This is a genomic window from Streptomyces sp. NPDC005408 (assembly GCF_040606445.1).
Lineage (GTDB): Bacteria > Actinomycetota > Actinomycetes > Streptomycetales > Streptomycetaceae > Streptomyces.
Genome location: NZ_JBEXEX010000024.1, coordinates 1 through 114833 on the forward strand (window position 1 = coordinate 1; position 114833 = coordinate 114833).

At 69.6% G+C, this 114833-nt stretch carries 103 protein-coding genes and 2 pseudogenes; 74 read left to right on the forward strand and 31 right to left on the reverse strand.

Annotated elements, in window-relative coordinates; genetic code table 11:
- Nucleotides 1–89: 89 nt before the first annotated feature.
- A pseudogene (locus ABZS64_RS22290) lies at nt 90–584 on the forward strand (IS5 family transposase); the annotation flags it as partial.
- Between the two features lie 209 nt (nt 585–793).
- Here the strand turns inward: ABZS64_RS22290 and ABZS64_RS22295 are convergent.
- The gene (locus ABZS64_RS22295; RefSeq protein ID WP_355832250.1) at nt 794–1417 is read right to left on the reverse strand and encodes a TetR family transcriptional regulator; all 624 of its coding nucleotides are present in this window, start codon (nt 1415–1417) and stop codon (nt 794–796) included.
- 124 nt (nt 1418–1541) lie between these two features.
- Here ABZS64_RS22295 and ABZS64_RS22300 point away from each other — a divergent pair, with 124 nt between their 5' ends.
- Both ABZS64_RS22300 and ABZS64_RS22305 read left to right on the forward strand, forming a co-directional pair.
- A complete protein-coding gene (locus ABZS64_RS22300; RefSeq protein ID WP_355832253.1) occupies nt 1542–2534 on the forward strand; it encodes an aldo/keto reductase in 993 nt (330 codons plus the stop codon).
- Nucleotides 2535–2899: 365 nt separating this feature from the next.
- Nucleotides 2900–3259 carry a cyclophilin-like fold protein gene (locus tag ABZS64_RS22305; protein ID WP_355832256.1) on the forward strand — a complete coding sequence of 120 codons (360 nt, stop codon included), beginning with the start codon at nt 2900–2902 and terminating at the stop codon, nt 3257–3259.
- 26 nt (nt 3260–3285) lie between these two features.
- Here ABZS64_RS22305 and ABZS64_RS22310 read toward each other — a convergent pair whose 3' ends face one another.
- On the reverse strand, nt 3286–4236 hold the full coding sequence (locus ABZS64_RS22310) for an AraC family transcriptional regulator (protein ID WP_355832257.1): 951 nt from the start codon (nt 4234–4236) through the stop codon (nt 3286–3288).
- A gap of 88 nt (nt 4237–4324) precedes the next feature.
- Here ABZS64_RS22310 and ABZS64_RS22315 point away from each other — a divergent pair, with 88 nt between their 5' ends.
- The 3 genes from ABZS64_RS22315 to ABZS64_RS22325 all read left to right on the forward strand — a co-directional run bounded on the left by ABZS64_RS22315 (nt 4325) and on the right by ABZS64_RS22325 (nt 6499).
- Nucleotides 4325–4720: an MmcQ/YjbR family DNA-binding protein gene (locus ABZS64_RS22315; RefSeq protein WP_355832260.1), complete on the forward strand. Its 396-nt coding sequence runs from the start codon at nt 4325–4327 to the stop codon at nt 4718–4720.
- Complete coding sequence (locus tag ABZS64_RS22320) at nt 4717–5085, forward strand: MmcQ/YjbR family DNA-binding protein (protein ID WP_355832263.1); 369 nt, start codon at nt 4717–4719, stop codon at nt 5083–5085. Before ABZS64_RS22315 ends, ABZS64_RS22320 begins: the two co-directional genes overlap by 4 nt.
- Nucleotides 5086–5185: 100 nt before the next feature.
- Nucleotides 5186–6499 carry a replication-associated recombination protein A gene (locus ABZS64_RS22325; protein ID WP_355832265.1) on the forward strand — a complete coding sequence of 438 codons (1314 nt, stop codon included), beginning with the start codon at nt 5186–5188 and terminating at the stop codon, nt 6497–6499.
- A 202-nt stretch (nt 6500–6701) separates the two neighbouring features.
- Here ABZS64_RS22325 and ABZS64_RS22330 read toward each other — a convergent pair whose 3' ends face one another.
- Together ABZS64_RS22330 and ABZS64_RS22335 are read right to left on the reverse strand one after the other, a co-directional pair.
- Nucleotides 6702–7109, reverse strand: a complete 408-nt coding sequence (locus tag ABZS64_RS22330; protein ID WP_355832268.1) for a PIN domain-containing protein — start codon at nt 7107–7109, stop codon at nt 6702–6704.
- Nucleotides 7106–7381: a hypothetical protein gene (locus tag ABZS64_RS22335; RefSeq protein WP_355832271.1), complete on the reverse strand. Its 276-nt coding sequence runs from the start codon at nt 7379–7381 to the stop codon at nt 7106–7108. Before ABZS64_RS22335 ends, ABZS64_RS22330 begins: the two co-directional genes overlap by 4 nt.
- A gap of 313 nt (nt 7382–7694) precedes the next feature.
- Between ABZS64_RS22335 and ABZS64_RS22340 the strand changes: the two genes are divergently transcribed.
- A complete protein-coding gene (locus tag ABZS64_RS22340; RefSeq protein WP_355832273.1) occupies nt 7695–8438 on the forward strand; it encodes an SDR family oxidoreductase in 744 nt (247 codons plus the stop codon).
- A gap of 135 nt (nt 8439–8573) precedes the next feature.
- Here ABZS64_RS22340 and ABZS64_RS22345 read toward each other — a convergent pair whose 3' ends face one another.
- The gene (locus tag ABZS64_RS22345) at nt 8574–9572 is read right to left on the reverse strand and encodes an alpha/beta hydrolase (RefSeq protein ID WP_355832276.1); all 999 of its coding nucleotides are present in this window, start codon (nt 9570–9572) and stop codon (nt 8574–8576) included.
- A 265-nt stretch (nt 9573–9837) separates the two neighbouring features.
- Between ABZS64_RS22345 and ABZS64_RS22350 the strand changes: the two genes are divergently transcribed.
- From ABZS64_RS22350 to ABZS64_RS22395, 10 genes are all read left to right on the forward strand, one after another.
- Complete coding sequence (locus tag ABZS64_RS22350) at nt 9838–10092, forward strand: acyl carrier protein (protein ID WP_355832278.1); 255 nt, start codon at nt 9838–9840, stop codon at nt 10090–10092.
- Between the two features lie 38 nt (nt 10093–10130).
- Nucleotides 10131–10946, forward strand: coding sequence for a hypothetical protein (locus ABZS64_RS22355; RefSeq protein ID WP_355832281.1), 816 nt, complete (start codon nt 10131–10133; stop codon nt 10944–10946).
- Nucleotides 10939–12129 (forward strand): beta-ketoacyl synthase N-terminal-like domain-containing protein, encoded by a 1191-nt coding sequence (locus tag ABZS64_RS22360; protein WP_355832284.1) that lies wholly within the window; start codon nt 10939–10941, stop codon nt 12127–12129. Before ABZS64_RS22355 ends, ABZS64_RS22360 begins: the two co-directional genes overlap by 8 nt.
- A complete protein-coding gene (locus ABZS64_RS22365; protein WP_355832287.1) occupies nt 12126–12905 on the forward strand; it encodes an enoyl-CoA hydratase/isomerase family protein in 780 nt (259 codons plus the stop codon). The genes ABZS64_RS22360 and ABZS64_RS22365 overlap by 4 nt, the downstream gene beginning before the upstream one ends.
- A gap of 45 nt (nt 12906–12950) precedes the next feature.
- Nucleotides 12951–13700: a 4'-phosphopantetheinyl transferase superfamily protein gene (locus ABZS64_RS22370; protein ID WP_355832290.1), complete on the forward strand. Its 750-nt coding sequence runs from the start codon at nt 12951–12953 to the stop codon at nt 13698–13700.
- 49 nt (nt 13701–13749) lie between these two features.
- A complete protein-coding gene (locus tag ABZS64_RS22375; protein ID WP_355832293.1) occupies nt 13750–15084 on the forward strand; it encodes an MFS transporter in 1335 nt (444 codons plus the stop codon).
- 120 nt (nt 15085–15204) lie between these two features.
- A complete protein-coding gene (locus ABZS64_RS22380; protein ID WP_355832296.1) occupies nt 15205–16221 on the forward strand; it encodes a phosphoribosylglycinamide synthetase in 1017 nt (338 codons plus the stop codon).
- Nucleotides 16222–16456: 235 nt separating this feature from the next.
- Nucleotides 16457–17044: a DUF1062 domain-containing protein gene (locus ABZS64_RS22385; protein WP_355832299.1), complete on the forward strand. Its 588-nt coding sequence runs from the start codon at nt 16457–16459 to the stop codon at nt 17042–17044.
- 207 nt (nt 17045–17251) lie between these two features.
- A complete protein-coding gene (locus ABZS64_RS22390) occupies nt 17252–17419 on the forward strand; it encodes a hypothetical protein (protein ID WP_355832302.1) in 168 nt (55 codons plus the stop codon).
- Nucleotides 17420–17454: 35 nt separating this feature from the next.
- Nucleotides 17455–18168: a response regulator transcription factor gene (locus ABZS64_RS22395; protein WP_355832304.1), complete on the forward strand. Its 714-nt coding sequence runs from the start codon at nt 17455–17457 to the stop codon at nt 18166–18168.
- 43 nt (nt 18169–18211) lie between these two features.
- Here ABZS64_RS22395 and ABZS64_RS22400 read toward each other — a convergent pair whose 3' ends face one another.
- The 5 genes from ABZS64_RS22400 to ABZS64_RS22420 are packed head-to-tail and all read right to left on the reverse strand — an operon-like array spanning nt 18212 to nt 26392.
- The gene (locus ABZS64_RS22400) at nt 18212–19267 is read right to left on the reverse strand and encodes an acyl-CoA dehydrogenase family protein (RefSeq protein WP_355832307.1); all 1056 of its coding nucleotides are present in this window, start codon (nt 19265–19267) and stop codon (nt 18212–18214) included.
- A gap of 1 nt (nt 19268) precedes the next feature.
- A complete protein-coding gene (locus tag ABZS64_RS22405; protein WP_355832310.1) occupies nt 19269–20423 on the reverse strand; it encodes an acyl-CoA dehydrogenase family protein in 1155 nt (384 codons plus the stop codon).
- A 10-nt stretch (nt 20424–20433) separates the two neighbouring features.
- Complete coding sequence (locus ABZS64_RS22410; protein ID WP_355832519.1) at nt 20434–24390, reverse strand: amino acid adenylation domain-containing protein; 3957 nt, start codon at nt 24388–24390, stop codon at nt 20434–20436.
- A 5-nt stretch (nt 24391–24395) separates the two neighbouring features.
- Complete coding sequence (locus ABZS64_RS22415; RefSeq protein WP_355832313.1) at nt 24396–25517, reverse strand: M20/M25/M40 family metallo-hydrolase; 1122 nt, start codon at nt 25515–25517, stop codon at nt 24396–24398.
- Nucleotides 25514–26392 carry a RimK family alpha-L-glutamate ligase gene (locus ABZS64_RS22420; RefSeq protein ID WP_355832316.1) on the reverse strand — a complete coding sequence of 293 codons (879 nt, stop codon included), beginning with the start codon at nt 26390–26392 and terminating at the stop codon, nt 25514–25516. The genes ABZS64_RS22415 and ABZS64_RS22420 overlap by 4 nt, the downstream gene beginning before the upstream one ends.
- Nucleotides 26393–26644: 252 nt before the next feature.
- On the opposite strand from ABZS64_RS22420, the gene ABZS64_RS22425 reads away from it, so the two are divergent.
- The 13 genes from ABZS64_RS22425 (at nt 26645) to ABZS64_RS22485 (ending at nt 39371) form a co-directional block, all read left to right on the forward strand.
- Entirely contained in the window at nt 26645–27376 is a 732-nt protein-coding gene (locus tag ABZS64_RS22425; RefSeq protein WP_355832319.1) for a sulfotransferase family protein, read from the forward strand.
- A gap of 321 nt (nt 27377–27697) precedes the next feature.
- On the forward strand, nt 27698–28108 hold the full coding sequence (locus ABZS64_RS22430) for a hypothetical protein (protein WP_355832321.1): 411 nt from the start codon (nt 27698–27700) through the stop codon (nt 28106–28108).
- 1 nt (nt 28109) lies between these two features.
- A complete protein-coding gene (locus ABZS64_RS22435) occupies nt 28110–29162 on the forward strand; it encodes a BtrH N-terminal domain-containing protein (RefSeq protein ID WP_355832324.1) in 1053 nt (350 codons plus the stop codon).
- Nucleotides 29163–29202: 40 nt separating this feature from the next.
- Nucleotides 29203–30501, forward strand: coding sequence for a DegT/DnrJ/EryC1/StrS family aminotransferase (locus ABZS64_RS22440; RefSeq protein ID WP_355832326.1), 1299 nt, complete (start codon nt 29203–29205; stop codon nt 30499–30501).
- Nucleotides 30498–31349: a transketolase gene (locus ABZS64_RS22445; RefSeq protein WP_355832328.1), complete on the forward strand. Its 852-nt coding sequence runs from the start codon at nt 30498–30500 to the stop codon at nt 31347–31349. Before ABZS64_RS22440 ends, ABZS64_RS22445 begins: the two co-directional genes overlap by 4 nt.
- On the forward strand, nt 31346–32314 hold the full coding sequence (locus ABZS64_RS22450; RefSeq protein WP_355832330.1) for a transketolase C-terminal domain-containing protein: 969 nt from the start codon (nt 31346–31348) through the stop codon (nt 32312–32314). The genes ABZS64_RS22445 and ABZS64_RS22450 overlap by 4 nt, the downstream gene beginning before the upstream one ends.
- On the forward strand, nt 32311–32490 hold the full coding sequence (locus ABZS64_RS22455; RefSeq protein ID WP_355832333.1) for a lysine biosynthesis protein LysW: 180 nt from the start codon (nt 32311–32313) through the stop codon (nt 32488–32490). The genes ABZS64_RS22450 and ABZS64_RS22455 overlap by 4 nt, the downstream gene beginning before the upstream one ends.
- A 111-nt stretch (nt 32491–32601) precedes the next feature.
- Complete coding sequence (locus ABZS64_RS22460) at nt 32602–34506, forward strand: hypothetical protein (RefSeq protein WP_355832335.1); 1905 nt, start codon at nt 32602–32604, stop codon at nt 34504–34506.
- A 114-nt stretch (nt 34507–34620) separates the two neighbouring features.
- Complete coding sequence (argC, locus tag ABZS64_RS22465; protein ID WP_355832522.1) at nt 34621–35652, forward strand: N-acetyl-gamma-glutamyl-phosphate reductase; 1032 nt, start codon at nt 34621–34623, stop codon at nt 35650–35652.
- A gap of 22 nt (nt 35653–35674) precedes the next feature.
- Complete coding sequence (locus ABZS64_RS22470; RefSeq protein WP_355832337.1) at nt 35675–36553, forward strand: [LysW]-aminoadipate kinase; 879 nt, start codon at nt 35675–35677, stop codon at nt 36551–36553.
- The gene (gene cysC / locus ABZS64_RS22475) at nt 36550–37110 is read left to right on the forward strand and encodes an adenylyl-sulfate kinase (protein ID WP_355832340.1); all 561 of its coding nucleotides are present in this window, start codon (nt 36550–36552) and stop codon (nt 37108–37110) included. The genes ABZS64_RS22470 and cysC overlap by 4 nt, the downstream gene beginning before the upstream one ends.
- 14 nt (nt 37111–37124) lie before the next feature.
- Entirely contained in the window at nt 37125–38063 is a 939-nt protein-coding gene (cysD, locus tag ABZS64_RS22480) for a sulfate adenylyltransferase subunit CysD (protein WP_355832343.1), read from the forward strand.
- Nucleotides 38064–39371 carry a GTP-binding protein gene (locus ABZS64_RS22485; RefSeq protein ID WP_355832346.1) on the forward strand — a complete coding sequence of 436 codons (1308 nt, stop codon included), beginning with the start codon at nt 38064–38066 and terminating at the stop codon, nt 39369–39371.
- Nucleotides 39372–39446: 75 nt separating this feature from the next.
- Here ABZS64_RS22485 and ABZS64_RS22490 read toward each other — a convergent pair whose 3' ends face one another.
- The gene (locus ABZS64_RS22490; protein WP_355832349.1) at nt 39447–40637 is read right to left on the reverse strand and encodes an ATP-grasp domain-containing protein; all 1191 of its coding nucleotides are present in this window, start codon (nt 40635–40637) and stop codon (nt 39447–39449) included.
- 260 nt (nt 40638–40897) lie between these two features.
- On the opposite strand from ABZS64_RS22490, the gene ABZS64_RS22495 reads away from it, so the two are divergent.
- The 7 genes from ABZS64_RS22495 to ABZS64_RS22525 all read left to right on the forward strand — a co-directional run bounded on the left by ABZS64_RS22495 (nt 40898) and on the right by ABZS64_RS22525 (nt 50158).
- Nucleotides 40898–42031, forward strand: coding sequence for a fatty acid desaturase family protein (locus tag ABZS64_RS22495; RefSeq protein WP_355832352.1), 1134 nt, complete (start codon nt 40898–40900; stop codon nt 42029–42031).
- A gap of 399 nt (nt 42032–42430) precedes the next feature.
- Nucleotides 42431–44383, forward strand: coding sequence for an FAD/NAD(P)-binding protein (locus ABZS64_RS22500; RefSeq protein ID WP_355832354.1), 1953 nt, complete (start codon nt 42431–42433; stop codon nt 44381–44383).
- A 458-nt stretch (nt 44384–44841) separates the two neighbouring features.
- A complete protein-coding gene (locus ABZS64_RS22505) occupies nt 44842–45600 on the forward strand; it encodes an SDR family oxidoreductase (RefSeq protein WP_355832357.1) in 759 nt (252 codons plus the stop codon).
- Nucleotides 45601–45753: 153 nt separating this feature from the next.
- A complete protein-coding gene (locus ABZS64_RS22510) occupies nt 45754–48726 on the forward strand; it encodes a BTAD domain-containing putative transcriptional regulator (protein WP_355832363.1) in 2973 nt (990 codons plus the stop codon).
- Entirely contained in the window at nt 48723–48932 is a 210-nt protein-coding gene (locus tag ABZS64_RS22515) for a hypothetical protein (RefSeq protein WP_355832366.1), read from the forward strand. The genes ABZS64_RS22510 and ABZS64_RS22515 overlap by 4 nt, the downstream gene beginning before the upstream one ends.
- 312 nt (nt 48933–49244) lie before the next feature.
- Complete coding sequence (locus ABZS64_RS22520) at nt 49245–49424, forward strand: lysine biosynthesis protein LysW (protein ID WP_355832369.1); 180 nt, start codon at nt 49245–49247, stop codon at nt 49422–49424.
- 2 nt (nt 49425–49426) lie between these two features.
- Complete coding sequence (locus tag ABZS64_RS22525) at nt 49427–50158, forward strand: 2OG-Fe dioxygenase family protein (protein WP_355832371.1); 732 nt, start codon at nt 49427–49429, stop codon at nt 50156–50158.
- A gap of 66 nt (nt 50159–50224) precedes the next feature.
- Here the strand turns inward: ABZS64_RS22525 and ABZS64_RS22530 are convergent, their stop codons facing one another.
- From ABZS64_RS22530 to ABZS64_RS22555, 6 genes are all read right to left on the reverse strand, one after another.
- Nucleotides 50225–50656 (reverse strand): DUF6000 family protein, encoded by a 432-nt coding sequence (locus tag ABZS64_RS22530; RefSeq protein WP_355832525.1) that lies wholly within the window; start codon nt 50654–50656, stop codon nt 50225–50227.
- Nucleotides 50657–50797: 141 nt separating this feature from the next.
- Nucleotides 50798–51310: a HEAT repeat domain-containing protein gene (locus tag ABZS64_RS22535; protein WP_355832374.1), complete on the reverse strand. Its 513-nt coding sequence runs from the start codon at nt 51308–51310 to the stop codon at nt 50798–50800.
- Nucleotides 51307–51687: a CPCC family cysteine-rich protein gene (locus tag ABZS64_RS22540; protein WP_355832375.1), complete on the reverse strand. Its 381-nt coding sequence runs from the start codon at nt 51685–51687 to the stop codon at nt 51307–51309. The genes ABZS64_RS22535 and ABZS64_RS22540 overlap by 4 nt, the downstream gene beginning before the upstream one ends.
- Nucleotides 51688–51960: 273 nt before the next feature.
- Complete coding sequence (locus ABZS64_RS22545; protein WP_355832378.1) at nt 51961–52410, reverse strand: SRPBCC family protein; 450 nt, start codon at nt 52408–52410, stop codon at nt 51961–51963.
- Between the two features lie 84 nt (nt 52411–52494).
- Complete coding sequence (locus ABZS64_RS22550; protein WP_355832381.1) at nt 52495–52821, reverse strand: DUF4326 domain-containing protein; 327 nt, start codon at nt 52819–52821, stop codon at nt 52495–52497.
- Nucleotides 52822–52937: 116 nt separating this feature from the next.
- Nucleotides 52938–53234 (reverse strand): antibiotic biosynthesis monooxygenase, encoded by a 297-nt coding sequence (locus ABZS64_RS22555; RefSeq protein WP_355832384.1) that lies wholly within the window; start codon nt 53232–53234, stop codon nt 52938–52940.
- Nucleotides 53235–53352: 118 nt separating this feature from the next.
- On the opposite strand from ABZS64_RS22555, the gene ABZS64_RS22560 reads away from it, so the two are divergent.
- Nucleotides 53353–54312: a helix-turn-helix domain-containing protein gene (locus ABZS64_RS22560; protein WP_355832387.1), complete on the forward strand. Its 960-nt coding sequence runs from the start codon at nt 53353–53355 to the stop codon at nt 54310–54312.
- A gap of 108 nt (nt 54313–54420) precedes the next feature.
- Nucleotides 54421–55584 (forward strand): thiolase family protein, encoded by a 1164-nt coding sequence (locus ABZS64_RS22565; RefSeq protein WP_355832390.1) that lies wholly within the window; start codon nt 54421–54423, stop codon nt 55582–55584.
- A 17-nt stretch (nt 55585–55601) separates the two neighbouring features.
- Here ABZS64_RS22565 and ABZS64_RS22570 read toward each other — a convergent pair whose 3' ends face one another.
- Nucleotides 55602–56276: a hypothetical protein gene (locus ABZS64_RS22570; protein ID WP_355832392.1), complete on the reverse strand. Its 675-nt coding sequence runs from the start codon at nt 56274–56276 to the stop codon at nt 55602–55604.
- 109 nt (nt 56277–56385) lie between these two features.
- Between ABZS64_RS22570 and ABZS64_RS22575 the strand changes: the two genes are divergently transcribed.
- Complete coding sequence (locus ABZS64_RS22575) at nt 56386–56871, forward strand: cupin domain-containing protein (RefSeq protein WP_355832395.1); 486 nt, start codon at nt 56386–56388, stop codon at nt 56869–56871.
- Here the strand turns inward: ABZS64_RS22575 and ABZS64_RS22580 are convergent.
- Nucleotides 56856–57959 (reverse strand): pyridoxal-phosphate dependent enzyme, encoded by a 1104-nt coding sequence (locus tag ABZS64_RS22580; RefSeq protein WP_355832397.1) that lies wholly within the window; start codon nt 57957–57959, stop codon nt 56856–56858. The two genes, ABZS64_RS22575 and ABZS64_RS22580, sit on opposite strands and share 16 nt — an antisense overlap.
- Nucleotides 57960–58151: 192 nt before the next feature.
- Between ABZS64_RS22580 and ABZS64_RS22585 the strand changes: the two genes are divergently transcribed.
- Nucleotides 58152–59726 carry a S8 family peptidase gene (locus tag ABZS64_RS22585; protein WP_355832400.1) on the forward strand — a complete coding sequence of 525 codons (1575 nt, stop codon included), beginning with the start codon at nt 58152–58154 and terminating at the stop codon, nt 59724–59726.
- Nucleotides 59727–59821: 95 nt separating this feature from the next.
- Here the strand turns inward: ABZS64_RS22585 and ABZS64_RS22590 are convergent, their stop codons facing one another.
- The gene (locus ABZS64_RS22590; protein WP_355832528.1) at nt 59822–61153 is read right to left on the reverse strand and encodes a glycoside hydrolase family 18 protein; all 1332 of its coding nucleotides are present in this window, start codon (nt 61151–61153) and stop codon (nt 59822–59824) included.
- Between the two features lie 185 nt (nt 61154–61338).
- Here ABZS64_RS22590 and ABZS64_RS22595 point away from each other — a divergent pair, with 185 nt between their 5' ends.
- From ABZS64_RS22595 to ABZS64_RS22620, 6 genes are all read left to right on the forward strand, one after another.
- Complete coding sequence (locus ABZS64_RS22595) at nt 61339–62091, forward strand: GntR family transcriptional regulator (protein ID WP_355832403.1); 753 nt, start codon at nt 61339–61341, stop codon at nt 62089–62091.
- Nucleotides 62092–62250: 159 nt separating this feature from the next.
- Nucleotides 62251–63972, forward strand: a complete 1722-nt coding sequence (locus ABZS64_RS22600; RefSeq protein ID WP_355832406.1) for a hypothetical protein — start codon at nt 62251–62253, stop codon at nt 63970–63972.
- 174 nt (nt 63973–64146) lie between these two features.
- On the forward strand, nt 64147–64329 hold the full coding sequence (locus ABZS64_RS22605) for an SPOR domain-containing protein (RefSeq protein WP_355832409.1): 183 nt from the start codon (nt 64147–64149) through the stop codon (nt 64327–64329).
- A gap of 18 nt (nt 64330–64347) precedes the next feature.
- Nucleotides 64348–64758, forward strand: a complete 411-nt coding sequence (locus ABZS64_RS22610) for a (deoxy)nucleoside triphosphate pyrophosphohydrolase (RefSeq protein WP_355832412.1) — start codon at nt 64348–64350, stop codon at nt 64756–64758.
- Between the two features lie 187 nt (nt 64759–64945).
- Nucleotides 64946–65362, forward strand: coding sequence for an ATP-binding protein (locus tag ABZS64_RS22615; protein WP_355832414.1), 417 nt, complete (start codon nt 64946–64948; stop codon nt 65360–65362).
- 169 nt (nt 65363–65531) lie between these two features.
- Nucleotides 65532–68099, forward strand: a complete 2568-nt coding sequence (locus ABZS64_RS22620) for a SpoIIE family protein phosphatase (protein WP_355832416.1) — start codon at nt 65532–65534, stop codon at nt 68097–68099.
- Between the two features lie 5 nt (nt 68100–68104).
- On the opposite strand, the gene ABZS64_RS22625 is transcribed toward ABZS64_RS22620, so the two are convergent.
- The 6 genes from ABZS64_RS22625 to ABZS64_RS22650 all read right to left on the reverse strand — a co-directional run bounded on the left by ABZS64_RS22625 (nt 68105) and on the right by ABZS64_RS22650 (nt 74915).
- Nucleotides 68105–68815, reverse strand: coding sequence for a PspA/IM30 family protein (locus ABZS64_RS22625; protein ID WP_355832419.1), 711 nt, complete (start codon nt 68813–68815; stop codon nt 68105–68107).
- A gap of 41 nt (nt 68816–68856) precedes the next feature.
- Nucleotides 68857–71037 (reverse strand): TPM domain-containing protein, encoded by a 2181-nt coding sequence (locus tag ABZS64_RS22630; protein ID WP_355832422.1) that lies wholly within the window; start codon nt 71035–71037, stop codon nt 68857–68859.
- Nucleotides 71038–71127: 90 nt separating this feature from the next.
- Entirely contained in the window at nt 71128–71901 is a 774-nt protein-coding gene (locus ABZS64_RS22635) for a succinate dehydrogenase/fumarate reductase iron-sulfur subunit (RefSeq protein WP_355832424.1), read from the reverse strand.
- A complete protein-coding gene (locus ABZS64_RS22640) occupies nt 71898–73826 on the reverse strand; it encodes a fumarate reductase/succinate dehydrogenase flavoprotein subunit (RefSeq protein WP_355832427.1) in 1929 nt (642 codons plus the stop codon). The genes ABZS64_RS22635 and ABZS64_RS22640 overlap by 4 nt, the downstream gene beginning before the upstream one ends.
- Nucleotides 73827–73844: 18 nt before the next feature.
- A complete protein-coding gene (locus ABZS64_RS22645) occupies nt 73845–74666 on the reverse strand; it encodes a hypothetical protein (RefSeq protein ID WP_355832430.1) in 822 nt (273 codons plus the stop codon).
- 9 nt (nt 74667–74675) lie between these two features.
- Nucleotides 74676–74915: a hypothetical protein gene (locus tag ABZS64_RS22650; RefSeq protein ID WP_355832433.1), complete on the reverse strand. Its 240-nt coding sequence runs from the start codon at nt 74913–74915 to the stop codon at nt 74676–74678.
- 320 nt (nt 74916–75235) lie between these two features.
- On the opposite strand from ABZS64_RS22650, the gene ABZS64_RS22655 reads away from it, so the two are divergent.
- The 7 genes from ABZS64_RS22655 (at nt 75236) to ABZS64_RS22685 (ending at nt 86816) form a co-directional block, all read left to right on the forward strand.
- Nucleotides 75236–77608 (forward strand): ABC transporter family substrate-binding protein, encoded by a 2373-nt coding sequence (locus tag ABZS64_RS22655; RefSeq protein WP_355832435.1) that lies wholly within the window; start codon nt 75236–75238, stop codon nt 77606–77608.
- 263 nt (nt 77609–77871) lie between these two features.
- Nucleotides 77872–79746 (forward strand): translational GTPase TypA, encoded by a 1875-nt coding sequence (typA, locus tag ABZS64_RS22660; protein ID WP_355832438.1) that lies wholly within the window; start codon nt 77872–77874, stop codon nt 79744–79746.
- Between the two features lie 839 nt (nt 79747–80585).
- Nucleotides 80586–81626 (forward strand): ABC transporter permease, encoded by a 1041-nt coding sequence (locus ABZS64_RS22665; RefSeq protein WP_355832441.1) that lies wholly within the window; start codon nt 80586–80588, stop codon nt 81624–81626.
- A 98-nt stretch (nt 81627–81724) separates the two neighbouring features.
- On the forward strand, nt 81725–83521 hold the full coding sequence (locus ABZS64_RS22670; protein WP_355832444.1) for an ABC transporter substrate-binding protein: 1797 nt from the start codon (nt 81725–81727) through the stop codon (nt 83519–83521).
- 106 nt (nt 83522–83627) lie between these two features.
- Nucleotides 83628–84605 carry an ABC transporter permease gene (locus ABZS64_RS22675; protein WP_355832447.1) on the forward strand — a complete coding sequence of 326 codons (978 nt, stop codon included), beginning with the start codon at nt 83628–83630 and terminating at the stop codon, nt 84603–84605.
- 10 nt (nt 84606–84615) lie between these two features.
- Nucleotides 84616–85677 (forward strand): ABC transporter ATP-binding protein, encoded by a 1062-nt coding sequence (locus tag ABZS64_RS22680; RefSeq protein ID WP_355832450.1) that lies wholly within the window; start codon nt 84616–84618, stop codon nt 85675–85677.
- A gap of 14 nt (nt 85678–85691) precedes the next feature.
- Nucleotides 85692–86816 carry a dipeptide ABC transporter ATP-binding protein gene (locus ABZS64_RS22685; protein ID WP_355832453.1) on the forward strand — a complete coding sequence of 375 codons (1125 nt, stop codon included), beginning with the start codon at nt 85692–85694 and terminating at the stop codon, nt 86814–86816.
- Between the two features lie 152 nt (nt 86817–86968).
- Here the strand turns inward: ABZS64_RS22685 and ABZS64_RS22690 are convergent, their stop codons facing one another.
- A complete protein-coding gene (locus tag ABZS64_RS22690) occupies nt 86969–87505 on the reverse strand; it encodes a hypothetical protein (protein ID WP_355832456.1) in 537 nt (178 codons plus the stop codon).
- Between the two features lie 207 nt (nt 87506–87712).
- On the opposite strand from ABZS64_RS22690, the gene ABZS64_RS22695 reads away from it, so the two are divergent.
- From ABZS64_RS22695 to ABZS64_RS22725, 7 genes are all read left to right on the forward strand, one after another.
- Nucleotides 87713–88639 (forward strand): GNAT family N-acetyltransferase, encoded by a 927-nt coding sequence (locus ABZS64_RS22695; RefSeq protein ID WP_355832459.1) that lies wholly within the window; start codon nt 87713–87715, stop codon nt 88637–88639.
- 107 nt (nt 88640–88746) lie between these two features.
- Nucleotides 88747–90378, forward strand: coding sequence for an ABC transporter substrate-binding protein (locus ABZS64_RS22700; protein ID WP_355832462.1), 1632 nt, complete (start codon nt 88747–88749; stop codon nt 90376–90378).
- Between the two features lie 72 nt (nt 90379–90450).
- Nucleotides 90451–91374 (forward strand): ABC transporter permease, encoded by a 924-nt coding sequence (locus ABZS64_RS22705; RefSeq protein WP_355832465.1) that lies wholly within the window; start codon nt 90451–90453, stop codon nt 91372–91374.
- Nucleotides 91367–92353 (forward strand): ABC transporter permease, encoded by a 987-nt coding sequence (locus ABZS64_RS22710; protein ID WP_355832468.1) that lies wholly within the window; start codon nt 91367–91369, stop codon nt 92351–92353. The genes ABZS64_RS22705 and ABZS64_RS22710 overlap by 8 nt, the downstream gene beginning before the upstream one ends.
- Nucleotides 92354–92363: 10 nt before the next feature.
- Complete coding sequence (locus tag ABZS64_RS22715; protein WP_355832471.1) at nt 92364–93338, forward strand: ABC transporter ATP-binding protein; 975 nt, start codon at nt 92364–92366, stop codon at nt 93336–93338.
- Complete coding sequence (locus tag ABZS64_RS22720) at nt 93331–94380, forward strand: dipeptide ABC transporter ATP-binding protein (RefSeq protein WP_355832474.1); 1050 nt, start codon at nt 93331–93333, stop codon at nt 94378–94380. Before ABZS64_RS22715 ends, ABZS64_RS22720 begins: the two co-directional genes overlap by 8 nt.
- 193 nt (nt 94381–94573) lie before the next feature.
- Nucleotides 94574–95647, forward strand: a complete 1074-nt coding sequence (locus ABZS64_RS22725; RefSeq protein WP_355832477.1) for a hypothetical protein — start codon at nt 94574–94576, stop codon at nt 95645–95647.
- Between the two features lie 14 nt (nt 95648–95661).
- On the opposite strand, the gene ABZS64_RS22730 is transcribed toward ABZS64_RS22725, so the two are convergent.
- Complete coding sequence (locus ABZS64_RS22730) at nt 95662–97797, reverse strand: prolyl oligopeptidase family serine peptidase (RefSeq protein ID WP_355832480.1); 2136 nt, start codon at nt 97795–97797, stop codon at nt 95662–95664.
- A gap of 156 nt (nt 97798–97953) precedes the next feature.
- Between ABZS64_RS22730 and ABZS64_RS22735 the strand changes: the two genes are divergently transcribed.
- The 9 genes from ABZS64_RS22735 to ABZS64_RS22775 all read left to right on the forward strand — a co-directional run bounded on the left by ABZS64_RS22735 (nt 97954) and on the right by ABZS64_RS22775 (nt 107310).
- Nucleotides 97954–98148 (forward strand): hypothetical protein, encoded by a 195-nt coding sequence (locus ABZS64_RS22735; protein WP_142213873.1) that lies wholly within the window; start codon nt 97954–97956, stop codon nt 98146–98148.
- A 49-nt stretch (nt 98149–98197) separates the two neighbouring features.
- Nucleotides 98198–99085 (forward strand): N-acetyl-1-D-myo-inositol-2-amino-2-deoxy-alpha-D-glucopyranoside deacetylase, encoded by an 888-nt coding sequence (gene mshB, locus ABZS64_RS22740; protein WP_355832484.1) that lies wholly within the window; start codon nt 98198–98200, stop codon nt 99083–99085.
- A complete protein-coding gene (locus ABZS64_RS22745; RefSeq protein ID WP_355832487.1) occupies nt 99082–99456 on the forward strand; it encodes a DUF6113 family protein in 375 nt (124 codons plus the stop codon). Before mshB ends, ABZS64_RS22745 begins: the two co-directional genes overlap by 4 nt.
- A gap of 304 nt (nt 99457–99760) precedes the next feature.
- The gene (locus ABZS64_RS22750; protein WP_355832489.1) at nt 99761–101953 is read left to right on the forward strand and encodes a hypothetical protein; all 2193 of its coding nucleotides are present in this window, start codon (nt 99761–99763) and stop codon (nt 101951–101953) included.
- 215 nt (nt 101954–102168) lie between these two features.
- Nucleotides 102169–103101 (forward strand): ABC transporter ATP-binding protein, encoded by a 933-nt coding sequence (locus tag ABZS64_RS22755; protein ID WP_355832492.1) that lies wholly within the window; start codon nt 102169–102171, stop codon nt 103099–103101.
- Entirely contained in the window at nt 103095–103850 is a 756-nt protein-coding gene (locus ABZS64_RS22760; RefSeq protein WP_355832495.1) for an ABC transporter permease, read from the forward strand. The genes ABZS64_RS22755 and ABZS64_RS22760 overlap by 7 nt, the downstream gene beginning before the upstream one ends.
- The gene (locus tag ABZS64_RS22765) at nt 103847–105001 is read left to right on the forward strand and encodes a sensor histidine kinase (RefSeq protein WP_355832498.1); all 1155 of its coding nucleotides are present in this window, start codon (nt 103847–103849) and stop codon (nt 104999–105001) included. The genes ABZS64_RS22760 and ABZS64_RS22765 overlap by 4 nt, the downstream gene beginning before the upstream one ends.
- A complete protein-coding gene (locus ABZS64_RS22770; protein WP_355832531.1) occupies nt 104989–105603 on the forward strand; it encodes a response regulator transcription factor in 615 nt (204 codons plus the stop codon). The genes ABZS64_RS22765 and ABZS64_RS22770 overlap by 13 nt, the downstream gene beginning before the upstream one ends.
- A gap of 369 nt (nt 105604–105972) precedes the next feature.
- Complete coding sequence (locus ABZS64_RS22775) at nt 105973–107310, forward strand: sugar transferase (protein ID WP_355832501.1); 1338 nt, start codon at nt 105973–105975, stop codon at nt 107308–107310.
- 3 nt (nt 107311–107313) lie between these two features.
- Here the strand turns inward: ABZS64_RS22775 and ABZS64_RS22780 are convergent, their stop codons facing one another.
- Complete coding sequence (locus ABZS64_RS22780; protein ID WP_355832504.1) at nt 107314–108267, reverse strand: GDP-L-fucose synthase; 954 nt, start codon at nt 108265–108267, stop codon at nt 107314–107316.
- A gap of 65 nt (nt 108268–108332) precedes the next feature.
- Here ABZS64_RS22780 and ABZS64_RS22785 point away from each other — a divergent pair, with 65 nt between their 5' ends.
- The 4 genes from ABZS64_RS22785 (at nt 108333) to ABZS64_RS22800 (ending at nt 113579) form a co-directional block, all read left to right on the forward strand.
- Nucleotides 108333–108896 carry a putative colanic acid biosynthesis acetyltransferase gene (locus ABZS64_RS22785; RefSeq protein ID WP_355832507.1) on the forward strand — a complete coding sequence of 188 codons (564 nt, stop codon included), beginning with the start codon at nt 108333–108335 and terminating at the stop codon, nt 108894–108896.
- Entirely contained in the window at nt 108893–110029 is a 1137-nt protein-coding gene (locus ABZS64_RS22790) for a glycosyltransferase (protein ID WP_355832510.1), read from the forward strand. Before ABZS64_RS22785 ends, ABZS64_RS22790 begins: the two co-directional genes overlap by 4 nt.
- A gap of 224 nt (nt 110030–110253) precedes the next feature.
- Nucleotides 110254–111270 carry a GDP-mannose 4,6-dehydratase gene (gene gmd, locus ABZS64_RS22795; RefSeq protein ID WP_355832513.1) on the forward strand — a complete coding sequence of 339 codons (1017 nt, stop codon included), beginning with the start codon at nt 110254–110256 and terminating at the stop codon, nt 111268–111270.
- 821 nt (nt 111271–112091) lie between these two features.
- A complete protein-coding gene (locus ABZS64_RS22800; protein ID WP_355832534.1) occupies nt 112092–113579 on the forward strand; it encodes a glycosyltransferase family 2 protein in 1488 nt (495 codons plus the stop codon).
- A 51-nt stretch (nt 113580–113630) separates the two neighbouring features.
- On the opposite strand, the gene ABZS64_RS22805 is transcribed toward ABZS64_RS22800, so the two are convergent.
- Both ABZS64_RS22805 and ABZS64_RS22810 read right to left on the reverse strand, forming a co-directional pair.
- Nucleotides 113631–114668, reverse strand: coding sequence for a glycoside hydrolase family 5 protein (locus ABZS64_RS22805; RefSeq protein ID WP_355832516.1), 1038 nt, complete (start codon nt 114666–114668; stop codon nt 113631–113633).
- A 69-nt stretch (nt 114669–114737) separates the two neighbouring features.
- Nucleotides 114738–114833 (reverse strand): annotated as a pseudogene (locus ABZS64_RS22810) (methyltransferase); the annotation flags it as partial.

The following is a 114833-nucleotide window of genomic DNA, read 5'->3' on the forward strand; positions in this document are numbered from 1 at the left end:
GCCTCGGTCCCTCAAAAAGGGGCCGACCGGGGGACGAACCAGGTCGATCCGCTGCTTCGGAAACTGGCCGTCCGGCTGGAGGAGGTGGTCAGATCGGCGAGTGCCTGGGACGTTCCCGCGGCGGCTTCACCACCAAGATCCATCTCGCCGCCGAAGGGCGATGTCGGCCTCTCGCCTTCGTCCTGACACCCGGTCACTACGGCGACGGTCCTCAGCTCGAGCGGGTGCTCAAGCAGGTTTCCGTGCCTCGCACCGGAGTCGGACGACCTCGCACCCGGCCCGACCGTGTCCTGGCGGACAAGGCCTACACATCCCGGAGAAATCGCCGCTACCTGCGACGACGCGGAATCCCACACACCATCCCTGAACGCCTCGACCAGCAAAGACACCGGCAGAACCGAGGATCCCGCGGCGGCCGGCCCACCGGATTCGACAGCGAGCGCTACAAGAAACGCAACACAGTCGAACGAGCCATCAACCGGCTGAAGGGCTTCCGGTCCGTCGCCACCCGTTACGAGAAGCGCGCCTACATCTACGGTGGCACTGTCACCCTCGCAGCCCTCATGATCTGGCTCCGAACATGATCCGAGAAACAGCGCCTAGTACGTTCCAGTACGGCAGCCGCCGTTTGAGATCTTGGTTCAGGCCCGGGGGTAGCAGGGCGGCCACCGCGTGATGTTTGCCTGGCCCAGGAGCGCTGATTGGTCAGCAGGATGTGCCCATTGGTGAGCGGCAAGGGCGGCCGGCGCCGTTCGGGGGATGTTCGGGCAGGGCTGCCGCAGGCCGGGGGGCCTCAGCGCGCTCGAGGGAAAAGCCGCTCGACAGCGGTCACCACTGCGGCGCGGCGGGCGGCGGTGGTGGGGTCCACGGCGTGTGCGGCGGCGGCCTCGCTGAGTTCGGGCTGCGCCGCCCAGGTCATGGCGATCTGGTTCACCAGGGCGAGGACGTCGGCCGGGTCCCAGGCGGGGTCGAGTTGTCCAGCCTGTTGCACCTGGCGGAGCTGGTCGATTTTGCGGGCGATCACTGCCTGGGCGGGATCGTCGGCAACGGCTGTGGTGCCCGGCAGTTCGAGCCGGCCCCAGGTGATCAGGCGGTGGTGGTCTGGACGGGCGACGAAGTAGTCGAACAGACGGCCCGCGTAGCCAGGGAGGTCGGACGGGTCTATCTGGGTGGCCTCGGCGATGACGACGTACTCCCGTGCAGCGACGTCGGCATAGAGCGCGTCTTTGCCGCGGAAGTAGGCGTAGACGCGTTCTTTGCTGGTCTTGGCGAGTTTGGCGATGCGGTCCACACGGGCGCCGGCGATGCCGTGGCGGGCGAACTCCTCCATGGCAGCGGTAAGAATGCGCTCGCGCGTGGTGTCGCCGGCGGCGGCTGCGGGCGCTGCGGTCTGGCCGGAGTCGCGGGACTGGGGCATGGCCCCAGGATAGAGCACCGAACCGTTTGGTTTGGCAGCTGGGCGATCGTCGCATAGAGTCAAACGGAACAGTTCGGTTTGACCTCTGCGGGTGAAGCCGGCGAACCACTCAGGGAGTGAACTCATGCAGCACCGCAATCTGGGCTCTCAGGGTCTGCGCGTCTCGGCGCTCGGCCTGGGGACCATGGGCATGTCCATGGCTTACGGCGCCTCGAACGACGACGAGGGCATCGCGACCATCCGCCGCGCCCACGAACTCGGGATCGACTTCTTCGACACCGCCGAGCTGTACGGCGCCGGTACCGGCAGCAACGAGATCCTCCTGGGCAAGGCGGTCAAAGACTTCCGCGACGAGGTGGTCCTTGCCACCAAGTTCGGCTTCGACATGACCGCCCCGGCGATCAGCCCCGCCTTCGACAGCCGCCCGGAAAACATCCGCAAGGTCGCCGAGAACAGCCTGCGCTACCTGCAGAGCGACCACATCGACCTCTTCTACCAGCACATCTCCGACCCCGACATTCCGGTCGAGGAGGTCGCCGGCGTGGTCGGCGAACTGATCACCGAAGGCAAGGTGAAGTACTTCGGCCTGAGCAACGTCGGCCCCCAGTACATCCGCCGCGCCCACGCCGTCACCCCGGTCTCCGTGCTCCAGTACGAGTACTCGCTCTTCGAGCGGGAGGTCGAGGAGGAGATCCTTCCCGTTCTGCGGGAACTCGGCATCGGCCTGGTGCCCTACTCCCCGCTCGGCCGCGGCTTCCTCACCGGCCAGGTCAAGCCCGCCAGCGAGTACGCCGCGGACGACATGCGCAGCTGGGACGAACGTTGGCAGGGCGAGAACTACACCTACAACCTGCACGCCACCGAACAGCTCAAGAATCTGGCCGACACCAAAGGCATCACCACCGCCCAACTCGCGCTGGCCTGGCTGCTCGCCCAGGGCGAGGACGTCGCACCCATTCCCGGCACCCGCAGCACCAAGCGCATCGAGGAGAACGCCGGCGCCACCGACGTCCAGCTCTCCGCCGCCGATCTGGCCCGCATCACGGAGATCCTTCCCCACGGCTCGGCAGGCAGCCGCCTCCCGGCCGCGGTCCTGTCCAGCTTCACCACAGACTGACCGTGCCGGCACCCGCGCGTGCGAGGCTGGGCCCGTCGGCCAAAGGCGGCACGCGGGGGCTATGGCGATCATCGCCGTGTTCTGTGCGGCGAGAGTCGGTAGGCCGAGTTCAAGGAGCTGCGTTGTCAGCCGTTGCGGGCGTCGCGGCTGATGCCCCAAGGGTCCGGGGAAGAGGAACACGGGTCCGCTGCCGGGAGCTGGTTGCAGCATGGAGCGCGTCACGGGGCGGGCGATCTTCTCTTCGATGAGTCTGGCCAGTGTCGGAGGAAGGGGGACGGGGACCCTTTCGAACGTGATGTAAGGGCCGTCCTGATCGCGCTGAAAGCAGTCCGTCGGCACGTGAACGATTCGGGTGACCGACCCATATGAGAATCCGACTGACCGCCGGAGAAACCGTCCTCGACGCGGCCCTCGACGACAACGCGACGGCACGCGACTTCGCCTCGCTGCTTCCGCTGACGCTGCAGAAGAACGACCTGTTCAAGCGCGAGAAGTACGGTCCCCTTCCCCGGTCTCTCGCCGCAGGAGGCGAGCCGCGGTCCAGTTACAGGATCGGCCACATCGTCTACTGGTCACCCGGTCCCGACACCGCCGTCTTCTATGACCACGAAGGCCAGTTCATCCCCGACCCGGGCATCGTCGTCCTCGGCGAAATCGACTCGGGGGCCGATGCCTTCAAGAAGTACGACGGCACGGTCGACGTCACCATCGAGGCCATCGGCTGAGACCCGGCCGGAAACCACCGGGATCGTCAACCCGGGGGAGGAGGGGGGACGGTTGTGGCCTCGTCGGCGGCGAAGGCGGCCGGGGTAAGACCGGTGCGGTCGCGGAAGAAGCGGCCGAAGTTCGCGGGGTCGGTGAAGCCGAGGTGGACGGCCACGGTCCGGGCATCCCACCGGGCGGCTCCCAGTAGGCGCCGGGCTTCCAGGAGGCGCCGTTCGTCGATGAGTTCGCGTACTGGCTTGCCGGTGGCGTCCCGGGTGGCGCGGCTGAGGGTGCGGACCGAGCAGTCGAGCAACTCGGCGTAGTCGGCGGCTTGGTGCAGTTCGCGAAAGTGCAGCTCCAGGGCGTCCAGGAAGCGTCCGTATCTGTCGGCGCGGCCGGTGTCGGCCGTGGCCGTGCCGGTGGGGGCGATGCCGGGGGCGTTGGTGAGGCGCAGCAGCAGCGATTCGAGCAGGCTGCGCCGCAGGGCGTGGTGGATGTCGAGGGGGCGGCGCCCCAGTGCGCGGTGTTCGTCCAGGAGCTGGAACGCCGTCTGCTGGAGCCAGGCGGTGTCGTCGGGGTGCGGGCTGAGCACGGCGGGGGCCTCGTGTGCGGTGAGCGGGGCCAGGAGACGGGCGAGGTCGGGCCGCAGTACGTCCGGTTCGAACAGGATGAACGGGCCGCGGGCCGCGCCGGGCGGATGCCAGCACTGCGCGTGCCCGGGACGCACCCACAGCCACTGGCCGGGGGCGACGGTTCGCGTGACGTGGTCGACGTCGTGCCGCAGCTCACCCTCGGTGATCGCGATGAGGTAGTGGAAGGTGGCACGGCCCGGACGGGGCGGGTTCCACGGCCAGTCGTCGTGCTGGGCGAAGAAGTCCTCGACGGTACTCACCTCGAGGCCGTACGGAGTACCGACCGGGGGCTGGAAACCGTACAACGGGACCGCGGCCGGTCCGGCCTGTCCGCTCGGGCTGGGGTGTCGCTTGTCGACCATCACGTGTCCGCAGCCTACTGCCCTATTTGTCGGCTTCGAAGGGAGGATGGGGTGTGCCGCCGCGACCACTCCGTGAGGAAGGCAATGCCCCATGAACGGAACGACCCTGCACAAGACCGCCGCCGACTGCGCCGAGGAGCTTCCCGGAGCCCGGCTGGAGCATCCCTTCGGTGACGGCTGGGAGGTCTTCAAGGCGCGCGGCAAGGTGTTCATGCTGATGACAGAAGTCCCGGGGCGGCCCGTCGTGATCCTCAAGGCGGACCCCGGCGAGGCCCACGCCCTGCGGGAGCAGTACAGCCACATCACCCCCGGCTACCACATGAACAAGAAGCACTGGATCACGCTGGAGGGCGGGGACGGCGTCGACAAGGAGTTCGTCAGGGAGCTCGTCACCGACTCCTACCGGCTCGTCGTCGCTCGCCTGCCCAGGGCCGAGCGGCCCGTCGACCCGCACACCTACGGCACCGGCGCACGGGCGGCCCGGTGAGCGCGGCCGGTGACCGGCTCCAGGACACCGCCCGCCACGCGGCCCTCGCGCTGCCCGGGACGGACCACGGTTACCCGTTCACCAAGCACCTGGACGTGTACAAGGTCGCGGGCAAGGTGTTCCTGATCATCACCGACGACCCGGACGAGCAGATCATCACGGTCAAGTGCGAACCCGAACACGCCCAAGCGCACGTGCACGGCTATGCCTCGATCACACCGGGCCGCTACCTCGACAAACGGCACTGGATCTCGCTCGGACCGGGCCCCGGCATCACCAAGCGGCTGGTCACCAACGCAGTCGAGGATTCCTACGACCTGGCCGTCGAGCGGCTACCGCAACGCGACCGCCCCCGTACCCGATGAACACCGCAAGCGCGCCCACGAGCCGCTGAGCCCGCGCCTGTCAGTGCCCCGTGCAAGGCTCGCCACGCCCGCACACCTCCGCCCGCGATCCGAGAGACCGATGGAACCGACCGAAGCGACCCTGCCGCTCTTCGACGAGGAGCCCGCCCGGCCACTCGCCGACCGCCTGCGTCCCACCCGACTGGAAGACGTCGTAGGGCAGGACCACCTCCTGGCCCCGGACGCCCCGCTGGGTCGCATGGTCGCGTCGCAGCGCCTCGGCTCCGCCATCCTGTGGGGCCCGCCCGGCGTGGGGAAAACGACCATCGCCCGCCTCCTCGCGGACGGCAGCAACCTGGCCTTCGAACCGGTGTCGGCCACCTTCTCCGGCGTGGCCGACCTGCGCAAGGTCTTCGCGGCCGCCCGCAGCCGGCGCACCATCGGCCAGGGCACCCTGCTGTTCGTCGACGAGATTCACCGCTTCAACCGCGCCCAGCAGGACAGCTTCCTGCCCTACGTCGAGGACGGCACGGTCACCCTGGTCGGCGCCACTACGGAGAACCCGAGTTTCGAACTCAACGGCGCCCTCCTCTCCCGCACCCAGGTCCTCGTCCTCAAACGCCTCGACGAAGCCGCCTTGTCCACACTCCTCGACCGTGCCGAGGACCTCACCGGCCACCGGCTGCCCCTGGACGACGACGCCCGCCGCGCCCTGATCGCCATGGCCGACGGCGACGGCCGCTACCTCCTCAACACGGCCGAACAGTTCCAGGCACTCCCGGACCCCGGCACCCCCCTGGACACCGCCGCGCTCGCCCACCACATCCAGCAGCGCGCCCCGCTGTACGACAAGGCGCAGGAGGGCCACTTCAACCTGATCTCCGCGCTCCACAAGTCGATGCGTGGCTCCGACCCGGACGCGGCCCTGTACTGGCTCGCCCGCATGCTCGACGGCGGCGAGGACCCCCTGTTCGTGGCCCGCCGGCTGGTCCGCTTCGCGAACGAAGACATCGGCATCGCCGACCCGCACGCCATCCAGCAGGCCCTCGCCGCTTGGGATGTGTACGAGCGACTCGGCTCCCCCGAGGGCGAGTTGGCGATCGCCCAGGCCGTTGTGTACCTCGCCACGGCCCCCAAGTCCATCGCCGTCTACCGCGGCTTCAACGCGGCCCACCGATCCGCCCGCCGCACCGGCTCACTCATGCCGCCCGCCCACATCCTCAACGCCCCGACCCGGCTGATGAAGGACCTCGGCTACGGCAAGGACTACCAGTACGACCCCGACACCACCGACGGCTTTTCCGGCGCCGACTACTTCCCCGACGGCATGGACCACGAGACGTACTACCAGCCCACCCGCAACGGCTATGAGTCCCAGATATCCGAGCGCCTGCGCCACTGGGCCGGCTTGCGCGCTCGTAGGCGCAGCGGCTGACGTTGGAAGCACCCGAACTGACTCACGGAACCCACGCCGCTGGGCCAAGGTGGCGCACACGTCGTCGAACCGGGCCGACCCCCGCAGGCCGCCGCACCGCCACCGCCGAAGGCAAGGTGATGGACGAACAGGGCAGACTGATCGCCCACGCCACCACTACCTGCATGATTCCTTTAGGCTGCCCGGCCGGAGTACGCCAAGGTCAGACGTCCTTGATCTGTACACGGTCGCCGCACAGTTTTGACCAGTCGTCGCGGTCCGAGGTCAGCACAAGGACGGGCGCTGGGGAGCGGAGCGCCATCGCGGCGACGAGGGCGTCGATGGCGCATTTGTGGCCGTGCAGGCCACCGGCGTCGCTCAGCAGCTGCACTGCGGTGAGGCTGTCCGCCTGGGTGACGTCCTGGACCTGGAGGCGGGAGAGCATCCAGTGCAGCCGGGCGGTGTCCGTCTTCCCGTAGACAGCCTCCACCACCGTCAGGGCCGACACGAGGACGGGCACGCCTATGCGCCGAGCGGCCTCGATCCGGGTGACCATCTGGCGGTCGTTGCGTAGAAGGAGCGACAGCGCCTGGGAGTCCAGAACCATGGACCTGGCCGCGGGCTCCTTCATGCGGCGTTGTCGTTCGACGCATACGGCGCCGGTGCGTCACCGAACAACTCGTGCTGCGCGGCCTGGATCTCGGCCTCGCTCAGCGGTTCGTGCTCGGCTTCGTAGGCGGTCACGATCTCGGCGAGGCCGTCCATCGCGAGCTGGTGCCGGACCGCCGCGGCGACGTACGCGGACACGCCGCGCTTGCCGGTGCGCGTACGCAGGGCACCGAGGAGTTCCGAGGGTATCGAGACGGAGATGTTCTCCGTGCCTCCGGGGCGGGGTGACTTCATGACGCCAGTCTAGTACATGAACTATTACAGCGCTGGGGTGCTGTGCAGCCTGCATCGGTGGCGCATAGTCTTGGCGCCCCGGATCTTCTTGTGCCTTGTCGCGGCGCCCGTGCTGGATATGTGCTGGGGTGTGCCAGCATTTCCGCAGGTCAGAGTCTTGTGGGGTAGTTCCGCTTCAACGTGTAGCGGCCGGCGGATCGCCGGGTCGGTCGATCCGGTGGGCACGCAGGTCGTGGAGGGCCCGGCTCGGGGAGTCGGGCCCTCTGCCGTGCCCGCGCAGGGCCGGGAAGATCGCCGAAGGTACGATCATCGTATGACACGGAACGTGGTGATCAGCGGTGGCGGAACGGGGCTCGGACTCGCGGCTGCGCGGACCTTCGCGGCGGGCGGGGACCGGGTGTTGCTGCTCGGGCGGCGGCGCGAGGTGCTGGAGGAGGCCGGCGTGCCGGGCGCGAGCGTGTACGCGGCCGATCTGACCGAGCCCGAAGCGGTGCGGGGCGTAAGGAAGTTCGTGGACGCGGAGCTCGGCGGCCGGGTCGACGTGCTGATCCACAGCGCGGGCGGCAACGGCGGACTCGAGCCCCCGGTCGCCTCGGACGATCCGCTGGACGCCGTCGCCCACGACTGGACCGTCAACTTCCGGATCAACACGCTTACGGCCGCCCTGCTGACGGAGGCGCTGCGCGAGCAACTCGCCTCGCCCGGCGGCCGGGTGCTCTTCCTCAGCTCCATCGCCGCCTACCGCGGGTCGAACGCGAGCCCGTATGCCGCCTCCAAGGCCGCGCTCCACCCGTACGCCCATGAGCTGGCCCGCGTACTGGGCCCGCGGGGGATCACGGTGAATCTGGTGGCGCCCGGGTACATCGAGGACACCGGGTTCTTCGGCGGGCCCCCGCCCGAGGAGCGGCGGGCGATGTGGATCGCCGAGACCTCCACCGGACGCGCGGGCACGCTCGGGGACATCGCCGAAACCCTGCACTGGCTGGCCTCTCCCGCCGCCGGGCACATCACCTCGCAGGTGATCCAGGTCAACGGCGGGGCCGAGCACGGGCATTGAGACCCGGAAGCGGGTCCGCCCCACGGAAACGACAGGGCTCCCGCGTCGCCGGGCCGGCGATCTCGATCGCCGGCCGCGTCGACGCGGGAGCCCTGTCTCACGTCACGGGCCCCGCCGCGGGGCCGTCGGCGTATCTCAGACGCCGGAGGGCACCCTCTCCTTCGTCGCCGGAACGGCGTCCTCCGTGGAATTCACGGGGTCGGCCCCCAACCGCCGACGCAGATATCCGGCCATCAGCGCCAGAGCGTCCCTGGACGTCTGGAGTTTCGCCGCAACGGCCAGAAAACCGTGCGGCAGACCCGGGTAGTCGTGGTGTTCCACCGGTACGCCCGCCGCCGAGAGCGCGTTCGCGTACGCTTCGCCCTCGTCCCGTACGGGGCACAGCTCGGCCGTCAGGATCAATGCCGCGGGAAGTCCGCCGTGCTCGGCCGCCTTGAGCGGTGAGGCATACGGGGAGTCGCCGTCGGCGGGATTCGCGAGATAGTGATTCCAGAACCACGCGCTCGAATGCACGTTGAAGAACATCGGGTCCTTGTTCTCGCGCATGGACTTCGAATCCATGTCGTTGTGCAGCGGCGGGTAGACAAGCACCTGGGCGGAAATCTCAGGACCCTTCTCGTCCCGCGCCATCAGGGCCATGGTCGCGGCCAGATTGCCACCCGCGCTGTCTCCCGCGACGGCGATGCGCCGGCTGTCCGCGCCGAATTCGGCAGCGTGGTCCGCCGCCCATTTCACGGCGGTGAAGCAGTCGTCGACGGCTGCCGGGAACGGGTTCTCGGGGGCCAGCCGGTAGCCCACGGACACCACGACGCAGCGCGCCATGGTGGACAGCGCCCGGCAGATCGAGTCCGAGGTGCTCAGGGACCCGACGACGAAACCGCCGCCGTTGAAGTACAGCACCATCGGCAGCGGTTCGTCGCTCCGCGGGCGGTACACCCTGACCGTCTGCCGGCCGGCCGGCCCGGTGAAGTCCACGTCGAAGACTTCTTCCGGATGCTCGTGCCAGTCCCAGGCCGCGGCTTCGGTCTCCGCATCCGCGTGGCGGGCCTCTGCCACCGACATCTTGTAGAGCGGGGTGAATCCGGTCACCTCGCGATAACGCCTGATCATCGCATAGGTTGGATCAAGCGGCATGGAAACTCCTCAAACTATCCGCCATCGTTTCCGTACTGAGGACGCGGTGAGTGGTGACCGGACGACATGCGCCCGATACGCCGCGCCAGAACGGACGGTAGGAGCACCCTCCGATTAGGCGCGTCCGCACCGCGCTGGTCCGAGCGGAAGCATTTCGCTGATCATTCTTCTGTGCGGGTAAGTCTCGTGATTACTGCGGGCCAACCTCCCCCCTGCCAGACTCGATTCACGTTCGAAGCGTGTTCGGCAATCGCTAGGAGGGGAAATGTCTGACATTCTCGATGAGCAGCTCGTGAAAGCGCTCAAGGGAGTCGCTGAACTGCCGGAGGATTTCGAGGTCACCGGCGAGCAGAACCTCAGGTCGGAGCTGGGAATCGACTCCCTGGGGATGATCGACCTGGTGATGCACGTGGAGGAGTCGCTCGGCATCAAGATCGGCGAGGACTCCATCGGCAATTTCGCCACCGTCGCCGACCTCCAGAACCACGTCCGCGAGCTGTCCGCGACGGCGGCCGCGTAAGTCCCCCTGCCCCTGTTCCTGATGCAACGGAGTGCCGTGTGTTCGAGTTCAGTCTCCGTCAGGTCGCGCTCTGCGGACAGCAACCCGGGGAAGAGCCAGGAGAACTGGCCGAACCCCCGTCGGGTCTGACCGCGGTCATCGGAACCGTCGGTGACCAGTTCCGCGACTCCTTCACCCGTCTGTGCCTGTACCTGGCCCGTACCCACGACGAGGCGCCGCAGACGCGCACCGACGACACCGTGGTGATCGGTACCGAGTACGGCAACACCGCGGCGCTGGCCAGGCTGCAGCGTCGCGCGGAAACCGACGGCAGGATGCTGTCCGCCAAGCACTTCCCGAACGCCACGTCGAGCTCCGCCTCGGCGTTCGTGAACATCGGGATCGGCGCCACCGGCAGGAATCTGACGCTCAACGCGGGTCTGCTCACGCCCGTGTTGGCGATCTGGCAGGCCCTGCTCGCGCTCGCCGTCGACAGGTCGTCGATCAGCAAGGTGCTGATCGGCGACGTCTACTCGCCGGAGGCGCTCCTGGACGCCGGCCGCGAATCCCGCGGCCTGCGGTGCCGGTCGGGGCTGACCCACGCCACGTTCGTCAAGGGCAGCGAGTTCCGCGCGGAGTTCGACTTCACGTCCGACGACGACGAGACCGCGGCGCTCGGCGGACAGATCGGGTTGAGCCGGTCGGACGACCGCAACGGCGCTTTCGTCACCGCCGAGTTCCTCGCATTGATCCAGACGCTGGAGGTGGGCGAGCGGGCCGTGCTCACCTGCCGGGGTCCGCTCGCACGCCGCGGCGCGCTGACCGTCACCAGGCAGAGCGTCGACACGGCACGTAACGGAGGTCGCGGTGAATAGGTCAGCACGAATCTTCGTCACCGGCCTGGGGGTCATCTCCCCGGCCGGCGCCGGCACCGCCCCGTTCTGGGACGACCTGTGTGCGGCACGCAACCGGTTCACCGACCTCATCCCGCTGTACCCGGGGATGAAGGAGGGCATGCTCGGCGGCCGGGTGCCCAAGGACGCCTGGGACATCGCGCTCGAACAGGTCAGTGAGCAGACGCGCGCGCGGCCGCGGGCGGCGTCGGTGTTCGCCGAGTACGCGGCGCTCGAAGCGCTCCGCGACGCGGGCCTGGAACGCGGCGACGACCTGGTGCGCGACGCCGTGGTGTGCATCGGCACCAGCGACGGTCAGGCCGACGCGCTGGAGGACCTCGTCGCCGGACGCAGGGACATCGTCGAGACGGGCGGCTTCTCCAGCTACTCGATCACGGCGGACGTCGCGGCGGCCGTCGGCGCCCGGGGGCCGGCGTTCACCACGCAGAGTACCTGCGCCTCGGCGAACGTGGCGGTGTCCAGCGCGATGGAGATGCTGCGCAGCGGGGTCGCCGACACCGCGGTCGTCGGCGGCTGTGATCCGTACTCCGAGAAGAACATCATCGGCTTCAGCTCGCTGCAGACCATCGGCGCCCAGCGGTGCAGGCCGTTCTCCGCCGACCGGCGCTACGTGACCCCGTCCGAGGGCGCCGGCATCCTGGTGCTGCAGACGGAGGACGCGCTGCGCCCCGGGCAGCGCCCGTACGCCGAACTCCTCGCGACGGCGATCACCAACGACGCGAGCCACCCGACGGCGCCCGACCGCAGCGGCGTCGAGGCGTGCCATCGCCGGGCGCTCGACGAGGCCGGGATCACCGCCGCCGACGTCGACGTGATCTTCGCCCACGGCACCGGCAGCCGGGCCAACGACACGGTCGAGGGCGGCATCTTCACCGAGATCTACCCGCGAGCGGCGGTGACCGCGATCAAGGGAACGGTCGGGCACCTGATGGGCGCGGCCGGCGCGGCGGGCGCGGTGGCGTCCTGTCTGACCATGCGGCACCGGCTGGTGCCACCGACGGCCGTGGACCACACGGAGGTCGAGGGCGGTCTGAACCTGGTCACCGGTGCACCGCTGGCGCTGCCGCAGCTGCGGTACGTGCAGAGCAACGCGTTCGGCTTCGGGGGCAACAACGCGATCAGCATCTTCCGGAACGTCGCGTGAACGCGCCGCTCCGGCTGACCCACGACGGGCCGCTCGCGATCCTCACCATGGACAGCCCCCCGCTGAACCTGTTCGACCTCGCGATGTGGGACGCGTGGGAGGCGGCGGTCGCGCGGCTCACGGACGCTCCGCCCCGGGCGCTGCTGATCAGGGCGGAAGGACGTGTGGTCAGCGCGGGCGTCGACGTCCAGGTGTTCGCCGACACCGATCCGGCCGAAGCGGAGTCGTTCTGGGCGAGGCAGCTGCGGATCACCCAGGCGGTGGAGGCGCTGCCGTGCCCGACGGTGTTCGCCGCGCACTCGCTGACGCTGACCGCCGCGTTCGAGCTCGCGCTCGCCTGCGACCTGATCGTCTCGACGGGGTCCGCGAGGTTCGGGCTCGTCGAGCGCAAGGTCGCCTTCACCCCGTCGATGGGCGGTACCCAGCGACTGGCCGAGCGCGCCGGCCCGGCGCGCGCACGCGAGCTCGTGATGACCGGCGACCTGTACCGCGCGTCGGAGCTCGCCGAATGGGGCGTCGTCAACGCGCTGTTCGAGCCGGCCGGTTTCCACGAGGCCGCGCACGCCTACGCGATGCGGCTGGCCACCGGGCCGACCGTGGCGCACGCGGCGACCAAGCGGATCGTACGCGCGTGCCTCGACGGCGGGGTCCCGGCCGCCGACGCGGTGCTCGCCCCGACCGCGGCCGGCGTCGTGCGCACCGAGGATCACCGCGCCGCCGTCGCGGCCTTCCTGGCGGAGGGGCCGGAGCACCGCACGACCTACGTCGGCCGGTAGGCCGTCTCTTTCGGAACGGACCGGATCACGAGCGGAGGGAGAACCGTGGAGGAGCGGAGCGACCGGGCCGACGCCTGGTACGTCGGTGTCGATCAGGTGCCCGAGTCGCTCGCCGTCCTCCTGGACGAGCGCGACCGGGCCCGCCGGCGACGGATCGCGCGCCCGGCGGACCGGAGCCGCTTCCTCGCCGCCTGGGTGCTGGCGCGTCTCGTCCTCGGCCAGAGACTGGGCCGGGATCCGGCGGCCCTGAGCTTCGACCGGACCTGCGCCCACTGCGACGACCCGGCGCACGGGAAGCCGGTCGTGGCGACGGCCGGACCGCGGCCGGACTTCTCGCTCGCGCACAGCGGCGGACTCGCCGTGGTCGTCGTCTCGGACCGGGCCGTCGGCGTCGACGTCGAGGACGCCACGGCCAGGGAGCAGCCGCTGGCCCCGGCGCTGACGGCGCGGGAACGCGCGGACTGCCGGGGCTACCCGGACTTCGCACGCCTGTGGACCCGCAAGGAGGCCCTGCTCAAAGCCGTGGGGAAGGGGCTGGCGGTGCATCCGAGGCACATCGAGGTGCACGGCACGACGCTGCTCGCGCTCCCTGCGGCACTCGGCCGCCCGGAGGACTACAGCCTTCGGGACCTTCCACTGCCCGCCCCGTACGTGGGGTCCGTCGCCGCGCTCGGATCCCGGTTGTCCTTGTCCGTCCGCAGCGGCGAGGACCTGGTCGGCCGTACCGCGCGGGGACGCGCGGAGCGTGCGGACCCGGCGCGGACCGCCGGTCCGGAGCAATCAACCGTCACCTGACCGCGAGCGGCCTCAGCACAGGGGACGCCCGCGAGAATTGTGAGCCATCATGTCGCCCACCCCGTCCGTAGACTCCCCGAGCACCAGCGACAGCGCGGAACCGCCGGAGACCTGGGAGGACCGTGCCCCGGAGCCCCGGACCGCGAAGAACCCCTTCCTGGCGATCGTGCACGACAAGGTCATGCGCGCCCCGCTGTTCTGGAGCGCCGTCGGCCGGCTCCCGCTCTACCTGATCTCCGTCTCCATGGTGGTCTTCACCGCGTCACGGGGGCTCAGCTACTTCTCGGCCGGTCTGCTCCTGTCCGGGTACAGCCTGGGCGGGGCGGCCCTCGCGCCGTTCGTCGCCCGGGTCGTCGACAGGTACGGGCAGCCGCCCGTGCTGCTGATCACCGGCGCGGTCTATCCGGTCGCCCTGATCGGCTTCGTGCTCGCCGACCCGAAGGCGGTGGCCCTGCAGCTGGTGTGCGTGGTCGTCGCCGGTGCCGCGATGCCGCCGATCAGCGGCTGCATCCGCTCCCTGTGGAGCGCGCCGGGCAACACCGAGCGGGTGGGCCTCTCGCTGGAGGCGGTGCTGGGCGAGGTCTTCGTGATCGGCGGGCCGCTGCTGTTCAGCCTGGCGCTGATCTGGGGCGGCGCGGGGTCGGCCCTCGTCGTCGGCGCCGTGCTCACCAGCGTGGGCGCCATCGGGTTCGCGATGACCCGGACCTCGCGGGACCGGAAGGTCGCACCCGTCACCGGCAAGCGCGATCCGCTGGGCGCGCTCCGTTCCCCGGCCCTGGTCCGGCTGCTGGTCCTGCTGCTCGTCGCCGGGTGCGCCACCGGCGCGTACAACGTGGCGGTGCCGGCCTTCGTCGAGAACCACGGCTCCGCCGGTGACATCGGTCTGGTCTTCGGAGTGTGGGGCGTCGGCGGCATCCTCGGCGGGCTCTGGTACGGCAGCCGCACCTTCCGCCAGCCGTCCGAGACCGTCTTCGCCTGGGGCCTGCTCGCCCTCGGCGGGGCCTCCGCGCTGGTGCTGGCCGCCTGGGACAACTGGTCGATGGGCGTTGCCCTCGTCGTCCTCGGCCTGCTCCAGGCGCCGGTGACCGCGCTCTCGTACGAGCTCATCTCCCGCACCGCGCGGGCGGGTTACGTCACCGAGGCGTACACCTGGGCCATCACGGTCAGCGTGGGCGGCTCGGCGGTCGGCTCTCAGCTGGGCGGCCTCGGGCTCGGCGCGTACGGCACCTCGGCGCCCTTCCTCGGAGCGGTCGTCGGCATGCTCGTGGTCGCCGCGCTGGCCTTCGGCGCCCGTCGGCTGTTCGCGGCACCGGCCGAACCGGACGGGTCCGCCGAGCCGACCGGAGCCGCCGAGCCGGCCGAAGCCGTGACGTCACCCGCCTAGCCCCCGTTGCCCTGGACGGTGAACGCCTTTCGGTCAAAGGGACGTTCGCCGTGACGCAAGGGCAATCGGGGGGAACTGAAAGGGAATTGCGGGGGAAGTAGTCCCTGCATACTAGGAATTATGCGTGCACACTCCGAGAGAAGCTCGCAATTCAGGCTGCTGCTGGTGATGCCGAGTCATCAACTGGTACGCAAGGGAACGGAGTTGGGGTTCCGCATCTGGTCGCTATGGGATCCTGCACAGCTCGACGTGGATCTGCGGCCGCGCCTTGAAGAAGTATCCGAAGAACTGCTGCTCACCGACTTCACCGACGAGAGCGGTCTGCGCGAGCTCATCGCGCGGACCGCGCGGACCCACGACCTCGACGTCGTGCTCCACTGCGGGCACGACGGCTCGGTCCTGCCGGTGGCCCGGGAGGCGTGGCGGCTCGGCCTGACCCCGAACGCGCCGGAGGTCCACGAACGGCTCCGGGAGGGCGAGGCGGACGACTGGATCCCCGCCGAGGCGCCCCGGGTGAGCGTCGAGACGCTGACCGTGGACGGCATCCACCACGTCATCGGCATGACGTCCCAACGCACCACGGGGACACCGGACTTCCACGTGACCGGCCACCTCCACCCGGCGCCCCTGGACGAAGCGGTGCAGAAGGTCATCGCGGGGAAGGTCACGGACCTGCTGTCGGCGAGCGGATACCGCTCCGGGCCCGCCCACACCCAGGTGGCGCTGCTGCCGCTCGGGCCGCGGATCGTGTCCTGCCGGGCGCACCTCGGCGACGACCGCATCCCGCTGCTGATCGACATCGCGCGGGGCTTCGACCCGGAGGCGGCGGTCTTCGCCGGCCTGCTCGGCACCCGGCCGGTGGTGGGGCCCGCCTCGCGGTACGCGGAGATCGGCTTCTTCCTGCTGCCCGAAGGGCGCCTGGAGACGTACACCGGCACGGAGGAGATCGCGGTCACGCCCTGGGTCCGCGGCGCGCGCTTCCCCTACCGGCCCGGTGACCGGGTCGCCCCGATCGGCGATCGGGGCAGCCGCCGCGCCTACGTGGTGGTCGAGGGGGACACGCCGGAGCTCACCCGTACGCGGGTGGCCGGCGCGCGCCGGGATCTGGTCACGGACATCCGGCAGTCCGAGAGCTGACCGGCACGGGGCCGCCCGCCGACGGTTGCGGCGGCGGCCCCGGTAAGCGAGATGTGCAGGCGGGCCGGCCGGACGTCATCGCCGCGTGTCGTACCGGTTGCACCGCTCGCGGACGCGCCGGGCCCCACAACGTCCGTAACGTCCCAGGTACTTGCCGGCGCACGGTCGCCGACACGAATCGTCCCGAGTCCCCGGTTGACGAAGTGCCGATCGCTCACCAGTACCTGGCGGTGAAATGTCCGAGAACCAGTCGAGCAGTACTGCTGTCCTCGAGAACTGGGTAGTCAAACCTGTCCGTCTCCCGCTGATTCGCCGCCGTTGCCACGGGTGTGCGTCCGACACGTTCCGGACGACCGGCAAATTCCGCGCCAACGCGAACCACAAACTCATCGACATCTGGCTCCTCGCCCTCTGCACGGGGTGCGGGGACACCACGAAGATCGTGGTCATGGAACGCGTCCACGTGAGATCCGTGCGTCCCGAGCTGCTGGACCGGGTGCACGACAACGACCCCAGCCTCGCGGCCGAACTGCTCCACGACGCGGCCCTGCTGCGGCGCAACCACATCGACCTCGACTGGTCGGACGCCTGGCGCCTCGACACCGGCGGATCGGACCACCTGGATTACCTGGACCGCGAGGTCGTCGACGTCTCGGTCCGCTTCGCGGCGCGCATACCCGTCCGGCCGGCGCGGCTGATCGCCGAGGGCTGCGGCCTCCCGCGGGCCGGGGTCGAGAAACTGATCAACGACGGCAAGCTCGTCTCGTCCGTCCGGCTGAGCGGCAAGCTCTCCGGCGACTTCACCTTCACCCTCAAGCGCTGAGCCCCCTGCACCGGCCGCGCGCCGATCCCCCCTCCGTACGCCCGTGACCTCGCTCCCCGCGAGGTCACGGGCGTCTTTCGTGCGGGTGCAGGCGCCCCGGTGAACCGCGGGGATCGGGTGGGTGCTCAGAAGGGAACGGACGGGGAAGAGAGATCGGGACCATCGGCGGTGTCGAAACAACCGGCTTCCACGAAGGAGTCACCTCTCATGCGCCGTATCGCCCTGTCCGCCGCCTCGGTCCTCATCGGTGCGCTGGCGGTCTGCTTCACCGCCTCCTACGCCACCCAGGCGCCGGCGGCACAGCAGCACGTCCTGGCCTCCGAGCCGCCGGCCGTGGTCGTCGCCTCGCCGCTCGACAACCACGGCAACGACTGAGCCTCGCACGTTCCCAGGCCTCGGAGGGCAACGCAATGACCATCAGGGTGCTCATCTGTGACCAACTGCCCGTCATCGCGGATGGTCTCAAGACCCTTCTCGACGCGATGCCGGAGATCGAAGTGATCGGCACCACCCACAACGGCATGGAAGCCATGGTGCTGGTGCGCACCAATCGTCCCGATGTCGTCGTCACGGATCTGGAACTCCAGACCATCTCCGGCCTCGAGCTGATCCGCCGACTCGGCAAGGAGGAGGACTCGCCCAACGTCGTCGTCTTCACCGCGACCCCGTCCGACAGGACGGTGAGCGACGTGCTGCACGCCGGGGCGAGCTGTCTGCTCGGCAAGGCCGCCAGCCCCCAGGAGCTGATCGCCGCGATCCACGCGGCGGCCGCGGGGCAGACCCTGCTCGCCCCCAGCATCGCGGAGCGGCTCGTCAGCTGGTTCCGCGCCCAGCCGGAGCCGCAGGAGCCGGTGGCCAGCCCGGAGGTGACCGAACTGACCCCGCGGGAGCGGGAGGTGACCCGGATGGTCGCGCTCGGCATGTCCACCGAGGAAGTGGCCAGCGAGCTGATCATCGGCGAGGCCACCGTCCGTACGCACCTCTACCGGGTGCGGACCAAGCTCGGCGTCCGCGACCGCGCCGAGCTCGTGTCCCTGGCGTACCGGACCGGACTGATCCGCTCGGGGGAGCGGTCGTTCGGCGGCGAGCCGGCGCTGTCGCCCGGCGGCCTCAGAGCCAGCTGATCCGCCGGGGCGCGCGGCGGCTGCGGCCCGCCCGCCGCCCGGCTCACCCGGGGAACACCGCCGCGGCCCGGCTCCGGCGCGCCGCGCGGACGCGGTCCGCGCCGACCGCCCGCCACTGGGCGGCGGGATCGCCGTACCGGGCGAACTCGGCCGCGGCCAGCCGGTAGTACCGGTGCAGGCCCAGTTCCGACGTCATCGCGCGTACGCCGCAGGTCTGCATGCTCAGCCGCACCACGTCGCGCGCGGTCTCGGCGGCCATCGCCAGCGCCACGGCCGGCGCGGTGCCGACCGCGTCGGGCTCGGAGTCGACCAGCCAGGCGCCCTGGTACACCGCCGCCCGGCTGGCGCGCACCGCCACCAGGGCCCGCGCCAGCGGGAAGGAGACGGCCGGCAGGTCGCGCAGCCGGGTGCCGAACTGGCGCCGGAATCCGGCGTACTCGACGGCGGTCCGGTGCGCGCCGGCGGCGATGCCCAGCAGGTAGCCGGCCTGCCGCAGCCGTGCCCGGGAGAGCGGGCCTGCCGGCGCGTCGTCCAGCGGCCCGGCCACCTCCCCGACGGACACCGGCGTGCGGTCGAAGCGGACGGCCGGCGGCCAGCAGGCGTCCTCGACGGAGAGACCGGGCGCCCCGCGCCCCACCGCGAGGAGCACCGACCCGTCGCCGGTCCGGGTGGCCACCAGGATGTGGCCGGCCGTGACGTCGTCGACCGTGGCCGTGCCGGTGAGTTCCCAGCCGCCCGCCACCGGGACCGCGGTGACCCGGCCGCCGGCCGGCAGGGTCTCGAACCCGGCCAGGGCCGCGCCCGCCGGGTGACCCAGGTCGGCCGCCAGCGCGTCGGCGCGGTAGGAGTTGCCGCGGGCCGCGCGGCCGAGTTCCTCGCTGACCAGCACTCCGGCGGTGAGGCCGAGACCGAGGCCGCCGGCGGAGACCGGACGCTCGAAGGCGGCCGCGTCCAGCGCGTCGAGGACCGGCCGGGTCGGGCCGGAGGATCCGTCGGTGACCGGCGTACCGTGCAGGTCCTTCCGGGCCTCGACGCCGGCCAGGCCCTTGCGCAGTGCCTTGCGCAGTTCGGTGAGGAGCGGATCGGGGTTCAGGTTCATGTCAGTGCTCTTCCTGTCCGAGGGAGTCGAACGCGGCGGTCACGATCTGGAGCATCACCTCGGAGGTCCCCGCCGACAGCGTGAGCCCCGGGGCCTCCCGGTAGGCGGAGTCCAGGACCAGCGCCTCCCCGGTGCGGTCGGCCCGCTGCCGGGGGGCCGGGATGCCGACGGCCCAGGCCGCCACGGACTGCGCGAGTTCGCTGCTGTGGTACTTGGCGACGGCCGCCGCGAGCTGGTCGACCCGGCCGGCGGCGAGGCCGGTGAGAACCTCCCAGGAGAGCACGTGGTCGGCCGTCAGCGCCCCGTGCCACCGGCCGATCTGCTCCAGACGGTCCTCGTGCCCCGTGTCGGGGTCGTCGTCGAGCAGCGCGTCGAGCGCCGCGCCGAACCAGCGCTCGGCCTTGAGGTAGTAGTCGAGGCCGGTGCGCTCGACGGCCAGGGCCTCGTTGAGCAGCGGCCAGCCGCCGTCGCGCGGCCCGATCAGGTCGCCGCCCGGTACCGGCACCGCGTCGAGGTCCACCCGGTGGAAGTGCTCGTCGCCGATGCCGGGTATCACCGACACCGTGACGCCGGGGTCCGTCATGTCGACCAGGAACAGACTGATCCCCTGGTACTTCCCGGCGCCCGGCGTGGTCCGGGCCGCGCACAGCCCGAGGTCGACGAAGCGGGTCTTGAGGCTGAACACCTTCGTTCCGGTGATCCGGTAGTCGTCGCCCTCGGGCCGGGCCACGGCGCGCAGTGCCCCGAGATCCGACGCCGCGTCCGGCTCGGTGTAGAGCACCGAGGCGAAGCTCTCACCGCGGGCCATCGCCGGCAGGTACCGCTGCTTCTGCTCCTCGCTGCCCGCCATCAGCAGGAACTGGCCCACGATCTGGATGGTGTTGACGTGGAAGGTGTCCGGCACACCGGCCCGCACCAGTTCCTCGGCCACGATCGCCGCGTCCGTCGGCGGGCGGCCCGATCCGCCGTACTCGGCCGGCCAGTGCACGGCGAGCAGGCCCAGCCGCCCGAGCAGCCGGTACAGCGGGCGCGCGTCCGGCTCGACGCCGTCCGCGCCGGTGGCCTCCGCCGCGGCGGCGCGCACCTCGGGTGAGCGCAGCGCCTCGCGCACGTGCGCCCGGAACTGTTGCTGGTCCTCGGTGAATCCGAACCGCATGGTGGTCTCCTCAACTGGGGAGCGTCGCTTCGAGCGCCGCGACGACCCGGCTCAACGCCGGCTCCGTGAACAGGGTGTAGTGGTCGCCGGGCACGTTCTCGGCCCGGAACGGGCCGCTGCACACCGCCCGCCACTGCTCTTCCATGGCGATCCGCGGCGAGGCGGTGAGCAGGGTCACCGGTCCGCCGTACGGGCTCGGCGGGCGGTACTCATGCATCGCCAGGGCGCAGAACCGGAAGGTCCGGTAGCTGTCGGCCACCTCCCCGTCGTCGAGCTCCGGCTCGATGTCCTTCGGGTCGCGTCCGGTCAGCCTGGCGAGGTCGTGCACGAAGCGTTCCCGCACCGTCGCCTCGTCGAGCGGGACGGGATCCTCGTCGTAGGCGGAGTCCAGCAGGACGACCGGAGCCCGCTGCCCGGTCTTCTCCTCGATCTGCCGGGCGACCTCGAAGGCGAGCACCCCGCCGTACGACCAGCCGGCCAGGCAGTACGCGTCCGGCAGCCCGGTCTCCAGCAGCCGGTGCGCGATCCTGGCGGCGGACGCCGTCAGGCCCTCCTGCGGAGGCAGTGCGCAGTCCTGCGGATCGGCGGCGAACCCGGTCACCGAGACGGACTCCGGCAGCGCCCTGAGCAGCGGTACGTAGCAGAACAGCGCACCTCCCGAGGGGTGCATGAGGATCACCTGCGCCGGGCCCGACGCGCGCATCGCCACCGGTGCCCGGCCGGCGTCCGGCCGGACGGCGCGGCGGGAGTCGACGGTGGCGGCCAGGTGGGCGACGGTGGGCGAGGCGAAGAAGTCGCCGAGCGCGATCTCCACCCCGAACCGGCGCTTGATCGCCGACATCAGCTGGACCGCCTGGAGGCTGTTGCCGCCGGCCAGGAAGAAGTCGTCGTGCACGCCGACCCGGTCCTCGCCCAGCAGCGGGGCGAGCACCTCGCGCAACAGCCGGCGTTCGGTCGCGGTCAGCGCACGGCGCTCGCCCCGCTCCTCGCCCGCGCGGCTCGGGTCCGGCGCGGGCAGCCTGCGCCGGTCGACCTTGCCGCTGGAGGTGACCGGCAGCTCGTCGAGGACCACGAAGTAGGACGGGATCATGTACGCGGGCAGGATCGCGCCCAGGTGCTCGCGCACCGCCGGCACCTGCTGCTCGGTCACTCCGGTCAGGTAGCCCACCAGGTGCCTCGCCCCGTGGTCGTCGGTCCAGGCCACCACGCAGACCGGACCGATGCCGTCGAAGCCGGTCAGCGCCGACTCCACCTCGCCCAGTTCGATCCGCAGGCCGCGGATCTTGACCTGCTGGTCGATCCGGCCGAGGAAGACGAGGCGGCCGTCCGGCAGCCGCTTCACCAGGTCGCCGGTCCGGTACAGCCGGCCGCCGGGCGCGGTGCCGAACGGGTCGGCGATGAACTTCTGCGCGGTCAGCTCGTCCCGGTTGAGGTAGCCGCGGGCCAGCCCGGCGCCGCCGATCACCAGTTCGCCCGGCACGCCGACCGGCACCGGGCGCAGCTCGCGGTCGAGCACGTGCGCCACGTGGTTGGTCATCGGCAGGCCGATCGGCGGCGAGGTCTCCCAGCTGCCCGGGCACTCCTCGACGATCATCGTCACCGTGCACTCGGTCGGCCCGTAGCCGTTGAACAGCCGGCGCCCGGGGTTCCACCGGTTCACCAGCTCGCCGCTGAAGCTCTCGCCGCCCACGAAGGCGATCCGCAGCGCGGCGAACCGCTCCGGGGCCAGCAGCGGCATGACGGTCGGGGGAAGGTCGATGACGGTGATGCCGTGCCGCTCCATCAGCGACTGGAGCCGGTCGACGGAGAGCCGTTCCTCGTCGGTCGCCACGTACAGCCGTGCCCCGGTCAGCAGGGCGGAGAAGGTCTCGAACACGGAGACGTCGAAGGTCGCCGAGGCGAAGCCGAGCACCCGGTCGGCCGGCGTCAGCTCGAACAGCTCCCGAGTGGAGTCGATGAAGTTCACCACGCCGCGGTGCTCCAGCAGCACGCCCTTCGGCTTGCCGGTGCTGCCGGAGGTGTAGATGACGTACGCGACGTCGTCGGGCTGCGCCGCGAGCGGCGGGTTGTGGCCGGGCAGCGCCGCCAGTTCGGCGCGGACCTCGTCCAGCACCACGACGGGCGCGCCGACCTCGCGTACGGCCTGGCCGGCCTCGGCGTGGGCGACCACCACCCGCACCTCCGCGTCGGCGGCGATCTCCGCGACCCGCCCGGCGGGGCTCGCCGGGTCGAGCGGCACGTAGGCCGCGCCGGTCTTGAGCACCGCGAGGATCGCGGTCGGCAGGTCCACGTTCCTGCGCAGGCACAGACCGACCCGCATGCCCGGGCCGACACCGCGTCCGCGCAGCAGGGCGGCGAGCCGGTTCGCCCGGAGGTTGAGCTCGGCGTAGCCGGTCTCGGCGCCGGCGACGACGACCGCCACGCTGTCCGGGGCCTCCTCGACGCGCGCCTCGAACTCCCGCACGATGGTGGACTCGCGGATCGGCCGCGCCGGTCCGCTGCCGACCTCGGCCAGGAATGCCAGGTCGGCCGGGCCGAGCAGCTCGGCGGCCGACAGCGGGGCGTCCGGGTCGGCGGTCAGGGTGTGCAGCAGGCCGTCGTAGTGCCGGGCGAACGTGGCGACGCTCTCGGCGTCGAACAGACCGCTGTCGAAACCGATGTCCAGGGAGCCGTCGGTGCCGGCCTCGGGCGGGCAGGTCAGGGTCCAGCTCATGTCGGTCCGCGGGACGCCTGCCCGGACCGTCTCCACCGAGGTGGTGAGACCGGGCAGGGTGGCGGCGGCCTCCTCGTACCGCACACCGAACTCGATCGGGAAGACCGGCGGGCGCGACGGGTCGACGACCGGTTCGACCGCCTCGACGAGCCGGTCGAACGGCAGGCCGCCGTGGGCCGACGCCTCGGCCGACTCGCGGGCGACCCGCCGGACCAGGGTGCGGAAGTCCGGGTCGCCGGAGAGGTCCGCGCGCAGCACCCGCGGTGCGGTGAAGAGCCCGACGGTCGAGGACAGGGCGGTGTGGGGCCGGTCGGTGTACGGCGAGCCGATCACCAGGTCGTCCACGCCGCAGTACCGGTGCAGCAGCATGAGGAACGCGGCGGTGAGCACATCGGCCGTGGCCGCGCCCTCCTGCCGGGCCAGTTCCGCCGCCCGCTCCAGGGCCTGCCGTCCGATCGCGAAGCGGCGGGCGTCGCCCTCGACGCCCCGGGTCTCACCGCGGGGCCGGTCGGCCGGGAACTCCAGCACCTCGGCGCCGGCCAGCCGCTCGCGCCAGTACGCGGTGAGCCGGTCCAGCTCGTCGGCGCCGCGCCGCTCGTGCTGCCACAGCGCGAAGTCCGGGTACTGCACCGCGAGTTCGGGCAGCCGGACGGCGTCGCACTCGCGCGCCGACCGGTAGTGCTCGGCGAGGTCGCGGAGCAGGAGGCCGTGCGACTCCGGGCCGCAGTGGATCGGGGGGACGTCGAGCAGGAACAGGTGATCGTCGGCCGCCACCCGGACCAGCAGCGCGCGCCAGGCCGGCGTGCCGGCCGGGTCGAACGGCTCGCGGGTGCGGCGCGCGATCAGTTCCCGCGCGGCGCGGAGCCGCTGCTCGTGGTCCTCGCCGTCGGCCTCGATCAGCGGAAGCCTCACCGGGACCCCGGGCGCGACCACCTGGACCGGGCCGTCCTCGTGCTCCACGATCGTGGTCCGCAGCGCCTCGTGCCGGGCCACCAGCGAGGCCAGCGCCGAGTGCAGCGCGTCCTGGTCGAGCTCGCCCCGCAGGCGCAGCAGCAGGGGAGTGCCGCCGGCGGGGCCGCCGCCCGGCGCGGCGGCGCGGTCGAGGAAGCGGAGCGGCTCCTGCGCGGGCGAGAGCGGGGCCGGGCCCGTGTGCCCGCGCGGGACCAGGCCGGGTTCCGCCGCCGCCTGCCGCCGTACCCGGGCCAGGAAACGCGCGCGGCGTTCCTCGGGCAGCGCGGCGAGGCGCTGGGTCATGTCGGTCACTTGATGCTCCTCAGCGGCGGCGGCGCGGCGCTCACCCGGTCGCCCGGGCGGCCGGGCAGGTGGGCCAGCTCCGCGATGGCGATGGTCAGCACGTCGATGCCGCGCAGGTAGTCCGCGAGGACGATGTGCTCGTCGTCGGCGTGGTCGAGGCTGCTGTCGCCCGGACCGTAGGTGGCCATGGGGATGTCCCACTCCTCGGCGAGGGTGTTCATGTCCGAGGTGGCCGTCTTCAGCACGAGCCGCGGCTGGGCGTGCAGTTGACGGATGCCGGTGACCAGGGCGCGTACCGCGGGGTCGGCCCGGCCCACGCGGCAGGCCGACACCGCGTTCAGCACCTTGAGCTCACCGTCGGCCAGCCGCTCGCGCAGCTCGCGCACCAGCTTCTCGTCGTCGAATCCCGGCGGGGTGCGGATGCTGAGGTCCATCGACGCCGAGGTCAGGTCGGCGTTGAGCCGGCACAGCGTCGGGCCCGGCCGGTCGAAGACGGCGTGGCTCGCGTCCGGCCCGAGCAGGTCGAGCAGCGCGTTCCAGCAGGCGACGGCCAGTTCGGACGCCTTCGGCACCGGGTTGCTCGGGTGCGTGGCGGGGCACTTGACGGTGTAGCGGAGGTCGAGCTTCCCCTTGTAGCCGAGCACCACGCTCGACCAGCCGCTCGGCTCGCCGATGATCAGCGCGTCCGGCCGCTCGTGGCGGGCCCGGATCGCCATCGCGCCCCGCGAGGCCGGGGTCTCCTCCTCGACGACGCCGATCACCACGATCCTGCCGGGGAAGTCCACCGCGCCGGCCGCGGCGCAGATCATCGCCGCCAGCGGCCCCTTTGCGTCCACCGCGCCCCGGCCGTACAGCCGGCCGTCCTCGGACCGGACCGGGACGTGGCCCGAGACGGTGTCCATGTGTCCGAGCAGCATCAGGGTCGGGCCGTCACCGCGCTCGATCACGCCGATCACGTTGCCCACGTCGTCGATGTGCGTGGCGAAGCCCAGGCCCGTCATCGCCTCGACGAGGAAGTCGGCCAGCTCGCGCTCGTGGTACGAGGGGGAGGAGGTCTCCAGCATCTTGCGCAGCAGCCCGGCGGCGTACGTCTCGGTGACTCTGCCCGGGGTGAAGGGCCAGTTCATCGCTGACTCCGTTCCAGCAGGTGGTCGAGGATGCGGTCCGCGACACTGACCCGGTCGCCGAGGACGGACTGGAAACCGGAGAACTCCACCCGGTGGTTGACCTCGAGGACCATCAGCCGGCCGTCGCGGTCCTCGATCAGGTCGACGCCGGCGATGTCCGCGCCGACGGCGACGGCCGCTTCGAGGGAGAGCTTCTCGATCTCCGGCGTCACCTCGCACGGCAGCGTCCGGCCGCCGAGCGCCACATTGGTGCGCAGGGCCTCACCGGTCCGGTAGATCGCGCCGACCACCTGTCCGCCGATCACGATCACGCGGATGTCCCGGTCCGGCTTGTCGACCAGCTCCTGCACGTACGCGAGGTGCGACTGCGGTCCGGGCAGCGCGCCGGCGTACTCCAGCACGCCCTCCGCCGCGACGCGGTCGGGGAGCTGGACCACCAGCCGCCCCCACGAGCCGACCAGCGGCTTGAGCACCGCCGGGTAGCCGAGGGAGTCCAGGGCGTCCAGGGCGGCCTGCGGGGTGAGGGCGAGCGCGGTGCGCGGCGTCGGTACGCGGGCCGCCGCCAGGGCCTGGGTGGTGAGCCACTTGTCGCCGCACACCTCGGTCGCGGACACGCTGTTGACCACGTCGTTCCCCGCCGCGGCGAGGCAGCGGGCCGCGTACACCGCGCGCGTCTGGCCGATCTCCCGGTTCAGCGCGAGGCCCCAGGGCAGCTCGCGCCGCCCGGCGGGGAACCACTGCCGCCGCGGGTCGAGGTGCTCGTAGGGGACACCGCGCCGCTCGAAGGCGTCGAACAGCCGCTTCTCGTCAGCGCCGATCCTGCTGGCGAGCACGGCGATCCTGCGGGCGTCTGGGCGCTCGGGCGTTGCTGACACGTGACCTCCGTATGAAGCACCACTGCTGGGCCGGACGGCAGGGCGAGCCCGCCTCGTGGAGGAAAAGATAAGAGGGCGGGGCCGGCCTGCGCGTCCGCGCCGAATGGAATCGCGAGGACGTATCGCAGGGAGTCGGGCCGCCGCGATTGCGAATTCTGATTACCCGGCCCAGGCCGGTGCCGTGTCATTGTTGACCGCATTCGGGAACCCGGCGGAAAGCGTTGACCGCCGCGAGGCAAAGAGGGGGAAGTCGTGGAAAGAACGTCGGAACGGATTCCGGTGCTCGCCCTGTGGAGCGCGCCGCGCTGCCGTTCGACCGCGTTCGCGCGGATGATGACGGAGCGGGGCGACCACGCCGTCGTGCACGAGCCCTTCTCCCGGGTGCTCGACTTCGGCGAGGTGGAGGTCGGCGACCGCGTCGCGCACGACGAGCGGGACGTGCTCGCCCAGCTGCGCGCCATGGGGACCCGTCAGCCGGTGTTCTTCAAGGACACCACGGACTTCCACTACCCGGCGCTCCTCGCCGACGAGGCCTTCCTCGCCGCCGCGACCCACACCTTCATCATCCGCGACCCGGCCGAGGCGATCGCCTCGCACCACGCGCTCAACCCGGAGCTGGGCCAGGACGAGATCGGCTTCGCCCGGCTGTACGAGATCTTCGGCGCCGTGCAGGCCGTCACCGGCGCCACGCCGGTCGTGATCGACTCCGACGACCTGCTCGACCGCCCCGCCGAGACCGTGCGGGCCTACTGCGAGGCGGTGGGCATCCCCTTCCGCCCCGAGGCGCTGAGCTGGCAGCCGGGCATGCGCTCGGAGTGGCGGTCGACCAACAAATGGCACCGGGCGACCAGCGAGACCTCCGGCTTCGCCCGCGGCAGGACCGACGGAGCGGAGAAGGTGGAGGCGGACCCGGTGCTGCGCGCCTTCCGCGACCACCACCAGCCGTACTACGAGAAGCTGCGCGCCGTCGCACTCCGCCCGTGACGTCCGGCGGAACCGCCCGCATGATTACCCGGCGCGTACGCTGCATCCGCATTCGGATGTGCAGGGTAATCGCCACGCGGACGATGAGCGCGAATCAGCAGACTACGTTCGAGTCGTAAATTCCGTTCCAGCGAGGTGGGGCACTTGACGGGGATCTCGACGTCCTCAGCCACAAGGTTTCTGTTCGATCGGATCGACATTTCCGAGCACCGCAACAATGCGGCAATCTCTTCGGCGGCGGAGACCGGAGCAGGGGCATTCAATGTGTGGCGGAACTCGTTCGCGGCGGAGTACCTGCCGGCGGGCGGGAGCCTCGTCCACGTGGACGGGGTTCCCTTCGAGTTCCCTCCGGTCCGCGAGGGGTCCGACAACATCCGCTGCGCCGGCCAGTTCATCAAGGTCCCCCGGGACCGGTACGACTGGATCCACGTCCTGGCCGCGTCCGAACGGCGCTCCGAGGACACCGTCGAGCTGACCTTCGCGGACGGCTCGGTCGACGCGGAACCGCTGCGGGTCTCCGACTTCTGGGCGGCCCCGGCGTGGTTCGGCGAGGTCAAGGCCTTCGAGAGCCTGGCCATGCACTACCCGCACCACGTGCAGCGGGGCGTCCCCGCGGTGATGTGGGCGCAGCGGGTGGCCGTGACCCGGCGGGCCGACCTCACCGGCATCCTGCTGCCGCGCAACGTCGCGGTGCACATCTTCGCCGTCACCCTCCAGCGGACGGAGCTCTGACATGACCGTCGAAACGACCGCGCGCACGTACACGATCAACGGTCCGGAACCCGAGCTGTGGTACCGCGACCTCATCAGCTGCCTGCAGGCCACCATCGGTTCGGTGCTGGCGCGCCAGGGCGTCGACCCCCTGGCCGTGCTGGGCGCGGGGTGGCGGTTCCTGCACCTGCCGGGCGACGTCCGGCACGAGGAGTTCTACTACCCGTGCCTGCCCGACGAGTCCGGGACGATCGACCTCGGCACCGCGCTGGCACCGCACCACGCACTGAGCGTGCGCTGGTGGCAGCCGGCCGACGAGCAGGACGTCTGGAGCGAGGTGCGCGCCTCGCTCGCCGAGGACCGGCCGGTCATCGCCGCCGTCGACAACTTCCACCTGCCGTTCCGGCCCGCGTACGGAGACGTGCACGCCGCGCACCAGGTGGTGATCTACGGTCTGGACGAGACCCGTGGCGTCGTCTACGTCTCGGACGCGATGCCGCCGTCCTTCCGCGGCGCGGTCCCGATCGAGCAGTTCCTGCGCAGCTGGAACTCGGAGAACCCGACCGACGTCCAGGACGCCTTCTTCAGCGACTCCCGGATCGGCCGGCGCTGCCTCGACGTCCGGCTGGACGCCGCGCCCGCCCCGCTGACGCCCGAACTGCTCGGCGGCTTCCTCCGCTCCAACACCGAGGACTTCACCACCGCGGGCCCGGTCCGCACCGGTCTCGCGGGCTTCGACCAGTTCGCCGCGGAACTCCTCGAACGGTGCCGGGCGGGCGACGCCGGAGCGCTGCGCGAGCTCTACCCGTTCGGCTGGGCCATGCAGGCGCAGGCCTCGCTCCACGGTGAACTGCTGCGCCGCTGCGGCGGTGAGTGGCGCGACCCGGCGCTGGCCGGAGCGGGCCGCGCGGTCGAGACCGTGGCGCACGCCTGGACCGGGCTGCGCTTCACCGGCGCGCACGGGCTCGAGGACCCGCGCGCGGCCGCCCTCGACATAGCGCACCACACCACGCTGCTGCGCAGCGCCTACGCCCGCGCGGTCGACGCCGTCGGCGCGGTGGCGGCCCGGCTCTGATCGTGTACGCATCGACCCTCGTGACCTCCCGGAGTGAAGAGTGAGCAGCAAGCTGGCAGCGCTCGGCGGTACGCCGGCCGTGCCGAAAGACCGACGTCATGTGCAGTGGCCCCTGGTCGAGGACGAGGACCGCAAGGCCGTTCTCGACGCCCTCGACGGCGCACGGCTGGTGTCCGACACCGACGGCGTGAACCCGGTCTCCGAGCTGGAGCACGACTGGGCCCGCCGCTTCGGCTTCGCGCAGTGCGTCGCGGTGTCCAACGGCACCGCCGCGCTGTCCCTGGCGCTGTCCGCGCTCGGCGTCGGACCGGGGGACGAGGTGATCGTGCCCGCGCTCAGCTTCATCGCCACCGGGCTCGCGCCGGTGCACCAGATGGCCGTCCCGGTCTTCGCCGACATCGACCCGGTCACCTTCAACATCGACCCGGACGACATCGAGCGGCGGATCACGCCCAGGACCCGGGCGATCATCCCCGTACACCTGCACGGCGCGCCCGCCGACATGGACCGCATCATGGCGATCGCCCGCAAGCACGACCTCGCGGTGGTCGAGGACGCCGCACAGGCCCCCGGGGCGACCCACCGCGGCCGGCCGGTCGGCGGGATCGGCGACGCGGGCTCCTTCAGCCTCCAGGTCAGCAAGAACATCCCGACCTGCGGCGAGGGCGGACTGCTCGTGACCGGCAGCGACGAGCTGGCCGGGGCGATGCGCCGGGGCCGGCAGTTCGGCGAGGTGATCGAGGCCGGCCGCGACCGCGACTACGTCTCGTACGGCCTCGGCTGGAACCACAAGATGAACGCCCTCCAGGCCGCGTTCACCTCCGCGCAGCTCGCCCGCTTCGACGGGTACGAGGAGCGCCGGCAGCGGAACATCACCGAGTTCCTCGCCCGGCTCGCGGGGCTGCCCGGCCTCCAGGCGCCCACCGCGCTCCCGGACACCACCCACGTCTGGCACATCCTGCGCTTCCGCTTCGACCCGGCCGCGTTCGGCCTGGACGGCGTGAGCCCGCAGGCGCTGCGCTCGGCCCTGCGCCGGCTGCTGCGCGCCGAGGGCGTCCCGATGTCGCAGTACCAGCTGATGCCGCTGCCCGACCAGAAGGTGTTCGTCGACCGCCTCGGCTTCGGCTCGGGCCAGCCGTGGGCCGTGACCGGCGCGCCCGGCACGGTCCAGGGCGAGGGCTACCCGGTGACCCGCGAGGTCATCGCGGACTCGCTGACCATCCAGAAGCGCCACCTCAACCCCGGGGCGGGCGAGCTGCTCTCGCTGTACGCCGACGCCTTCGAGAAGGTGTGGGCCAACAAGGACATGGTGGCCACGCTCGCGAAGGTGGCGTCATGACTGGAACCCAACTGCTGGAGCGGGACGCACTCGGGACGCTCGACGCGATCGCCGCCCGCATCCGCCGGCACGTGGTCGACATGTGCGCCGGGCCCGAGGGCGGCCACCTCGGTGGCGGGCTCTCCTGCACCGACGTGCTCACCGCACTGTACTTCTCCGTCCTCGACGTGGACCCGAGCCGGCCGGACGATCCGCACCGCGACCGCTTCCTGCTCAGCAAGGGCCACGCCGCCGTCGCGCTGTACGCGACCCTTGCCGAGCGCGGCTACTTCCCGGTCGAGGAGCTCGCCGAGTTCGGCCGCCCCGGCAGCCGGCTGATGGGCCACCCGGTCCGGGCGGTGCCCGGCGTGGAGCTGCCGACCGGCTCGCTCGGCCACGGGCTCGCCCTGGGCTGCGGCTTCGCGCTGGCCGCCCGCTACGCGCAGAGCCCGGCGCGCAGCTTCGTCCTGCTCGGCGACGGCGAGCTGCAGGAGGGTTCGGTGTGGGAGGCCGCGATCGCGGCCGCCAGCCTGCGCCTCGACCGGCTGGTCGCCGTCGTGGACTGCAACGGCCTGCAGCTGACCGGACCGACCCAGGGCATCGCACCGATGGAGCCGCTGGCCGAACGCTGGCGCAGCTTCGGATGGTCGGTGCGCGAGGTGGACGGCCACGACCCGGCGCTGCTCGCCGAGCACCTCGACGGCGCGCCGTGGGAGCCGGGCAAGCCGAGCGTGCTGATCGCCCGCACGGTCAAGGGCCACGGCCTGCCCTTCCTGGCCGGCCGCCCGGCGAGCCACTACGTCACCCTCTCGCCCCGCAACCACTCGCGGGCGCTGAACGCACTACGAGCCACGGAGGCCCTGGGATGAGCCGTGCGACCCGCGAGGCGTACCGGGACACCCTGCTTCCGCTGCTGGCGCGCCATCCCGAGCTGATGTGCCTGGACTCCGACACCGGACTGTTCGGCGCGGACCACGCGGCGGCCGCCGGCGAGCAGTACCTCAACGTCGGTATCGCCGAGCAGAACCTGATGGGCGTGGCCGCCGGCATGGCGGCCTGCGGACGGGTTCCGTTCGTCAACACGATGGCCGCCTTCGCCACCTCCCGCGCGCTGGAGGCCATCAAGATCGACATCGCCTACAACCGGCTGCCGGTCCGCATCATGGCCACCCACGGCGGCCTGGCCGCGGGCCACCTCGGCCCCACCCACCAGGCCCTGGAAGACCTCGCCGTGATGCGGGTGCTGCCCGGCATGACCGTGGTGGTGCCGGCCGACGCCGCCGCCACGGAGGCGTTCGTCGAACAGAGCCTGAACCTGCCCGGACCGCTCTACGTCCGCCTCGGCCGCAAGGCGACCCCGCCGCTGCCCGTCGGCCCGCCCCCCGTCATCGGGCAGGCGCAGACGCTGCGGGAGGGCGGCGACGTCGTCCTCGCGAGCTGCGGCCCGTACCCGGTGCTCGCCTGCCTCGCCGCGGCGGACGCGCTCGCCGGGCACGGCATCGAGGCCACCGTGCTCAACATGCACACGCTGCGACCGCTCGACACCGAGACGCTGATCGCCGCGGCCCGCCCGGCCGACCTCGTCGTGACGCTGGAGGAGCACTGGCGGGGCGGCGGACTCGGCGGAGCGGTGGCCGAGACGCTGGCCGAGCGCGAGCCGGTACGGGTGGTGCGGCTGGGTGTGCCCGACACCTTCGTCACCCAGGTCGGCCACCAGGAACACCTCGTCGCGCACTACGACCTCACCGCGGAACGGGTCGTGAGGACGGTCCGTACCGCCCTCGACACCGCGGCCCGCACGGGAAGAACCGGCCGAAAGGAACACGTCTCTTGACCACCACGACTGCCCTGTCCTGCCCGGAGTGCGAGGAGCCGGTGACCATCGGCGACTCGGTCCGGCTCAACGAGATTCTGGAATGCGGGGGTTGCCGGAGCGAGCTGGAGGTCGTCGCGCTCGACCCCATGGTGCTCGCCCTCGCCCCCGAGGTCGAAGAGGACTGGGGCGAGTAGCCGTCCCAGGCAGTGGCCCGCCCCGGCGCGCTGTGTACGCCGGGGCGCGCCGCGTTCCGGACCTTCCGCAAAGCCCAGAAGCGCACGACTTCCCCGAAGGAGCCCCACCTCATGCAGTCCGAGCCCCACGGTCCCGGCGTCGGGACGGCAACCTTGACGCGCTCGCCGTTCTCGGTCCTCGACGACGCGGGTCCGTACGCCGCCGCCGTCGACGAGTTCCTCGCCGCGGACACGCCCGCGTCCGTCCCGGTGTGGACCGGCGGACGGGCCGACCTGGCCGCCTCCGCCGAGCGCGCGGCCACCCTCTACGGGGAGGTGACCCGCCCGGCCGCCCGCACGTACGGCGTCGTGCTCAGGCCCGAGTCCCTGCCGGCCGGACTGCACGCGCTGATCGCGCCCTGTGCCCTCACCTGGCTCGACCAGGAAGAGCTCGCCCCCGCCCTGCTCGACCGGCTCGCCCCGGAGGAGAACGGCCGCCCCGAGACGTACTCCCTCCTGATCGCCGGTCTCTACGAGCACTTCACGGTGGACCTCATCTGGCCGCTGGTCCGCGCCGCCTCGCGCCGGCCGGACGTGCGGCTGTCGTTCCTCACCGGCCGCGACGCCGCCTCCCTCGCCTGGTTCACCGCCAAGCAGTACGTCGCGCCGGCCCCGGACGTGCACGAGCTCGGTCTCTTCACCGCCGTCGACCGCGGCCTCACCCGCGACGGCATCCACCTGCGCAACGAGGGCGAGGTGGGGAACACGGACGTCAAGTCCGAGATCCTCGGAACCCGTTGGCGGCGGCTGATGCTCCAGGGGCACGGCAAGGACGACTCGATCAACCTCGCCGACTTCACCATCTGCGGTCTGAACGAGACCGTCGGACGGAACCCGTCCCTGGTCGCCCCGATCTGCGCCACCTCCACCTGCTACAAGCCCGTGGACAAGCTGATCCAGCTCAGGGACATCCGCGCCGCCGAGGTGGTGCTGAGCTCCTGCAACAACGCTCCCTTCGCCGACGCCGCCGTGTTCGACCCGAAGTACCAGCTGATGCTCAACGCGATCGACGGGACCGCCAAGAACGTCGTCGGCGCGATCACCGTCCACGCCTCCGGCCGCCCGGAGAACCTCGTCTGGACGGACGCCGCCCTGGCGGGGGCCTCCTCGGCCGAGGCGCTCAACGCGAGCATCGGCACCTCGGAGCCGTACCCCGCCTACGTCCAGTTCGGCACGGGCGAGGACGCGGGCCGTACGCCCGAGTTGCCCGCCGTCGAGCCGGAGCCGCTGCTCCTCACCGCCTCCGCCCGCCTCACCGCGTACCTGGCCGGCGGGGTGCTGGCCCCCAACCACCCGCTCCGCCCCCGCCTGGGCAAGCTCGCCATCAAGGTCGAGAGCCAGGTCTCCCGGCGCGACCTGGCGGTCCACCAGGACCGCACCCCGGTGCTCCGCGGTCTGATGGACGACCTGCAGTCGCTGGACATGGCGATCGCCACCCAGTTCACCAAGGACCCGGAGAACGAACTCAGCAACTGCTTCGCCTACTTCGGCGAGCGCAGCCGGATCGACATGTCCGACGTCAGCCACGTGCGCTGCCAGTGCGGCCGGCCCGCCGAGCGCTACAGCCGGCGTGCCCTCGTCCCCACCTCGCTCGACTTCGAGGGCGTCGTCTGCACCCGCTGCGGTGACGTCGCCTTCCGGCTCTTCGACTCCCCGTCGCTGCTGATCCACGCCGAGGACGGCGCCGAGAAGGGGACCACCAACGAGGTGCGGGTGGCCGTGCGCGACGCCCGGCCCGGCATCCTGCGCCTCGGCCTCTTCTTCGCCAGCTACGGGCGCGCCGGCTGCACGATCGAACCGGACCTGCGCAAGGTCAGGATCGCCCCGGACGGGACCGGCGAGACGACGTTCACCCTGACGCTGGACCCCGGCATCCCGCCGCACGGCTACTACATGACGGCCTTCGCCGTACAGGACCTCGCCGTGTCGATCGCCCGCCGCAACTTCGGCGTCCTGGCCGCCGAGAGCGACGGCTGACGGGCCCGCGGGCCGGACCGGCCGCGTACGTGAATTCCCTTTGAGGTCAAGACCGTTCGAATTGGAGGACGTGGTGGAGGCGCTTCGGAGCGTGCAGGTGAGGAGGGCGTGGCCGTGCTGCGAGTGACGGTGGTCGGTGCGGCCGGCTACATCGGCGGGGAACTGCTGCGGCTGTTGCTGGGGCACCCCGAGGTCGAGGTGGTGGGCGCCGTGTCGTCCCGCTTCCCCGGCAAGCGGATCGACGGTGTGCATCCCAATCTGCGCTCCGTCACCGATCTGACGTTCTGCTCGGCCGAGGACGCACCGGAGAGCGACGCGGTGTTCCTGGCGCTGCCGCACCGGGTGGCGATGACCCAGATCGAGCACTGGCGCTCGCGCGCCGGCGTCGTCCTCGACCTGACCGGCGACTTCCGGCTCTACGACACCGAGGTCTTCCGGCGCTACTACGGCGAGGAGCACCTGGCGCCGAAGCTGCTGGACGACTTCGTCCCCGGTCTGCCGGAGCTCTACCGCGAGCGCCTGCGCACCGCCGACCTGATCAGCGTGCCCGGCTGCATGGCCACGGCCGCCGTGCTCGCCCTCCACCCCCTGGTGGCGCACGACCTGATCGACCTCGAACGAGGCGCCCAGGTCGACGCGAAGACCGGCTCCAGCGGCTCGGGCGCCACCGCGGGACCGGCCAACCTGCACGCCGAACGCAGCGGCGCGATGCGCGTCTTCGCGCCCACCCGGCACCGGCACGAGGCCGAGATCGCCCAGCACCTCGGCCTGCCGACCGCCATGACCGCCACCGGCGTCGAGGCGGTCCGCGGAGCCCAGACCCTCTGCCACGCCACCCTGCGCCCCGGCGTCGACACCAAGGCCGTCCGCCGGGCCTTCCGCGAGTGCTACGCGGCCGAGCCCTTCGTCCGCGTCGTCGCCCACCAGCGCGGCATCTACCGCTACCCCGACCCGAAGATCCTGCTCGGATCGAACTTCTGCGACGTCGGCTTCGCCCTCGACGAGGACACCCGCCGGCTGAGCGCCATCGGAGCCCTGGACAACCTGGTCAAGGGCGGTGCCGGCAACGCCGTGCAGTCCCTCAACGTCCGCATGGGTCTCCCCGAGACCCTCGGCCTCACCTTCCCCGGCCTGCACCCGCTGTAGCCCCGGCCGAACCGGAGAGAGCGTGTTCACCCAACCCTTGACCGTCGTCAAGTGCGGCGGCAATCCCGCCGTCGACGCCGCAGGCATCTGCGCCGACATCGCCCGCCTGGTCCACGAGGGCCACTCCATCCTGCTCGTCCACGGCGGCTCCGGCGAGATCGCCCGGCTGTCCGGCCGGCTCGACGTCCCGCAACGCACCCTGGTCGCACCGGACGGCGTGTCCACCCGCTACACCGACCCGGACACCCTTGACGTGGTCGTCCTCGCCCTGGCCGGTTCGGTCAAGCCCCGGCTGGTGGCGGAACTCTCCCGCCACCGCGTGCCCGCCGTCGGCCTCACCGGCATGGACGGCGGCATGCTGCGGGCCCGCCGGAAGGCCGCCGTCCGCGCCGTCGTCGACGGCCGCACCGTCCTGGTCCGCGACAACCACAGCGGCCGGATCGCCACCGTGCGCCCCGAACTCCCCCGGAACCTGCTGCGGGCCGGCTACGTACCGGTGGTCTCGCCTCCGGCCATCGACGAGCACGACCAGCCCGTCAACGTCGACGCCGACCGGGCCGCCGCCGCACTGGCCGCCGCCCTCGGCGCCGACCAGCTGCTGCTGCTCACCGGCGCACCCGGGGTGCTCGCCGATCCCGGCGACCCCACCAGCGTGCGCGACAGCATCGGGATCACCCCCAGCGGGGCGCCCGACCCGTCGGCCACCGGCGGCATGGCGCTCAAGCTCATCGCCGCCCGCGAGGCGCTGGCGGGCGGGGTCACCACCGTACGCATCGCGGACGGACGCACCCCGGATCCCGTCAGCCGGGCGCTCGCCGGGGCCGGCACCACCGTGCACCTCGCCGAGGCCGACGCCGGCGCGGCGCGGGGCGGTCCACGCAAGGAGGAGGTCCGGGCATGAGCGAAGCCGACGACAGGCCGGCCGGATGGCGGGGCGGCACGGTCTGGCTGACCGGGCTGCCGAGCGCGGGCAAGTCGACCATCGCGGTCGGTCTCGCCGAACGGCTGTCGGCCGAAGGACACCGGGTGCAGGTCCTCGACGGTGACGAGGTCCGCGCCGCCCTCTCCCCTGACCTCGGATTCTCGAAGGCCGACCGGGACACCAGTGTGCGGCGCATCGGGTTCCTGGCCCGGCTCCTCGCCGAGCACGGCGTCACCGTGCTGGCACCGGTCATCGCCCCCTACGCGGAGTCCCGGGCCGCGGTGCGGGACCAGCACGCGGCGCGCGGCGTCGGCTACCTGGAGGTGCACGTGGCGACCCCGGTGGAGAACTGCGCCGCCCGGGACGTCAAGGGCCTCTACGCCAGACAGGCAGCGGGCGAGATCAGCGGTCTCACCGGTGCGGACGACCCCTACGAAGCGCCGGTCGACCCCGATCTGCGCATCCACACGCAACACAACACGATCGACGAGTCGGTCCGGCAGGTGCGTGCGCTGCTCGCTGCACGGGGACTGTGACGAAGGAGACTGACATGACTGTTGTCGACACCGCCGGCACGCTGCGCCCGCCGCGCCCGGCGCCGCCGGACCACCTCGACGCCCTCGAAGCCGAGGCGGTGCACATCTTCCGCGAGGCCGCGGCCCAGTTCGAGCTACCGGTACTGCTCTTCTCCGGGGGCAAGGACTCGATCGTCATGCTGCACATCGCGGCCAAGGCCTTCTGGCCCGCGAAGGTGCCCTTCGGCCTGCTGCACGTGGACACCGGGCACAACTTCCCCGAGGTGCTGGAGTTCCGCGACCGCGCCGCCGCCCGGGCCGGCGTCCGGCTGGACGTGGCACGGGTCCAGGACTACATCGACGACGGGCGGCTGCGCGAACGCCCGGACGGCACCCGCAATCCGCTGCAGACCGTGCCGCTGCTCGACGCCGTGACCACGCACCGCTTCGACGCCCTCTTCGGCGGCGGACGGCGCGACGAGGAGAAGGCCCGGGCCAAGGAACGCGTCTTCTCGCTGCGCGACGAGTTCGGGCAGTGGGACCCGCGGCGCCAGCGCCCGGAGCTGTGGTCGCTGTACAACGGGCGGCACAGCCCCGGCGAGCACGTGCGGGTCTTCCCGCTGAGCAACTTCACCGAACTGGACGTGTGGCAGTACATCGAGCGCGAGCGGATCGAACTGCCCTCGATCTACTTCGCCCACGAGCGCGAGGTCTTCCGGCGCGGCGGCATGTGGCTCACCGCCGGCGCCTGGGGCGGCCCGGCGCAGGGCGAGACGGTCCGGACCCGCCGGGTGCGCTACCGCACCGTCGGCGACATGTCCTGCACCGGCGCCGTCGAATCCGACGCCGTGACGGTGCAGGAGATCATCGCGGAGATCGCCGCCTCGACGCTGACCGAGCGCGGCGCGACCCGAGCCGACGACAGACTGTCCGAGGCGGCCATGGAAGATCGCAAGCGCGAGGGGTATTTCTAGATGAGCATGCCTACGGTGCCGCTCGCGGCCGGGAACACGGATGCCACACGGCCGGGCTCACTGCTCCGGCTCGCCACGGCAGGCTCGGTCGACGACGGCAAGTCGACGCTCGTCGGCCGACTGCTGCACGACACCAAACAGGTCTTCGCCGACCAGCTCGACGCCGTCGAGCGGGTCTCCCGCGAGCGCGGACTGGAGACCGTGGACCTCGCACTGCTGACCGACGGACTGCGCGCCGAACGGGAGCAGGGCATCACGATCGACGTCGCCTACCGCTACTTCGCGACGCCCAGGCGCCGCTTCATCCTGGCCGACACGCCGGGACACGTGCAGTACACCCGGAACATGGTCACCGGCGCGTCGACCGCGCAGGTCGCCGTCGTGCTGGTGGACGCGCGCCACGGCGTGGTCGAGCAGACCCGCCGGCACGCCGCCGTCGCCGCACTGCTGAAGGTGCCGCACGTCGTCCTGGCCGTCAACAAGATGGATCTCGTCGGCTACGCCGAGGACCGCTTCGCCCGGATCGCGGACGAGTTCACGGGGTACGCCCGGGCGCTCGGCATCGCCGCCATGACGACGATCCCGATCAGTGCACTGCGCGGGGACAACGTCGTGCAGCCGTCCGGGCGGATGGACTGGCACACCGGCCCGACCCTGCTCGAACACCTGGAGACGGTCGACGCCGACCGCGACGCCTCGGCCTCCCCGGCGCGACTGCCGGTGCAGTACGTGCTGCGCCCGCAGAGCGCCGAGTTCCGCGACTACCGCGGCTACGCGGGCCAGATCACCTCGGGGGTCTTCCGCGCGGGCGACGACGTGGTCGTGCTGCCCTCGGGCAGGCGGACGTCGATCGCCGGGATCGACCGGCTCGGCGAGCGCGACGTCGACGTCGCCCGCGCCGAGGAGTCGGTGACGATCCGCCTGGCCGACGACGTGGACGTCGCGCGCGGCGACCTCATCGCCGCCGTCGACCAGGCTCCCCGGGTGACCCAGGAGGTGACCGCGACCGTCTGCCACATCGCCGACCGGCCGCTGCGCGCCGGCGACCGCGTCCTGCTGCGCCACGGCACCGCCGTCGTCAAGGCCGTGGTCCGCTCGCTCGACTCGGTCCTCGATCTGGAGACGCTGCGCCGGCTGCCGGGCCCGGGGGCCCTGCGGGCCAACGACATCGGCCGCGTCACGCTGCGCACGGCCTCGCCGCTGCCGCTCGACGACTACGCCGACCACCGGCGCACCGGCTCGTTCCTGCTGGTCGACGAGGCTGACGGAGCCACGCTGACGGCGGGCATGGTCGCGGCGGAGAGCTGAGCGGGAAGCACGAAGCCCGGTCCACCACACCCCGCGGGTGATGGACCGGGCTTCAGGCGTTCCCGGGGGAGCCGGTCACGGCCTGACGCGGTACTCGACGGTGTCGAGGACCCGCGCCGCGTGCTCGCGCAGCTGGTCCACGGAGTCGCCGGTCATCGAGAAGGTGAGGAAGAAGTTCTCCATGTCCAGGCGGGTGACCCGGAATCCGTCGGCCAGCCGCACGTGGAGGACGCCGGGCAGGGCGAGCAGCTCGGCTTCGGTCGTGACGACCTCCACCGTGCCGATCTCCTCGGCCTCCACGTCCATCCAGCCGATGAACGGCCGCTCGCGCAGCGCCGGCAGCTCCTGCGGCGCGTACTCGCCCAGCGCCATGGAGACGATCACCGCGAACACGTCGATGCCGTACAGCTCCTGGATCGACCGGGGGATCTCGCCGCCGCCGGCCCGGACGTTGATCTCGATGAGCTCGGTCCTGCCGTCCTCCGAGCTCCGGCCCTCGAAGTGCAGCCAGAGCTGGTCGAGGCCGCGGTCGGCGCACAGCTTGTCGATCGCCTCGCACAGGACCCGCACCCCTTCGCGCACGTGGTCCTGCTGCGGCGGGTGGAACTCGAGGCCCGCGTCATGGTGCCTGACGTCGTCGTGGTCGGGCTTCTCGACCGCGAGGAGCGGGTGGAAGCGGCCGTTCAGCACGGGCCCGTCGACGGAGAACTCGGTGCCCGGCAGGAACTCCTCGGCGATCAGCTCCACGCCGCCCGCCCCGGACTCCTCCAGGTGCTTCAGGTGGGCGAGCAGCTCCGCCCGGTCGTCCACCCGCTTGACCAGGTACGAGGCCGAGGACTCCCGCGCGGGCTTGACGATGGCGGGGAAGAAGTCCACGGTCGCCGGGTCGTCGGTGAACTTGATCCCGGACAGGCCCAGGGCCCGCATGTGCTCCCGGACCAGGTTCTTGCTCGCCAGCACGGCGCGGCCGGTGCCGCCGCCCGGAAGGCCGTAGTGCGTGGTGAGCGCGATGTTCCACTCGATCAGCTTCTCGATCATGCTGACGACGGCGATCGGCACGATGCCGCGCTCGTCGATCCGGGCCGTGAGGGCCGAGAGCTCCTCGCCGTTCCAGTCGAACACGAGGTGGTCGTCGCAGAGGCCGGCATTGGGGTCGTCCGGCAGGTTCGAGACCAGCACCGGTCGCAGACCGCGGGACCGGAGCTCCTCGACCGCAGCGGGCACGTTGCCGATGGCTATCCAGGAAAGGACGAGCACGGATTTCATGTCGCGGACCTCCGGAGGCTTTCAAGAAGGGGTGTCTGATGACACGCGGGCGCCAATGCTGGCACAGCCGGAGGTCGTACCGAATAAGCGAGATGACTAGTCGTCGGCGGTCTGGTAAATGCCTTGATCCCCCGTGGATAAACCTGCGGCAGACGTGCCCGGAGACATTGCGCGTATAGCGTCCGTCCGACGGCGCCGTCCGGCGCCTCCCTCCATCCGAAAGAACGCATTGCACAGTGCGTACAGACCGAAGGACGGGCATGTCCGCAATAGAGCAACTGACCTTCGACCGACTGGCTCCCGGAGTCAGAAAGGAACTCCGGGAGCTCTGCCGGCTCGACAACCACCACGGCCCGCTGGCAATTCTCTTCGAGTACGCACTGATCGCCGGATCCGTAGCTCTCTGCGTCGCGGGCTCGTACTGGCTCTATCCGGTGGCCCTGGTCGTCATCGGCTCGACCCAGCGCTTCCTCGCCCACTTCCTGCACGAGTCGTCCCACAAGGTGCTCGCCCGGAACCGGACGCTGAACCTCATCGGCGGCACGGTGCTCTCCGGATACCTGGTGTGGCACCTGCTCGGCCCCTACCGCAGCTCGCACGTCGGCAACCACCACCGCAACCTGGGTGACGCCGAGAACGACCCCGACTACAGCTTCCACATCGAGTGCGGTCTGTACGACACCGAGCGCTCCGACCGGTACTTCTTCTACAAGCACCTCGTGCTCTCGGCCCTCGGACTGCGCGCCTTCAGCTACATCCGGTACGTGGCCCGTGAACGGCTCTTCTTCGACGCCTCCCAGGTCACGGTCTCCGTACCGGTGTCGCTCCGGGTGGAGCGCGTCGTCGTGCTCGCCCAGTGGGCGGCCATCGTCGGGATCTGCGCCTGGTTCGGGTGGCTGCCGGAGCTGGCCCTGTTCTGGTTCGTCCCGCTGTTCACCACCAACGCGGCCATCGGCTGGCTCGCCGAACTGGCCGAGCACTACCCGATGCCGGAGAGCGAGCAGCAGCCGGTGCTGCTCACCCGCAACCGCCACGGCCGCTTCCTGGAGCGGTTCCTGATCAGCCGCCACAACGACCGGTACCACCTGGTCCACCACCTGAACACCGGCATCCCCCACTGGAACCTGGGCCGGGCCCACCGGGTCATGCTCCAGGACCCCGGGTACGCCGCCTGGGACGGCCTGTGGGCCGGCGCGTTCACCACCCCCCGCTCGCGCAAGGGCAAGGAGACCGTCATCAGTTACGCCGCCAAGTACCGCCGGTGGCGCCAGGCCGGTGGCGACCCCGCCGGGTCGAACCCGACCTTCGCCCAGCTCATGATGCTCGCGGCCGACTCCGCGCCCGCCGCTCCGGCACAGCGGCCCGGCACGCAGCTGACCGGCGTGCCGGGCTGACGCTGCCTTCCCCAATTCGTCGGTGATGCGGCCGGGAGCCGGAGTCGACGTCCGTCAACTCCGGCTCCCGGCCGCTGTGGATGGCATAGATCCCGTACGGCACCGCCTTCTGTGCGCCGGTCACATGAATGAGACCTGCCTGCCACGGGTCACCCCTGGAACGGGCCGAGCAAGGCTTCCCAGGCCGTGACACCTCTTGCACGCCGAGGAGATGTATCCGGAGCCCGTCATCGTGCGCGCATGGTGCCGGAGACCTTGACCTCGGTTTTCAGAACTCCCGTCCGTGAGGAGCCGACTCATCGCCACTCTTCGCGACAGAACCATTCGCGCCGGCACCGTGACGCGTCAGCCAAACGCATGCGACATGACCCAACCCTCACCGAGGCGTAGGAACGGAATATGACCAGGACACTGACCGTGGCAATCATTGGTGCTGGCCCACGTGGCACCTCACTTCTCGAACGTCTCATCGCCAACGCTGCCGAGTGTGCGCCGGACCGGACGATCGCCGTCCACGTCATTGATCCTTATCCGCCAGGGGGCGGTCGCATCTGGCGGTCCCAGCAGTCACCGCTGCTATGGATGAACACCACAACCGACGAATGCACAATGTTCACCGACGAGACCGTCGAATGCGAAGGCCCAATCGTCTCCGGTCCCACGCTCAGCGAATGGGCCCAGAAGCTGGCCACGGGCAGCCTGTCGTCGCCCCCGGGATTCCGGCTCGCTCCCTCCACGTCGGCCGAGGCAAGGAGGATGCAGGATAGCTGGTTCACTACTCGTCAGACGCAGAGCGACTATCTGTCGTGGGTATTCTGGCAGTCGGCGAAGAACGGCATGCCCCAGGTACAGGTCCATTCACACGTAGGCCGGGCTGTCGATGTGCACGACCTTCCTCTTGGCGGGCAACGCGTCATCATGGCGGACGACCTTCCCCCGGTGGACGCCGACATCGTACTGTTCGCACAAGGCAACGTCGATATCGCGCCGAATGCGGAAGAGGTGCGTCTGACGGAATACGCGGCCGCCCATGACCTGTATTATCTGCCATCGGGATCGACCGTCGATCATTGCTTTGACCAGATACCCGCCGGCGAACCGGTGATTGTACGTGGGCTTGGATTGTGTTTCATTGACACCGCCGTGCTGCTGACCTCCGGACGCGGCGGCACATTCCATCGTGACGACTCCGGCGAGCTGCATTACAAGCCATCCGGTAATGAACCCGTCCTCTTCGTGGGCTCGCGGCGCGGCGTACCGTACTGGTCGAAGATGCACTACAACCTGACCGGATCACCCCCGGAACCGTTCGGCCACCTCAACGCCGCGGCCGTGGCCGCCCTCGGCGACCGCCCCCTGGACTTCGCCATGGACATCTGGCCGTTGATTGCCCGCGAAGTCACCCACGCGGGCTATCGCGAGCTTGCCGAATCGCACCAAGAACTCCTGGACATCGACACTCGTCAGTTTATTCACCGCCTCGATATCCTCGATTGGGATGGACCGGAACTCAAGGAGCTGGTCGATCAGGCAGTGCGGTTCGACGAGGACCGGATCGACCTGGAGGAAACAGCCCATCCGCTGGCCGGTCGCCACTTCCCCGACCTGGATACCCTGCAGAACTGGATGATCAATCATATCGCTACAGGAGTTCGACGCGGGCGCGATCCTCGTTACAGCGCGAGCCTGGCGATGCTGCACGGTCTAAGCTCTGCCTTCTACAGGCTGGTCGAACTCGTCAACGAAGAAAGACTCTCTCCCGCCGCATGGGAGCACGATCTGCCCGCGTTCCTTGATCTCTGCCGATTTCTCACCAGCGGACCGCCTGGACCGCGGCTGGAGGAGCTCCTTGCCCTGACCCGTGCCGGTATCGTCAGATTCCTTGGTTCGGAGATGACGGTGACCGCCCACGAGGGGCTCTTCCACGCGCGGTCATGCAACGTAAACGTATCGATCACAGCCCGATCCCTCATCGAGGCCCGGCTCCCAGAGCGGACAATGCTTCGCGTGAATGACCCATTGCTGTGCAAGCTCATCCAACGCAATGAGATCAGGGAAGAGATCCAATCGGCCCCCGACGGCGGCGACCGGTATCCCACTGGTCTTATCGATACCGCGGGTCTCATCGATACCGATTCTTTGAATCGCCTAAAGCGTGCTGATGGAACCCCCCACAAGAGTCGCTTCGGGGCAGGAATCCTGTTTTCGGGAAGTGTGCTGGCATCCGGCCGGTTCCCGTCCCCGCAGAGTAATGATGAATTCTTCCGACAGAACGACATGATCGCTCGTGCTGCGCTCCACGAACTGTGTCGACGCGAAGTAACCACTCACAGCTCTCGTGACCTTGATTGAGTTGGTTCGATTGACGGGCCGGCGCCCGACATGACGAGCCGATATGGCCGAGCGGCCCCCGATGGAGTAGATCGTGCGGCATCAACCCCCTCACCGCCCTACGCGACCTCTTCGCCGGGCGGCCATGGACGCTGCCCGCAACCAGCTGAAACCCCTGAACAGTTACGTCGCGGCGGACCCGTCACTGAGGGCCTACCGCGACTACCACTTGCCGTACTACGAGAAGCTGCGCGCTGTCGCGCTCCGACCATGAGCATGCTGGCAGGAATGGTCAGCATGATTATCCGGCGAGTGCACAGGTTGGCGTTTGGAGCATTCAAGGTAATCAGGGCGTGGATGAAAGGAGTGAATGTCCGGGCTAAGTTTAGGACTTGAGAAGTCTTGGATCGAATTTCCGACGTTGCGTTGGTTCCTTTTCTCTCATCACCAAATGCCTCGAAATGCACAGGGGAGAACTAGTGAGTGACTTCACGGGACTGGTCGCGATCGTTACCGGCGGTGCGTCGGGAATCGGTCTGGCCACTGCGAAACTGCTGAACAGCAGGGGAGCCTCGGTTGCCGTACTCGATTTCAAGCCGGATGGGCTCCCGGACGACATCATGGGTATCGAGGCCGACGTCAGCAACGACGCCCAGGTCAAGTCCGCTGTGGACGCTGTGGTCGAGCGATTCGGCAGGCTGGACGTCGTGGTGAACAACGCCGGCATCGGCGCGGTCGGGGACGTGACGGAGAACAGCGACGAGGAGTGGGCGCGGGTCCTGGACGTCAACGTGATCGGGATGGTCAGGGTCGCCCGGCACGCCGTGCCGCACCTGCGGCGCTCGCCCGCCGCGGCGATCGTCAACACCTGCTCGATCGTGGCCTGGGCCGGAGTGCAGCAGCGGGCGCTCTACTCGGCGAGCAAGGGCGCGGTCCAGGCACTGACCCTGGCCATGGCGGCTGACCACGTCCGCGAGGGCATCCGGGTCAACTGCGTCGCCCCCGGCTCCGCCGACACCCCGTGGATCGGCCGCTCGCTCCAGGACACGCCCGACCCCGTGGCCGCCCGGGCCGCCCTCGACGCCTTCCAGCCGACCGGACGCCTGGTGACGGCCGACGAGATCGCGGGCGCGATCGCCTACCTGGCCAGCCCCCTGTCGACCGCGACGGTGGGCACCGTGCTCGCCGTGGACAACGGCATGCACGGCCTGCGCCTGCGCCCCCCGGTCCGGTCCTAGTTGACAAGTCCGCGCTGCGACACCTGGTGATGCGCTGCACGAGATGATCTACTCTCTCGAGGTCAGGTATGCCGTCCGGGGGGAGGCTAAAGGGTGCAGGCTGCGACGTCGAGGCGTAATCGAGACGACACCGGTCGCAGGCCGGAGTTCGCCGTGCTGGGATCTCTGGAGGTCCGCAGCGGCGGTGAGCCCGTGCCGGTCAGCGGAGCGCTGCAGCGGCGCGTCCTGGTGACCCTGCTGCTGGAGGCCGGGCGCGTCGTGCCCGTCTCCCGCCTCGTGGCGGTCGGCTGGAACGAGGAGCCCCCGGACAGCGCCGAGCACCAGGTGCGCAAGGTGGTCGCCAAGCTGCGCAGCCGCATCCCGTGCGGCCCGCACTTCATCGTCACCGACGGGCCCGGATACCGCGCGGACGTCGACACCGACCAGCTCGACCTGCTGCGCCACCAGCAGCTGCTGGGCCAGGCCAGGGCAGCGCTGGAGGCCGGGGAACCGGAGCGGGCCGCCGCACGGTTCCGCGAGGCTCTGGCCCTGTGGCGGGGACCGGTGCTCTCCGGTGACGGCGGCCGGGTGATCGACGCCGCCTCGGCGGCCCTGGAGGAGCAGCGCCTCACCGCGGCCGAACAGCTCTACGACCTGTGCATCGCCGCGGGTGCGGCCGCCGAGGTCACGGGCGAGCTGCGGGCCCTCGTCGAGGAGCACCCGCTGCGCGAGACGCTGCGCAGGCGGCTGATGCTCGCCCTCTACCGCTCGGGCCACCAGGCCGCCGCACTCGCGGAGTTCGCCCGCGCCCGCAAACACCTCGCCGACGAGCTCGGCATCGATCCGGGGGTCGAGCTCACCGAGCTGCATGAACGCATCCTGCGCCAGGACCGGTCGCTCATCCACCACCCGGCACGCCCGCCTTCCCCCGCCCCGGCCGAACCGCCCGAGGTGCCGTACGCCCTCCCCTTCGACGTACGGGACTTCTCGGGCCGCGACGCCGAGCTGCAGTGGGTCCGCGACGCGGCCGGACGCGCCCTGCCCCGGGTGCCGACGGTCCTCGCCCTCGACGGCATGGGAGGCAGCGGCAAGACGGCGCTGGCCGTGCGCGCCGCCCATCGACTGGCCGAGCAGTATCCGGACGGCAGCCTCTTCATCGACCTGCACGGCTTCACCCCGGGCAAGACACCGCTCAGCGCGTTCGACGCCCAGGGGGACCTGCTCGCCGCCGCCGGCGTTCCCAGCGACGAGATCTCGACGGTGCCGGCGGGACGCGCCGCACGGTGGCAGTCGTACATCCGGGGACGCCGCATGCTGCTGCTCCTGGACAACGCCGCCGCGTCCGAGCAGGTACGCGGGCTGATCCCCGCCTCGTCCGACAGCCTGGTCCTGATCACCAGCCGACCGCGGCTGACCGGGCTCGACGGAGCCGAGTGGCTCTCCGTGGGCGCTCTGTCGGAGTCCGACAGCCACCAGATCCTGCTGAGGACGCTGGGCAGCGAACGGGTCCGGAACGAGCCGGACGCGGCCCGCGAGCTGCTGCACCTGTGCGGAGGACTGCCGCTGGCGGTCAGGATCGCCGCGGCCCGGCTGGCGAACCGCCCGCACTGGACCATACGGCGGCTCGCCGAGAAGCTGCGGGACCACAACCGGCGTCTGGACGAACTCACCAGCGAGGGCAGGGGAGTCGCCGGCGCGCTGCTGCTGTCGTACCAGTCCATGCCCGACGACCAGCGCACCGCCTTCCTGCTGCTGGGACACCACCCCGGACGCTACCTGGACACCGAGGAGGCCGCGGCACTCCTGGACACGGACGCCCTGACGGCCGAGGGCGTGCTGGAGGAACTCGTCGACGTCAGGCTGCTGGAGGCCAGGGAGTCGGGGGTGTACGCCCTGCACGACCTGGTGCGCAGCTTCGTCCACCGGGTCGCTCGGGGCGAGCGGACGTGGGAGACCGGACGGGCGCTGCGCCGGCTGCTCGACCACTACGTGCACATGGCGGAGCGCGCGGGCGACACGCTGTTCCCCGGTCGGCGCAGCATGGGTGAGGGCGACGAAGCGGGCGGCGCGCACACGGAGTTCGACCACAAGGACAAGGCGCTCCACTGGCTCGACCAGCACCGCGACGGCATGCTCGCGGCGGTGGACGCCGCGTACGACGAGGGCCTGCTGTGGCACGCGGCACGGCTGCCGCGCGAACTGGGCTTCCACTCCAGCGTCCGCGCCTACGACGCCAGCGCGAACGCCGCCCTGGAGAAGGGGTTGAGCGCGGCGAGACGACTCGGGGACCTGTCCCTGACCCGGCTGAACCTGACGAATCTCGCCATGGGCAAGTGGCGCCTCGGGCAGTTGAGCGACGCGATCGCCCGGCTGGAGGAGGCCGTGGAGCTGTCCCGGCAGATGGCCGACGAGCACAGCGAGGCCGCGTGCCAGGCGCGGCTGGGACAGGCGTACAACAGCATGGGGGAGCTGGAACGCGCGCTGCAGCTGAACCAGGAGGTCAACCGGCGCGCCAAGGAGCTCGGTCTCACCCGGCTCGGCGGCTCGTCGCTCAGCATGCTGAGCCTGATCCAGGTGCGCCTGGGGCGCTTCGACGAGGCGGCGGAGTCGGCGGAGCAGGCGCTGTCCGTCTTCGACTCGATCCAGGAGGTCCAGCTGTCCGTGGACGCGCTGAGCAACCTCTCCCAGGCGATGGAGGGTCTGGGCCGCCTGGAGGAGGCGCTCGCCCGGGCCGACGCGGCGCTGGAACGGTGCGAGCGGATCAGCATGCCGTCGGTGCTGCCCCTCGTCCTCGCCCGCCGGGCCGACGTGCTGACACGCATGGGGGAGCTGAAGGAGGCGGCGCACAGCGCCGACCAGGCCCTCATGAAGGCCGCCAGGGGCACCGGCGACATCCACCGGGCCGGCGTTCACCTCACGGTGGGGCGGGTCCGGTACGCGCAGGGGGAGCTGGAGCTCGCGCGCGCCCAGCAGCTGCTGGCCCACGAGCTCGCCTGCCGCATGGAGTTGCGCTACGACGAGGCGTGCGCGCTGTGGGGCCTCGCCCGCACCGCCGAGACCTGGGGGCAGCTGGAGCTGGCCCGAAAGCACCGCTCAGCTGCGGATGACCTGTTCTCTCTCATGAACGTGCCGGAGACCGCACGGTGAGCCCTGATCGGCTTCTACGAAGGGGTCAGCTCATACGCCGTATCGCTCTGTGCGCCGCCTCGGTACTCGTTCTCAGTGCGCCGGCGGGCTGCTTCACCGCCTCGTACGCAACCCAGGCGTCGGCGACGGTCCAGCAGCCCGCCCCGTCCGCCGAGGCGCCGGCCGGGATCGTCGCCGAGCCTCGCGACAATCATGGCAACGACTGAAACGCTGCGCGCCTTCGCGCTCCAGCCATGACCGTGCCAACCGGAATAGTCGGCATGATTACCCGACACGTGAGCCGGTCAGTGATCTGCACGCTCAGCGTAGTTGCGATGCGGACGAAAGCCTTGAATGGCCGGGCTAGGTTCGGACCCAAGACGGTGCGTCAACCAGGTGGGTCACTTGAAGGGCATTCCGATGCCCTCCCGTCAGAAAAGTGATCTGTGTACCGGTGGATATCTCCGGTCGTTACAAAAAATCCAGCCGCCTCTGCTGCTGCGGAGACCAAGGCTGACCGATCGGAAGGAGCACATCTCATGACCACGGCCATTGTGCACGCCTGCCCGGAGTGCGAGGAGTCGGTGCAGATCGGCGATTCGGTGCGACTCAACGAGATTCTGGAGTGCGCGGGCTGTCGCATCGAGCTGGAGATCATAGCGCTGAGCCCCGTGGTGCTCGCGCTCGCGCCCGAGGTCGAAGAGGACTGGGGAGAGTAACGATGATCACTGTAGAGTCGGCCGGCGACGTCGCGCTTGCCGCGACGAAGGACTTGTCCGAATCCGGTGCCCACCTTGTTCGGCACAACGACTTCTCGTCGCTGACGGGCATCTCGCGTGACGACTGGGCACGTTTCTCCGAGAACTGGGAGGTTCTCCAGCGCGACCCCTACATGGCCGACGGCGGTACCTACCGCTACCGCAGGTACGGCCAGTTCGAGCTCGACATGGAGTCCGGCGACCTCACTGAGCTTCCGCACGGTCCGTACCGCCAGGAGGCAGACGTCAACAAGCTGCACGGCGGCGTGGACCGGTTCTACGAACCGCTCACCGAGACGTTCGTGAGCGGACCCGTCCTGCGCAGAGTGCTGATGAGCCTGGCCGAGATCTTCAGCGGAGTCGACGGCACCAAGAAGTGGAACATCAAGGTGACCCCCATCCGCACCGTCGCTACGAAGGATCAGGCCGGTGAGCCGACTCCGGAGGGCCGGCACAAGGACGGCGTCACCTTCATCACGTCGCTGATGATCGGTCGCAGCAACGTGACCGGTGGGGAGAGCACCGTCTACACGGAAGACGGCGAACTCCTCGTCACCACGACGCTCTCCGAGCCCGGCGACATCCTGCTCGGTGAAGACCGCCGCACCCTTCACGCGGTCACGGCGGTGCGCCCCGAGGATGACGGGGAGCCGGGGTACCGCGACGTCCTGATCATGGCCTTCACCTCGCTGTGATCCCAACCTGCCTGCGGGGCAGCGGGGTTGAGATGAAAAGACAGCAAAGCTCCTGGTAGCTGGGTGTCAACCGAGAACACTCAGCGCGCCAGGGGCTTTTGCTGTGGTCCCTGTGCCGGGGTGTCGAGACGCGCGGCGGCTGTACCTCGACCTACGGGCGTGACCAGCCGTTGGCGAGAGGCGTCCCATGCCCTCGAGCCACTGGTCCCAGAGGCCGGCGGGGCGGGTGAAGCGGTCGGCGTTGTGGGTGCCGAGGCGGCCGTCGAGGTGGAGGAGGGCGCCGAGGGCGTCGGGCTGGTCGTAGTGGAGGTCGGTGCGGGGGAGGTATCGGTCGAGGTAGGCGGTGAGGATCTCGGCATCCGCGTACCGCCTCCGTGCCCGCCCACGCCCCGCTCGCTCGGGTGCGTGCCGAAGCGGGCCAGGGCGAAGCAGTAGGCGCCGCCGGAGTAGCTCACCGATGTGCTCGCGGAACGCTTCGCGGTGGTCGATGCCGATCAGTCAGGCGGCGGTGAGGCGCGCGCGCCATTCGTACGCGAGGAGGGCCCCAGGGTGCGGTCCAGTCGAGTTCCCGGTCCAGGGCGGTGCCGGAGATGCCGTACGTGCGGTCGGCGTCCACCCGCCAGAACTGGGAGTAGAGGATCACCTGGGCGTGGTCGGCCAGGTCGTTGATGATCTCGGTGAAGTGGGCCGAGGGCCAGCCGGGGGCGTCGTCCGCGGTGGTGGCGCGTAGGCGCGCGGTGACGGTGGGACTACAGGGGTGCGGGCGCCGAGTTCGGTCAGGGCCCAGCGGATGCCGTCGGGCTCGCTCCAGTCCGGTGGTGTCGCCCGTTCCAGGCAGGCGCGATAGGCGCGGCGCAGGGGCTCGACCGCGCCGTCGATCTCCAGGCTCGCCAGGGCCATCGCCGCCCATTCCCGGACGGTGGGGTCGTCGCTGCCCAGGAGGGCGATCAGAGCGGGGCCGCAGCGCGGGTCCGCCACCTCTTCGAAGACCTCGATGGCGGTCAGCTGCCCGAAGCCGCCGAGGGAGGGAAGACCGTCGATGATGGCGGGGATGGCGTCGGAGCCGATGCCGATCAGTTCCGCTCGGGCGTCGTACGACGGGCCGGTCGAGTCATCGAGCTGCTGGATGAGTCTCTCGATGTGGGTGGTCATGGGTGGTCCTGGCGCCAGAAGGTGGGGAGCCACCAGCAGAGCACCGAGCTGTCGTCGGGCCACGGGGCGCGGTCCTCGGCTGCCCAGTCCTCGAGGGAGTCGCGCGTCAGGTCGATGGGGCGCCAGGCGGGGTCGAGCGGCTCGTCCTCAGCCGGAGGGCGGACGTACCGCCGGCCGTGCTGGTCGCAGGCGCCGAAGTCCTGGTAGTTGCGCTGGGCCTCGATCAGGGAGACCTTGTTCGCGCCGCCGCCCATGGTCGGCCAGCGGAACTGGACCCCGTCGTCCTCCCAGAAGCAGACGGGGCAGATCTCGTAGGAGCCGGGCATGGCGTCGAGCACGCGGTGCCCGCAGCAGGGGCAGGGGTAGCGGTCGCTCACCTGCGCAGTCTCGTTGCTGGTCCGGCCGGTGCGCCATGGATTTCTCTGCCCCGGTACCCCCGGCCAGTCCGCAGCCAGTCCGCAGGACACCCGTAAACGGCCGTCGGGAGCCAACGCACGCCAACGAGGAAATCCCAGGTCAGAGCCCTGGAGGAGGCTCCGCCGCAGGTCAGGATCTGGCTTCAGGCATTCCGCTTCAACGTGTGACGTGCTGGGGAGGGGCGGGTCCTTGGGGTCCGCCCCTTCGTCATGTCCGTGGAAGCCCCTGAGGCCCTACGCAGCACCGCTTTCGAGCAGGCCCTTGAGCTTCTGCTCGTTCTTCGGCATCTCCTTCCGCGCGTGCGGACGCACGACCAGCGGAACAAGCAACTTGCCCATCCCGTGGGACTCGAAGTCGAGGTCGAGCGTCAACCGTGACCGGTCGCCGTCACCGAGCGGCTCGATCGTGCCGTGGACATCGCCCCTGACGGGACCGTCGATGCCCTTCATGTGCCAGCTGCGCGGAGGGTCGAGCTCGACCACCTCCATGGTCATCGGGAACTCGCGGCGGCCGATGCGCCGGGTCACGACCATCTTCGACCCCACAGCCATCGGAGCGTCGCCGAGCGGCCGTACGGATACGGCGCTCTCCTGCCACTCGGTGAGGTGGGAGGGGTCAGTCACGTAGGAGTAGACATCCTCGGGTCGGCGGGAGATGTCTACGCTCTCCTTAATGGTGGACATTTCGCCTCCTGGGTGAGGTTCTACATAAATAATCCCACCCGGGTGACCCCCACACCAGAACGCGAACCCGCGCCCGCACCGGGCTCAGCGGCCGTCGCCCGGCTCCGTCCCGTCCGCCAGTTCCGCCAGGACCTCCGCGTGGCAGCGTTCCGGGACGCACCAGCAGCCCAGGCGGTGGCCGCGCAGGGACGGGAGGCGGGCGAGGAGCTCGGGCCGGGCGAGGAGATACGCGCGGTACTTCTCGACGACCTCTTCGCGGGTGCCGTCCGGGCCCGGGCGGAAGGGGCTGGCCAGCGGGGAGGCATCCAGGTGCCAGCCGCCGCGGTGCATCGCGCGGCCCACATAGACCACGTCCGCGTACTCCGGGTCGTCGCGGTGGCCCTTGAGGTTGACGACGGTTGTCCTGCCCATGTGCTGGATCCTCCGGTCTCGGGCCGCGCCCGGCAACGCGAGGAAGGCGCGTACCGGGCGGACCAGGGTCGGGCGGGCCGCTGGTCGCGGCCCGCGTGACCTCATGTACGCGTGGTTCAGGGAAGCTTGACGGCCAGGAGATCCACCGGGCGGATGTCCGGGGCCGAACTCAGCATCGTCTCCGCCGCCTCCATCAGCGCGGCGGCGATCCGGCCCTGCAGATGACCGGACCGGCCCTCCTCGTTCTCGAAGGTGTCGAAGACACCGAAGGTCGTGGCGCTCTCGCGGAACGCGAACCAGGTGACGGTGTGCTCCTCCTCGCGGGCGAGCTGGAGTGCGCCGCGCAGCAGCGCCTCCACCTTGTCTGCGTACTCCGGCTTGGCCTCGATGCGAGCCAGCAGACCGATGTTCATCGTGAGTCACTCCGTAGGTCGGCGTCGGTGTCCTCGTCTTCGGGGACACCCCCAAACTAGGCCGGTGACCGATGCCGTCGGCAGTGTCGTAAACGACGTGTCGGATACGGTTTCCGTCATGGATGTTGCGGTGCTGGTCTACGACGGCGTGTTCGACTCCGGACTCTCGGCGATCCTCGACGTGCTCGACGGCGCGAACGCCATGCGGGGTGAGCTCCCCCAGCCGCCGCCCGCCTGGCAGGTCACCACCGTCGGCTTCCGCCGCCGTGTGCGGACCGGCGCGGGACACATCGTCACCACCGAACCCGCCGCCGAGGCCAAGCGTGCCGACCTCCTCCTGGTGCCCGCGCTCGCCGAGCGGCGGCCGGACGAGCTGCTCGGGCATGTCTCCGGCCCCGCGACGGCCGCGGTACGGGAGCTGGTGGCCGGCACCCGCGAGCGGGGCACACCCGTCGCGTCCGCCTGTACGGGAACCTTCCTGCTGGCCGAGTCGGGGGTGCTCGACGGACGGAAGGCGACGACGAGCTGGTGGCTGGCGCCGCTCTTCCGTCAGCGCTACCCCGCCGTCACGATCGACGAGACCACGATGGTCACCACGTCGGACGGGGTGACGACGGCCGGCGCGGCCTTCGGGCACGTCGATCTGGCGCTCGCGATCGTACGGATGAGCAGCCCGGCCCTGGCCGATCTCGTGGCGCGCTACCTGGTCGTCGACGAGCGGCCCTCGCAGTCCGCGTACACCATCCCCAGCGCGCTGGCCCAGAGCGATCCGCTCGTGGCGGCCTTCGAGCGCTGGGCCAGGCTGCATCTGGAGGAGCCGGTCAGTGTCGTCGACGCGGCGCGTTCGCTGGGCGTCAGCGAGCGCACCCTTCAGCGGACGGTACGCCGGGTACTCGGCACCTCTCCCGTGCGATTCGTCCAGGACCTGCGGGTCGAGCAGGCCTCGCACCTGCTGCGCACGACCGATCTGTCCCTGGACTCCATCGCCCGCAAGGTCGGCTACGAGCACGCGAACACGCTGCGGATCCTGCTGCGCGAGCGCACTGGCAGTACGGCGGGTGCCCTGCGCGGCCGCTGACGACCACTCCGAGCTCATTGGTTTGAATTGACAACTCTCCCTCCCGCGCGGCAGGCTGGCTGCATGAGGGTTTGAATTTCAAACCAGTCGGCTGGGGAGGCTGTCGTGATGCGGGACGCGGTGATCGTCGAGGCGGTTCGTACGCCGGTGGGCCGGGGCAAGCCGGGAGGGGCGCTGCACGTCGAGCCCCCCGTGGACCTGCTGGCCCGCACACTCGTGGCGCTCGTCGAACGGGCCGGGATCGATCCCGCACGCGTCGACGACGTCATCGGCGGCTGCGTCACCCAGGTCGGGGACCAGTCGCTCAACATCACCCGCAACGCCGTACTGGCCGCCGGGTTCCCCGAGTCGGTGCCGGGCATGACCGTGGACCGGCAGTGCGGCTCGTCCCAGCAGGCCGCGCACATCGCGGCGCAGGGCGTGATCAGCGGTGCGTACGACATCGCGATCGCCTGCGGCGTGGAGTCGATGTCCCGGGTGCCGATGGGATCCAATGTGCTGCCCGGCAGCGACCCGTTCGGGCCGAGGCTGGGCGAGCGGTATCCGGGGGGTCTGGTCGGGCAGGGGATCAGCGCCGAACTGATCGCGGCCCGCTGGAAGATCACCCGCCAGGAACTGGACGCCTACGCGCTGGAGTCGCACCGCAGGGCCTCGGGCGCGTGGGAGCGCGGGGAGTTCGACCGGGAGGTCGCCTGGACCGGGCAGCGGGACGAGTCCGTACGGCCGGGAACCTCGGCCGAGGTGCTCGGCGGGCTCAAGCCGGCGTACTACGACCCGGTCATGGAGCGGCGGTTCCCCGAGATCGGCTGGCAGGTCACGGCGGGCAACAGCTCACCCGTCAACGACGGCGCGGCGGCGCTGCTGATCATGGGCGCGGATGTCGCGGATCGACTGGGGCTGCGGCCGCGCGCCCGCTTCCACTCCTTCGCGGTGGTGGGCGACGATCCGCTGCTGATGCTGACGGCGATCATGCCGGCGACCGAGAAGGTACTGGCCAGGGCCGGGCTGAGCATCGACGACATCGATCTGTTCGAGGTGAACGAGGCCTTCGCCTCGGTGGTGCTCGCCTGGCAGCGGGAGACCGGTGTGGAGGCGGACCGGCTGAATGTGCGCGGCGGCGCGATCGCGATCGGACATCCGCTCGGCGGCAGCGGGGCGCGCATCATGACGACGCTGCTGCACAACCTGGAGGACCGTGGCGGGCGGTACGGGCTGCAGACGATGTGCGAGGCCGGAGGAATGGCCAACGCGACCATCATCGAACGCCTCTGAGTCGGCGCTCGTCCGAGTCAGAGCTGCTGCGGGTAGCCGATCGAGGCGATGTCCTCGGCGAGTTCGGCGAGCGTGAGGTGCGGACTGAGCGCCGCGACCACGTCGGGGGTCAGCGGCTCGAGCGCGTACACATGGCGTACGGCCGCCAGGTCGACCGGGACCTCGTAGTAGTCCTCGGCGAACTCCTTGTACGCCGTAGGGGTCCCGGCCGTCAGTATCGCGAACAACTCCCCGGCGCCGTCCGCGTCTTCGTAGTCCTCCGGGAAGTCGATCGTCCCCGTCCGCCAGCCGTCGTCGGCGGGCTCGCGCCACAGGCAGGCCGTCGCGACGGGCATACCGTCCTCGTCCGTGAAGGCAGGTTCCTGGACGCAGGGGCGGAAGACCTCGGGGACTTCGTCGAGTACACCGGGCCACGGGCCGTCGGAGGCGTACGGGCTCATCGGGGACTCGTGTGCAAAGCCCCGGACGAACGCGCCGACTGGCGAGAAGACGATCGCGTACTCGTCGCCCGAGCCGGTCCGCATCGAGGCCATCTCCTCCGACGAGGACCAGTGTGCGTCGAAGGAGTAGAGCCGGTGCTCCCACTCGGGGCTCAGGATCGCCTCCAGCATGGCGATCGAGCGGCACAGGTCGCGCAGGGCGGGGACGGCGGGCAGTTGCCGGGCGACATCGATGACGGTCACGCCCGTCATCCAACCTCATGGCCCTGGAAGCGGTGGAGGCGCCTCCTCTTCTTCTGCGGCGACACCTCCCTAAGCTGATCCGGTCCCCGGCCGGGGGCGCGAGGAAGAGGAGAGGGACATGTCGTACCCCGACCCGAAGTACATCGAGGGCAAGGGCGAGATCAGCGCTGAGTTCCGGCCCGCGGACACGGAACCGAACCTGCGGTCGCGCACCGGCAGCGGTACGCACTATCTGGCCACCTCCGCCTCCACGGGCGGGGAGTTCGGGCTCTACCGGATGGACATGGCCCCCAAGGCGGGCGGCCCGAAGACGCACTTCCACAAGTCGATCTCGGAGTCGTTCTTCATCATCGAGGGGACGGTACGGCTCTACAACGGCGAGAGCTGGATCGACGCCACAGCGGGCGACTTCCTCTACGTGCCCCAGGGCGGACTGCACGCCTTCCGCAACGACTCGGACGCCCTCGCCTCGATGCTGCTGCTCTTCACGCCGGGCGCTCCGCGCGAGGAGTACTTCGAGAAGGTGGCCGAGGTCGCGACCGAGTGGTCGCCCGAGCAGCAGGCCGAGTTCTTCATCAAGCACGACACCTACTGGACCGACTGAGGCGCGAGGCCCGTCTTCAGGCCCGCGCCGCAGAGCGGGACGACAGCCGTTCCCTCGCTCCAGGCCCCAGCGGCCGCCCAGCACGCGACGCCCGTGGACTCGACGAACAGTCCGCGGGCAGCGAGGTCCAGCTGTGCGGCCCGGATCTGATCCTCCGTCACCGTGAGGAAGGTGCCGCCCGAAGCGCGGACGGCGCGCAGGATCTGCCGGGCCCGTGGCGGACGGGGGATCGCGATGCCCTCGGCGAGCGTCGGCGCGAGCGGCGCGGGCTCGTCGGGCAACGCATCGGCTCCGGCGTGGAAGGCGGCGGCCAGTGGGGAGACGGCCTCGGCCTGGACCGCGATCAGTGCGGGGCGTTCGGAGATCAGGCCGTTCGCGTGGAGTTCGCCAACGGCGAGGGCGGCGCCCAGCAGCAGCGTGCCGTTGCCGACGGGGACGACGATCGCGTCGGGCAGGGTGCCGCCGAGGTCCTCCCACAGTTCGTAGACGTACGTCTTCGTGCCGTGCAGGAAGTACGGGTTGTAGACGTGGCTCGCATAGAAGGTGCCCGGCTCGTCCGCTGCCGCGCGGGCAGCCTGCGCGGTGGACTCGCGGTCGCCGGGGACGAGTTCGAGGTGCGCTCCGTGTGCCCGGATCTGCTCCACCTTCTTGGCGGAGGTGTCCTCGGGGACGTACACCGTGCAGTCCAGACCGGCGCGTGCGCAGTACGCGGCGATCGCCGTGCCCGCGTTGCCGCTGCTGTCGGCGATGACCCGGCGGGGCGCGAGTCGGCGGGCCAGCTCCGCCAGCATCACCGCGCCGCGGTCCTTGAACGAGAGCGTCGGCATCAGGAAGTCGAGCTTGGCGGAGACGGTTTCGGTGAGCGCGACGAGCGGGGTGCGGCCCTCGCCGAGCGAGACGGCAGGCGCGGCAAGAGGCAGCGCCTCCTCGTAACGCCACAGTGAATTGGTCCTGCCGGAAAGGGACGTGAGCCTGATCGCCGACGCCGAGAAGTCGAGGTCCCAGGGGCTGCGGCAGTTCGGGCAGCGCCAGTTGGCCGATTCGACGGGGGAGCGGGTGCCGCACTCGGGGCAGTTGTACGAGCTCATGGGTCGCCAGCATGGCAGTTGTGTGGCACATCTGTTACGCACCGTCCCGGACTCTTGTGTGATTCCTATGGATCGGCCAATCTTTCGCTCGGCAGGCGAGACAACGGCAGGGGAGATTCAGTTGCCATTCATTGTCATGCGCCTGTCGATTTCCCCCACAGCAGCGCACCACCAATGAGGAGGACCCCTCACATGTCTGTGATGCGTAATTCGCGTCGAAGATTTGCGGCGGGCGGCGTCATAGCCGCCGCCGCGCTCTCGCTGGGTGCGGCTTCCGCCCTCACGGCCACCGCGGCCGAGTCGGCTCCGGTAGGCGTGATCGAGAACGCGGGCGTGCCCGGAGCCATCGCGGGCAGCTATATCGTCACCCTCGACGATTCGGCGCCCGACGCGGGCTCCACGGCGGGCAAGGCGCTCGCGGCGGAGTACGGCGCGAAGATCAAGAAGACGTACAACGCGGCGCTCAACGGGTACTCCGTCCAGCTCTCGGAGGCACAGGCGAAGAAGTTCGCCGCGGACCCGGCGGTCGAGTCCGTCGTCCAGAACCGTGTCTTCAAGGCGACCGGCACACAGCCGAACCCGCCGTCCTGGGGCCTGGACCGGATCGACCAGAAGGCCCTCCCCCTGAACCAGAGCTACACCTACCCGGACACCGCGGGCGAGGGGGTGACCGCGTACATCATCGACACCGGTGTACGCATCACCCACACCGACTTCGGCGGCCGGGCGTCGTACGGCTATGACGCCATCGACAACGACAACACGGCGCAGGACGGCAACGGCCACGGCACGCACGTCGCCGCGAACGTCGCCGGTTCGTCCTACGGCGTGGCCAAGAAGGCCAAGATCGTCGGCGTCCGTGTGCTCGACAACTCGGGCTCGGGCACGACCGAGCAGGTCGTCGCGGGCATCGACTGGGTGACCCAGCACGCCGTCAAGCCGGCCGTCGCCAACATGAGCCTCGGCGGCGGGGTGGACACCGCGCTCGACACGGCGGTACGCAACTCCATCGCCTCCGGCGTCACCTACGCGGTCGCCGCGGGCAACGACGGCGCCAACGCCTCCAACTACTCGCCCGCGCGAGTGGCCGAGGCCATCACGGTCGGTTCGACGACCAGCACGGACGCGCGCTCCAGCTTCTCCAACTACGGCAGCATCCTGGACATCTTCGCTCCGGGCTCGTCGATCACGTCGGCCTGGAACACCAGCGACACGGCGACGAACACGATCTCCGGCACGTCGATGGCGACCCCGCACGTCACCGGCGCGGCCGCGCTGTACCTCGCGGCGAACAAGACGGCGACCCCGGCGCAGGTCTCCTCGGCGCTGGCCTCGGCCGCGTCGAGCGGCGTGGTGGGCAATCCGGGCACGGGCTCCCCGAACCGCCTGCTGAACGTCGGCACCGGCTCGACGCAGCCTCCGGGACCGAAGTTCGAGAACACCGCGGACTACGCGATCAACGACAACTCCACGGTGGAGTCGCCGATCACGGTCAGCGGCGTCACCGGTAACGCGCCGGCGAGCCTGAGCGTGCCGGTGGACATCAAGCACACGTACATCGGCGACCTGCGCATCGACCTGGTCGCGCCGGACGGTTCGGTCTACAACCTGAAGGCGTACGGGTCGGGCGGCAGCGCGGACAACGTGATCACGACGTACACGGTGAACGCGTCGTCCGAGGTCGCGAACGGCACCTGGAAGCTGCGGGTGAGCGACAACGCGGCGGTGGATGTCGGCAAGATCGACTCCTGGGCGCTTCAGTTCTAGGCCCTGCCTGAGCGGGAGGGGCGGTCGCGACGGCGACCGCCCCTCTCTGCTGCGGGGGTCCGTTGCGCGGCCCGCCGCATGGTGCGCCGGAACCGCTAGCGGCGCGAGAGTCCGCCGTCGACCGCGCTCATCAGCTCGCCGTCCGCCGTGTCCCCGTCCAGGGACCAGAACATGGCGCCGCCGAGGCCCCGTTCACGGATGTACGAGGTCTTGGTGCGCAGCACCTGAGGATCGTCGTACGTCCACAGCGTGGTGCCGTCGAAGAGCCACGCGTGGCCGTTCCGCCGGTCCCGGTGGAGCGTGTACGTCCCCGAGTCGGCGAGCTTCTTGAGCGCCTTGTAGTCCTCGTAACCCGCTGCCCAGGTCGCAGGCGCGGGCGCCGTCGCCGGCTGGTTCAGGCCGTCGCCGCCGCCGGTCACGCCGGTCCAGCCCTGGCCGTAGAAGGGCATGCCCATCACCAGTTTGCGGGCGGGTGCGCCGCGGCGCAGCCACTCGCGGACGGTCTGGTCGACGCTGAAGTCGCCGCGTGCGTGCAGGGCGGACTGCTGGGCGGTCGACTTCTCGCCCGAGACATGGAAGTCGTAACCCTGGAGGTTCACGAAGTCCAGGTCGCACATGATCCTGCGGACCTCGAAACCGGCGTCGATCTTGGCGGGGGCGGTCGGTACGAAGGCGGACAGCTCGTAGTGCTTGCGCTTGCCGTGCTGCGATTTCGCGTACGCGTCGAGCTGCGTACGGAATTCGTGCACGAGCGCCGTGAAGTTCTGCTTGTCCTCCGGCCGGAACACCGTGTCCGTGTCGCCCGCCGAGCCGGGCCACTCCCAGTCGAGGTCGACGCCGTCGAAGAGCCCGGCCGCGGCGCCGGCTCCGCCGCGTGCTCCGTCGACGGGCAGATTCCCCTTGATGTACAGGTCGACGCAGGAGGAGACGAACGCCTTGCGGGAGGCCGCGGTACGGGCCGCGTCCGAGAAGTGGGTGGACCAGCTCCAGCCGCCCAGGGAGATCAGGACCTTGAGGCCGGGGTGCTTGGCCTTGAGCTCGCGCAGCTGGTTGAAGTTGCCGGCGAGCGGTTGCTCGGCCGTGTCGGCGACACCGTCCACCGAGTCGGCGGCGTCGAGCGGACGGGCGTAGTCGGCCCAGGCGTCCGCCTCGCCGGGGATGCTGCCGGTGAAGCACTTGCCGTCGGAACTCACATTTCCGAAGGCGTAGTTGATGTGGGTGAGCTTGGCGGCCTGGCCGCTGGTGTCCATGTCCTTGACCTGGAAGTCCCGGCCGTAGACGCCCCATTGGGTGAAGTAGCCGACGCGCTTGTACGACTCGTGGTGGCTTCCCTGCGCCGAGGCGCTGGGCGCGAGCGCGGCGAGGAGGGAGAGGGAGCAGGCGGCAACAGCCGCCCTGGCAAGGGATCTTCGGCAGTTTCGACGCATGGCCAGGAACGTATTGGTCTGGACCATTGCGGTCAAGGGTGAGTGCGGGAATTGACGGCCATACCCGCGGTAAGCGCCTGCGTAAAGGCAAGTCATCACTTCGAGTGAAACTTTGGCCCATGCTTGCGGTCATCAACTGTCGGTTGCCACGCTGTTGCTGTCTGTCAACCTGTTGGGAGTGGCCAGTGACATTCGGTGAGCAGCCCGCCTATCTGCGCGTTGCGAGCGACCTTCGCCAGAAGATCGTCAACGGCTCGCTGCCGCCGCACACCCGGCTTCCCTCGCAGGCCCGCATCCGCGAGGAGTACGGAGTCTCGGACACCGTCGCCCTGGAGGCACGCAAGGTCCTGATGGCGGAAGGTCTGGTCGAGGGCCGCTCGGGCTCAGGCACCTATGTCCGCGAGCGCCCCGTCCCGCGCCGGGTCTCCCGCTCGGGCTACCGCCCGCCGTCCGGAGCCAATCCCTTTCGTCAGGAACAGGCCGAGGAGGGGACCCGGGGCACCTGGGAGTCCAGCAGCGAACAGGAGGGCGCAAGCCCGGAGATCGCCGTCCGCCTCGGCATCCCGCTCGGTGACCGGGTGATGCGTACGCGCTATGTGTTCCGCGACGCGGGCGAGGCGGTGATGCTCTCCACCTCGTGGGAGCCGCTCGAAGTCACCGGCCGCACACCGGTGATGCTGCCCGAGGAGGGTCCGCTCGGCGGCTGCGGAGTCGTCGAGCGCATGGCGGCCATCGACGTCGTCGTCGACAACGTGGCGGAGGAGGTCGGCGCCCGGCCGGGGCTTGCGGAGGAGCTCCTGGCGCTCGGCGGTGTACCCGGCCATGTGGTGATGGTGGTCGAGCGGACGTACTACGCATCGGGACGGGCGGTCGAGACGGCGGACGTCGTGGTCCCGGCGGACCGCTACCGGATCGCATACCACCTGCCGGTGAAGTGACCGGTAGGCGGACAGCACGTCCGGCTCCCGTGATCACGAGTTAACAGTGCCCCGCCTCCCGTAACGCAGGGGCAATCGCCCCCTGCGACGTGCCGTCATGTCCCGCTCCTACCTTCCCGTCCGTACCCGCGTACCGGACTGACGAACGGGATGTCACAGATGACGGACACTGCCACCCCCACCACAAAGGCTCCGGAGCAGCCGCCCGGGCGCAGTTACGCGAAGCTCGCCGCCGACGAGAGCCGCGAGGACTACTCGCTGCGCTATGCACCGCACTCGTTCCGGCGCTGGTCGCCCGCGATGGTCGCGGGCACCGCGCTCGGCGGCATCGCCTATCTCGCGGACTTCGCGATCGGTGCGTCGATCGTCTTCACCTACGGATTCACCAGCGGCCTCGCCTCGATCCTCACCGCCGCGGTGATCATCTTCCTCACCGGGATACCGATCGCCCGGGCCTGTGCGACGTACGGCCTGGACATGGACCTCGTCACGCGCGGCGCCGGCTTCGGCTACTTCGGCTCGACCCTCACCTCCCTCATCTACGCCTCCTTCACCTTCATCTTCTTCGCGCTCGAAGGCTCGATCATGGCCCAGGCCATGCACCAGGCCGTCGGACTGCCCGTCGAGTTCGGCTATCTGGTCACCACGCTGATCGTCATCCCGATCGTCTTCCGGGGGATGGGCGCGCTGGCGAAGGTGCAGGCATGGACCCAGCCGGTCTGGATCATCGGCCTGGTGCTGCCCTTCGTGGTGCTGGCCTTCGAAGCCCCGGACGCCTGGGGTGCGTTCGGTTCCTTCGGCGGTACGGAGGGGGCGGGCTCGGGCTTCTCCTGGATCGGCTTCGGCCTCGGCACGGGCGTCGCGCTCTCCCTCATCGCCCAGATCGGCGAACAGGCCGACTATCTGCGCTTCATGCCCGCCAAGACCGAGGCCAACAAGCGCCGCTGGAACCTCGCCGTCCTCGGCGCCGGGCCAGGCTGGGTCATCATCGGGGCCGCCAAGCAGATCGGCGGCGCATTCCTCGCCTTCGTCGCGCTGGAGGCCGTCGGCAAGACGCACGCCCTGGAGCCGATCGCCCCGCAGATCGAGGCGCTCAAGCCCTGGCTCGGCTCGGTCGCCCTGCCCGCCGCCGCGCTGTTCGTGATCGTCTCCCAGATCAAGATCAACGTGACCAACGCCTACAGCGGCTCGCTGTCCTGGTCGAACTTCTTCTCCCGTATCACCCACAAGCACCCGGGCCGGGTCTGGTACATCTTCCTCAACCTCGCCATCGCGCTGACGCTGATGGAGATGAACATGTTCGCGATGCTGGGCAAGCTGCTCGGCTTCTACTCGAACGTGGGCATCGCCTGGATCGCGGCAGTGGCCGCGGATCTTGTCATCAACAAGCGGATCGGGCTGAGCCCCAGCTACATCGAGTTCAAGCGGGCGTATCTGTACTCGGTGAACCCGGCCGGCTTCGGCGCGATGGTGATCGCGTCGACCGTATCGATTCTGGCCTTCTTCGGGCTCTTCGGTACGTACGCCGAGGCGTTCTCGACCTTCATCGCCGCCGGACTCGCCCTCGTCCTCTGCCCGTTGATCGCCTGGGCGACCAAGGGGAAGTACTACCTGGCGCGCCCGAATCCGGTGAACGGCCCCGGCGTCGAGATCGACGACATCACCGCCACCCACACCTGCGCCGTGTGCGAGACCGCCTACGAGCTGCCCGACATCGCGGACTGCCCGGTCCACTCGGGCCCGATCTGCTCGCTGTGCTGCTCGCTGGACTCGGAGTGCGGGGACATCTGCCGCAAGGATCCGGCGGGCGGTTCGGCGGAAAGCCCGGCGGCCGGTCCGGTACTGATGCCGGTGCCGACGATGCCGGCCCGCGGGGCGTAAACAGGGCCGGAATCGGCCAGCAGGGGCGCATCCAGACGGGTGCGCCCCTCTTTCATATCTCTTTGTGTAAATCCGTATCCGGTGAGTAAAGGTCAGGCGTAGGCTCGGGCATATGCGTACTGCGGTTTCCTGGCGATCCTTACAGACATCCGGGCCGGCCGAGGGAGGGGCGCGATGAACGAGGGCGGCGGCGCTCTGCTCCCCTGGCTTGTCATACGGCAGGACGACAACGGCAACCGCTACCGCGTCGGGCGGTACGCCACTCAGGACGAGGCCCAGCAGATCGTGGACACTCTCGACGGCCGTGGACACAAGCAGCTCTACTGGGTCGAGCGCATAGGCCAGACGACGCACTAGCCCAGTACGCTCCGGCGCATGAAGGATCGTGTCGTGGTGGCCGGAGCGGTGTGCGAAAAGGGGCGGCTGCTGGCCGCGCGCCGCAGCGCACCCGAGGAGCTCGCCGGCCGCTGGGAACTGCCCGGCGGCAAGCTGGAGCCGGGGGAGAGCCCCGAGCAGGCGCTGGTGCGCGAGCTGCGCGAGGAGCTGGGCGTCGAGACCGAGCCGCTGGAGCGGATCCCCGGCGAGTGGCCGCTCAAGCCCGGCTATGTCCTTCAGGTGTGGACGGCCCGGCTGCTCTCCGGGGAGCCCCGGCCGCTGGAGGACCATGACGAGCTGCGCTGGCTCGCGCCGCACGAGACCGATGCCGTCGACTGGCTCGACCCGGACCGGCCCGCCGTGGCGGAGGCCGCGCGCCTCCTTCGTGAAGGTGAGCTGCCTGAGGGGTGAGCTGCCTGAACGGTGAGCTGCGCGAAAGTGGGCGGGACGGCGCGCGCGACCGACGCCTACGCCGTTCGTGCCACGGTGCGCCCATTGCTGCGCCGGTCGCGATACCTCCCCCCGAATATCGGGTATGTGCTGATTAACCCCCCTAAATAGGACGCGGGTCTGCTGGGTCTGGGGCTGGTCTGGGGAAGTGAGCGGCGTGATCGACACCGAAGGTGAATGCGTCGAATGGGCCTTCCCTGCGGAGCCCGACGCCGTGCGCATCGCCCGGCACGCCGTGCGCGACACCCTGCGACGCTGGGGACTGGATTCGGTGATCGGCGACATGACCGTACTGCTGGTCAGCGAGCTGGTGACCAACTCTCTGCGGTACGCATCGGGCCCCATCGGGGTCCGGCTGGTCCGGCCCGAACCGGGCGACACCACCCCCACGCTGCTGGTGGAAGTCTCCGATCCCCTTCCGGATCCGCCCACCGAGCGCAGCGCGCTCCCCGACGACGAGGGCGGACGCGGGCTTCAACTGGTGGCTTGTTCCGCTCGTAGGTGGGGAACCAGGCGGGGGAGAACGGGCAAGACCGTGTGGTTCGAGCTCGCTCTGACTGGTTAGAAGTGTGGGGGGACGACGATCTCGCCGCGCACGGGTCCGACCTGGCCGGGACAAGGCCGAAAATGAACGAGACCGTGCTGTGATCGTGAACGCCGTGTCGGTCGCGCCCGTAGTACTGAATACTGCGGTCATGGCCGGTCCGGTGCGGTGAGCTGGAGGGGACGGTCGCGTGAGCGAAATACCTGAGACGGCGAGCAATGTCGTATGGCAGAGCAGCCCGCCTGGCTCGATCTATGACTACATCAAGGTGGCTTCCTTCTCGATCGGCCCCGACGGGCTGGTCGACCAGTGGAGCCGGCGCGCGGTTGATCTCTTCGGCATCACTGCAGACGAGGTCAGGGGCAAGGACCCGGTCGAGGTCTTCATGCCCGCCGAGCTGCGCCCGCGCGGCCACCGGCACGTTGCCGAGATACTCGACGGCAAGGAGTGGACGGGCCTCGTCCCCTTCCGGATGCCTGGGGCGGGCGGCGGGCACGGTATCGCCGAGGTCTATGTGATGCCGAGTGAGACGGAGAGCGGCGACAAGGCTGCGCTCTGTATCGTCGTCGACGTCCGCGCCCTGCGACGGATCGAGACCGATCTTGCCGCTTCGCAGGCCATTTTCGGCCAATCTCCTTTTGGCTTCCTCCTGTTCGGTACGGATCTGACCGTGCAGCGCGCCAATCAGCGCTTCGCGACCGTCTTCGGAGGTGCCGCCGACGATCACCGCGGACGCACCGTCCACGACTATCTCTCCCGCGCCGAGGGCGACCGGATGAACGCCTCGCTGCGCCGGGTGCTCGAGACCGGCGAATCCGCCATCGACCTCCAGATCGTCGGCGCGGCACCCGGCAGCACGGACCGCAGGCACTGGTCGATCAACCTCTACCGCGTGCACAGCGGATCCGGGCGGCCCATAGGCGTCGCCGGGATCGGCACCGATGTCACCCGCCGTCATATCGCCGCCCGCGAGGCCGCCAGCGCCCGCCGCAATCTCGCCCTCCTCAATGAGGCGAGCGCGCGCATCGGCAACTCCCTCGACCTGGAGACCACGGCCCGCGAACTGCTCGACGTCGCCGTCCCCGGCTTCTGCGACCTCGCCGCCGTCGACCTCCTTCAGGGGCTTCTGACCGGCGACGAGGCCCCTCCCGGCAGATGGGGGTCCCCGCACGCCGAGGGCTACGGCGGCGGCGCCGGGAGCGCCGAACTGCGCCGGGTCGCCTTCGCCAGCGCCGTCTCCGACGCACCGCTGGTGGCCACTCCGGGCTGCAGCCCCGAGGGCAGCGCCCCCACCGAGGTCGGCGCGGTCCATCGCTACACCTTCAACTCGCCCTGCGCGAGAGCCCTGCGCACGGCCCGCGTCCAGTCGATCCCGGGCGAGGACGGCAGTCTCGTCCAGTCCACGCTCGCCGTGCCGATGGTCGCGCACGACACCGTCGTCGGCATGGCGCAGTTCTCCCGTACGAAGGGGAGCGAGCCCTTCGGGGAGCGGGACCAGGCGCTCGCCATCGAGCTCGCCGCCCGCGCCGCCGTCTGCATCGACAACGCGCGGCTCTACCGCAGGGAGCACGAGCGGGCACTCATCCTCCAGCGCAGCCTGCTCCCGCCCGGCGACCCCGAGGCCGCGGGTCTGGACATCGCCTGCCGCTATCTCCCCGGCAACACGGCCACCGAGGTCGGCGGTGACTGGTTCGACGTCATCGAACTGCCCGGCCACCGCACCGCCCTGGTCGTGGGCGATGTAATGGGCCGCGGTCTGCGGGCCGCGGTTGCCATGGGTGAACTGCGCACCGCCGTACGGACCTTGGCGCTGCTCGACCTGGAGCCCGCCGAGGTGCTCTCCGCGCTCGACGAGATCGCCCGCGGTCTCGGCAGCCCCAGCGGCGCCCAGCAGGCCTCCCGCGTCGCCCACAAGTCCCGCGACGCCGACCTCTCCGAGGTCTATCTCGCGACCTGTGTCTACGCCGTCTACGACCCGGTCACCCGGCGCTGCACCTTCGCCAACGCCGGCCATCTGCCGCCCGTCCTGGTCGAACCGGGCGAGGAGGCGCTGCTGCTCGATGTGCCGCCGGGGATGCCGCTCGGCGTGGGCGGCGAACCCTTCGAGGAGGTCGAGGTAGAGCTCCCGGAGGGCGCGCTCCTCGCTCTCTACACCGACGGGCTCGTCGAATCCCGCGACCACCCTCTCGACGAGGGACTGCGTGCCTTCCGCACCGCACTCACCGATCCCGTGCGCCCGCTCGAAGACGTCTGTGACCATGTGCTGAACACCCTCGACACCCGGCACGGCGAGGACGACATCGCGCTGCTGATGGCCCGTATCCAGGGGCTGCCCGTGGACGCCGTCGGCGACTGGCGGCTGCCACGCGAGCCCCGCTCGGTGGGCCGGGCCCGCGAGCTGGCCCGCGCCCAGCTCGTCACCTGGGACCTCGAGGCGCTCGTGGACACGGTCGAGCTGCTGGTGAGCGAGCTCGTCACCAACGCCCTGCGGTACGGCGAGGGCGAGATACGGCTTCGCCTGCTGCGCGACCGCACCCTCGTCTGCGAGGTCTGGGACGCGGGCCTCGTACAGCCGAGACGGCGACGAGCGCGCGAGACCGACGAGGGCGGCCGTGGACTGCAGCTGGTCGGGCTGCTGAGCGCGGCCTGGGGCTCGCGCCGGACCCCGCGCGGCAAGACGGTCTGGTTCGAACTCGCCCTGCCCGACGGGGACTCGACGGCGGAACCCACGGTCGAACAGCTTCTGAGCATGTTCTGACCGCGCTACGCCGCCTTGAGGGCAGCCAGGCGAGCGTCGATCTCGGCACTGTCGCCCAGGCTGTCCAGCTGCTCGAACTGGGCGTCCAGCGACGACGCGGCGAGCTCCTGCTTGCCCATCGCCTTCGCCTCCTCGCGCCGCACCTTGTCCTCGAACCGGCTCAACTCGCTCGTCGGGTCGAGCACATTGATGTTCTTGGCGGCGTCCATCATCCGGTTCTGCGCCTGCGCGGACTTGGCCCGCGCCACCAGCTCGTCCCGCTTCGCCTGCAGCTCGGTCAGCTTCGTCTTCATCTGGTCCAGGCCCGACTTGAGCTTGTCCACGACCTCCGTCTGAGAGGCGATGGTCGGCTCGGCGGTCTTCGCCTCCTTCTCGGACTGGAGCTGGCGGCCCAGCGCCACCTTCGCCAGATTGTCGAACTTGTCCGCGTCCGCGCTCTGCCCCGCGCCGCGCAGCTCGTCCGCCTTCCTGCTGGCCGCGAGCGCCTTCTCGCCCCACTCCTTGGCCGCGTCCACGTCCTCCTGGTGGTCCTGCTCCATCAGGCGCAGATTGCCGATGGTCGTGGCCACCGCCTGCTCCGCCTCCCTGATGTTGTCCGTGTAGTCCCGGATGAGCTGGTCCAGCATTTTCTGCGGATCCTCCGCCTCGTCGAGCAGGGCATTGATATTGGCCTTCGCCAGCTGGGCGACACGGCCGAGGATGGTCTGCTTGGTCATGGCACTTCTCCTTGAACACCTTATGGAAATGGGGAGTTGGATCAGAAGCGGCCGCCGCCCATCCGGCCGCGCGTGCCCCCGCCGCCGAAGCTGCCGGGCCCGCCGCCGAAGCCGCCACCCCCGAAGCCCCCTCCACGACCCCCTCCGAAACCCCCGCCATATCCCCCGCCCCTTCCTCCGCCGCCGAACAGTCCGCCGAGGATGATCCCGCCGAGCACCGCGCCCCCGAGCCCGCCCCGCGCGCTTCCTGCTTCTTGTACACCGCCCGGGCCGAATGGGTTCCCGTACGCCCGCACATCGTTTTCCGCCAGGCTCTGCGCCTGCCGCGCCAGCGCGTCCGCCTGCTGCACCTCGGCCAGCGCACCCTGCGGATCGCCCGAACCCGAACCCGAACCCGAACCCGAACCCGAACCCGAACCCGAACCCGAACCCGGGCCGCCCGAAGCGTCCGCTCCCGCCAGTTCCCGCGCCCGCTCGAGCCGCCTCTGTGCCTCCGTCAGCCGCGTCCGGGCCTCGCTGCCGACCGCCCCACGATGCGTGGTGATGTAGTCGGCCGCCGCGCCGACCGTCGACCGCGCGCCCAGCATCGCCTGGTCCAGCAGCGCCCGGGCACGCCGCGGCCCCTGCTCGTTCTCCCGCGCCCCCGCCAGCGCCTCGTCCAGTGCCGCGTCCGCCTCCTCGACCCGGCGCAACGCGTCGATCGGGTCGTACGGCCCCGCTTCCTGTTCCCTGCGTACCTCCGCGACCACCGTCTCGGCGCGGGCGATCCGCCCCTGCAGGTCGGCCGTCGACACCCCCTCCGGCGTGCCCTTCAGCAGTCCGCGCGCCTCGGCCAGATCGGTGTCCGCCTCGGTGAGCGCGCCGGGCAGCTTGCCGGCCGCCTCCGCCAGCTCCTGCGCCCGCCGGTCCACGGCCTCGATGAGCCGGGTCGCCTGCGCGAGTGCGCCCTCGGCCGCCCGTATCTGCACGGCGGCCGCGCCGTTGTCGGCCGCGTCGACCGCTGTGCGCGCCTCGTCGAGGCTGGATTTCGCGAAGACGAGCCGGTCCTTGGCCTGTTCGACGTCGCTCGCGACGGGTGCGGCCGCGGAGGGTGCGTACCGCTCGCGCATCACTCCGAGCGTCGCTTGCGTCGTGACGACGCGTCCGCCGAGGTCGTCGTAGGCAGCCTCGGCCGTGGCGAGGGCCTGCGGCGCGTTGTGTTCCAGGGCCCGCAGCCGGTCGAAGTCCTCCGACTCCGCGTCGAGGCGCCTGTTGGCCTCCGCGCACCGCGAAACGATCTCGTCGAGCATCCGGCGGCGGGTCGCGTCGTCCTCCGGGTAGGCGTCGTCGAGCTGCTGACGCAGCCGGAACGCCGCCGTCAGCTCACTCTTCGCGTAGTCGACCGCCTCATGGAAGGGCTTGGCCGCCTCCTCCCCGAACTGGGCGGTGGCGAAGCCGAGTTCCTCCTGGCTGGTGCGCAGGGCGTCGTCCGTGTCGACGAGTGTCTGCCTGGCCTCGGCGTCGAGTTCGGCCAGCGGCTTCTCCCGCGCCTGCTGCGGTGTGCCCCAGCCCTCCTGGCCGCCCTGGGGCGTGGTCCGGGTCGCGGCCCGCTTTCTGCGCTTGGCGAAGCTGTACGCGGCGAGCGCGCCGGCCCCGCCGAGGACCGCGATCGGCAGCACCAGGTCACCGGCCCCCGTCCCGGCCCCCGTGCCGCCCGGGTCGGCCTCGCCGGGGGTGATGGCGGGCGCGGGCACGGGCTGTCCGCCCACCTCGGCGTCATAGCCGTTCGCGGCCCCGATCGCCGCGCCCGCCCAGTCGTTCTGCCGCAGCGCGGGCTCGATCGCGGTGCCCGCGACGTCCGCGAGCTGTGCGTCGGTGAGCTGCGAGTCGGCGTCCACGTAGTACGCGTACTGCCGGTCGTGCGTCGCGACCGCGAGGAGGATGTCGTTCTGGCCGAGGCCGTTCTTCTGCGCGGTGGCGTTCGCCCATTCCTGCGCGGACCGGCCGGAGAAGTCCCGTACGTACACGACGAACAGCTGCAGCCGACGATCGTCGTAGAGCCGGTCGAGCGCCTCGGTGACCTGCGGTTTCCGGTCGCCCAGGGCCCCGACCCGGTCGGTGGCCTGACCCTCACGGGACAGGCTGACCGGGTCGTCGGCGAGCGCGCATCGAGCGGCGGGCACGACCAGCCACCACGCCGCCACCAGCGCGGCCAGGAGGGCCCGGGTGGCTATTCGCGTCACATTTGGGAGGCTATGTCGGCCGGTGAACCTCCGCGACCGGACGGTGCCCGCCGGGACGGTGCCGTGCCGGACGCTGCCCGACCGGCACCGTCACGATTCCTCCCGCCGGCGGATCTTGTTGCCCAGCCAGACCAGCGGGTCGTACTTCTTGTCCACCGCCCGCTCCTTCAGCGGGATCAGCGCATTGTCAGTGATCTTGATGCCCTCGGGGCACACCTCCGTGCAGCACTTCGTGATGTTGCAGTAGCCGAGTCCGTGCTCGTCCTGGGCGGTCTTCTTGCGGTCCAGGCCCGTCTCGGCGGCCGCGTCCAGCGGATGCATGTCCAGCTCCGCCACCCGCATCAGAAAGCGCGGACCGGCGAAGGCCGCCTTGTTCTCGTCGTGGTCGCGCACCACATGGCAGGTGTCCTGGCACAGGAAGCACTCGATGCACTTGCGGAACTCCTGCGAGCGGTCCACATCCATCTGCTGCATGCGGTACTCACCCGCCTTCACGCCCGGCGGCGGCACGAAGGAGGGGACCTCCCGTGCCTTCGTGTAGTTGAAGGACACATCCGTCACCAGGTCCCGCACCACCGGGAACGCCCGCAGCGGCGTCACCGTGATCGTCTCCTCGCGCGAGAAGACCGACATCCGGGTCATGCACATCAGCCGCGGCCGACCATTGATCTCCGCGCTGCACGAACCGCACTTGCCCGCCTTGCAGTTCCAGCGGACCGCGAGATCGGAGGCCTGGGTGGCCTGGAGGCGGTGGATGATGTCGAGGACGACCTCGCCGTCGTTGACCTCGACGGAGAAGTCCTCAAGATCCCCGCCCTCCTGATCGCCCCGCCAGACCCTGAAGGCCGCTGTGTAGCTGCTCACTCGTAGAGCTCCTCTTCGGCGAGGTACTTGACCAGCTCCTCCTTCTCGAAGAGGGCGAGCAGGTCGGGACGGATGGGATCGGTCGTCTTCCGTACGAGGTCGATCTGGCCGCGCACCGGATCGGTGGCCGCCAACCCGCCCGTGGAATCGATCAGTTGGCAGATCAGATTGACCCGCCGCCAGTCGCGTTCCATGGCCGGGCAGTCCTCGCGGGTGTGTCCGCCGCGGCTCTCGGTGCGCTCCAGCGCGGCCCGCGCGATGCACTCGCTGACGAGCAGCATGTTCCGCAGGTCGAGCGAGAGGTGCCAGCCGGGGTTGAACTGCCGGTGGCCCTCGACCCCGGCGCGCCGCGCCCGCACGCGCAGATCCGCCAGCTTGTCGAGCGCCTGCTCCATCTCCGCCTCGCGCCGGATGATGCCGACCAGGTCGTTCATCGTCTGCTGGAGTTCCTGGTGGAGGGTGTACGGATTCTCGGGCTGCGCGCCCGCCTCGGGGCCCTCGGCGCTGAACGGACGCAGTGCCTCCGCCGCGGCCGCGTCGATCTGGGACTCCTCCACCGGCGGCCGCTCGGCCAGCCCGTCGGCGTACTCGGCCGCGTGCAGACCTGCCCGCCGGCCGAAGACCAGCAGGTCGGAGAGCGAGTTCCCGCCGAGCCGGTTGGAGCCGTGCATCCCGCCCGCGACCTCGCCCGAGGCGAAGAGGCCGGGAACCCCGACCGCCGCCGCAGTGTCGGACTCGACGGCGATGCCGCCCATCACGTAGTGGCAGGTCGGTCCGACCTCCATGGCCTCCGCCGTGATGTCGACGTCCGCCAGCTCCTTGAACTGGTGGTACATCGACGGCAGCCGGCGCCGGATCACCTCGGCGGGCATCCGGGTGGAGACATCCAGGAACACGCCGCCGTGCGGGGAGCCGCGGCCCGCCTTCACCTCGGAGTTGATGGCGCGGGCCACCTCGTCGCGGGGCAGCAGCTCAGGAGGACGCCGGTTGTTGTCCGGGTCCTCGTACCAGCGGTCGCCCTCCTCCTCCGACTGTGCGTACTTCTCCTTGAAGACGTCGGGGACGTAGTCGAACATGAACCGCTTGCCCTCGGAGTTGCGCAGCACCCCGCCGTCGCCGCGCACCGACTCGGTGACGAGGATCCCCTTCACCGACGGCGGCCAGACCATCCCGGTCGGATGGAACTGCACGAACTCCATGTTGAGCAGCGGAGCGCCCGCGAGCAGCGCCAGAGCGTGCCCGTCGCCGGTGTACTCCCAGGAGTTCGACGTCACCTTGAAGGACTTGCCGATCCCGCCGGTGGCGAGGACGACCGCCGGCGCCTCCAGGACGAAGAAGCGCCCGGACTCCCGCTCGTAACAGAAGGTGCCGCTCACCCTCCCCCCGTCCTTGAGGACGCGGGTGACCGTGCACTCCTGGAAGACCTTCAGACGCGACTCGTAGTCGCCGGTCTCCTTGTAGTCCTCCTGCTGCAGTGAGACGATCTTCTGCTGGAGCGTACGGATCAGCTCCAGGCCCGTCCGGTCGCCCACGTGCGCCAGGCGCGGGTACTCGTGCCCGCCGAAGTTGCGCTGGGAGATCTTTCCGTCGGCCGTACGGTCGAAAAGTGCGCCCCAGGTCTCCAGCTCCCACACCCGGTCGGGCGCCTCGCGCGCGTGTAGCTCGGCCATCCGCCACTGGTTGAGGAACTTCCCGCCGCGCATGGTGTCGCGGAAGTGCACCTGCCAGTTGTCACCGGCGTTCACATTGCCCATGGAGGCGGCGATGCCGCCCTCGGCCATCACGGTGTGGGCCTTGCCGAAGAGGGACTTGCAGATCACCGCCGTACGGGCGCCCCGCTCGCGCGCCTCGATGGCGGCCCGCAGACCCGCGCCGCCCGCGCCCACCACCACGACGTCCCACTGCTGCCGTTCGAGTTGCGTCATGTCAGAACGCCCCACCCATCAGAAGAACCTCGGATCGTCGAAGGCACCGGACGCGACGAGATAGACGTAGAAGTCGGCGAGCGCGACGCTGATCAACGACGCCCATGCGAGGAGCATGTGCCGTTCGTTCAGCCTGCCGACCCAGCCCCACAGCCGATAGCGCACCGGGTGTTTGGAGAAGTGCTTGAGCCGGCCGCCGATGATGTGCCGGCAGGAGTGGCACGAGAAGGTGTACGCCCAGATCAGCACGATGTTGACCACGAAGACGACCGTGCCGAGGCCCATGTGTCCCCACGCGTAGTGCTCGTCGCGGAAGGCGAGCACGGTGTCGTACGTGAGGATCGAGGCGACTGGTACCGCCGCGTAGAAGAAGTACCGGTGGATGTTCTGCAGGATGAGCGGGAAGCGGGTCTCGCCGGTGTACTTCTTGTGCGGCTCGGCGACCGCGCAGGCCGGTGGTGAGGCCCAGAAGCCCCGGTAATAGGCCTTGCGGTAGTAGTAGCAGGTCAGCCGGAAGCCGAGCGGGAAGATCAGGATCAGCAGCGCGGGGGACAGGCCCCACCAGCTGCCGAAGATCTCCCAGTTGGGGCCGCCCCGCATCGTCTCGCAGTTCTCCGCGAGGCAGGGGGAGTAGAACGGCGAGACATACGGCGCCGCGTAGTAGTCGGCGTTGGCGAATGCACGCCAGGTCGAGTAGACGATGAAGGCGAGCAGCCCGGCTGCGGTCAGCGCGGGCGCCAGCCACCAGCGGTCGGTCCGCAGATGTCGGGGGCTGATGGCGGCGCGCGTCGCGCCATGCACGCCTGTATTGATTTGTGGTGGTTCAGTGCCTGTGGCCAACGAGATCTCCTAGGGGGCGTGCCGGTCTTGGACGCCCAGGCCCTCGTCGTCGGAGTCCGTCCACAGGGCGTGGTTGTACGGCACGTCGGGGATGGTGACCAGCTCGGGGCGCTCGGGTTTCTTCGACTCGGCGGACGCGGCCGGTCCGGCGCCACGCAGCTGATCGACGGTCCGCTCCAGGTCGCCTACACGCTGGACGAGCTCGTCGAGGCGCTGCTGGATCGCCGTCAGATCTTCCTGCTGGGACATGACTTGCCCTCACTTCCGCAGGGTGCGGTGGCATCGCTCATGCGCCTGCGAGTGTCGCGCGTCACATCCCCGCTTGTGAAGGGACGTGCAGGGATTCCTGGCGCATGCGCTGTCAGCGCGCCCCTTGTGGTTCGAACCTCACTCCCCCCATTTTGTCCCCTTTGGCCGCACTGTGTCCGCTTCTTCGTTGGGCCGCACGGGTGGCCTTGAAGTGGCTCACGTCGTGTCGTCGCCGAGTGTCGCGCTTCGTCCACTTCAGTGGACGGGAATCGGTGTGATCATCTCTAAATTCCGCAAAACAGGACGATGAGGTACAAGCCATGTCCGAGGTCGACGCGCCACGCGGGAGGACATGCTCCCGGACGCTCCGTTCCGTCGCGCTGCTCACAAGCGGGGTGCTCGCCCTGCCCGTCCTGTCGGGCTGCAGCTCGGGCGAAGCTGAGAGCGATGCCACTGCCGCTGCGCAGGACATCGCGCCCGCCGGGCGGGACCTTGTCGCCGAGGGAGGCACGCTGCGCTGGGCGATCGACGCGATGCCCACCACGCTCAACACCTTCCAGGCGGATGCCGACGCCGCCACGACGCGTATCGCCGGGGCGGTGCTGCCCTCGCTCTTCACCCTCGACCGGAGCGGCCGCCCGCAGCGCAATCCCGACTTCGTCGAGTCGGCGAAGATCGTCAAGCGTGAGCCCAAGCAGGTCGTCCTCTACAAGCTCAACCAGAAGGCGGTGTGGAGTGACGGCCGGGAGATCGGCGCGGCCGACTTCGTCGCGCAGTGGAGGGCGCTGAGCGGCAAGGACTCGGCGTACTGGACGGCCCGCAACGCCGGCTACGAGCGGATCGAGAAGATCGAGCGCGGCGCCAACGACCTCGAAGTCAAGATCACCTTCAAGAAGCCGTACGCGGACTGGCAGTCCCTCTTCACGCCGCTCTACCCCAAGGACGTGACCGGGACCCCCGCCTCCTTCAACGACGGCGCACGCACCATGCTCAAGGCGACCGCCGGTCCCTTCCAGCTGAAGGGCCTCGACCCCAAGGCGGGGACGGCCACACTCGTACGCAATCCGCGCTGGTGGGGGCAGGAGGCCAAGCTCGAGCAGCTGGTACTGACCGCCGTGCCGCGCGACAAGCGCGCGGCGGCCCTCGCGGCGGGCAGCCTCGATCTCGCGGAGATCGACCGGGGCACGGCGGACCGCATCGCCCTTGCGCGGAAGGACAAGGGCGCCGGCGGCCAGCAGCCCGCCCATGGTCCCGGCGCCGCCGTCACCCCGTCCGCGGCGCTCAAGTCCTGGGCACTGGCGAACGGCTCGAACGAGGCGAAGGCCCAGGCCGCCCAGAAGGCCCGCAGGCAGACCGCCGAGGCGATCAGTGAGTACGCCACCGAGCAGAAGACCCTGCGCGGCTATGTGGTGCGCAAGTCGCTGGAGCCCGCCTACACCCAGCTAGCGCTGAACGGTGAGTCCGGGCCGCTCGCCGACGACCGGGTGCGCCGGGCCGTGGCCCGTGCGCTGAACCGCAAGGAGCTGGCCGAGGCCGTACTGACCCCGCTCGGCCTGCCCGCCACCCCGCCCGGGAGCCATCTGGCGCTGGCCGGTCAGCGCGCGTACAAGGACAACAGCGGGGCGCTCGGCGATCAGAACACCGAGGAGGCGCAGGCACTGCTCGCCGACGCGGGCTGGACGCCCGCCGGTGCGCGGATGAAGCCCGCCCCGGCCAAGGCGGGCGGCGAGGGCGGAACCGACAAGAAGAAGGCTGTCGGCAGCGCGGCTCCCGGCACGGCAGTACCCAAGGCGGGTTCCAAGCAGGCGCCGAAGGAAGCCGTCAAGGAAACGGCCAAGGCAGCGGCCAAGAAGGAAGAGGACGTCGCCTCCGACGACGGGCTGTACATCGTCGGCGACGACAACAAGCCCGCAAGCACCGGCCACGGCCACGAGGGCGGCGCAGCCGGTACGCACATCCTCGCCCCCGCACCTGCCGCTGCCTTCCAGGGCATGGCCGTGCAGCGCCAGGCCGAGTCGCTGGACGACGGAGCCACCGGGCCGAGGACGAGCGCCCAGGAGGGGAAGGGCCCGGTCGCCGGGGCGTACGCACCGCGCGGCACCGCCGCCCCCGCCCGCGCCGGCGGCCCCATCGGCAAGGACGGCAAGCCGCTCAACCTGCGCTTCGTCCTCCCCTCGGGCCCCGGTTCCGAGGCGCTGCGCACCGTCGGCGACAAGATCGCGCAGATGCTGGACCGCATCGGCGTGCACACCGAGATCACCAAGGTCTCCGACGACAGCTACTTCAAGGACCACATCGCATCGGGCGACTACGACATGGCGCTGTACTCCTGGCCCGCCACCGCCTACCCGGCGACGGACGCCCGCCCGATCTACGCCAAGCCCGAGCCCGCCACCGACGGCTCGCTGCTGGTGGAGCAGAACTACACCCGTGTCGGCTCGGACTACATCGACCAGCTCTTCGACCAGGCGGTCGCCGAGCTGGACGAGGACGCGGCCCGTGACCTGGTGCGCAGGGCCGACGCCCGGATCTGGGCGGCGGCCGGGTCCATCCCGCTCTATCAGCGCCCCGAGCTGGTCGCGGCCAGGACCGGAGTGGCCAACGCCGGGGCCTTCGGCTTCGGCGCACCCCGCTACCAGGACATCGGCTTCAAGAAGCCCACCTCGGGAGCGCCGAAGAACACCAAGAAGTAGCGGGTCACAACCTCAGAAGTGGCTCAAGTTCCTTGCCCGCCGGTGCCGCCGGCGGGCAGGATCGTTTCACCCTTGACCCAGGCTTTTTCATCCCGGTTCCACCGCTCCCCACTGACGCAGGATCCCGCTCCCGATCGGCCCGGGAAGCCCCCGACGCGGCGGCCCCGTACCATGGGACTAGCCGTGGCGTGTCCGCCCGGCGGGCGGACGAGGCTACGACAGTCAGACGCCTGATCCCACGATCGAGAGAAGCGCCAGCCAGCATGCCCACGCGCCACGACATCCGTAACGTTGCCATCGTCGCCCACGTCGACCACGGCAAGACCACCCTGGTCGACGCCATGCTGAAGCAGGCCGGCGCCTTCGCCGCGCACGATGCCGAGCACCTCGACGACCGCATGATGGACTCGAACGACTTGGAGCGTGAGAAGGGCATCACGATCCTGGCGAAGAACACCGCCGTGAAGTACCACCCCAAGGCCGGCGGGGCCCCGATCACGATCAACATCATCGACACCCCCGGCCACGCCGACTTCGGCGGCGAGGTGGAGCGCGGTCTGTCGATGGTCGACGCGGTCGTCCTGCTCGTCGACGCCTCCGAGGGCCCGCTTCCGCAGACCCGCTTCGTGCTCCGCAAGGCGCTGCAGGCCCGGATGCCCGTCATCCTCTGCATCAACAAGACGGACCGCCCGGACTCCCGGATCGACGAGGTCGTCAACGAGACCTACGACCTGTTCCTGGACCTGGACGCGGACGAGGACCAGATCGAGTTCCCGATCGTCTACGCCTGTGCCCGTGACGGCGTCGCCTCGCTGACCAAGCCGGAGGACGGCACCGTCCCGGCCGACAGCGAGAACCTGGAGCCGTTCTTCACCACGATCCTCGAGCACGTCCCGGCTCCCGAGTACGACGAGGCCGCGCCGCTCCAGGCCCACGTCACCAACCTGGACGCCGACAACTTCCTCGGCCGTATCGCGCTGTGCCGTGTCGAGCAGGGCGAGCTGCGCAAGGGCCAGACCGTCACGTGGATCAAGCGTGACGGCACGAAGTCCAATGTCCGCATCACCGAGCTGATGATGACCGAGGCGCTCACCCGTAGGGCGGCCGAGAAGGCGGGCCCGGGCGACATCTGCGCGGTCGCCGGATTCCCGGACATCATGATCGGCGAGACTCTGGCCGACCCCGAGAACCCGATCGCGCTCCCGCTGATCACGGTCGACGAGCCCGCGATCTCGATGACCATCGGTACGAACACCTCGCCGCTGGTCGGCAAGGGCGGCAAGGGCCACAAGGTCACGGCCCGCCAGGTGAAGGACCGCCTGGACAGGGAGCTCATCGGTAACGTCTCGCTCCGCGTCCTGGACACCGAGCGCCCCGACGCCTGGGAGGTCCAGGGCCGTGGTGAGCTCGCGCTGGCGATCCTGGTCGAGCAGATGCGCCGTGAGGGCTTCGAGCTGACCGTCGGCAAGCCCGAGGTGGTCACCAAGGAGATCAACGGCAAGGTGCACGAGCCGATCGAGCGCATGACGATCGACTCCCCCGAAGAGCACCTCGGCGCCATCACGCAGCTGATGGCGACCCGCAAGGGCCGTATGGAGACCATGACCAACCACGGCTCGGGCTGGATCCGCATGGAGTGGATCGTCCCGTCCCGCGGCCTCATCGGCTTCCGTACGGAGTTCCTGACCCAGACCCGCGGCACCGGCATCGCGCACTCCATCTTCGAGGGCCACGAGCCGTGGTTCGGCGAGCTGCGCACCCGTCACAACGGCTCGCTGGTGGCGGACCGCTCCGGTTCGGTGACGCCGTTCGCGATGGTCAACCTCCAGGAGCGCGGTGTCATCTTCACCGAGGCCGGTACCGAGGTGTACGAGGGCATGATCGTCGGCGAGAACTCGCGTGCCGACGACATGGACGTGAACATCACCAAGGAGAAGAAGCTCACCAACATGCGTGCCGCCTCCGCGGACACCACCGAGAACGTGGTGCCGGCACGGAAGCTGTCGCTGGAGCAGTCCCTGGAGTTCTGCCGCGAGGACGAGTGCATCGAGGTGACCCCGGAGACCGTGCGTATCCGCAAAGTCGTCCTCGACCAGAAGGAGCGCGGCCGCACGGCCTCGCGCGCCAAGCGCAACTGACGTACCGCGGGCGCCCTCGTGCGCCGGCATGTCCGACCGTCCGACGGGAACGGCCCGGACGACCCCACTGCGGGGGTCGTCCGGGCCGTTTGCGTGTGTCCGACGCCCCGGAAACCGGGCGAACGGTGCCTGAGTCCCAGGCTGTCCGTCAACAGGTTTTCTTACCCCACTTGTTCGGCTATCGGACGTTGCTCACCGGAAACCTGTATTAACAGTCCGTTTCGCGGGTGTCTGTCTGCGATCCCTTTGTCCGAATTTTGGGCCTCTGAGGTGGGGTGATGTTGCCAAAACGAGATGCTTTAAGTGTGGTTTACGGCCCGAACTTACCCAATAGTTGGCTTCACTGAGCTCGGGTCAACGGGTCATGCGCTTTGGGGAGCGCCGACTCACGAGCACACGGGGTACTGCTCTTCGCCGTCAGGGGTGTCGGCGGGTGTCAAGTGCCCAACCTTGCAGTGAATACGTGGACTCATGAGGAGGAACCCATGCGCGGTGCCTTGAGCGCCAGTGGGGTCGGGTCGTCACAGATGGCTCGTACGGCCGGACATTTCCAGCGCAATTCATCCGGTCAGGTCGCTGGCAGCGGCCGGCGATTCTGAGACCCGGTCAACCGCTCGGCTCGCGCTCCTGAGGGGTGGAACCCACCTCTACTGACGCTCTTTCCAGCCTTCATGCCCCGGGTACTCCCTCGGGCATGAGGTAACGCGGCCGCACCCGTCGAGGGTGGCGGACGGCAGCGGGGGATCGTCACACAGCAGCCATGACCTTCGAGTGCAAACCGCTCGGCCGTCACAGCGTGCAGGATCGCGGGTCACCCGACACCCGTGAATGGACACATCATGACCAGTCCAATTGAGACCGAGGGCACCGACGCCTCTGTCACCTTGGACAAAGACACCGCGACCAAGACCGACGCCGCGGACAGTGCCAAGGCTCCCACCGGCCGTTCACCCGGCCAGCTCATGTGGACGCGCTTCAAGCGCGACCGCACGGGTGTGATCTCCGCCTGGGTGGTGCTGTTCTTCTTCGTCGTCGCGGCGCTGGCGCCGGTGATCTCTGCCCTGTACGGCAAGGATCCCTACACGCTCTACCCGACGAAGCCGGAGTACGCGAACCTGCTCGACGACTTCGCCATGCCCGCCGGCAGCTTCGGCGGCATCTCCGGCGACTTCTGGTTCGGTGTCGAACCCAACCTGGGCCGCGATGTGTTCACCATGCTGCTCTACGGCATGCGCACCTCGCTGTACATGGCGCTCGTCCTCACGCTCCTCAGCGTGGGCACGGGCGTGATCATCGGCATGGTGGGCGGCTACTTCGGCGGCCGGGTGGACTACTGGCTGGGCCGGACGACGGACTTCTTCCTCGCCTTCCCGAGCCAGCTGTTCTTCATCGCCTTCATGCCCGTCGTGACCGCGCTGTTCGTCTCTCCGGCGGACGAGACCCCCACCTACCTGCGCGCCGTCGCGATCCTGCTGGTGATGTGGTTCCTCGGCTGGATGGGCATGGCCCGTCTGGTTCGAAGCTCCGTACTCTCCCTGCGAGAGCGGGAGTTCGTGGAGGCGGCCAAGGTTTCGGGCGCCTCGCGGTGGCGGATCGTGCGCAAGGAGATCCTGCCGAACATCGTCACGCCGATCCTTGTGCAGGGCACCTACACGCTGCCCAGCTCCATTCTGAGCATCGCGTTCCTCTCGTACGTCGGTGTCGGCTTCGTCGAACCCACCCCCGACTGGGGGCGGATGTTCGCGATCGGCTCCGGGATCTACGAGCAGGACCCGGCGTTCATGATCTTCCCGGGTGTCGCCCTGGTGGTTTTCGTTCTGTGCTTCAACCTCCTTGGTGACTCAGTCCGGGACGCGTTCGACCCCAAGACCGGACGGTGACGTCCATGGGTGGGGGTAACTGCCGCCCCCGCACCGGGCAACCGGACGGTCAGGCAGCTCTTGTGGATAACAACCGACAGGTAGGTGCAACGAGCATTATGAAGCCCCTCAACTCGCGCTCCGCACGCGCCATAGTCGTCGCAGTCGCGGCGGGTTCGCTGGCGCTCACCGGCTGCTCCAAGGACAGCGGTAAAGACGCCAAGGACCAGTCCAAGAATCAGAATGACGCTGCGGCTCAGTCGAAGCCCGTCGCCTACGGCACCGCGGCTCAGTCCAACGGCCCGGCGGCAGAGGTCCCGGGCGCCAAGCCCGGCGGCACCATCAGCGTCTACACGCAGTCGGACCTGACCCACATGGACCCGGGTCAGATCTACGTCAGTGACGCGGGCCAGTTCGCCAACCTGCTTCACCGCAAGCTGACGAACTACCAGGAGGACGACAAGGGCAACCTGACGGTCGTCGGTGACATCGCCACCGACGCCGGCAAGGCCTCCGACGGCGGCAAGACCTGGACGTACACGCTGAAGGACGGCATCAAGGACGAGGACGGCAACGCCATCACCTCGGCCGACGTCCGTCACACGATCGAGCGCCAGTACTCGAAGGTCATCTTCGACGGTCCCTCCTTCGTCCAGACCTGGCTCTCCGGCACCGACTACCGCAAGGCGCTGCCGGACGGCCCGTACAAGGGCAAGCACCTTCCGGACACCGTCCTTGCGACCCCGGACGCCAAGACGGTCGTCTTCCACTTCGACACGGCCCGCCCGGACCTCCCGCAGGCGCTGGCCATGGCCGGTTACGGCATCGTCCCGCAGAAGGACGACACGAAGGAGAAGTACGACAAGGCGCCGAAGTCCCTCGGCCCGTACAAGGTCGCCGAGTACAAGGCCGGCAAGTCCCTGAAGCTGGTCAAGAACACCAACTGGGACCCGAAGACGGACGCGGTGCGTCACCAGTACGTCGACGGTTACGCCTTCACGACCACGATCGACCAGCCCAGCCAGACCAAGCGTCTGGTCTCGGACCAGGGCGAGGCCAAGAACGCCATCCAGTTCACGGACTCGGTGGACCCCGCCCAGATGCAGTCCGTGATCACCAACGCGGCGGTCAACAAGCGCACGATCAAGGGCTACCAGCCCTACGTGTGGCAGCTGAGCTTCAACCTGGACCGCATCAAGGACAAGAAGATCCGCGACGCGATCACCTACGCCATCCCGAACCAGCGCATGATCCAGGCTGACGGCGGCAAGTACGGCGGCGAGCTGGCCGGCGGCCTGTTCGCGCCGACCCTGCCGGGCTTCGACCCCGCGTACGACCCGTTCGGCAAGATGAAGAAGCCCAACGGTGACCCGGCGAAGGCCAAGAAGCTCCTCGAGGAGGCGGGCTTCAAGAAGGGCACGAAGCTCACCTACGCCTACTCGAACACGCCGCGTGGCCAGAAGCAGATGGTCATCATCAAGGACGCGCTCAACGCCATCGGCTTCGACATCCAGGCCAAGGAGATCGAGCGCGCCAGCTTCTACGAGCAGATCGGCAAGGTCAAGAACCCGTACGACCTGTACATGACCGGCTGGGGCCAGGACTGGTCCTCCCCGTCCACGGTCGTCACCCCGGTCTACGACGGCAAGCTGATCTCCGACGGCGCGTCGAACTACTCCCACATCAACGATGAGAAGGTCAACACCCTCATCCAGGAGGCTCTGGTCCTGCAGCCCGAGGCCGCGGCCAAGAAGTGGGAAGAGGCTCACCACCGCATCATCGAGGAGATCAACCCGGCTGCTCCGGTCTACTACTCGAAGCAGATCCAGCTCTTCGGCTCCAACATCGGTGGCGCCCGGTACAGCACGAACTCGAGCTACATCGACATCAACCGTCTGTACCTGATCCAGCCGTAACGCCGAATCACGGCTGATCCGTGGGGGTGTGCGCCAGGCGGAGCGCACCCCCACGGACCTTCACCCCTCACAACCCCGCCGATTCCGAAGAGAGCAGCCTCCCGCGATGCTTCAGTTCCTCATCCGCAGGTTGACCGGCGCCGTCGTCATCATGTTCCTGATCGGCGCGTTCACGTTCTTCCTGTTCTACACAATCCCTCAGGACTTCGCCGAGCTCTCCTGCGGCAAGAACTGCTCGCCGGAGAACATCGCGGTCATCCGCGAGAACCTCGGCCTCGACAAGCCGATCACCACCCAGTTCTGGGACTTCATGGTCGGCATCGTCACCGGCCGGGACTTCCCTCTCGGTCACTGCCCCGCACCGTGCCTCGGAGTCTCCTTCAGCACCGGTGACTTCGTCTGGGCGTCCATCATGGACCGCTTCCCGCTGACGCTGTCGCTGACCATCGGCGGACTCATCATCTTCCTGGTGCTCGGACTCGCCTCCGGACTCATCGCTGCGTGGAAGCGCGGCACCGCGGTCGACAAGGCAGTCAGTGGCGCCTCGATGGTGCTCAGCTCGTTCCAGATCTACTTCCTGGGGCCGATCGTTCTTGGCATCTTCGTCTACCAGACAGGGTGGATGGACAACCCCAAGTACGTTCCGTTCACGGACGATCCGGTCGGCTGGGCCGTCGGGCTGTTGATTCCCTGGGCCGTCATGGCGACGATCTTCACCGCCCAGTACACGCGTATGGCTCGCTCCACCATGATCGAGCAGCTTCAGGAAGAGCATGTCCGCACCGCGCGGGCCAAGGGCATGCGACAGCGGTACGTCTTCTTCCGCTACGCCTGGCGCGGCTCGCTCGCTCCCATCGTCACCATCCTCGGCATGGACCTCAGCGCGCTCCTCGCGGGCGCCGTGGTCACCGAGTTCACCTTCCAGCTGGCCGGTGTCGGCCGCCTGGCGGTGGTGTCGTCGCTGACCAAGGACCTTCCGCTGACGATGGGCGTGATGCTGTTCGGGGCCTTCTTCATCCTGATCCTGAACATCATCGTGGACCTCGCCTACGCCTACATCGACCCGCGCGTGCGCCTCGCCTAGGAGAACGACCGTGACCACACTGACCAAGACCGAAGACACACCGGCCCCGACCGGGCCGGAGGCCTTCCTCTCGGTCCGCGACCTGCGGGTGCGGTTCTCCACCGAGGACGGCATCGTCAACGCGGTCGACGGCCTCTCCTTCGACGTCGAGCGCGGTAAGACGCTCGGCATCGTGGGCGAGTCGGGCTCCGGCAAGTCCGTCACCAACCTGACCGTCCTCGGTCTGCACAGCCCCAAGACCACGACCGTCGACGGAGAGATCCGCCTCGACGGCCAGGAGCTGACCGACGCGCCCGAGAGGGAACTGGAGAAGCTCCGCGGCAACAAGGTCGCGATGATCTTCCAGGACCCGCTGACGGCGCTCTCGCCGTACTACACCGTGGGCCGGCAGATCGCCGAGCCGTTCATGAAGCACACCGGCGCCTCCAAGAAGGAGGCGAAGGCGCGCGCCATCGAGATGCTCGACAAGGTCGGCATCCCGCAGCCCGCGATGCGCTTCAACGACTACCCCCACCAGTTCTCCGGCGGTATGCGCCAGCGCGCGATGATCGCCATGGCGCTGATCTGCAACCCCGACCTCCTGATCGCCGACGAGCCGACCACCGCGCTCGACGTGACCGTGCAGGCGCAGATCCTCGACCTGCTCAAGGACCTCCAGCAGGAGTTCGGGTCGGCGATCATCTTCATCACCCACGACCTGGGCGTCATCGCCAACATGGCCGACGACCTGCTGGTGATGTACGCGGGACGGGCGGTGGAGCGCGGCACCGTCCGCGAGGTGCTCACGGCGCCCCAGCACCCGTACACCTGGGGTCTGCTGAGCTCGATGCCGCGCCTCGGTGGCGACATCGACGAGGCGCTCATGCCGATCCCCGGCTCCCCGCCGAGCCTGCTCAACCCGCCGTCCGGCTGCCCGTTCCACCCGCGCTGCACGTTCACCGACAAGGTGAGCGACTCGCGGTGCTCGGGCGAGCGGCCGCAGTTGGCCGAGGGACGTTCAGCTGCCTGCCACCTGACGGCGGACCAGAAGCAGACCATCTTCATCGATCAGATCAAGCCCCGGCTGGGCTAGGGAGACGCAGAGACATGAGTGAAAACGTCACTCTGCCTAAACAGCAGGGAACACCAGACGGGTCCGGCGACCGGGGCGAGGCACTGCTCCACGTCGAGGGCCTGACCAAGCATTTCCCGATCTATGGAGGCTTCCCCTTCAAGCGCCAGGTCGGCGCCGTCAAGGCGGTCGACGGGATCGACCTGACCGTGCACGCCGGTGAGGCCCTCGGCCTCGTCGGCGAGTCCGGCTGTGGCAAGTCCACCACCGGACGGCTGATCACCCGGCTCCTCGAGCCGACCGGCGGCAAGATCACCTACGCCGGGCAGGACATCACCCACGCCAGCCGCAAGCAGCTTGCGCCGGTCAGGTCCGAGATCCAGATGATCTTCCAGGACCCGTACTCGTCGCTGAACCCGCGGCAGACCGTCGGCACCATCATCAAGAGCCCGATGGAGGTCAACGGCATCAACCCGGCCGGCGGCCGTGAGAAGCGCGTACGGGAGCTGCTGGAGACCGTCGGTCTCAACCCGGAGCACTACAACCGCTTCCCGCACGAGTTCTCCGGCGGCCAGCGGCAGCGCATCGGTGTGGCGCGGGCCCTCGCGCTGGAGCCGAAGCTGATCATCGCCGACGAGCCGGTCTCCGCGCTGGACGTGTCGATCCAGGCGCAGGTCGTCAACCTGCTGCAGAAGGTCCAGGACGAGCTGGGTATCGCCTTCCTGTTCATCGCCCACGACCTGGCGGTCGTGCGGCACTTCTCGCAGCGCGTGGCCGTGATGTACCTCGGCAAGGTCGTGGAGGTCGCCGACCGTGACTCCCTGTACAACAGGCCCCGCCACCCGTACACGCACGCCCTGCTCTCGGCCGTGCCCGAGGCGGATGTCGACTCCGACAAGAAGGAGCGGATCCGTCTCTCCGGCGACGTCCCGTCTCCGATCATGCCGCCGTCCGGCTGCCGCTTCCGCACCCGCTGCTGGAAGGCGCAGGACAAATGCGCGACCGAGGAGCCGCCGCTGGTCCAGATCTCCGGGAACCGTGACGGCCACCTGACGGCCTGCCACTTCCCGGAGGAGCCGACCATCGAGGGGCGCGTCGAGGACGTCGTTCTCGACCCGGCGCTCGCGGCGCTGGAGGGCGAGAGCGGCTCCGACGACTGACGCGTAGGCGCGTATACGCGTACACGCGAGGAATGCCCCGGCCGCCTGTTCAGCGGCCGGGGCATTCTCGTATTCCGGCTCCCGCCCCCGTGGATTCCCCCGTGATTTCAATCCGGGGAGCCGGTGACTGTGGCAATATGCGTGGCCATTCGTCAGGAGTACTGAATGCCCCACAAATTGCTGCTCGCCTTGACCGGAATGGTGCCGGGCTTCTTGTAAATGGTCTCGGTCTTGCAGGTGCCGCCGGGGCCGGTGAAGACGCGGTACTTGTGCGCCGTGAAGCTCTTGGCCTCGTGGTGCATCATCAGACGGCCCTTGGTCTTGCCCGCCTGCCGCTGCACCGTCGCCGCGTAGGTCCAGGTGTCGGACTTGGACCAGGTCTTGGCGAGGGAGACGCTGAAGGACGTGCTGGCCTTGGCGAAGATGACGCCCGCCTCGGCGCCGACGGTCGCGGTGCCGGTGGCGGTCCAGCTGCCGGTCTTGTTCTTCGCGTAGCTGATGGTGACGCCCGGCCTGGCCCAGTCGCTGTGGACGTTGGTGGCCTTCCACACCGTCTTCTTGTTGATGATGGTGATGTATGTACCGTTCGAGTCGCATCCCTGGACACCCGCATTCGCGGGCGCCGCCGCGACAATGGTGCCGGCGCCGATGACGACAGCGGCGAGTGTCGTGCTGAGTGCGCGCCTCATACCGGTTTTCCCCTCGTTTTTGGTCTCGCCGTGTCGGCTTGACCGGTCGCCGACAACTGTGGCCCACGTGCTCGTGAGTTGGAATCCATTTGAGGAAAAGCTGAGCTTAACTTCCGTACTGCTAAAGGAAGTTGACGGTCGAACAGAATCTGGCAGCCGCTGCTAAAACCGTTTGCGCACCCGCGTCCCGGCCCGAAGAGTGGGGACATGTCCTTCACTGTCCGGCCGGCCACCTCCGAGGATGCCCCCGCCGTCTGCGCTTTGCTGAATGCCGTCGATGTCCTCGAAATCGGCCGGGCCGAGACCGACCTCGGTTCGGTCGAGACCGATCTGAACCATCCCGATGCCGATCTGGCACAGAACTCGTGGCTGGCGTTCCACGACGAGGAGCTCGTCGCGTACGGACTGCTCTGGGACGACTCCGGGGCCGAACGCATCGACATCGACCACTACGTCCTGCCCGGACACCAGGACGCGGGGGAGCGGCTGCTGGAGCTGATGCAGACGCGGGCCCTGCGGCGGGCCGAGGGCAACGGGGCCGACCGGGCCGTCGTCCATCTCCACCTCAACATCCGGCCCACGCTGGACACCGCGCTGCTCACCGGCCGCGGCTGGGGGACCGTACGCCGCTACAACGTCCTCACCAGGCCGCTGTCACCCCCGGCCGACCCCGTCCCGGCGCCGCCGCCGGGACTCACCCTGCGCGACTGCAGCGACGAGGCCGACCGCAGGCGCGCCCATGAACTGATCGAGGAGACCTTCGCCGAGCACTACGACCATCAGCCACGCACCTACCAGCAGTGGCTCGACGACCGCGGCAAGGGCGTCGACTGGTCCCTGGTGTGGATCGCCTCTCTCGCCGGCTCCGGCGATGTCGCCGTGGTGCTGACCCGGGACGACCGGGAGCCCCATGGCTGGATCCAGTACCTCGGCGTACGGAAGCAGCACCGCGGCAGCGGGATCGCGAGTCATCTGCTGCGCCATGCCTTCGGCGTCTACGCGGACCGTGGCCGCGACACCATCGCCCTCGGGGTGGACACCGGGAACGCGACGGGCGCCCTGCGGCTGTATGAGGCCCACGGCATGAGCCTCTACTTCGCCGTGGACACCTGGGAGGTGACCCTGCGGCCCTAGGGCCTGTCTTCCACGGCTCGTCCGGACGGCCGAGGCTGACGTGCGGACCGTCATGGTATGGGGTGATATTCGGTCCTAAGTGAGAATTAGGACACGGGAGGCACTCCATGCGTGGAGCCACGCACGCCAGATTTGCCGCATGCGCGGTGGCCGTCGCCCTCGCGGCGACGGCCTGTGGCGGCGGCAGCGACAGCGGCGGCGGCGGTGGCGCCGACGGGATCGTGAAGTCCTCCTGGGGTGATCCGCAGAACCCGCTTGAGCCCGCGAACACCAACGAGGTTCAGGGCGGCAAGGTCCTCGACATGCTCTTCCGCGGCCTCAAGCGGTACAACGCGAAGACCGGCGCGGCCGAAGACATGCTCGCCGAGAAGATCGTGACGACGGACTCGGTCAACTTCACGGTCACCGTCAAGGACGGCTGGACCTTCAGCAACGGTGAGAAGGTCACCGCCAAGTCCTTCGTGGATGCCTGGAACTACGGCGCCAACCTCAAGAACAACCAGAAGAACGCCTACTTCTTCGGCTACATCGCGGGCTACGCGCAGGTCCACCCGGACAAGGGGCAGCCCACCGCCCAGACGCTCTCCGGGCTCAAGGTCGTCAACGACAAGACCTTCACGGTCAAGCTCAACCAGAAGTTCTCCACGTTCCCCGACACCCTCGGCTACTCCGCCTACTCGCCGCTGCCCACGGCCTTCTTCAACAGCCACGACACCTGGCTCTCCAAGCCGATCGGCAACGGCCCGTACACCGTCAGCTCGTACACCAAGGGCTCGAAGATGGAGATGCGCCGCTGGGACGCCTACCCGGGCTCCGACAAGGCGCAGAACGGCGGCATCGACCTGAACGTGTACACGGACAACAACACCGCGTACACCGATCTGACCGCCGGCAACCTCGACCTTGTCGACGACGTCCCGGCCTCGCAGCTCAAGAACGTGCAGGCGGACCTGGGCGACCGGTACATCAACACCCCCGCCGGCATCATCCAGACCCTCGCATTCCCCTTCTACACCCCGGCCTGGAACACACCGAACGCCGCCAAGGTCCGCAAGGGCCTGTCCATGGCGATCAACCGCCAGCAGATCACCGACACGATCTTCCTGAAGACGCGTACGCCCGCGAAGGACTGGACCTCGCCCGTGCTCGGCGCGGACGGCGGCTTCGACGACACCCTGTGCGGTAGTGCCTGCGAGTACAACGCCGCCGAGGCGAAGAAGCTGATCACCGAGGGCGGGGGCATCCCCGGCGGCCAGCTGAAGGTCTCGTACAACGCGGACACCGGCTCGCACAAGGAATGGGTCGACGCGCTCTGCAACAGCATCAACAACGCGCTGGGCAACGACAAGGCGTGCGTCGGAAACCCGGTCGGCACCTTCGCCGACTTCCGCAACCAGATCGGGCAGCACAAGATGCCCGGACCCTTCCGGGCGGGCTGGCAGATGGACTACCCGCTGATCCAGAACTTCCTGCAGCCGCTGTACTACACCAACGCCTCGTCCAACGACGGCCTGTACAGCAACCCCGAGTTCGACAAGCTGGTCGACCAGGCCAACGCCGAGACCGACACGGCGAAGGCCGTCGACCTGTTCAAGCAGGCCGAAGAGGTCCTGCGGGACGACATGGGCGCCATCCCGCTCTGGTACCAGAACGGCAGCGCCGGCTACTCGGAGCGCGTCTCCAATGTCGCCCTGAACCCCTTCAGCGTCCCGGTCTACAACGAGATCAAGGTCAGCTGACGACGGAAGGCCTCCGGCCCGGCGTTCCCCGCGCGCCGGGCCGCCCCCTTCCCACGACCCCCGGAGCCGTTCATGGGACGTTATGTGATCCGGCGTCTGCTGCAGATGATCCCGGTCTTCTTCGGCGCGACGCTGCTGATCTTCCTCATGGTGAATGTGATGGGCGACCCCATCGCGGGCCTGTGCGGGGACCGGCAGTGCGACCCGGCGACGGCCGCCCAGCTGCGCAAGGAGTTCGGTCTCGACAAGCCCGCGTGGCAGCAATACCTGACGTACATGGGCAACGTCTTCACCGGTGACTTCGGCACCGCCTTCAACGGGCAGAAGGTCACTGAGCTGATGGCCGACGCCTTCCCGGTCACCATCCGGCTCACCCTCGTCGCGATCTTCTTCGAGATCGTCATCGGCATCACGCTCGGTGTGATCACGGGCCTGAAGCGCGGCCATGTCGTCGACACCAGCGCGCTGGTGCTCACTCTGGTGGTCATCGCGATCCCGACCTTCGTCACCGGTCTCGTCGTCCAGCTGCTGCTCGGCGTCGAGTGGGGCGTCATCAAACCGGCCGTCTCCTCGGAGGCGCCGCTGGACGAGCTGATCATCCCGGGACTCGTGCTCGCGTCCGTGTCACTCGCGTACGTCACCCGGCTGACCAGGACCTCCATCGCCGAGAACGCCCGCTCCGACTACGTCCGTACGGCGAAGGCCAAGGGACTCCCCAAGTGGCGGGTCATCCGCCGCCATCTGCTGCGGAACTCACTGATCCCGGTGATCACCTTCATCGGCACCGACGTGGGCGCCCTGATGGGCGGCGCGATCGTCACCGAGCGCATCTTCAACATCCACGGCGTCGGCTACCAGCTCTACCAGGGCATCCTGCGCCAGAACACCCAGACCGTCGTCGGCTTCGTGACCGTGCTCGTCATCGTCTTCCTGCTGGCCAATCTGCTGGTCGACCTTCTGTACGCCGTTCTCGACCCGAGGATCCGCTATGCCTGAGCCGCAAGAGCCCTACTCCGACGGTGGGGCCATCGCCGCCACGGGGGCGGGAGGCACGATGGACCTCGCGACCGACGAGGGGGAGACGCTGGAGAAGACCCCCGGTGGTCCGTTGGGCACCGGGCCCGCCGAGAAGCCCCGCAGCCTGTGGTCCGACGCCTGGCGCGATCTGCGGACCAACCCGATCTTCATCATTTCCGGCCTGATCATCCTCTTCCTGGTGATCATCTCCATCTGGCCCTCGCTGATCACGTCTCAGAGTCCGCTCGCGTGCGACCTCGCCAAGGCCCAGCAGGGCTCCCAGCCCGGCCACCCCTTCGGCTTCAACGGGCAGGGCTGCGACGTGTACACCCGTACGGTCTACGGCGCCCGCACCTCGGTCACGGTTGGCGTCTGCGCCACGCTCGGTGTCGCACTGATCGGTTCCGTACTCGGCGGTCTCGCCGGTTTCTACGGTGGAGGGTGGGACGGGCTCGTGTCCCGTGTCGCCGACATCTTCTTCGGCATCCCGGTGGTCCTGGGCGGTCTGGTCTTCCTGTCCGTCGTGACCAGCTCCACCGTCTGGCCGGTCATCGGCTTCATGGTGCTGCTCGGCTGGCCCCAGCTCTCCCGTATCGCGCGTGGCTCGGTCATCACCGCGAAGCAGAACGACTACGTCCAGGCGGCCCGGGCGCTCGGCGCGTCCAACTCCCGGATGCTGCTGCGGCACATCGCCCCCAACGCCGTCGCCCCGGTCATCGTCGTGGCGACCATCGCGCTCGGCACCTACATCTCCCTGGAGGCGACCCTGTCGTTCCTCGGAGTCGGCCTCAAGCCGCCGTCGGTGTCCTGGGGCATCGACATCTCCTCCGCGTCGCCGTACATCCGCAATGCCCCGCACATGCTGCTCTGGCCGGCCGGCGCGCTGGCGATCACCGTGCTCGCGTTCATCATGCTGGGCGACGCGGTGCGCGACGCCCTCGACCCCAAGCTGCGCTGAGGAGCCCGCCATGTTGCTCGAAGTGCGTGATCTGCATGTGGAGTTCCATACCCAGGACGGGGTGGCCAAGGCCGTCAACGGCGTCAACTACACGGTGGACGAGGGCGAGACCCTCGCCGTGCTGGGCGAGTCCGGCTCCGGCAAGTCCGTCACCGCACAGGCGGTCATGGGCATCCTGGACATGCCCCCGGGCAAGATCACCGGCGGCGAGGTCCTCTTCCAGGGACAGGATCTGCTGACGTTCAAGGAGGAGGAGCGGCGCCAGGTCCGCGGGGCCGGGATGGCCATGATCTTCCAGGACGCGCTCTCCTCCCTGAACCCGGTGCTCAGCGTCGGCGACCAGCTCGGCGAGATGTTCATCGTCCACCGCGGCATGTCGAGGAAGGACGCGCGCGCCCAGGCAATCGAGCTGATGGAGCGGGTGGGCATTCCTGCGGCCAAGGAGCGGGTGGGGCAGTATCCGCACCAGTTCAGCGGCGGTATGCGCCAGCGCATCATGATCGCCATGGCTCTCGCGCTCAAGCCCTCGCTGATCATCGCGGACGAGCCGACAACCGCGCTGGACGTCACCGTCCAGGCGCAGGTCATGGACCTGCTGGCCACGCTCCAGACCGAGCTGAACATGGGGCTCATCCTGATCACCCACGACCTCGGCGTCGTCGCGGACGTCGCGGACAAGATCGCCGTTATGTACGCGGGACGGATCGTCGAGACCGCCCCGGTCCACGACATCTACAAGGCCCCGGCCCATCCGTACACCAGGGGCCTGCTCGACTCGATCCCGCGCCTGGACCAGAAGGGCGAGCAGTTGTACGCGATCAAGGGCCTGCCGCCGAACCTGATGAAGATCCCGCCCGGGTGTGCCTTCAATCCGCGCTGTCCGCTGGCCCGGGACGTGTGCCGGACCGATGAGCCGCCGCTGTACGAGGTGTCCGAGAGCCGCAGGAGCGCCTGCCACTTCTGGGAGGAGCAGCTCAATGCCTGAGGCGATCCTGGAGGTCCGCGATCTGGTCAAGCACTATCCGCTCACCCAGGGCATCCTCTTCAAGAAGCAGGTCGGCGCGGTCAGAGCGGTGGACGGCGTCGACCTCGACCTGGTGGCGGGCGAGACGCTGGGCATCGTGGGCGAGTCGGGCTGCGGGAAGTCCACGCTTGCCAAGATGCTGGTCCACCTCGAGCAGCCGACGGCAGGGACGATCCGGTACAAGGGCGAGGACGTCACCAGGCTGTCCGGGCGGGCCCTGAAGACGGTGCGGCGGAACATCCAGATGATCTTCCAGGATCCGTACACCTCGCTCAATCCGCGGATGACGGTCGGGGACATCATCGGCGAGCCGTACGAGATCCATCCCGAGGTGGCGCCGAAGGGGGACCGGCGGCGCAAGGTGCAGGATCTGCTGGACGTCGTGGGGCTCAACCCCGAGTACATCAACCGCTATCCGCACCAGTTCAGCGGCGGTCAGCGGCAGCGCATCGGCATCGCGCGCGGGCTCGCGCTCCAGCCGGAGATCATCGTGGCCGACGAGCCGGTCTCGGCGCTCGACGTGTCCGTCCAGGCGCAGGTGATCAATCTGCTGGACAGTCTGCAGAGCGAGTTCAGCCTGAGCTATGTGTTCATCGCGCACGACCTGTCGATCGTGCGGCACATCTCGGACCGGGTCGGCGTGATGTATCTGGGGCGGGTGGTGGAGATCGGCAGGGACGAGGAGATCTACGAACATCCGACGCACCCGTACACACAGGCGCTGCTCTCGGCGGTCCCGGTGCCGGACCCGGAGGCGCGCGAGCACCGGGAGCGGATCATCCTGCACGGCGATGTCCCGTCACCGGCGAACATCCCCTCGGGCTGCCGTTTTCGTACGCGATGCTGGAAGGCGCAGGAGAGGTGCGAGCTGGAGGTGCCGCTGCTCGAGGTGCCCGCGGTGTTCCGGCTGTCGGAGGGACCGGCGAAGCATCCGTCGGCATGCCACTTCGCGGAGGAGAAGCACGTGGTGCCGTCGGCGGACTCCGGCGACAAAGACGAGTAAATGCGCATCAATTTCATTAACACGCAGGCAACTTGGCCGTCGCGGCTCCGATATACGAACGCGCCACGCTGAACAACGTACGGCCGTGCGGGTGCCGTAGACCGGCCGGAGCACGCCATGTGGCTCCGGCCGGTCGCCCGTGCACCGTGCGGGGCCCTTGTTCAACTCTGTGCACCGATGCACCATCGCAGCTGTGACTCTTACGCGGGGGGCCAGAATTACCGGAGCGGTGCTGTGCGCCGCGCTCGCTCTGGTCGTGGGCGGCTGGATCGGCCGGGATCTCACCACGGTGGACGCCCCGCTGGACCTGTGGCGGTTCTGGACCGGGAACGTCAGCGCCGGGGCCGCATCGCCGCTGAGCACCACCCTTGAGGATCTGCTGCTCCTCGCGGTGTACGTCGCGGTCGGCATCGCAGCCCTGCGCTCGGCCGTCGCCGGCGCCGCGCTGGTCGCCGCGGGCGTGGTCACTCTTGCCGTACGGCTGCCCGGGCTGTGGGTCCTCAGCTCCTCCTGGATGGGTCTGCGGACCACCGACGAACTGCGCACCCGGGCGCTGTACTGCACGTTCGCCGCGCTCGGGCTCGGTGTCGGGCTGATCATCACGGCGGCGGCGGGGCGGAGGGCGCCGGTCCCCAGGGCGCCGGGGACCTACGAGCCGTACACCACGCAGGACGCCTACGTCACGCAGGACGCCTACGTCACGCAAGACGCCTACGCCACGCATGAGCTGACGCCGACCGGGCCGACGCAGGGGGTGTCCGTGCTCGCCTTTCTGCTGCTCGGCTCCGCGGCGGGAGTTCTGGCGGCCTGGGAGCTCTACACGGCGACGGAGATCGGCGGATCGCGCTATCTCGACCGCTTCGAGGGCAGTGACACGGTCCTGATGCCGCTGCTCGGGACGCCGCCGGGGTGGCTGGCGGCGGTCATCGTCGCGCTCGCGCTGGTGGCGGCGGGCGGAGCGCTCTTCCACGCGGTCTACTCGCGGCCGCTGGGGCTGGTGGTGGGGCTGTTCCTGCTCGGCACGGGCGGACGGGGCATCGACATCGCCGTACGGAACGAACTGCTCACCCGGCTCGGAGATCTGCCGACGAGGGATCAACTCCTGGTGCTGTCCTGGCTGTTCGAGGTGGCGGCAGGGTTGGTGCTGCTGATCGCGCTGGGGCGGCGGGGGGAACGGGACGGAGTGGCGGGAGGGACGTGGGCGGCGGCGGGGGCGAGCGGAGGCTTCCGGCCACCGCCGCCCTCTTCGCCCCCGCCGGGGTGGTAGTGGTCGGGGACCGCCTAGCGCGACCCCAACGACCGCTTCAGGAAGTCCACCTGGAGCAGAAGCAGGTTCTCCGCAATCTGTTCCTGCGGCGTCATATGCGTCACCCCGCTCAGCGGCAGCACCTCATGCGACCTCCCCGCCGCCAGCAACGCCGACGACAACCGCAACGTATGCGCCATCACCACATTGTCGTCCGCCAGGCCATGAATGATCATCAACGGCCTCGCCGGGTTCTCCGGCAGCGTCAACCCGTCCTCCGTGACCAGGGAGTTGGCCGCGTACACCTCCGGCTGCTCCGCCGGATCGCCGAGATAGCGCTCGGTGTAGTGCGTGTCGTACAGCCGGAAGTCGGTCACCGGCGCACCCGCCACCGCCGCGTGGAAGACATCGGGGCGGCGCAGCACCGCGAGTGCCGCCAGATAGCCGCCGTAGGACCAGCCGCGGATCGCGACCCGGTCGAGGTCGAGCGGGAACGCACCGGCCAGGGCTTGCAGGGCCTCGATCTGGTCGTCGAGGGTCAGCGGGAAGTTGTCCTTGATCGCCTTCTCCCAGCCGGGGGAGCGCCCGGGGGCGCCCCGGCCGTCCGCGACGATCACCGCGAAGCCCTGGTCGGCGAACCACTGTGAGGTGAGATACGGATTGTGCGCCGCGTACACACGCTGACCGTGGGGTCCCCCGTACGGATCCATCAGCACGGGCAGCAGACCGTCCGAGTCCTGGTGGCCGGAGGGCAGCAGCACACCGCACGGAATCCGCCGCCGTCCTCCCTCCATCAGCCGAACGCGCGCGGTGAGTACCGGCTGCTCGGCGTACGAGGCCACCGTCGCGACCGGCTTCCCGTTCCGCAGCACCTGTACGGACGTTCCGCTCACTTCCGTACGGGACGAGGCCAGCACCGTCACCCCGCCGGAGCGTACGGCCGAGTGAACCCCGGCCCCCTCCGAGATGCGCTCGATCCCCAGCTCATTGACCCTGTACACATGGATCTCGCCGATCTCCGGATCCGCGGCCTCCTCGCCCGCAGCCGCAGACACCAGAACATCGTTCTCGCCGATGTCGAGCACCGCCCGCAGCTGCAGCTGTGCCCCCGTCAGCGCCCGGTCGCCCACCGCGAGCACGCGCGCGCCGCCCTCGTCCGCGATCCGCACCAGGCGCCCGTCCGGCGCCCAGGCAGGCACCCCGGGAAACAGATCCAGCCACACCGCGTCCTCGTCGACGTGCACCGTCCGGGTCGCGCCGGTCTTCGGGTCGACCGCCAGATACAGCTGGGTCCTCTGGTCACGCGCCTGGACGAGCAGCAGCGGAGCGCCCGCCGCCGACCAGTGCACCCGGGCCAGATACGGGTAGCGGGACCGGTTCCAGCTCACCTCCGTGCGTTCCCCGTCCAGCGTGAGCAGGAACAGCCGCACCTCGGCATTGGGCGTGCCCGCCGCCGGATACGCCACCTGCTCCGGCTCCCGGTCCGGATGCGCCGCATCGGAGATCCACCAGCGCCGTACCTCCCGCTCGTCCACACGCGCGACGAGCAGCCGGTCCGACTCGGGCGCCCACCAGAAGCCCCGCGAGCGGTCCATCTCCTCGGCAGCGATGAACTCCGCCAGGCCGTACGTGGTGTGCTCGTCCTCCGGCTCGGCCAGCGCCCTGTCCCCCTCGCCCTCCGCGCCGGTCAGCCGCAGCGCGCCCCTGGCCACATACGCGATGTGCCGCCCGTCGGGGGAGGGCCGGGGGTCGATCACCGGTCCGGGCACGGGCAGTTCGCGCGCGGTCCCGGCCCGCAGCTCCGCCGTGAACAGCCGCCCGGAGAGAGCGAAGGCCGCCAACTCGACCGCCTGGTCCACCGCATAGCCGACGATCCCCGCCGAGCCCTCGCGGCTGCGCTCCCGCCGGGCCCGCTCCTCGGCCGACAGCTTCTCGTGTGCCCCGCCGAGCAGCGCCTCAGGATCGGCCGCCGGCCGCTCCTGCGGCCTGCGGGCCTCGCCGTCGAGATCCAGCACCCAGAGCCTGCCCGCCCGGTCGGTCCCGGAGGACGACCGGAGGAACACCACCCGGGAGCCGTCCGGCGACACCGTGAAGGCGCGCGGTGCGCCGAGAGTGAAGCGCTGGGTCCTGGCGTACTGACGCGGGAAGGAGAGCTGCAGCCTCGTGGTCATGCGACCGAACCTAGCGTTCGTGCGCCCCCGTGTGCTGCCGTGCACCGATCGATGCGTGGGAACGGATAGTTATGATCCGTAGCGCAAGGTGGGTATGAACCCCCTGGCACATGCAACCTGCCCGTCCCGACCGAATATCTGTGGAGGTGAACCGCCGTGGCACTCTCGATTTCGGCGGTGGTGCTGCTGGCGATCGTCGTCTTCCTGCTGGTCCGGAAGTCCGGGCTGAAGGGTGGGCATGCGGCGGTCTGCGTGTTGCTCGGGTTTTATCTCGCAAGCTCTTCCATCGCCCCGACCATCAACGAACTGACCACGAACGTGGCCGGGATGATCGGTGGCATCAAGTTTTAGCGCCTCGGGCCCGGCCTCGTAGGCTGTCCGCCCTCGTAGGCTGTCCCGCATGAAGGATCTTCCCGCCCGTCGTCTGCTGCTGGTGCACGCGCACCCGGACGACGAGTCGATCAACAACGGCGCGACGATGGCCAAGTACGTGGCCGACGGCGCCCAGGTCACGCTGGTGACCTGCACCCTCGGGGAGGAGGGCGAGGTCATTCCGCCGGACCTCGCCCACCTCGCGTCCGACCGGGACGACCGTCTCGGGCCCCATCGCGTCGGCGAACGGGCAGCCGCGATGAAGGAGCTGGGCGTCACCGACCACCGCTTCCTCGGCGGCCCCGGGCGCTTCCGGGACTCCGGGATGATGGGCGCCCCGCAGAACCGCCGTGAGGGCGCGTTCTGGAACACCGACGTGGATGAGGCCGCTCCGTATCTCGTCGGGATCATCCGTTCGGTGCGCCCGCAGGTCCTGGTGACGTACGACCCTGACGGCGGCTACGGACACCCCGACCACATCCAGGCCCACCGGGTCGCGATGCGCGCCGCCGAGCTGGCCGCCGAGCCCGACTACCGGCCCGGTCTCGGGGAGGCGCATGCCATCTCCAAGATCTACTGGAACCGGGTGCCGCGCTCGGTGGCCGAGGAGGGCTTCGCGCGGCTGCGTGCCGCCGGGGTGGACTTCCCGGGCATCGCGGCGATCGACGACATTCCGGGCGTGGTCGACGACTCCGAGATCACCACGGAGATCGACGGCACGCAGTACGCGGAGCCCAAGGCGGCGGCCATGCGGGCCCATGCCACCCAAATCGCCGTGGACGGCCCCTTCTTCGCGCTCTCCAACGATCTGGGGCAGCCGATCTTCGCGACGGAGTACTACCAGTTGGTGCGGGGCGAGCCGGGCGCGCCGCCCGGAGAGCGTGAGAACGATCTCTTCGCGGGGGTGGCGGCATGAGCGCGAGTGGCGGCCGGATCGCCGGATATTTCGGTCTCGCGGTGTTCGGCGCGCTGGTCGGCATCGCGGGCTCGCTGGTCCAAGGGGCCTGGCTCCCTGCCGGGTTGATTCTTGCGCTGCTCGCCACAGCCGGGCTCTTCTACGGCTCCCTGCGGCTGACCGGTACCCAGCTCGGAGTGCTGGCGCCCGCGGCGGGCTGGCTGCTGGCGATCGTGGTGCTGAGCATCGGACGTCCCGAGGGCGACGGCATGTTCTCCGCGGGCATCGGACCGCTCGTGTTCATGCTCGGCGGGATGGCGATTGCTGTGATGTGCGCCACCATGTCGCGGGCCGCGCAACCGGGCGGCGGCGCAGGCCGACTTGGCAAGTAACGGCGAGGCGAAGTACCTCTTCGGCGGTTGTGTGCCGGTCCGGGGTCAATGTGCCGCGCACCGCTCTCACCTCGGGCGGGACCCCCGACTCACACGCTGTGAGGCGGGCCCCTATGGTGGGTCGCCCCCAGGGGTGGGAAGCCACTGAACTGACCATGCCCGTACGGTCGGCGGAATGTCGCTTTCCACAGTCCCGGGGTGTCTGTCGGCGGCGGCCAGTATGGTGGTGCGCGCCGCCGAGCCGCCCATAGCAGAGCACGGACTTGTAAGAAACGGGCGGCGGAGCCAACCGGGAGAACCTGCTTTGAGTCGTGAAACTGACAGTTCGTCCTCCGGCCCCCAGGGGCGCGGTGGAGCCGCGTACCCCTCGGGAACACCGCCGTACGGATCCCGCCAGTATCCGTCGCTGCATCCCCCGCAGGACGCTCCTGACGAGGCCGCCGCTGCGCCTGACGAGCCGCTGCCCGACGAGCCCAGGACCGAGACCACGCTGACCACCCGCATCCGGATCAACATCCCGGGTTCGCGGCCGATCCCGCCGGTCGTCATGCGTACGCCGATGAGCGAGGCGGCCGCGGCCGCTTCCGGCGGCCAGGACAGCGAGCGCACCGGCAGCACTCCGCGTCCGGACGTGGCGCAGGATGCCGCGGCGGCGGAGCCGCAGGCCGAGGAGAAGACCCCGACGAGCGACTGGTTCGCGCCGCGGAAGTCCGCGTCGTCGTCCGGCACGAACGGGGCGGGTCTTTCGGCACCGGGTGCGCAGCAGTCCGCTTCCGCCGCACCTGCGGGTCAGGCCGGACCGGCTGGGGGCGCTGCTTCGGGTCCGTCCGCGAACGGTGGCGGTCCCGGCCCGGGGCTTCCGTACTTCTCCGACGGTCAGCAGTCCGGCGGCCGTCCGTCCGGCCCGGGACAGGGCGGACCGGGTCCCGAGGCAGGTGCACCGCGCCCGCACAGCTCGCTCAGCGACCTGGCGGCGAACACCGGCGCCCCTCCGTCCGGTGCGAACGGATTCGCTCCCGCTCCCGGGAACAGCACGCCTCCACCGGGCGTACGGCCGCCGAGCGGCCCGACCGGGGGGCCGGTCAAGGGCAGCATGCCGGTCCGGCCGCGTACGGGCGGCCAGGGCGGGCCCCAGGGCCCCGGCCCCGGCATGCCCGGCCCCGGCATGCCCGGCCCCGGCGGTCCCGGCTCCGGACCTCGGATGTCCGACGACACCGCCGTGCTGACCCCGCAGAAGCCCGCCGGTCCGGCTCCCGAGCCCGCCGGTGGCCATGTCTCCGGTGACACGCTCACCAGCGGGATCCCCGTGGTCCCGCCGGAGCACCGCTCGCCCTTCCCGCCCCTCGGCGGCCCCGGGGCCGGACCCGGCACCGGGCCGAACCCGCTCGCGCCCCCGATCATCGGCGGCCGGGGCCCGCAGGACCCCGACGCCGGTTTCTCCGCGCCGGAGTTCCCGGCCGGTCCCGGCGGTACCCCGGGTGGCCCCGTGGTGCCCGTCCCCGCCTCGGACAGGCCCGCCCCCGCCCCCGCCCCCCGTTCCGCTCCCACCAAGAAGGGCCGCTCCAAGCTGGTGCTCGCCGGCGCCGGAGTGGTCGGCCTGCTCGGTATCGCGTACGGCGCGGGGCTGCTGATGAACCACTCCGACGTACCGAAGAGCACCACGGTCCTCGGCGTCGACATCGGCGGCGGCACCAAGGAGGACGCGGTCAGCAAGCTCGACGCCGCCCTCGGCAAGCGCGCGGCGACCCCGCTCCAGCTCACGGTCGGCGGCAAGAAGGAGCAGCTCGCGCCGGACAAGGCCGGGCTCTCGCTGGACAGCCAGGCCACCGTGCGTAACGCCGCGGGCAGCGACTACAACCCTGTCTCGGTGATCGGCTCACTCTTCGGCAGCGAGCGCGTCGCCGAACCGGTGATCCTGGTCGACGAGGAGAAGCTGAGCGTCGCGCTCACCGACCTCGCAGGGGTCTCCGGCTCGGCCACCGAGGGCACGATCAAGTTCGAGCCGGGCAAGGCCGTGGCCGTACCGGGCAAGTCGGGCCAGACGCTGGATGTCGGCCGTTCCATGCTCTCGGTCAAGGACGCGTACCGCGCCCAGGTCGAGACCGGCAAGCCGAACCTGGTGGAGCTGCCGGTCGCCACCCGCGAGCCGACCATCAGCCAGACCGAACTCAACCGGGCGATGAAGGACTTCGCCGAGCCTGCGATGTCCGGCCTGGTCACGATCAAGGCGGGCGGCAAGCAGATCCTGTTCGGCCCCGCCAAGTCGCTGCCGAAGATCCTTTCCATGAAGGCGATCGACGGAAAGCTCGTCGAGGTCTACGACAAGAAGGCGATCGACGAGCTCCTGGACGGTGTCTTCGACGGCGTCATGATCACCAAGGGCGACGGCAAGAAGCACCAGGTCTCCGCGGACGATGTCGCGCAGGCTATGGGGACGGCGTTGCGCGGCAAGACGTCCGCGGAGCGCACCACCGTCATCGAGCTCAACCCGAGCTAGGGCCTGATCCGAACGACAGGCCCCTAGCAGCTCAACCGCCGAGCCGCGTCCGGCCGCAGGACCGTACCGCCGTTCTCGCTGACAAGAGCCCCTGCCCGGCCCGGGCAGGAGCTCTCGCGCAGCCGAGGTCATGGTGTGGGCCATGACATCTGTCATCCCGGAGTCACGACGGCCGACACTGACGGCGGACCCCGCCCGGCGGCCAGTCTGGACCCATGACGACGACAGCCGCTCCCACCGTGACGACTCCGGTGGTGAGCTTCGAGAACGTGAACAAGAGCTACGGCTCGGTGCGCGCCGTGGCCGACCTCTCGCTGACGCTCCACCCCGGCGAGACCGTCGCCCTCCTCGGCCCCAATGGCGCGGGCAAGTCCTCCACGCTCGATCTGCTGCTCGGCCTGCGCCCCGCCGACACCGGGTCCGTACAGCTCTTCGGCACCACCCCGCGGCAGGCCGTCGAGGCCGGCCGGGTCGGTGCGATGCTGCAGAGCGGCGGCCTGATGGAGGAGGTCAGGGTCCGCGAACTGGTGCGGCTCGCCTGCGCGCTGCACCCCAAGCCGTACCCCGTCGACCAGGTACTCGCGCAGGCCGGGATCGGCCAGATCGCCGACCGTATGGTCAACAAGCTCTCCGGCGGCCAGGAGCAGCGTGTGCGGTTCGCGCTCGCGACCGCAGGTGCCGGCGATCTGATCGTCCTCGACGAGCCGACCACCGGCATGGACGTCAGCGCCCGGCACTCCTTCTGGGCCACCATGCGCGAACAGACCGAGCAGGGACGTACGGTCCTGTTCGCCACGCACTACCTGGAAGAGGCGGACGCGATCGCCGACCGGGTGCTCGTACTGCACCGTGGCCGCCTCCTTGCCGACGGCACGGCCGCCGAGATCAAGGCGAAGGCGGGAGCCCGGCGCATCTCCTTCGACCTGGAGAGCGCCTTCGACGAGAACGCGCTGCGCGGGCTGCCCTTCCTGTCAGGCTTCTCCGTCTCCGGCCGTACCGTCCGTATCCAGTCGCACGACGCGGACGCGACCGTCCACGCGCTGTACGGACTCGGCCTCTACCCCCGCAATCTCGAAGTCGCAGGACTGGGTCTTGAACAGGCCTTCGTCGCCATCACGGAGGCCGAGGAGGCCAAGGCACCATGCTGAATCAATTTTCCGGGGCCCTCATCAAGCTGGAGATCACCCGCACCCTGCGGAACAAGAAGTTCATGTTCTTCTCGGTGATCTATCCGTCCGCGCTGTTCCTGATGATCGCGGGCACCCAGGACTCCGCCACCAAGGTCCCGCACACCCAACTGACGATGCCCGCCTTCTACATGGTCGCGATGGCGTCGTTCGGCGCCCTGACCGCCGTACTGATGGGCAACAGCGAGCGCATCGCCAAGGAGCGGGAGAAGGGCTGGGTCCGCCAGCTGCGGCTCACATCGCTGCCCGGCCGCGGCTACGTCCTGGCGAAGATCGCGGGTGCCGCCGTGGTGACCCTGCCGTCGATCGTGATCGTCTTCGTGGTCGCCGCCATGGCCAAGGACGTACGCCTCGAAACCTGGCAGTGGCTCGCGCTCACCGGTTCCATCTGGGCCGGCAGCCTCGTCTTCGCCGCGCTGGGTGTGGCCATCGGCTATATCGCGAGCGGTGACGCGGTCCGGCCCGTCACGATGATCCTGTACTTCGGGCTGTCGATCCTCGGCGGCCTGTGGATGCCGACCACCGTCTACCCGCAGTGGCTGCAGAACATCGCGGAATGGCTGCCCACCCATGCGTACGCGGGACTCGGCCAGGCCATCGAGCTCGGCAGCTCCCCGCATCTGAAGGACGTCGCCATCCTCGGGGTGTACTTCCTGCTCTTCGCCGGAGGTGCAGCCTGGCTGTACCGGAAGGACACACTGAGGGCGTGAACGAGGAAACCTTCGCCGGGATCGGTCGCCCGCCCGCCACCCGCCGCCAGGCCGCTACGAAGCTGCTGTGGATCTTCATCTGGCTGGCCTTCATGGGCGCCCCGGTCAGCGACCTTCTCCGCGGCGAACACACCGGCCGGGCCACCGCACTCGGGTGGCTCGGCCTCGTGTCCTTCGTCGCCGTCTACCTGGTCCTCGTCTTCCGCCACACCAACCGGCCGCTGGACAGGACCGTCGTCCATGCCACGCTCGCCGTTCTCGTCACCCTCGCGACGGTCCTCGCCCTGACGCTCGGTCCCGTGTGGCTGACGCTGTTCGTCTACGCCTCGGTCTCGGCCGGAGCGACACTGCCGCTGAGCCAGGCCCGCGTGGTCATCCCGGCCATCACCGTGGCGATGGTCCTGATCGGCCTCACCACCGACAACCCGGGCGACATCCTCCCGGCCGTCGTCATCCCGGCTCTGCTCGGGGGCTTCGCAATGGCGGGTGTCCGCCAGATGGTCCGCACCACCATCGCGCTGCGCGAGGCCCGGGCCACGGTCGCCCAGCTCGCGGCGAACGAGGAACGGCTGCGGCTGGCCCGCGATCTGCACGACCTGCTGGGCCACTCCCTCTCCCTGATCACCCTGAAGAGCGAGCTCGCCGGGAGGATGCTGCCGGACCAGCCGGAGCGGGCGGCCCAGCAGGTCGCCGACATCGAGAAGGTCAGCCGCCAGGCGCTCGTCGACGTACGGGAGGCGGTCACCGGCTACCGGCGGCCCACGCTGCCGGGCGAGTTGGCGGGCGCGCGCACCGCGCTGGCCGCGGCCGGAATCACGGCCGAGGTCCCTTCCGAGGCCCCGGAGGTCCCCGAGAAGCAGGAGGCGGCCCTGGCCTGGTCGCTGCGGGAGGCGGTGACCAATGTCGTACGCCACAGCAGCGCGCGCCGCTGCGTCATCGCGCTGACCCCGCGCCAGACGCTGGACGGCCCGGTACTCGAACTGACCGTGGAGGACAACGGACTTGGCGGCAGCCCGTCGTTCGGCAACGGCCTGACGGGCCTGAGCGAGCGCATCACGGAGGTCGGCGGCACGGTCGACGCAGGCTCCGGCCGGGGCTCCCCAGGCGGCTTCACGCTCACCGTACGGGTCCCTCTAGGATCCGCCTCATGATCCGACTCCTCCTGGCCGAAGACCAGTCGATGGTCCGCGAGGCCCTTGCGGCGCTGCTCGGCCTGGACCCGGACTTCGAGGTGGTCGCCCAAGTGGCGCGAGGCGACGAGGTGTTGGCGGCGGCCCGCGCCCACGAGATCGACGTTGCGCTGCTCGACATCGAGATGCCGGGCAGGACGGGCATCGAGGCGGCGCGCGAGCTCCACGCGGAGTTCCCAACACTGAAGATCGTCATCCTCACGACCTTCGGCCGCCCCGGCTATCTCCGTACGGCCATGGAAGCGGGCGCGGACGCCTTCCTGGTCAAGGACGCCCCCGCGGCCCAACTGGCCGACGCGGTCCGCAAGGTGCTCGCCGGTGAACGCGTCATCGACCCGACCCTCGCCGCCGCTGCCCTGGCGGAGGGCGCGAACCCGCTCACGGACCGCGAGCGCGAGGTCCTGAGGGCGGCGGCGGACGGGGCGACCAACGCGGAACTGGCCGCGCGGCTTCACCTGTCCCAGGGGACGGTGCGCAACTACCTCTCGACGGCGATCCAGAAGCTTGCGGTCAGGAACCGCGCGGAGGCCGTCCGGACAGCGCGGGAGAAGGGCTGGCTGTAGGAGGCCGGAGCAGGCCCGTACAGCTGATGGACCAATCAGAGTTGGCATGCCGCGGCCAGATGTTCAAAGCTCCAGTCATAGACGGCAGCCGCCTTCTACGTGGGACTAATATGCATCAAGGTGTCATAAAACTACATATGCTGATAAGAATCACGTAGGGCGTGTTGCTGCCGGCAGGTGGGTCGTTGCAGCCGCGCCCGTTCGTCTCCGTGGGGGCAAGCAAGGAGAGCCATGCGGCGGTTCAGAGTGGCGGCACAACGACAGGAGGGCCCTGTCACGCCGCACAAGAGAGCATCAACATGGGACAGAGAGGCGAAGGCCGGCTGGTATCTGCCTGCCGTGCTCTTCTGCGACTCTGCCGGAGCGGCGGTGCCACTGGCGACAGCGCTCTATGCAGCAGGTCAGCCCCGCCCCTTCCAGCACGCGGCGATCGCGACCGCCATCTGGCTGCTCACAGGCGTGGTCGGCAAGCGCTATGCGCCCTGGAATCTGGGTGAAGGCCAAGCCTGGCCGGTGTTCCGGGACTGGCTGGTGATGATCGGCACGCTGGCGGTCCTGCGGACCGTGAGCGGGCTCGACAGCGCACCGGCCGCGGTCTGCGCCGCGCTCGTCCCGTCCCTCGTGGTCGCCGTCGTCTGCCGCAAACTGATTCACCGTGACCTGATGGCCACGCGCCGGGACGCTCAGGCGCTCCGCCATGTGCTGGTCATCGGCGAGGCCGCGGCGGTGGACGAGGTCGTCAACCAATTGGCCCAGCGCACCGACCACGAGTACGTCGTCGTCGGGGCGTGTGTAGTGGGTGAGGGTGACGTTCGGTCCGGCGCGCCGGTGCACGTACGGCTCGGGGCGGAGCGTCCCGCCCTGCTCGCCGAGGACGCCTCGGCCGTGCTCGAGGCGGCCGACGCACTCGGTGTCGACCTGGTCTTCGTGAGTCCGGGCCGGCACATGTCGTGGGACCGGCTTCGACAGCTCTCCTGGGCTCTGCACGACCGCGGATGCCCCCTGGCGGTCCTCCCCGGCGTTTTCGACGTGGCACGGCACAGGATCCGGCTCACCTCGGCGGCCGGGCTCACCATGCTGCAGGTCGCGCCTCCCGTCCGGCACGGACTGCCGGCGGTCCTCAAGTCCGTCATCGACCGGGTGGGTGCGCTCGTCCTGGTCGTCGCCGTGGCTCCGGTGCTGGGCCTGCTCGCGCTCGTCGTCCGGCTGGGCTCGCCCGGGCCCGTGTTCTACCGCCAGACCCGGGTCGGCAAGCACAACACACACTTCTCCATGTGGAAGTTCCGCACGATGGTGGTGGACGCGGACCGGCTGAAGAGCAGCTTGGAGACGGCCAACGAGAACGACGGCCACATGTTCAAGATGCGCCACGATCCGCGCATCACGCCCGTGGGCGTTTTCCTGCGCCGCTATTCGCTGGACGAGCTGCCCCAGCTGCTCAATGTGCTGCTCGGCCATATGTCACTCGTCGGGCCGCGCCCGCCCCTTCCGGAGGAAGTGGCGCGCTACGACGAGGTCGAGATGCGAAGGCTGAGCGTGAAGCCCGGCCTCACGGGACTGTGGCAGGTGAGCGGACGGTCGGACCTCACCTGGCACGAAACCGTCTCGCTCGACCTGCGCTACGTGGACAACTGGTCGCTGGGCTGGGACATGGATGTCATGGTCCGTACGGTGCGCGCGGTGCTGAACGGACGCGGGGCGTACTGAGCTTCAGACGCGGAGGGGCGCTGCCTCGCTGCTCAGCCACGACGCATAGGTGGTGGCGATGCCCTCCCGCAGGGCGATCCTCGGCCGCCAGCCGAGGCCGGCGAGCCGCGAGATGTCCAGCAGCTTGCGAGGCGTGCCGTCCGGTTTCGAGGTGTCGAACGCCATCCTGCCCTCGTAACCGACGACCTGCTTGACCGTATCGGCGAGTTCGCGGATCGTCAGGTCCTCGCCGCAGCCGGCGTTGACCGGTTCGTCGCCGTCGTAACGGCGCAGCAGCACGACACATGCGGCGGCGAGATCGTCGACGTGCAGGAACTCCCGGCGCGGCGTGCCGCTTCCCCACAGCACGACCTCGTCCCGCGCCTCCCGCCGGGCCTCGTGGAAGCGGCGGATGAGAGCCGGGAGCACGTGCGAGGTCTCCAGGTCGAAGTTGTCGCCCGGCCCGTAGAGATTGGTCGGCATGGCGCAGATGTACGAAGCCCCGTACTGGCGTCGATAGGACCGCACCTGAGTGATCCCGGCGATCTTCGCGAGGGCGTACGGCTCGTTCGTCGGCTCCAGCGGGCCTGTGAGCAGTGCCTCCTCGCGGATCGGCTGCGGTGCGAGTTTGGGGTAGATGCACGACGAGCCGAGGAACAGCAGCCGGCGTACGCCCGCCGCGTGCGCCCCGGCGATCACGCTCAGCTGGATCCGCAGATTGTCCTCGAGGAACTGCACCGGGTAGGTGCTGTTGGCCATGATGCCGCCGACCTTGGCGGCGGCCAGCACGACGGCATCGGGCCGGGCGTCGCGCAAATACGCCTCGGTCGCGGCAGCGTCACGGAGGTCGAGTTCGGACCGGGGCCGGGCGAGGACCTCGTATCCGTCGGCAGTCAGGCGACGGGCGACGGCCGAGCCGACGAGTCCACGGGCCCCGGCGACGAAGACACGAGCAGGCGGGGGGAGCAGATCATCCATGGGCCGAGTGTGCCAGCAGTACCACCGTAAACGGTGCACTTCCTGGGGATATGCATAAAAACCTGATGAACAGGATATTCCTGTGCACTCAGGAAGGGATGACCGACGTGGAACGTTCGCTGCGTGGCTTCACCGGAGCCGGCTATGACAAGGGCCGCCCCCTGTTCGTACAGGCTGCCTGGTTCGCCGTGCTCAGCCTCGTCTTCGTCAAATGGTGGTTCCCGGCCCGCTGGCGGCCTGCGCTGCTGCGCGCATTCGGCGCGCGGATCGGCGAACGGGTCGTCATCCGCCATCGAGTGAGGGTGCACTGGCCGTGGAAGCTGGTGGTGGGCGACGACGTATGGATCGGCGAGGACGCCTGGCTCCTCAACCTGGAGACCATCACGATCGGCAGCGACGCGTGCGTTTCCCAGGGTGCGCTGCTGTGCACCGGGAGCCACCAGCGACACTCACGCACCTTCGAGTTCGACAACGGCCCCATCACGGTGGAGCCCGGCGCCTGGGTCGCGGCGAAAGCGGTAGTGCTGCGCGGCGTCACCGTGGGACGTGGCTCGGTCGTGGGAGCCGCATCGGTCGCCCACCGCAATGTCAGCCCCGGTGCGGTCGTCACGACGGGAGCCACGGCATGAGAATGGTCCATGTGGTGACACTCGTCAGCGACGACGGGGCCTTCGGCGGGCCGACGAGCGTGGCCCTCGGCCAGCTCGGAGAATTCGCCTCGCGCGGCCACAAGGTGACGCTCCTGTCCCTCTGGCGTGGCAGGTCCCCGGCGCCGGAACGGATCGGCCCGGTGCCGCTGCGGTCCAGACCGGCCCGCTCGGTCATTCCCGGCCAGGGCTTTCTCGGCCTCATGCATCCAATGCTGGTACGCGACATGTGGCGGGCCATGAAGGATGCCGACGTGGTGCACGTCCATGCGGGCCGTGACCTGGTTTCGCTCACCGCGCTGGCGCTGGCGGTACTGCGGCGCAAGAGGTTCTTCGTGCAGACGCACGGCATGGTGCAGGCCCGGAACTCCGCGGCGGCCCGGCTCTTCGACCGGGCGTATGTACCTCTGCTGCGCAAGGCACGCGGCTGCCTGGTCCTCACCGAGGACGAGGGGCGGGCCCTGACCGCGGCCATCGGGCGGGACGGTCCACCGCTGCTCGTGCTGCCGAACGGGGTACGCCCCGGGACCGGAAGCGAAGAACGGGACTTCGGAAGCCGCGAGGTGCTCTACCTCGCCCGCCTGCACCCTCGTAAGCGCCCCGAGGCATTCGTCGAGATGGCCGCGCTGGTCCACAAAGAATTGACTGACGCGCACTTCACCGTGCACGGCTCGGACGACGGATCGCTGCCGGTGGTCCGCGAACTGATCGCCGCCCGCGGGCTGGAGACAGTCGTCTCGTACGGCGGCGCACTGGAGCCCACCGCAGCCGTTCGTGCCTACGCGAAGGCCGCGGTGTACGTGCTGCCCAGCGTCAACGAGCCATTCGGCATGACCGTCCTCGAAGCGCTTGCCGCGGGCACGCCGGTGGTCTGCACCGACAGTTGCGGCATCGCGGGCGAGTTGGCCCGCCGGGGAGCGGCGCGCGTCACCGACGGCAGTCCGCAGGCGATGGCCGATGCGGTGTGCGACCTGCTCCGGGACGAGGGCCAGCGGCGCGCACTCGCCGACGCGGGTCGCCGTGCTGTCGAGGAAGTCTTCTCCATCCACACGGTGGGAGACCGACTTGAGGAGATTTACCAACTCCAGGCGACAGGGCAACGGAGATATCGCTGACCATCAGGCTCGAACAAAGAAGAGTGGGCTGTTCGAGGTAATCCAGCTGCGGGACTTGTGGCCCCACCAGCCCCATAGGGCTGTTCTCTGTAATGTCCAAGGACAGGGCCGTCTTCTCTCCCTCGATCCGATATCCGCGCACCGGCCGGAAACAGCCAGGGCCCCTCCCTGGCGATTTCCGAGCAATTTCGTGCTTTCCATTCCCTGTCCACAAGGGGGACCGTATGGGCAAGAGCGCTCTCATCACCGGCGTGACCGGTCAGGACGGCTCGTATCTGGCCGAGCTGCTGATTTCGAAGGGTTACACGGTGCACGGTCTGGTGCGCCGGTCGTCGTCCTTCAACACCGAGCGGATCGACCACATCTACCAGGACCCCCAGGAGCCGGGCCGCACTCTGGTGCTGCATCACGCCGATCTGACCGACGGGGTGGCGCTGGTCAATCTGCTGCGCGACCTGCGGCCGGACGAGGTCTACAACCTCGGCGCCCAGTCCCATGTGCGCGTGTCCTTCGACGCCCCTCTCTACACCAGTGATGTGACGGGCATGGGCTCGATGCGGCTGCTGGAGGCCATTCGGGCGAGCGGCATCGACACGCGGATCTATCAGGCGTCGTCCTCGGAGATGTTCGGAGCCACCCCGCCTCCGCAGAACGAGCGGACCCCCTTCCATCCCCGCAGCCCGTACGGCTGCGCCAAGGTGTTCGCCTACTGGGCCACGGTCAACTACCGGGAGGCGTATGACCTGTTCGCGGTCAACGGCATCCTCTTCAACCACGAGTCGCCGCGCCGCGGTGAGACCTTCGTGACCCGCAAGATCACCCGGGCAGTCGCCCGGATCAGCGCCGGCCTGCAGGACCGGCTCTACATGGGCAACCTCGATGCCGCACGCGACTGGGGCTACGCCCCGGAGTACGTCGAGGCGATGTGGCGGATGCTCCAGCAGGATGAGCCCGACGATTACGTGGTGGCGACCGGCAAGACGGCGACCGTGCGGCAGTTCCTGGAGGCGGCGTTCTCCACGGCCGGCCTGGACTGGGCCGAATATGTGCGCTTCGACCCCAAGTACGAGCGGCCGAGCGAGGTCGACGCGCTGATCGGCGACGCGTCGAAGGCTGAGACGCTGCTCGGCTGGAAGCCCCAGGTGATGTGGCCTGAGCTGGCACGCATCATGGTCGAAGCCGACGTGGCCAGGCTCGAGTCGGAATTGAGCGGTACAGCCCTGAGCATTCAGCGGAATTGAGTGATCCGACGCCCGATGTCACCGGCTCGTCCGGTCTGATCGGCAGTTGTCCGGTCAGGAAACTGCTCACCCGCGGTCACAGCGTGGTCCGCGTCGAAAACTTCTCCGAAATACGGACCGGCCGGGCGCCGGACCGCGGCTTGCGACGCCGCGATCCGCGTCCGCGGCAACGGGCCGCCGCAGTAGGTGACCTGCCTCAGCTCCTCGATGGTGTACGAGAGCACGACCTCCACCACACGGCCGACATCCCCTTCCAGCACGACGTGCAGCGCCGGACCCCCGATGTGGCGAGGGCAAGGGATGTTCTTCGGCTTCGAGGCGACTCCCACGCCGGACGAGATCCTCGACGAGCTCACCCCGTGGGTCCGCGAGCCCGTCACCCACGGCCGGCTGTGACCCAGCTGCACGCCGCCTTCCACCGCAGGTCGTAGCGCGGTTCCTGGACTGCCCTGCCGATCTCCTGCCTCCGGCGGCCGGGCCGCCGGCCGCCAGGTCCCTCCTTCGAGCGCCCCATGCAGCAATCGGCCCAACAGCACGCGCCGCTCCACCTCGGGATGGGTGTCGTTGGAGGTGACCACTGCCGTCGGAGGCCGGCCGGAACCCCCTGCCTTTCGCTCCCGACGTTGCTGCATTCAAGGAGAACCATGAGCTCTGATTCCCCTGATGCCATAGCGGGGGCGATCCGTGCGGCGGCCACCCGGCAGATCTCCAGACCCGCGCAGACGGCCTCCTGCCTGCTCCCGCAGCCCCCGAACGACCAGGAGAAGTACTCCTACGTCAGGCGCCGCCTCTGGGTGCTCACTGCCGCCTCACTCATCAGCATGGGCTGTCTCACCTTCAGTCAGTTCAGGCTGATCCAGTCATCGCCGTGGCTGGCCGTCCTGCTGCCGTGCCTGATCTTCACCGTCCTGTACTACCTCACCTCGCTGCGCGTGAACGCCTTCACCGCCGACTTCGATCTGAGCGCGCACCGCAAACTCGTGGAGGACTGGCAACCCAAGGCGTACCCGACGGTCAGCGTCTTCCTGCCGGTGTGCGGTGAGCCCATCGAGGTGCTGGAGAACACCTGGAGGCATGTGCGCCGGCTCGCCGACCGTTACCCCGGCAAGGCCACCCCGTATGTCCTCGACGACTCCAACAACCCGCAGCTCGCCGTCATGGCCGAGGAGTTCGGTTTTGTCTACGGAAGCCGGCCCAACCGCGGCTGGTTCAAGAAGGCCGGCAACCTCCACTACGGGCTGAGCATCTCCGACGAGGAGTACATCCTCATCCTCGACGCCGACTTCGCGCCCCGCGCGGATCTGCTGGACGAGCTGCTGCCGTACATGGAGCGTGCCCCCAAGGCCGGCATCGTCCAGTCGCCGCAGTTCTTCCGCGTGCTCGACAGGCAGACGTGGATCGAGCGCGGGGCGAGCGCCGTCCAGGAGCTGTTCTACCGGGCGGTCCAGGTTTCCCGGCAGCACCGTGGCGGCGCCATCTGCGTGGGCAGCTGCGCCGTGTACCGGCGCGCCGCGCTCGAGGCCAACGGCGGAACCACTCTGATCGAGCACTCGGAGGACGTACACACGGGCTTCGACCTACGTCGTCTGGGCTGGGATCTGCTCTATGTGCCGCTCCCTCTCGCTACCGGCAATTGCCCTGACAACGTGAGTGCGTTCTACCACCAGCAGTACCGCTGGTGTTCGGGCTCCATGAGCCTGCTGGCAAGCAAGAAGTTCTGGGATACAAAGCTCAGGCTCGCCACACGCCTCTGCTACATTTCCGGCTTCTTCTACTACATCCACACGGCGCTCTTCATCTTCATGGCCCCGCTGATCCCGGTCACCCTGCTGGTGGCCATGCCCGAAAAGCTCAAGGCCGAGTACCTGCTGCTGGTAGTTCCCAGCGTCATCTACACGACGCTGATCTTCCCGTGCTGGCACAAGTGCCCCTATCGGCTGGAAGCGTGGGCCGTGCGCATGATGTACGGCTGGGCACATGTATTCGCCATATGGGACATTGTGCGCGGCAGGCGCCAGGCCTGGCGGCCCACCGGCTCGGCGACCGCACGGCGAAACGGGAACAGGCGTTTCTGGATCGGCGTCTGGGTCTGGAGCGGCGGTACGGCTCTGATATGGGTGGGTGCCGCGCTCTGGCGGACGCTCACCATGTACCCACCGAATTTCGCCCTGATCCTCTTCTCCGGGCTGTTCTACGCCGTGATCGTGGGCCGCATTCTCGTCCCGTCCCGGGGCACTGCCGAAGAACCCGTTCGTGCCGTTGCGCCGAAGGCCGCGATCGAGCCTGCGGAGAATCTCGGGGGCCTGTGACGCCGATCGGCCGAGGCCCTGAAGGCCTCGGCCGACGCGGCAACTTGGTGCTCAGCTTCTGATCCGCTCCCGGACCCAGGCGCCGGTTGGCGTGAGAGCCTCGGCGCCGGAGAATGTGCCGGCGCTGCAGGTGCCCTGCTTGAAGACCGAGAGTTGGCGATCGTTGTCGGAGAGGCTCCAGTTCGTCCAGCCGATCTTCTTCTTCGCCATCAGGTCGACCCATTTCTGCGACATGGGGAAGTCGGTGTCGTGCCCCGTCCACGACGCGGTGCCCCACTCGGTGACGAAAATCGGAAGCTTGGAAGAGGCACGGTCCAGGATTTCCATATACCCCTCCCGTGCCACCCGCGAGTAGAAGTGGAAGCTGTACATGATGTTCGTCGCGTTTACGGGATTGTCGACGACCTCCCGCTCGTTGCCTCCTTCGGAGGCGCCGAACGTGGACCAGCCAGACGTCGGGACGATGATCACACTGTCCGGATCATGAGAGCGGATCACCGGAATGAGCTTTTCCGAGTAGCTCTTGACGGCGGACCAGCTCACACCGTGGGGCTCGTTCGCGAGCTCGTAGATCACATTGTTCCGGCCCCTGTACCGTTGGGCGATCTCAGTGAAGAACGTCTTTGCCTTCTCGAGGTCCAGGTTCGGGTCGCCCGGGTTCATCATGTGCCAGTCGACGATGACGTACATGCCACGGGCGCTCGCCCGCTCGATCAACTGGCTTACCAAGTCGGTGAACTTCTTCGGATCCGTCTCGTACCCGCCCTGGTGCGCGTACGTCGCTACACGCACAACGCTCGCCTTCCAGTCGTACGCCATCACATCCATGGCGCCGTCGGTCAGGCAATGGGCGAACCACTGCGTGCCGTGCGTGCTCATGCCTTTCAACTGGACGGGCTTGCCGGATTCGTCGCACAGCTGCGTGCCGCAGACGCGGACCTTCCCATACATCTGAACCGGGCTCCGGGCCTCGGCCGTTGATCCGGTGGCAGCGCTGCTCACCGTGTTCGCGCTGAGAAGGCCGAGCGTCGCAGCCATGACGAGGCCGGATCGGACGACCCAACGGTTGCCGGAATTGAGAGAGCGCACTTCGTTCCTCCATTTCCTTCATTTCCTGAGGTGACCTTCAGGCGTGGGGGATCGGCCGGGCCAGGCTCGATACCCGCCGTCCGCCAGCCGCGGAAGGACGTCCAGCGCCCGGCCGGGGATGAAGCGGGCCCGGTTCCCCGCGAAGCCCGCCGCACGGAACGCCTG

What these genes read in the sequence shown, in the direction of transcription:
- ABZS64_RS22560 (WP_355832387.1), top strand. Translation starts at nt 53,353, where the DNA reads ATGGATGTTGCGGTGCTGGTCTACGACGGCGTGTTCGACTCCGGACTC.
- ABZS64_RS22695 (WP_355832459.1), top strand. Translation starts at nt 87,713, where the DNA reads ATGTCCTTCACTGTCCGGCCGGCCACCTCCGAGGATGCCCCCGCCGTC.
- ABZS64_RS22405 (WP_355832310.1), bottom strand. Translation starts at nt 20,423, where the DNA reads ATGCGGTTCGGATTCACCGAGGACCAGCAACAGTTCCGGGCGCACGTG.
- ABZS64_RS22780 (WP_355832504.1), bottom strand. Translation starts at nt 108,267, where the DNA reads ATGGATGATCTGCTCCCCCCGCCTGCTCGTGTCTTCGTCGCCGGGGCC.
- ABZS64_RS22330 (WP_355832268.1), bottom strand. Translation starts at nt 7,109, where the DNA reads ATGAAGGAGCCCGCGGCCAGGTCCATGGTTCTGGACTCCCAGGCGCTG.
- ABZS64_RS22435 (WP_355832324.1), top strand. Translation starts at nt 28,110, where the DNA reads ATGACCGTCGAAACGACCGCGCGCACGTACACGATCAACGGTCCGGAA.
- mshB (WP_355832484.1), top strand. Translation starts at nt 98,198, where the DNA reads ATGAAGGATCTTCCCGCCCGTCGTCTGCTGCTGGTGCACGCGCACCCG.
- ABZS64_RS22685 (WP_355832453.1), top strand. Translation starts at nt 85,692, where the DNA reads ATGAGTGAAAACGTCACTCTGCCTAAACAGCAGGGAACACCAGACGGG.
- ABZS64_RS22535 (WP_355832374.1), bottom strand. Translation starts at nt 51,310, where the DNA reads ATGACCACCCACATCGAGAGACTCATCCAGCAGCTCGATGACTCGACC.
- ABZS64_RS22305 (WP_355832256.1), top strand. Translation starts at nt 2,900, where the DNA reads ATGAGAATCCGACTGACCGCCGGAGAAACCGTCCTCGACGCGGCCCTC.
- ABZS64_RS22500 (WP_355832354.1), top strand. Translation starts at nt 42,431, where the DNA reads ATGACCAGGACACTGACCGTGGCAATCATTGGTGCTGGCCCACGTGGC.
- ABZS64_RS22385 (WP_355832299.1), top strand. Translation starts at nt 16,457, where the DNA reads ATGTCCGAGAACCAGTCGAGCAGTACTGCTGTCCTCGAGAACTGGGTA.
- cysC (WP_355832340.1), top strand. Translation starts at nt 36,550, where the DNA reads ATGAGCGAAGCCGACGACAGGCCGGCCGGATGGCGGGGCGGCACGGTC.
- ABZS64_RS22495 (WP_355832352.1), top strand. Translation starts at nt 40,898, where the DNA reads ATGTCCGCAATAGAGCAACTGACCTTCGACCGACTGGCTCCCGGAGTC.
- ABZS64_RS22580 (WP_355832397.1), bottom strand. Translation starts at nt 57,959, where the DNA reads ATGAGCTCGTACAACTGCCCCGAGTGCGGCACCCGCTCCCCCGTCGAA.
- ABZS64_RS22605 (WP_355832409.1), top strand. Translation starts at nt 64,147, where the DNA reads ATGAACGAGGGCGGCGGCGCTCTGCTCCCCTGGCTTGTCATACGGCAG.
- ABZS64_RS22565 (WP_355832390.1), top strand. Translation starts at nt 54,421, where the DNA reads ATGCGGGACGCGGTGATCGTCGAGGCGGTTCGTACGCCGGTGGGCCGG.
- ABZS64_RS22610 (WP_355832412.1), top strand. Translation starts at nt 64,348, where the DNA reads ATGAAGGATCGTGTCGTGGTGGCCGGAGCGGTGTGCGAAAAGGGGCGG.
- ABZS64_RS22445 (WP_355832328.1), top strand. Translation starts at nt 30,498, where the DNA reads ATGACTGGAACCCAACTGCTGGAGCGGGACGCACTCGGGACGCTCGAC.
- ABZS64_RS22705 (WP_355832465.1), top strand. Translation starts at nt 90,451, where the DNA reads ATGGGACGTTATGTGATCCGGCGTCTGCTGCAGATGATCCCGGTCTTC.
- ABZS64_RS22295 (WP_355832250.1), bottom strand. Translation starts at nt 1,417, where the DNA reads ATGCCCCAGTCCCGCGACTCCGGCCAGACCGCAGCGCCCGCAGCCGCC.
- ABZS64_RS22525 (WP_355832371.1), top strand. Translation starts at nt 49,427, where the DNA reads ATGATCACTGTAGAGTCGGCCGGCGACGTCGCGCTTGCCGCGACGAAG.
- ABZS64_RS22700 (WP_355832462.1), top strand. Translation starts at nt 88,747, where the DNA reads ATGCGTGGAGCCACGCACGCCAGATTTGCCGCATGCGCGGTGGCCGTC.
- ABZS64_RS22640 (WP_355832427.1), bottom strand. Translation starts at nt 73,826, where the DNA reads ATGACGCAACTCGAACGGCAGCAGTGGGACGTCGTGGTGGTGGGCGCG.
- ABZS64_RS22410 (WP_355832519.1), bottom strand. Translation starts at nt 24,390, where the DNA reads ATGACCCAGCGCCTCGCCGCGCTGCCCGAGGAACGCCGCGCGCGTTTC.
- ABZS64_RS22690 (WP_355832456.1), bottom strand. Translation starts at nt 87,505, where the DNA reads ATGAGGCGCGCACTCAGCACGACACTCGCCGCTGTCGTCATCGGCGCC.
- ABZS64_RS22340 (WP_355832273.1), top strand. Translation starts at nt 7,695, where the DNA reads ATGACACGGAACGTGGTGATCAGCGGTGGCGGAACGGGGCTCGGACTC.
- cysD (WP_355832343.1), top strand. Translation starts at nt 37,125, where the DNA reads ATGACTGTTGTCGACACCGCCGGCACGCTGCGCCCGCCGCGCCCGGCG.
- ABZS64_RS22755 (WP_355832492.1), top strand. Translation starts at nt 102,169, where the DNA reads ATGACGACGACAGCCGCTCCCACCGTGACGACTCCGGTGGTGAGCTTC.
- ABZS64_RS22460 (WP_355832335.1), top strand. Translation starts at nt 32,602, where the DNA reads ATGCAGTCCGAGCCCCACGGTCCCGGCGTCGGGACGGCAACCTTGACG.
- ABZS64_RS22300 (WP_355832253.1), top strand. Translation starts at nt 1,542, where the DNA reads ATGCAGCACCGCAATCTGGGCTCTCAGGGTCTGCGCGTCTCGGCGCTC.
- ABZS64_RS22760 (WP_355832495.1), top strand. Translation starts at nt 103,095, where the DNA reads ATGCTGAATCAATTTTCCGGGGCCCTCATCAAGCTGGAGATCACCCGC.
- ABZS64_RS22720 (WP_355832474.1), top strand. Translation starts at nt 93,331, where the DNA reads ATGCCTGAGGCGATCCTGGAGGTCCGCGATCTGGTCAAGCACTATCCG.
- ABZS64_RS22555 (WP_355832384.1), bottom strand. Translation starts at nt 53,234, where the DNA reads ATGAACATCGGTCTGCTGGCTCGCATCGAGGCCAAGCCGGAGTACGCA.
- ABZS64_RS22715 (WP_355832471.1), top strand. Translation starts at nt 92,364, where the DNA reads ATGTTGCTCGAAGTGCGTGATCTGCATGTGGAGTTCCATACCCAGGAC.
- ABZS64_RS22625 (WP_355832419.1), bottom strand. Translation starts at nt 68,815, where the DNA reads ATGACCAAGCAGACCATCCTCGGCCGTGTCGCCCAGCTGGCGAAGGCC.
- ABZS64_RS22710 (WP_355832468.1), top strand. Translation starts at nt 91,367, where the DNA reads ATGCCTGAGCCGCAAGAGCCCTACTCCGACGGTGGGGCCATCGCCGCC.
- ABZS64_RS22350 (WP_355832278.1), top strand. Translation starts at nt 9,838, where the DNA reads ATGTCTGACATTCTCGATGAGCAGCTCGTGAAAGCGCTCAAGGGAGTC.
- ABZS64_RS22585 (WP_355832400.1), top strand. Translation starts at nt 58,152, where the DNA reads ATGTCTGTGATGCGTAATTCGCGTCGAAGATTTGCGGCGGGCGGCGTC.
- ABZS64_RS22670 (WP_355832444.1), top strand. Translation starts at nt 81,725, where the DNA reads ATGAAGCCCCTCAACTCGCGCTCCGCACGCGCCATAGTCGTCGCAGTC.
- ABZS64_RS22380 (WP_355832296.1), top strand. Translation starts at nt 15,205, where the DNA reads ATGCGTGCACACTCCGAGAGAAGCTCGCAATTCAGGCTGCTGCTGGTG.
- ABZS64_RS22325 (WP_355832265.1), top strand. Translation starts at nt 5,186, where the DNA reads ATGGAACCGACCGAAGCGACCCTGCCGCTCTTCGACGAGGAGCCCGCC.
- ABZS64_RS22375 (WP_355832293.1), top strand. Translation starts at nt 13,750, where the DNA reads ATGTCGCCCACCCCGTCCGTAGACTCCCCGAGCACCAGCGACAGCGCG.
- gmd (WP_355832513.1), top strand. Translation starts at nt 110,254, where the DNA reads ATGGGCAAGAGCGCTCTCATCACCGGCGTGACCGGTCAGGACGGCTCG.
- ABZS64_RS22345 (WP_355832276.1), bottom strand. Translation starts at nt 9,572, where the DNA reads ATGCCGCTTGATCCAACCTATGCGATGATCAGGCGTTATCGCGAGGTG.
- ABZS64_RS22590 (WP_355832528.1), bottom strand. Translation starts at nt 61,153, where the DNA reads ATGCGTCGAAACTGCCGAAGATCCCTTGCCAGGGCGGCTGTTGCCGCC.
- ABZS64_RS22335 (WP_355832271.1), bottom strand. Translation starts at nt 7,381, where the DNA reads ATGAAGTCACCCCGCCCCGGAGGCACGGAGAACATCTCCGTCTCGATA.
- ABZS64_RS22390 (WP_355832302.1), top strand. Translation starts at nt 17,252, where the DNA reads ATGCGCCGTATCGCCCTGTCCGCCGCCTCGGTCCTCATCGGTGCGCTG.
- ABZS64_RS22520 (WP_355832369.1), top strand. Translation starts at nt 49,245, where the DNA reads ATGACCACGGCCATTGTGCACGCCTGCCCGGAGTGCGAGGAGTCGGTG.
- ABZS64_RS22415 (WP_355832313.1), bottom strand. Translation starts at nt 25,517, where the DNA reads ATGAACTGGCCCTTCACCCCGGGCAGAGTCACCGAGACGTACGCCGCC.
- ABZS64_RS22785 (WP_355832507.1), top strand. Translation starts at nt 108,333, where the DNA reads ATGAACAGGATATTCCTGTGCACTCAGGAAGGGATGACCGACGTGGAA.
- ABZS64_RS22490 (WP_355832349.1), bottom strand. Translation starts at nt 40,637, where the DNA reads ATGAAATCCGTGCTCGTCCTTTCCTGGATAGCCATCGGCAACGTGCCC.
- ABZS64_RS22600 (WP_355832406.1), top strand. Translation starts at nt 62,251, where the DNA reads ATGACGGACACTGCCACCCCCACCACAAAGGCTCCGGAGCAGCCGCCC.
- ABZS64_RS22315 (WP_355832260.1), top strand. Translation starts at nt 4,325, where the DNA reads ATGAACGGAACGACCCTGCACAAGACCGCCGCCGACTGCGCCGAGGAG.
- ABZS64_RS22790 (WP_355832510.1), top strand. Translation starts at nt 108,893, where the DNA reads ATGAGAATGGTCCATGTGGTGACACTCGTCAGCGACGACGGGGCCTTC.
- ABZS64_RS22400 (WP_355832307.1), bottom strand. Translation starts at nt 19,267, where the DNA reads ATGAACCTGAACCCCGATCCGCTCCTCACCGAACTGCGCAAGGCACTG.
- ABZS64_RS22745 (WP_355832487.1), top strand. Translation starts at nt 99,082, where the DNA reads ATGAGCGCGAGTGGCGGCCGGATCGCCGGATATTTCGGTCTCGCGGTG.
- ABZS64_RS22650 (WP_355832433.1), bottom strand. Translation starts at nt 74,915, where the DNA reads ATGTCCCAGCAGGAAGATCTGACGGCGATCCAGCAGCGCCTCGACGAG.
- typA (WP_355832438.1), top strand. Translation starts at nt 77,872, where the DNA reads ATGCCCACGCGCCACGACATCCGTAACGTTGCCATCGTCGCCCACGTC.
- ABZS64_RS22675 (WP_355832447.1), top strand. Translation starts at nt 83,628, where the DNA reads ATGCTTCAGTTCCTCATCCGCAGGTTGACCGGCGCCGTCGTCATCATG.
- ABZS64_RS22550 (WP_355832381.1), bottom strand. Translation starts at nt 52,821, where the DNA reads ATGGGCAGGACAACCGTCGTCAACCTCAAGGGCCACCGCGACGACCCG.
- ABZS64_RS22665 (WP_355832441.1), top strand. Translation starts at nt 80,586, where the DNA reads ATGACCAGTCCAATTGAGACCGAGGGCACCGACGCCTCTGTCACCTTG.
- ABZS64_RS22655 (WP_355832435.1), top strand. Translation starts at nt 75,236, where the DNA reads ATGTCCGAGGTCGACGCGCCACGCGGGAGGACATGCTCCCGGACGCTC.
- ABZS64_RS22575 (WP_355832395.1), top strand. Translation starts at nt 56,386, where the DNA reads ATGTCGTACCCCGACCCGAAGTACATCGAGGGCAAGGGCGAGATCAGC.
- ABZS64_RS22730 (WP_355832480.1), bottom strand. Translation starts at nt 97,797, where the DNA reads ATGACCACGAGGCTGCAGCTCTCCTTCCCGCGTCAGTACGCCAGGACC.
- ABZS64_RS22395 (WP_355832304.1), top strand. Translation starts at nt 17,455, where the DNA reads ATGACCATCAGGGTGCTCATCTGTGACCAACTGCCCGTCATCGCGGAT.
- ABZS64_RS22485 (WP_355832346.1), top strand. Translation starts at nt 38,064, where the DNA reads ATGAGCATGCCTACGGTGCCGCTCGCGGCCGGGAACACGGATGCCACA.
- ABZS64_RS22450 (WP_355832330.1), top strand. Translation starts at nt 31,346, where the DNA reads ATGAGCCGTGCGACCCGCGAGGCGTACCGGGACACCCTGCTTCCGCTG.
- ABZS64_RS22545 (WP_355832378.1), bottom strand. Translation starts at nt 52,410, where the DNA reads ATGTCCACCATTAAGGAGAGCGTAGACATCTCCCGCCGACCCGAGGAT.
- ABZS64_RS22570 (WP_355832392.1), bottom strand. Translation starts at nt 56,276, where the DNA reads ATGACGGGCGTGACCGTCATCGATGTCGCCCGGCAACTGCCCGCCGTC.
- ABZS64_RS22800 (WP_355832534.1), top strand. Translation starts at nt 112,092, where the DNA reads ATGGGCTGTCTCACCTTCAGTCAGTTCAGGCTGATCCAGTCATCGCCG.